Origin of the sequence: Marinobacter salinus, assembly GCF_001854125.1 — a bacterium.
Lineage (GTDB): Bacteria > Pseudomonadota > Gammaproteobacteria > Pseudomonadales > Oleiphilaceae > Marinobacter > Marinobacter salinus.
Genome location: NZ_CP017715.1, coordinates 802,983 through 918,325, shown reverse-complemented (window position 1 = coordinate 918,325; position 115,343 = coordinate 802,983). Strand labels below are relative to the sequence as shown.

The window sequence follows — 115,343 nt, the reverse complement described above, 5'->3', positions numbered from 1 at the left end:
GGAGTGAACCTGATTCCCACATCCACGGGCGCAGCGACCGCCACTGCTGAGGTCCTGCCAGACTACAAGGGGCGTTTTGACGGCATGGCCGTGCGCGTCCCGATACCAGTGGGCTCTATTGCTGACATAACATTTGTCACGGAACGCAGCACCACGGTAGACGAAATTACCGCCATCTTCCGCGAAGAAGCTCAGTCCGACCGCTACCATGAAGTGCTGGGAGTTTCCTCGGATCCGATTGTCTCATCCGATATTATCCAGGATCCACGGGCGTCCATCGTCGATTTGACCGCGACGAAGGTGGTGGACGGAGATCTGGTCAAGATTATGAGCTGGTATGACAACGAATGGGGGTATGTCTGTCAGATGGTGAGGCAGGCTCGCGAGATGCTCCGATAACGCCGGCACAAAGGAGCTTATTCAGTACAGTCGGATGCTCACAATGCCTATGCCTGTTAAGCCTGACTCCGGGCGAGAGCCTGAACTGGAAGCCAAAGTCGCCTTTTTGAGTCGGCCGGACAGTTACATCGAGCACCCGGCTCACGTGGAAACAGTTGAAACGCATATGTCCTGGGTATTTATGACAGAGCGTTTCGTTTATAAGTTGAAAAAGCCTGTAAAACACAGCTTTCTTGATTTCAGCACCCTGGATGATCGCCGTCGTGATTGCCTGGAGGAAGTCAGGCTTAATCGCCGGCTGGCACCGGATGTCTATCTAGGCATTATCGCTATAACCCGGGATACCGAAAATAAGCTTGAGCTTGATGGCGACGGTGAAATAACTGAGTGGCTGGTGAAGATGCGACGCCTGCCCGCTGACCGCATGCTCGACCATCTTCTCCGGGGGCAACGCATACCTGAGCAGGAGATTCGCCGATTTTCCTGCAAGCTGGCGGACTTTTACCGGAACGCACCCCCTGTCCACATATCAGCCTACGACTATCGTCAGCAATTCCTTACTGATATTCACAGCAATCGCGAGGAGCTTCTGGATCATGATTACCGGCTGCCCGCCAACCTGCTGGACCGAATCACCAACTCTCAACTTGACGTAGTTTGCAATCAACCAGAACTGCTTGATCAACGAGTGAAGGAACGCCGCATCGTTGAGGCGCACGGCGACCTCCGACCCGAGCATATTTGTCTGACCGAGGAGCCGGTCTTCATTGACTGTCTGGAGTTCAATCGAAAACTCCGAATCCTTGACCCGGCCGATGAACTCGCCTACCTGGCAATGGAGTGTCAGCTAGCGGGGGGCGAATACATTGGCCCGATCGTATTTGCGTGCTACTCCCGGAAGACCGGTGACGATCCACCTCAGCCACTACTCTATTTCTACAAGGCCTATCGAGCAACGCTCAGGGCAAAGCTGTCTATCTGGCATATCAAGGACCATTCCGCCGACCAACATCAGAAATGGATAAGCCGTGCCAAGGCCTATCTCCACCTCGCCGACAGCTACCGTTCAATGTTGTGACTATACCGCAGCGAGCCTTCAGACCTCCAAAAGCTCGACGACAGAGCCACCCTCATGGATGTTTCGAATCGCTTTGGCAAACAGCGACGTGGCCCCCAACACGACCAACTTATTCTTCAAGACACCTGATTTCACTCGAAACGGAGGTATCGTATCGGTAACAACAAGCTCCTCCAGCGCAGGATCGGCCAATTGTTCATCGGCGCCAGCTACAAATACCCCATGTGAAACTGCGGCCGATATGCGGCTGGCGCCTGCGTTTTTGCACGCCCTGACGGTGCGCGAAAGGGTACCGCCACTGCTGATCAGGTCGTCAACGATGATCACTGAACGACCTTCGACCTCCGCAACCAGCCGTTCCCCGGCCACAGTGCCGGCGCTGCGATGTTTTTCCATGAAGCCACTGCCCACAGGCGTCCCCAGAGTCTTTTCCAGCGTCTGTCGAAATAATTCAGCGCGTTTCACGCCGCCCACGTCTGGTGAGACCACGACGATGTCCTCATCCCCGCGTTGACGCGAGAAGTGGCTTGCAAATAACTTCCTGGCATCAAGGTGTTCACTGTTGATGCGGAATGCATTCTGATAAGCGACCAGGTTATGAACGTCCAGGGTTATTACGCAATCTATACCCACCGCCTCTAACACCGCTGCCATGTATCGAGTGGATACAGGATCGCGAGGCTTGGTTTTGCGGTCTTTGCGCGCGTAACACAGGTAAGGCAGCACGGCTGTAATCCGCCCGGCGGCTGCGTCTCTCAGGGAACCAATAAACCACAACAGCCGCACGAGCTTGTCATTCACACTGCAGTCGTCATCGCTGTAAAGGGACTGAATGACATAAACGTCCCGGCCCCGGACATTCTCCAGGGGACGGCTTTTGTGTTCACCATCCACAAATTCACGTTCTTCATGAAGACCCGGGGTTATGCCCAGCTCCTCCGCGACCTTTATGCCAAAGTCGTGGCTGGCATTCAGAGTGAAAAGGCTAAGCTCCATGGCCATACCGGACCTCAAGTGAGGAACTTCAGAAACCAGTCTCGCGTCAGGGCGCAGACCTCTTCGAGCTTTCCGGGCTCCTCAAATAAATGAGTTGCCCCGGGGACAATTTCCAGGCTGGGTTCAGTCTGCATCTGCCGGCTTGCGTCCCGGTTCATCTGGATCACGACCTGATCAAGACCACCAACAATTAACAAGGTAGGTGCTTTCACAGACGGCAACGCCTTTGCGGCCAAATCCGGGCGGCCGCCCCTTGAGACAACCGCAGCCACAGAGCCCGGGCGTTCTGCCGCCGCAATCAGAGCAGCTGCCGCCCCCGTACTGGCGCCAAACAGGCCGATGCTCATTGCCTCGGTGTTCGGCTGTTCGCCAAGCCAATCCACCGTAGATACCAGGCGACGGCTCAACAGATCGATATCAAACCGGAATTCACGGGTTCGAATGTCGATCTCATGTTCTTTCGGGGTCAACAGGTCAAAGAGTAAGGTAGCCAACCCTCCCTCGTTAAGGAAAGATGCAACAAGCTGATTGCGGGGGCTAAAACGACTGCTGCCACTTCCGTGGGCAAACACCACAATCCCTCGGGCACCTTCCGGGATAACAAGATCACCCTCAAGTTCAGCGTCTCCGGCGCTCACCTGCACATTGAATTCAGCGCTATTCCTGTCGCTTCCGCTCATCGAAATCGCTCCCAGGCTTTGTTTAACGTCTGTTTTACTTCCTGGTCTGAAACCTGGGTGAAATCTCGGTACCAGTTACCAATCGCCATGAAGGGTTCGGGGGTGGCAAGACAGATGACATCGTCAGCCTCCGCACTCAGTTTTCCAATGGTATCCGAAGGGGCAACGGGCACGGCGACCACGATGCTGGAAGGATTCTGGAGGCGTAAGGCCTCAATGGCAGCGCGCATGCTGGCCCCGGTCGCGAGGCCATCGTCTACCAGAATGATGCACTTTCCCTCGATTTCGGGTCTGGATCGATCGCCGCGGTACGCTTGTTCCCTGCGCTCCAGTTCCTGTTGCTCTTCTGATGCCACTCTCTCAATGGCCTCATCCGAGATACCCAGAGCACCCACAATCTCGTCATTCAGTACGCGGATCCCGCCACTGGCAATCGCCCCCATGGCCAACTCCTTTTGCCCCGGTGTACCGAGTTTACGGACCAACATAAGATCCAGTTGGACATTGAGGTCCGCAGCTATCTCGTAAGCTACCGGAACACCGCCACGGGGGAGACCAAGCACCAGAAGGTCCTCACGCCCCCGGTAGCGCGACATCGCCCGGGCCAGCGCCTGCCCAGCTTCAATGCGATTGTTAATCGGTAGTTTCACCATTTCATACTGGCACCAAGCCAACGCTTCCATACGTTGCGCGGTTTCCCCCTCCTGTTTTTCTTTTCAGCCTGCGTGGGATTGATGCGGGAGTCATTGAAATTCGTCAATGCCTACTTCAGGCCTTCAGATCCAGGCCTATTGTCGCGCATCCTGCTGTAAACGATACGAATCAATTTCGTACAGTCCGTCCGAATGACTCTCCAGTCTGTGCAAGGTATGCGTACGCTTGAACTCGGCGAGAATACGGCTCACGCTCTCTGGTGTTACGCCTAAAATATCCGCCATCTCATGAACGGTTAACAACTCGACCCTGGTAGACGATTCGCCATATTCGAGCTTTGCCAGAAAAGCGACCAAACGCGCCACGCGAGATTTAATACCGCCGGTAGAAAAATCAGCAATCCATCGATCTGCCTGAGCCAGGTACTTATACCCCTGTTTCAGAATCTGACAGTACTGGTGCGGGTTTTCCCACTCAAGAGCGAAGAACTTTTCCAACGAAATATAAGCCACCTCGACGTTATCCACTGCGATGGCTGTATGCTCGTAGAACGGGCCTACTGATCCTTCAAGGCCGAGCCAGTGGTTATGGCTATGCAGCCTGACGATTCGCGCGCGTCCGTTGGGTAAATAACTGAGCAGCTCCACCATGCCGCTGAGGATCATGAACACCCTGTCAACGCGGTCGTTTTGGCGATAGATGATTTCCTTTGAGGAAAAGCGCCTTTTCTTGCTTCCTTTGAGGGTGTCCGGGAATGAAAATCCACTGGATTCGTTGCGAACCAGATTTCTGACAGCGACATTGGCAATATTGCCGTTGAAGCCGTCGCTTTCTCTCTTCCATGTTGGCATAAGCCACGTCCTCACTGGTGCCGGAGCAGACTCTGCCAAGAGTGCGCACCGCTTGCATGAGAATTCCTTTTAATTCTGCCTTTAAACCGCAGGCAGCGTTATTTAGATATTACAACTCCCTCCAAGTGTCAATGACCACATCACCACTTGCAACCGAGTCATCTTGGGCATGGGCAAGCGCCTCCTTTGCTCATTGAAATTTATCAATGACATCCACCCCATAACCTTTAGCATTAATTTTACCAGGTGGAAACAAGAGCGCACCGAGAATCAAATAAATAAGGAGAAATTCATGGCGACCCTTAAAGTCATCGAGATCCTTTCCCAATCAGAGAAGAGCTGGGAGGATGCTGCCAACGAGGCCATCATCAAGGCCTCAAAAAGCCTGAACAACATCAAGTCTGTCTACATAAAGGAAATGGAGGCCAAGGTGGAGAACAACAGGATCACCGAATACCGAATAAACGCCAAGATATCCTTCGAGCTTGATTAGCAGTCCGTTTCCCACCCTTGAACGGGTGGGGCCCGACTTCCAATGCCAGTTCACAACAATGAAATCGCCGACATCTTCGAGGAACTCGCCGATCTGCTGGAGATTGAGGACGCCAATCCGTTCCGGGTGCGCGCCTACCGCAATGGGGCACGCACGGTTCGCAGTTGCGGCAAGAGCATGCACGACCTGCTGAATCAGAAGAAGGATCTTTCGACACTTCCCGACATCGGCGAGGACCTGGCGGAAAAGATCAAGGTTATCGTGGAGACAGGCAAGCTTCCGTTGCTGGAGGAGATCGAATCGCGTACCCCCTCGGCATTGAGCGATCTGATGAAGATCGAGGGCCTTGGCCCCAAGCGGGTAAAGACCCTCTACAAAGAGCTCAGGATAAAGAGCCTTGACGACCTAAAACGCGCCGCCCTCAGTGGGAAGATCCGCGAGCTCAAGGGCTTTGGCCGGAAGACCGAGCAGCGTATACGCGAGCGGGTGGAGCATTTCGCCGGGGAGGCACCTCGCACCAGGCTGACAGAGGCCGAGGAGATCGCCGCTACCCTGGTCGACTATTTGAGAAATACCGAGGGCGTCAAGGATGTCATCGTCGCCGGCAGCTACCGACGCCGAATGGAGACGGTGGGCGACCTGGACATCCTGGTTACCACCAGCCGGAACTCCCCGGTGATGGACCGGTTCAGCGATTACGACGAAGTGGACGAGGTAGTCTCCAAAGGCAAGACCCGCTGCACAGTGCACCTACGTTCCGGCATGCAGGTCGATTTGCGTGTTGTGCCACAGGTAAGCTATGGGGCTGCCCTGCACTACTTCACTGGCTCCAAAGCCCACAACATTGCCGTGCGCAAGCTTGGCGTCAAAAAAGGCTACAAGATTAACGAATATGGGGTCTTTCGAGACGACGAGCGCATCGCCGGAAGAACCGAGGAGGAGGTCTATGAGCAAGTCGGATTGCCTTACATCCCGCCCGAATTGCGCGAAAACCGCGGTGAAATTGAGGCGGCCCGGGACGACCGTTTGCCTGAACTGATCCGCCTGGAAGATATCCGCGGGGACCTGCACTGCCACAGTAACGCAAGCGATGGGCATCATAGCCTGAAGCAGATGGCGAAAGCAGGGGTCGAATGCGGCTACGAATACCTGTCCATTAATGACCATTCCAGACATGTGACCGTCGCCCATGGCCTGGACAAGAAACGCTTGCTCGAACAGATCAAGGAAATCGACAAACTGAACGAAAGGCTCGACGGCATAGTGCTGCTCAAGTCGATCGAACTGGATATCCTCGAGAATGGCTCCCTGGACCTTCCGGACAGCGTACTCAAGGAACTGGACTTCACCGTCTGCGCCGTGCACTACAAGTTCAATCTGTCACGAAGCAAACAGACTCAGCGCATCCTGCGCGCCATGGACAACCCCTATTTCAACATTCTGGCTCATCCCAGCGGCCGCCTTATCAACGAGCGGGAGCCTTACGAAGTTGATTTGGAAAAAATCATGGAAGCGGCCAGTGAACGCGAGTGTATCCTGGAGCTCAATGCCCATCCGGATCGACTGGATCTGACGGATGAACGCTGCATGATGGCCAGGGAGATGGGTGTGAAAATGTCCATCTCCACCGATTCCCACAGCACCTCAGATCTGGATTTCATGCGTTTTGGTATCAACCAGGCCCGCCGCGGTTGGCTGGAAGCGAAAGACGTCATCAACACCCTCGGACTTGCAGAGCTGAAAAAGCTACTGATGCGAGACGGCTAAGAGAAAAAATCATCGGTCAGGGCATTCAAGCACTGGTAGTGGATCTTCTCGACGAGCATCGATCACCTATGTGACTCACGGAGGTAGCGCGTAAACCATTCCCGGCTCAGACGGGCGACCACCACGGTGGCCTGCTCCCTGCGCTCCAATTCCTTCTGTTCCATGGCCAGTTCCCGCTGTCCCGGGGTACCCAGTTTTCGAACCAGCATCAGGTCCATGGGAGCACGCAATGCCTCGGCCAGTTCGTACGCCACCGGGACACCACCGCGCGGCAGCGCCAGAACAAGCAGATCTTGACGATCGCGATAATTTTCCATGGCTTTCGCCAGGGTCTGACTCAGGGAGATGGTGGCAATGTACTACCCTGCTCCCTCTTCTGCCTGCCTTCAGCGTCGGCAACGATGGTCTTGACGTTGAGAAAACTATCCGGACTCACGGAGATGCTTTCTATGCCATGCTCCACCAGGAAGGCGGCGAACTCGGGGTGATCGCTCGGTGCCTGGCCACAGAGACCAGTGTGGACTCCGCTCTTGCGCGCGCTGGTGAGTAGTTGCGAGATGGCCGATTTCACCGCCGGGTTCTGCTCATCGAACAGCCCGCTCAGCCGGTCACTGTCGCGATCGATGCCCAGCACGAGCTGGGTCAGATCATTCGAGCCGATGGAAAACCCGTCGAATCGCTCCGCGAATTCCCCCGCGAGGAAGACGTTGGCGGGCAATTCCGCCATAACATAGATCTCGAGACCCTCCCGCCCCCGGACCAGACCGTTATCGGCCAACACCTTGAGGACATTGTCCGCTTCGTCGATCGTTCGGCAGAAGGGGATCATGATGACAATGTTCTTCAGGCCTATCTCCTCCCGAGCCCTGCGCACAGCGCGGCATTCCAGCGCGAAGCCCTCACGATACTCCTCGCTGTAATAGCGGCTCGCGCCGCGCCAGCCGAGCATGGGGTTTTCCTCCTTGGGTTCGAACTGGCCACCGCCGATCAGATCCGCGTATTCGTTGGTTTTGAAGTCGCTCATGCGGACGATGACCGGATCAGGGTGGCGGGCGGCGGCGATACAGGCCATGCCGCGGGCGAGGGTATCGACGAAAAACTCGCACTTGTCGTCATACCCCTTTGTCAGCTCGGTGATCAGGCGACGGGCCTTCTTGTCCGAGAGCTCGTCGAATCGGACGAGGGCCATCGGGTGGATCTTGATCTGGTTACCGATGATGAACTCCATGCGCGCCAGACCCACCCCGTCAGCCGGCAGGCTCCACCAACGCAGGGCGGCAGAAGGATTCGCCAGATTCAACATGATGCGGGTATAGGTCTTCGGGATCTCTGCCGTGGCGATCTCGCGCACATCGAAATCCAGGATTCCCTCGTAGACCCGCCCCTCCGAGCCCTCGGCGCAGGAGACGGTAACCTCCTGGCCATCCTCCAATACCTTCGTTGCATCGCCTCCCCCCACGATAGCGGTCAGGCCCAGTTCCCGGCTGACAATCGCGGCGTGACTGGTGCGCCCGCCGTGGTCGGTGACGATCGCCGAAGCCTTCTTCATGATTGGCACCCAATCCGGATCGGTCGTCCCCGTTACCAGTACCGCACCTTCCTTGAACTGGCCTATCTCCTTCGCACTCTTCAGGCGACACACTTCGCCGGAGGCGATGGAGTCACCGATCGCCTGACCGCGAACAAGCTCTCTCCCTTTTTGCTTGAGGTGGAAACTCCTGAGCATGCCGGTCTCGCGGCGCGATTGCACGGTTTCGGGGCGGGCCTGCACGATGAATAGCTCTCCCGACTCGCCATCCTTCGCCCACTCCATATCCATGGGCTGGCCGTAGTGCGATTCGATGGCACAGGCCCAGCGGGCGAGCTGCAGGACTTCGTCATCGCCCAACACGAACAAGGTGCGTTCCTTCCGGCTTGTGTCCACCAGCTTGGAGGTGGAGTCGCTGCCTCTGGCGTACACCATCTTTTTCTCCTTGGCACCCAAGGTCTTCGCGATAATCGGTCGGAGCGAAGGATCCTCGAGTAACGGTTTGAAAACCAGATACTCGTCCGGCTCCACCATGCCCTGCACCACAGTCTCGCCCAGACCCCAGGCACCGTCGACGAGCACGGTACGGGGAAACCCGGTTTCAGTGTCGATGGAGAACATGACGCCCGAACCGGCCTTGTCAGAGCGGACCATTTCCTGAATGCCCACCGAAAGTGCGACTTCCATGTGGTCAAAACCATGATTTTCCCGATAGATGATGGCCCGGTCTGTGAACAGGGAGGCGAAACACTTTTTGCAGGCCTCGAGCAAAGCCTTGTCGCCGCGAACGTTGAGGAAGGTTTCGAGCTGGCCGGCGAAGCTTGCCTCGGGCAGGTCCTCCGCGGTCGCGCTACTACGCACCGCCACGCTGGCGTTCTTGCCTGCGCTGCGGCCAGCCATCTCGTGATAGGCGCGCAGAATCGCCTCGGCCAGCGGGGGCGGGATCTCCGCATCGAGTATCATTTTTCGCACGGCTCTGCCAATCGCGGCCAGGTTGCTCTTGTCCTTCTTGAGCGCACCGAGTTCGTCGGCGAGCGGTTCAGCCAGCCTGTTTTCCTTGATGAAAGCCCAATAGGCATCAGCCGTCGTTGCAAATCCACCCGGCACGCGGATACCCGATTCCCGGAGCGCGCCAATCATTTCGCCGAGCGAGGCGTTCTTGCCGCCGACAATAGCGGTATCCATCCGACGCAGGTCCGCAAGCGGGCGTACGAACTTGGCATCCTTTGTCATGGGTCCAACTCCTTCGGGGTGGTGGCGGCGGCGCGCTTCTTGTTGGGTACCCGGCTTTGGCGGTCCATCATTTGTCTGCGTAATGCTTGGCCACTAAAAGGCGTTTATTCTTCAGCGCCGCCAGCAACTGATCGTAGGAATCCGCAAACTTTCGAACCCCTTCTTGCTCCAGCTCCTGCATTATCCGGTCCAGGTCGATCCCGAGCGCATCCAATGAGTCGAGTTGCCGTTTTGCGGTCCTGATGCCGCTTCCCAGTGTGCCCCGCAGCTCACCATCGGCCTGAAATGCATCCAGAGTCTCAGGTGTCACAGTGTTCACCGTGTCAGCACCGATCAACTGCTCTACATAAAGCACGTTCGAGTATTTGGGGTTCTTGGTGCTGGTACTGGCCCAGAGCGGTCGTTGTGGACGAGCACCGCGCCGGCGCTGTGCCTTGTAATGCTCGGAATCGATTGTTTCCCTGAAATACTGGTATGCCGACTTGGCGTTCGCTATGGCGATGCAGCCCTTCAGACTCTCGGCCTCCGGCGTACCGATTTTGTCCAGGGCAGCATCCACCTTGGTATCCACCCTGCTGACAAAAAATGAGGCGACCGAGGCAACCTTTTCCGGATGAGGATTCAGCGAGAGCCCTCGCATATAAGCCTCTGCCACAGCCTTATAGCGCTCGACTGAAAACAACAACGTTGCATTAACGTTGATGCCCTCGGCAATAAGGTGCTCAATTGCCGGCAGACCCGCCATGGTCGCAGGCACCTTGATCATGAGATTCGGTCGATCCACGGAGTGCCACAGATGACGCGCGGCCTCAACCGTGGCATAGGTATCAAAGGCGAGATGGGGAGAGACTTCAAGGCTGACAAAGCCGTCTGTTCCATCGCTGCTAACATAGACAGGCTCAAGGACATCCGCTGCCATTTGCACATCCTGGATGGTAAGCCACTGATAAAGGGTGACATCATCCATCTCATGATCGGCTTGCAACAGGTCCCGGATCGCGTCGTCGTAATCGTCGCTCTCCTTAATCGCCTTGAGGAATATGGTGGGGTTGCTGGTGACACCGCGCAGTCCCTGTTCGATCAATGCCTCGAGCCCGCCCCTCAGCAACAGATTCCGATCAATGTAATCCAGCCAAATGGACTGACCATATTCGCTATGAAGTATGGGAAGTTTCGTCATCAGGTTGTTCCATCCCTGTTTTTCCACCCGGATTCTGTGCCAGCGTTAGCGCTTCACTGTCAAGTTACTGACCGGAATCACTCTACGCATTGCAAAATATCAATGACCCAATGCTCCCCGCCGATGATGATGGAACCATTCCTCGTTCCTGAACCGACGCTTCACAATGGACTTCAAAGACAAGCCCAACACCAGATTCAAAAGTGTCGACACGCTAAACAAGAAACAGGCCGCAGAAGAGATCAGCGCCCTGCGCGAGGGTATCAATTATCACGACTATCTCTACTATGTGGAAAATTCGCCGAAAATCTCCGATTCGGTATACGACAAGCTGTTTCAGCGGCTAGAGGCACTGGAGGCGGCTTTCTCTAGCCTCAAAACGCCAGATTCCCCTACCGTCCGTGTCGGCACCGAGCCCGTCAGCAAGCTGGATAAGATCGAGCACAAAGCTCCGTTACTCAGTTTGGAGGCCACGCTCGAACAGGATGACATCGAATCTTTTTTGAAAGCGGCGCGCAAACAGGCACATAAAAAATCCATCACATACATGCTGGAACCCAAGTTCGATGGCTTATCCGTTGAAGTCGTCTATGGGCACGGCCACTTCGAATATGGGGTCACCCGCGGCAACGGCGAAGTAGGCGAGGATATCTCCCATAACCTGAAGACCATCCGTGCGCTCCCCCTTTCGCTACAGCGCCTGGATAACACACCCGCTTTGCTCGCCGTGCGCGGTGAAATCTTCATGCCCAAAAAAGGCTTCACCGCCTTGAACAAGCAACGTGTGGAACGTGGCGAAGAGCCGTTCGCCAATCCCCGCAATGCAGCCGCCGGCTTGATGCGCCAGTTCGAATCCCGCCATGTAGCGGACAAGCCCCTCGACATCTTTTTTTATGAGATTTTGGCGAGTGATGGTGACTTACCGTCGACTCATCAGGACATATTGGAACGGCTGTCCCATTGGGGATTGAAAAGTTGTCCATTGAACAAAACCGCCTCCACCTTCGGGCAAATCGAAAAATACCATCACAAGCTTGCCGGGCAGCGCGACGATATCGACTATGAGATCGATGGTATCGTGATCAAGATAGACGACCATGGACTGCGCGAGGCGTTGGGTACGCGCGAACGTAGCCCCCGTTGGGCGCTCGCCTGGAAATTCGAGCCACGCGAAGAAGTCACCATGGTTGAAGATATCGTGGTACAGGTTGGCCGGACCGGCATTCTGACTCCGGTCGCGCTGTTGCAACCGGTGGATGTGGGTGGTGTCACGGTGAGTCGGGCCACCTTGCACAATGAGGATGAGGTGCACCGCAAGGACATCCGCAGAGGCGATCGTGTGCGCGTTATCCGTGCCGGGGATGTAATTCCAGAAGTCAAGGAACGGATCAAGCAACCCGGCAAGAAGCGCGGTAAGCCGTTTCACATGCCCAAACACTGCCCGGTATGCGATGCCAGGGTCGTACGAGAGGGCGCATACTATCTTTGTACAGCGGGACTATCCTGTGCCGCCCAGTTGACCGGCCGAATTCAGCATTACGCAGCCCGAAATGCCATGGACATCAATCACCTTGGGGCGAAGTCTGCTGCAGAGTTGGTCACACACGGCCTGGTGCAGGATCTTGCTGATCTCTACACGCTGGACGCAAAAGACATAGAACATCTGGAAGGCTTTGCGACTAAATCCGCGAACCAGTTGCAGAATGCCATTCAGGAGCGCAAAGAGCCGCGCCTCGATCGCTTCCTGTTTGCCATGGGTATACGCCATGTGGGCCGCCACATAGCACGTGTCCTCGCCACCGAATTCCGCACTTTGGACAGACTGGCTAACGCTGAAACGCAGGAATTCGCGCAGATACCCGGTATCGGCGAAGAGATTGCCACATCGGTGGCTAATTTCTTTGCGGACAAAAAGAACCAGAGCGTATTGAACCGACTGAAAAATGCCGGATTAAAGATCCAGCCCATGCCGAAGCGGAGAGAACATCCCCTGACAGGAAAAACTTTCGTCTTCACCGGGTCATTGGATGGATTTACCCGCGACGAAGCAAAAGAACAGGTAGAGGCCCTCGGTGCCCGGGCAACATCCAGCGTGAGTGACGAAACGGATTTTATCGTGGTCGGCAAAAACCCCGGCAACAAACTGGACAAGGCCGAAAAGCATGGCGTAAAACGGATCAATGAAGCAACATTTCAGGAAATACTTGACGAATCGTGAAAAAAACGCCTTTAAAACATCCAAAGCCGCACAAGAACAGTAGCTTTGCCATGCCTGACCGCAAATTTCCCAGGCGCCGCTTCCTGACTCTGCTGGCGACTTTTCTATCGTCGTATTTGCCCTTGGGATCATCTGTGCGAGCCAACGAAAAGCCACGACCTGCGCATGAACCTTCCGGTCGCTCTGATGAGGGCAAGCCCAGAGTTGGTATCGCACTGGGCAGCGGCGGCGCCAACGGGCTTGCGCACATCTTGATGCTGGAGGCCCTGGACGAGTTATCGATCCGACCATACCGCATCGCCGGTTCAAGTATCGGTGCAATCATCGGTGCACTCTACGCCGCCGGTATGACCGGCAGAGAGATCCGGGAGCTGGTTGAACAGTTCATCATAGCGCCAGAAGAACACCTGGCCCATGAGCTCCTCAACGAGGACGCCTTGCGCTGGGTCGAGTTTCTCGAAATCGACCTTGGCAATGGAGGCCTGCTCAGTGGCGAAGGTTTTATCTCTTTCCTGTACGACACACTTGAGCGTGAAACATTCGAGGAACTGGAGATTCCGCTCAGGATCGCCACGGCCGATTTATGGAGCCGGGAACAAATTGTCCTGCAAACAGGTGCACTACTCCCCGCCGTCAAGGCAAGCATGGCACTGCCCGGCGTGTTTATACCGGTAATACTGGATAACCGAGTGCTTATCGATGGTGGCACGGTCAATCCTGTACCTTACGATTTGTTGACCGAAGACTGCGATCTTGTCATCGGCATTGACGTTATCGGTGAGCGAACGAAACCGAAGGCGCTGATGCCCAGCTATTTTGAAACGATCTTCAATGCGCCCAAAGTCATGCAGCACGCCATCATGAGCGAGAAGCGTCGACATACGAAACCTGCGATCTATCTCGCCCCGCGTATTGTTGACGTTCGTGCCCTGGAGTTCTACCGCGCCAATGAAATTTTCGCGCAGGCCCGTCCCGCCAAGGAAGAACTGAAGCACCGGTTATCAAAACTGTTAAAAGTCTGAACAACACCAGGGCATTTTCTCCCATTGATATTTTTCAATGACCGGGACTGGTCTACCACGTGATGGTGCTTTGAAAAACCGAATATAGTGGCCGGAGCATCGCAATGTGGCAGCGCGCGTACGACAATCTGACAGAGCTCGAGACTCCACCGTGAACAAGACAGACACCGCCGGTGTCGCTCTCTCATCAGACCGTTTCGATGCCGTGGTGCTTGATCTCGATGGCGTGATCACGCAGACGGCCAAGGTGCACGCCACGGCATGGAAGATGACATTCGACGACTACCTGGCGAAACACACGGCGGAAGGCGAGCATTCCGAACCGTTCGACATCGAGACCGATTATCACCGGTATGTGGACGGAAAGCCGCGCTATGACGGTGTGCGCAGTTTCCTTCAATCACGCGGTCTCGACCTGCCCGAGGGCAAGCCGGATGATGGTTCCGATCAGGAAACGATCTGCGGCCTTGGCAACCGCAAAAATGAATTGTTCCAGGAAAAGCTGCACCACGAGGGTGTTGAGGTTTATGCATCAACCATTAGCCTCATTCGCACATTACGCCGGGCCGGACTACGCACCGCCGTGGTCTCTTCAAGCCGCAACTGCCGGGCGGTGCTGGAAGCCGCCGGAATCATCGACCTGTTCGACACCCGCGTCGATGGCGTGGAACTGCAAAAATGCAGGCTGGCGGGCAAACCAGCTCCGGACATTTTCATCGAGGCCAGTCGTCGCCTCACAAGCGAGCCGCATCGTTGTATAGGGATTGAAGACGCCACGGCAGGCGTACAGGCGGCCCAGGCCGCAGGCTTCGGATGTGTCATCGGCGTCAATCGCGGCGACCAAGCGGAGGCGTTGCTCGAACATGGCGCTGACGTTGTCGTCGCTGATCTTGGTGAATTACACATAGTGACGGCTAGTGGGGATACGCCACCCACCAGACAACTGCCTTCAGCCCTGGACCATCTGAACGAGATAGTCCCGACCCATGATCGGGAGCCCGTGCTGTTTCTCGACTATGACGGCACCCTGACGCCTATCGTGCCCCATCCGAATGACGCGATATTGAGCGACACCGTGCGTGCAACCCTGCAGCGGCTAGCCAGGCTATGTAAGATCGCCATTGTCAGCGGTCGGGATCTCGGTGACGTGCGCAACCGGGTTGGCATAAAGGGCATCTGGTATGCCGGCAGTCACGGCTTCGACATCTCCGGACCAAAGGGCGAGCGCACCGAATATCAGGAGGGTCGTGACTATCTGCCAGCGCTCGATGCCGCGGAACACAGCCTGCGCGAAAAACTGGGCGCGATTCCGGGTTGCCTGGTGGAACGCAAGCGATTTGCTGTCACCGCGCACTACCGTCAGGTAGCGCAAGACCAGGTGGACAGCGTCAAACAGGTGGTCGATCAAATAAACTCCTCGCATACCGAGCTTCGCCTGACGGCTGGCAAGAAAATCTATGAGCTACAACCGGATATCGATTGGGACAAGGGCAAAGCACTACGCTGGCTAATGCGCGCCCTGGACACGGATCCGGCACGCTTTATTCCCCTGTATATAGGGGATGACATAACCGACGAGGATGCTTTCCGCGAGTTGGCGGCAGACGGAATAGGCATTCTGGTAGCAGAGAGAGACCAGCCGACCTATGCTGCCTACCGCCTTGACGATCCCGACGCGGTGCAAGAATTTCTCAATCAACTGAGCGACAAACTGGCGAGACTCGGCCCATGAACGGCTGGAAACTGGTCTACGAGGAATTCACCCCCCAACAAGAGGCGCTGCGAGAGGCGTTGTGCACACTGGGTAATGGTTACTTCGCCAGCCGCGGTGCCGCGCCGGAGTCTTCGGCGGGAGGGATCCACTATCCAGGCACCTACATCGCCGGCTGTTATAACCGGCTGCAAACACAAATCGCCGGTGAAACCATCGAGAACGAAAGCCTGGTCAACGCCCCCAATTGGCTGGCGCTTACCTTCCGCATCGAAGACGGCGATTGGTTCGATGTCGGCAACGTCAATGTACTCTCCTACCATCAAGAGCTGGATATCAAAAAAGCCATTCTCACGCGGACGATTCGCTTTTGCGATCCGGACGGGCGACATACCCGCGTCGACCAACGACGCCTGGTCTCCATAGAACATCCGCACCTCGCTGCCCTGGAAACCAGCATTCATGCCGAGGACTGGAGCGGTAGCATTGAAGTACGCAGCGCATTGGACGGCCAGGTCGTCAATGCCGGTGTTGAGCGCTACCGTGATCTGAACAAACGCCACCTGAATTCTGGGACAGCCGAATCCATTGCAGATGATACTTTCTGGCTGGAAGTCGAAACCAGCCAGTCCCGCATTCGTATCGTCCAGGCCGCAACGACTCGTCTGTGGCGCGGAGAACAATGCATCACGCCGGCACCGGCGGTGGACCAAGCCGAAGGCTACATTGCCCACCACTACCAAACCCGGCTCGACCCACAGCAGCCTCTGCGCATCGAGAAGATCGTTGCACTATATACCTCCCGCGACCATGCCATCAGCGAATCTGGACTGGAGGCGCGCAAGTCTGTCTCTGAGGCCGCCGCGTTCGACGCATTGGCCAGCCGCCATATCATGGTTTGGAAGCAGTTGTGGCAACGTTTTGACTTCGACATCGAGCACGATGACCCCGAAGAGGAAGAAAAGACCGAACGCACCCTTCGGCTGCATATCCTGCACCTGATTCAGACTACCTCGCCGCATGTCATGGATCTTGATGTCGGCGTGCCCGCGCGTGGTCTGCATGGCGAGGCCTATCGTGGTCATATTTTCTGGGACGAACTATTTGTGTTCCCGTTATTCAACCTGCGTATGCCGGAAATCACGCGGGCGCTGCTGTGCTATCGTTATCGGCGCCTGAATGAGGCACGTCGGGCGGCACAGGCGGCCGGCTATCGCGGCGCCCTGTATCCCTGGCAGAGTGGCAGTAACGGTCGTGAAGAAAGTCAGCGCCTGCATCTGAATCCGAAGTCTGGCAACTGGATTCCGGATAACTCCCGCCTACAGCGCCATATCAATGCCGCGATGGTCTACAATATCTGGCAGTATTATCAGGTGACCCGCGACATGGAATTTCTGAGTTTCTATGGCGCCGAGATGATCCTGGAGATCGCCCGCTTCTGGTCCAGCTTCACCAGTTACAATGACGAGTCAAAGCGTTATGAAATTCTGAACGTCATGGGGCCGGATGAATACCATGATGCATACCCGCATGATCGACGCCCCGGCTTGAACAATAACGCCTATACCAATCTCATGATGGTGTGGGTTTTGTTGCGCGCACTTGAACTGCGGGACATTCTGCCCTCTCAGCGTTTTTCCGAACTGTGTCAGACCCTCAACCTCTCCAAGGAAGAGTTTGCGCACTGGGATGAAGTCAGCCGTCGCATGATTATCCCTTTCCACAAAGATGAACACGACAACGATATCATCAGCCAGTTCGAAGGCTATGAAAAACTGACTGAATTTGATTGGCAAGACTACCGCAAAAAATACGGGGATATTCAACGCCTCGACCGGATCCTGGAAGCGGACGACGACACGCCAAATCGCTACAAAGTTTCCAAGCAGGCCGATGTGCTGATGCTCTTCTACCTGTTTTCGTCAGAAGAGCTCGGCGAGTTGTTTGCACATTTGGGCTATCCTTTTGAATACGAAACCATTCCGCGCAACATTGATTACTATCTAAAACGCACATCCCATGGTTCGACATTAAGCAGGGTGGTCAATTCCTGGGTACTGGCACGCTCAAATCGTCCGGGCGCCTGGCCTCTCTTCGCCGAAGCGCTCGACAGCGACGTCGCTGACATTCAGGGAGGTACAACGTCGGAAGGTATACATACCGGAGCCATGGCGGGCACTGTAGACCTGATCCAGCGCTGCTTCACCGGTATCGAGACCCGCGGAGATGTCTTGTGGCTGAATCCGAGCCTGCCAGAGGGCTTGAGCAGCCTCACCCTCACTATCCGTTACCGGCAGCATGTGCTGGGCTTTCATATTACACCCAGCCGTGTGCGAATCAGCACGGAGCCTTGCGCAGAAAAGCCTATCAAAATTGGAATCGTCACGGATGTGAACGAATTCCAGCCCGGCGAGGTCCGCGAGTTTCAGTTGTGATTCCCGGACTACACTATTGGGATTCAACCAAACTTTTACAGAACGATTGATCCATACGGATGTCCCGGACCATGGCCGAGCCTTATCAGCAGTCTGTAGAACAAGTCCTTGAAGAACAGAAAAGCTCGAAGGAGACAGGGCTTTCACAGGCCGGCGTGCATCATCGCCGGCATCACTATGGCGCGAACCGTCTACGCCAGGCCGCAAGCCTTCCCACGTGGCGTATTCTGATCAATCAACTCGAGAGCGTGGTTGTCATTTTATTGCTGAGTGCAGCAGCAGCGGCTGCTCTATTCGGTCGAACCATCGAAGCGTTGGCAATTGGAGCTGCTCTCCTGGTAAATACTTTGATCGGTTTTGGTATGGAGTTACGTGCAACCCGTGCCATGGAGTCCTTACAGCGTATGGGCAAGACAATTGTCAGGGTCCGGCGTGATGGTTCCGTACAACAGATCTCGGCCGACGCACTGGTGCCTGGTGATATTGTTTTGCTGGAGGCCGGCGACATGATCGCCGCTGACCTGCGCCTCATCGAGTCGAATCGCTTGCAATGTGATGAGGCGGCGTTGACGGGAGAATCGTTGGCAGTCGACAAGACAACAGATCCGTTAGCTGAACCGGCCCCTCCCCTGGCGGAGCGCAAAAACATGGCTTTCAAGGGCACCGCCGTCACTGAGGGTTCCGGGGCCGGCGTAGTGGTGAGCACTGGCATGGATACCGAGCTGGGACACATTTCCGATCTGGTGGAACAGGCAGAGCAGTCGATTACCCCTCTGGAAAAACGCCTTGATGCCCTCGGTCGTCGCTTGATCTGGTTCACGCTGGCAATAGCCGTCGTAGTGGCCGGCTCCGGTTTCTTAGCCGGCAAGGATCTGATTTTAATGGTGGAAACCACCATCGCCATGACCATCGCCGCAGTCCCGGAGGGACTTCCCGTGGTGGCTACACTGGCATTGGCGCAGGGGATGCGTCGTATGGCACGGCGAAATGCGGTGGTTAAGCGACTCTCTGCAGTTGAAGCACTCGGCGCAGCCAATCTCATTTTTACCGACAAAACCGGCACACTGACCGAGAACCATATGACTGTCGCTCGCCTGCTACTGGCGCGCGGTACATTGACGATAGAACAAGAAGGCAGCAATGGTTTCAATATTGATCACGAGAGCATTACCCCTGCCGAAGCCCCCGAACTGCTTGCAGCACTTGAAATAGGCGCCCTCTGCAATAACGCCAGTCTCCAGAAAAATGCCGTGGGCGATCCGACCGAAATTGCCTTTCTCGAGTTGGCCGTGAGAGCGGACATCGACCGCGATGTCCTGCTCGGGAAGTATCCGGAAGTCAGGGAGGTGAGCTTTGATCCCGATGTCAGAATGATGGCTACCTTTCATAAACATGGTTGCGAGTACAGAGTGGCGGTCAAAGGTGCGCCTGAGGCGGTTCTTGATGCCTGCCGCTATGAGCTCACGACCGAGGGTAAGATACCCCTTGACGATGAGCACCGCCAATATTGGAGTACACGCAGTGAAGAGCTCGCTGCTGAGGGTTTGCGCATGCTGATGCTGGCGCAAAAAACCGTCGACGACGAACAAGCCAATCCCTACGAAAACCTCACTCTGGTGGGCCTGGCCGGACTCCGTGACCCGCCTCGTGCAGGGATCAGAGAGACCATCGCTATCTGTCAGGCGGCGGGCATCCGTGTGGTCATGGGCACTGGTGACCACGCTGCCACTGCTCGTGCCATCGCCACTGAGATTGGCCTTGCCGATCACGGCCGCGACCCTGTAGGCACGGACCAATTGAGGGCGCTTGATAAACTCAATGAAGATGAGCGAAACCAGCTTCTTGACCACTCGGTGTTCTCACGCATAAGCCCTGAGCAGAAACTCGACCTGATCCGTTCTTATCAGGAGGCCGGTTGGGTCGTAGGCATGACCGGTGACGGAGTCAACGACGCTCCCGGGCTGAAGAAGGCAGACATCGGCATTGCCATGGGCCAACGCGGCACTGCAGTTGCACAGGAAGCTGCCGACATGGTGTTAAAAGATGACAGCTTTCATACCATTGTGGTCGCCATCGAACACGGCCGCACCATCTTCCAGAATATCCGCCGTTTCATCGTATATCTTCTATCAGGAAACCTGGGCGAGATTATGGCAATTTCAGCTGCAGCACTGGTCGCGGCGCCGTTGCCTTTGTTGCCTCTGCAAATCCTCTACATCAACTTCGTCACCGATGTCATGCCAGCGCTTGCGTTGGGTTTGAGCCGCAGTGAAGCTGGTGTACTGCGACAACCCCCCCGCGATCCTGGTGAACCTATTCTGACGCGCCGTCACTGGGTAGCAATCGGAGGTTATGGTGCATTGATTGCAACGTCGGTACTTTGCGCTTTCTCCATTGCCCTGGTGTGGCTACAAATGGAACCGGCAAGCGCCGTCACCGTTTCCTTCCTCACCTTCGGCTTTGCTCGTTTATGGCATGTATTCAATATGCGGAGTGCTAATTCGCCGGTAATTGTGAATGAAATTACAAGCAATGCATTCGTCTGGATATCGATCATTATCGGAACAGCCTTGCTACTGGCCGCCGCTTATCTTCCTGTTATCGCTGAAGTACTGTCAGTGCACACGCCCAGCTCCGAAGGGTGGCTGCTGAGCCTGTCTTTTTCATTCGTGCCGCTTATTATCGTACAACTTATGAAGATTGGCGCAAGCGTACGCCAAGAGCCCCCACCACCGCGGCAGACAGCAGCACCGCCATCTCGGTGAAGACGTCCGGAAACACAGTCATGATTTGGCCTCGCTCCTCCCCGGACTGCAGCGGCTGCCACCATGCTTTCTGCGCCACTTGCGCAGTGCGAGTTTTTCGAGTTCAAGAATCATAAATAGCGCCATGCCCAGCGCAATGATTTCCACGCCGTGTACGAAGTCCACCGGGCGGGTATCGAAGAACCGTTCCATGACCGGCCCATAGGTGAAGAACAACTGCAGGGTTACAGCCACCGCCACGGCGATCAGAACCGCGCGAGAGTTGAACAATTGGTCAAACTTGAACGATGGCGCGCGCAAATAGCGGACGCTAAACAGGTAGAAAACCTCCATCGCCACCAGGGTATTCACCGCGTAGGTTCGGGATTCCTCCAACGTGGAACCGTGCGTGCTGGCCCAGCCGAAAATGCCGAACACGCCGGCAGCCATCAGGGCCGACACTAGTGCGATACGCCAGAGCAGGAAGCCCGACAGCATCGCTTCGTTTGCCGGTCGCGGCGGCCGACGCATAGTCTCTGGTTCGGTGGCCTCGAAAGCCAACGCCATCGCCAACGCCACCGAACTGACCATGTTGACCCAAAGGATCTGCACCGGGGTGATCGGCAGGGTAAAACCGAACAGCACCGCGATCATGATGCTCAATGCCTCGCCGCCGTTGATTGGCAGCAGAAACACTATGGCCTTTTTGAGGTTGTCATAGACGGTACGGCCCTGCTCGACGGCATGCACGATAGTGGCAAAGTTGTCGTCGGCAATGACCATCTCGGAAGCCTCCTTGGCCGCTTCAGTGCCTTTGTGGCCCATAGCGATGCCGACATCGGCTCGCTTCAGCGCGGGGGCGTCGTTGACGCCGTCACCGGTCATGGCGACGATAGCGCCCTGCGCCTGCAACAACGTGACCAACCGCAGTTTGTGCTCCGGGCTGACGCGCGCGTATACGTCCACTTCACGCGCACGTGCGCTCAGCGCGGCATCGTCCATCCGGTCGAGATCGTGACCGGTAATGGCCTCTGCGCTGTTTTCCAGATTAAGCTGTGCCGCAATGGCGCGCGCCGTGCCGGCATGGTCGCCCGTGATCATCTTCACACGGATGCCCGCCGTCCGGCACTCGGCCACCGCCTCTATCGCCTCCGTGCGAGGCGGATCGATGAGGCCGAACAGACCGAGCAGCACCAGGCCCTCTTCCACATCGTTGAAATCCAGCTCCTGTTGGTGAGCTTGCGCGGGCTTACAGGCCACCGCCAGCACGCGCTGGCCCTGGCTTGCCAGGTCCTCCACCCGTTGCCGCCAGCGTTCGGCATCCATCGGCAACTCCTCTCCCGCTGCACCTTGCACCTTGGCGCAACGCGCCAGTATCTGTTCAGGCGCTCCTTTGAGATAGATGATGGCGCTTCCGTCGTGGGCATGATGCAGCGTGGCCATGAACTTGTGCTCGGATTCAAACGGGATCAGATCTGTGCGCGGGTGCTGCTGCCGTTCCATCTTCGGCTCCAGCGCGGCCTTGACCGCGAGCACGACTAGCGCACCCTCCATCGGGTCACCATGCACGCGCCAGTCGTCTGCTTTCTGTTCCAGCGTGGCGTCATTGCACAGCAGCGCAGCGCGGATCGCCTGCATCAGCAGCGGGGCCTGATCAGCCTCGACCGACTGATCCTCCAACAGGAAACCGCCGCGCGGGATGTAGCCACTACCCTCCACGGTGTAGAGGCCCTCCACCGTAGCGATGTTCTGCACGGTCATTTCGTTACGGGTCAGGGTGCCGGTCTTGTCGGAACAAATCACGCTCACCGAGCCAAGCGTTTCGACCACGGGCAGGCGGCGAATGATCGCATTGCGTCCGGCCAGACGCGTCACGCCGATAGCCAGCGTGACGGTGAGGATTGCAGGCAGCCCCTCGGGGATGGCCGCCACCGCCAGCCCCACCACCGTCATGAACATCTCGGCAGTGCTGAAGCCGCGCACGAGAACGCCGAATATGAGCATAGCCAGCGCCAGTACCAGCACCGTTCCGGTGAGTCGGCGCGAGAACACCGCCATCTGCCTCAGCAGCGGCGTGGTCAGGGTCTCAACCTGAGAGACCAGACCGCTGATGCGCCCTATCTCGGTGGCCGCACCGGTGGCAACGACGATGCCACTGGCCTGGCCATGGGTAACGAGGGTCCCGGAATAGGCCATACACAGACGGTCACCCAATGCCGCATCTTCGGTGACCGGATCAGTACCCTTTTCGACCGCCACGGATTCACCCGTGAGCACTGCCTCCTGTATCTGCAAGCCCTTGGCGCGCAACAGGCGCAGATCCGCCGGGACCTTGTCACCGGATTGCAATAACACGATGTCGCCAGGCACTAATTCCTCGGCCGACACGCTCACGTGCCCACCATCGCGCAACACCATCGCCTGCGAGGAGAGCATGTTACGGATGGCGCGCAGCGCGTCTTCCGCCTTGCCCTCCTGCACAAACCCGATCACAGCATTGACCAGCACCACACCGAGGATGACGATGGTGTCCACCCAATGCCCCATTGCCCCTGCAATGAGCGCTGCGACGAGCAACACATATATGAGGACGTTGTGGAATTGCGCCAACAGGCGCATGAGCGGACTGCGGGGCGGAGCCTCCGGCAACCGGTTCGGGCCATACCGTTCCAGGCGCTGCAAGGCTTCGGCCGTGTCGAGACCGGTGGCACCGGCATCGAATTCACGGAACACCGTCTCCTGTGGCTGGGAATGCCAGAGGCGTGTGGATGCTGACAAAGAAGAATTACGGCTATTTGATCCAGACATTGTTTCACCTGCTCAATGTCACGCCAGTACATGATTTGCAACGGTCTTCAATCCTTCATTCGCCCTCTGTCTCCAACCGACTGCCAATAAAAAGGGATAGAATCGTAAAAAATCTAACGAGAGATCAATAACTAACTGGCGCTGGAGACATAAGGTCTGGCACGAAGACAATTGGTTGCGGAGGCGCCGTTCAATTGCCCTCATATCATGCCAGACTTAATTTTCATCTCATGGTATCGACATGTTCAGCCTTGCCACACGCGATAAATACCATTGATGATGCAGAACATACTGTTGATTAGATTGATTTAATTTTTCTAAATCAATGCGCTAAAGGTTCCGGTCATTCCCACTCGATCGTCGCAGGGGGCTTGGAGGAGATATCGTAGGTTACCCGGGAAACGCCAGCGATCTCATTGATTATGCGATTTGAAACAGTCTCCAGAAGATCGTAGGGCAAGTGCGCCCAACGGGCTGTCATGAAATCGATGGTTTCAACGGCCCGTAGAGCAACGACATATTCATAACGGCGGGCATCCCCCACCACACCAACCGACTTTACTGGCAGGAATACCGCAAAGGCCTGACTGGTTTTGTGGTAAAAATCAGCGCGGTGCAGTTCTTCCAGAAAAATGGCATCGGCCCGGCGCAAAATGTCGGCGTACTCTTTCTTGACTTCGCCAAGAATCCGCACACCGAGGCCCGGGCCTGGAAACGGATGCCGGTAGACCATATCGTAGGGCAGCCCCAACTCGAGGCCAATCCTGCGGACTTCGTCCTTGAACAGCTCACGGAGAGGCTCCACAAGCTTCATTTTCATGGTCTCGGGCAAACCACCGACATTGTGATGAGATTTGATGACATGGGCCTTGCCAGTCTTGGAAGCCGCCGACTCAATCACATCAGGATAAATGGTCCCCTGTGCCAGCCAGTTCACATCCTTGATGTTGGCGGCTTCATCATCGAAAACGTCGATAAATGTGTTGCCTATGATCTTTCGTTTCTGCTCCGGGTCATTCTCACCCTTGAGTTTGGACAGGAACAGGTCTTCTGCATCAACACGGATCACTTTCACACCCATGTTGCTGGCGAACATATCCATCACCTGATCGCCCTCGTGAAGACGCAACAGGCCATTATCCACGAACACGCACGTCAGCTGCTCACCGATTGCCTTGTGCAGCAATGCGGCAGTCACTGAGGAGTCCACACCACCGGACAGGCCCAGCAAGACCTTGTCGTTACCGACCTGCTCCCGAATCTGGCGCACTGCGTCATCAACAATCTTGGCTGGCGTCCAGAGCGCCTCGCAGCCACAGATATCAAGAATAAAATGCTCCAGAATCCGCTTACCCTGCAAAGTGTGGGTCACTTCCGGGTGAAACTGAACACCGTAGAGGTTCCGGCTCAGGTCCTGCATTGCCGCGACGGGCGCACTCTCGGTGGACGCGAGCAACTCAAAACCGTCGGGCATAACCACAACCTTGTCGCCATGGCTCATCCAGACATCCAGCAGGGATTCTCCGGTGGCAGTCAGATGATCGGTGATGTCCCGAAGCAGAGGACCTTTTGCCCGCACCTTTATCTGCGCATAGCCAAACTCGCGCTTCTCCGAACTGGCCACTCGACCACCCAGCTGCTCAGCCATGGTCTGCATGCCGTAGCAAATCCCCAGCACTGGAATGCCGCGCTCAAACAGGCCTTCAGGAGCACGCGGCCCCCCCAGTTGGGTGACCGACTCGGGACCACCAGCCAGGATGATCCCCTTCGGGTTGAAGTCATCGAGTTCTTCATCGGTAATATCAAACGCCCTGATTTCGCAATAGACGCCGACTTCCCTCACCCGACGCGCGATCAGCTGGGTATACTGGGAACCGAAATCGAGAATCAGGATGCGGTGGTCGTGAATGTTCTGGGCCATGGAGTCCTCGGATCAAAAATAAATAACGCGGCCCGGAGGTTGGGCCGCGCTGAGATAAGGCGATGATCAGCCGATACGGTAGTTGGGCGCTTCCTTGGTGATCGTCACGTCGTGGACGTGGCTCTCGCGCATACCGGCGTTGGTGATGCGCACAAACTCCGGCTTGGTCCGCATCTCTTCCATGGTGGCGCTGCCGGTGTAGCCCATGGAAGCCCTCAAACCACCAATCAGCTGATGAACGATATTCCGCATCGGGCCTTTGCAGGCCACGCGGCCCTCAATGCCTTCCGGAACGAGCTTTTCAATACCCTTGCTGGCGTCCTGGAAATACCGGTCGCTGGAGCCCTGCCCCATGGCGCCAATCGAACCCATTCCACGGTAGGCTTTATAACTGCGCCCCTGGAACAACTCAACTTCGCCGGGCGCTTCATCAGTACCTGCAAGCAGGCTACCAATCATCACGCAATGGGCGCCTGCGGCTATCGCCTTGGAAATGTCGCCGGAGAAGCGGATACCGCCGTCAGCGATAAGAGGCACGCCACGGTCCTTCAGAGCTGCCGCTACGTTGGATACAGCAGAGATCTGTGGAACGCCAATGCCGGCTACGATCCGGGTGGTACAAATGGATCCAGGACCAATACCGACCTTGACGGCATCTGCACCCGCATCAGCGAGGGCAATGGCAGCCTGGGAGGTGGCGATATTGCCGCCGATCACCTGAACCTCCGGGAATGTCTGCTTGACCCAGCGAACCCGTTCAATCACGCCTTTGGAATGCCCGTGAGCCGTGTCCACCACGATCACATCGACTCCGGCTTCAGCCAGCGCAGTAATCCGCGCCTCGGTATCGCCACCCGTGCTGACCGCCGCACCGACACGCAACCGGCCCTGGTCGTCCTTGCAGGCCAGCGGGTAGTCTTTGGCCTTCTGGATGTCCTTGACGGTTATCAATCCACGCAGCTCAAAATTGTCATTGACCACCAGCACCTTTTCGATGCGGTGGCGGTGCAGGAGCTCCTTGACGTCATCCAGGCAGGCACCTTCTTTCACGGTGACCAGTTTTTCCTTAGGCGTCATGATGTCCCGTACCGGTGTGTCCATTCGGCTTTCAAAGCGGATGTCGCGGCCGGTCACAATGCCGACCAGGTCGTGGCCATCCACAACCGGCAGGCCAGAAATGTTGTTCGCCATCGTAATGTCCACCAACTCGCGAACAGTGGTTTCAGGCGTAACGGTGATCGGATCTTTGACAACACCGCTTTCGAACTTCTTGACCTTGCGAACCGCAGCCGCCTGCTGTTCAACGGTCATGTTCTTGTGCATGATGCCAATTCCGCCTTCCTGCGCCATGGCAATGGCCAGCTCTGCTTCGGTGACTGTGTCCATCGCAGAAGACACCAGCGGAATGTTCAGGGTGATACCTTTGGTCAACTGTGTCTGCAGGCTGACCTGGTGAGGAAGAACTTCGGAATATCCGGGGACCAGCAGAACGTCATCAAATGTCAGGGCTTCTTCGGCAATTCGCAGCATTGGGATCCGCCTTTTGAACGTGCTAAATTGGGAGTTTCCGTGCTGTACCCGCGGCGGCACAGCAAAGCAAAATCCTTAATCGATCTATTATAAAGGGGCTCTCGGGGACAGTAAACCGCGCCTTTGTTAAGGCCCAATTGCATCTTTTTGAAATCTCGCCATTTTTGCCTTCCCACTTTTCGGCTATTGCGTATGGATCACCACGGAACACCCTCCGCTACTGCATCATTTCAAGACACCAGGCCCCGTGCACTGAGCGTCAGCGAGCTGAACCACCAGGCCAGACATCTGCTGGAATCCAGCTTCATGCAGGTTTGGGTAGAGGGCGAACTTTCAGGATTTTCGCGCCCGTCATCGGGCCACTGGTATTTCTCTCTAAAAGACCGCAAGTGCCAGGTGCGCTGCGCCATGTTCAAAGGGTTTAACCAGCGCCTCCGCGTATTGCCAAGGGAGGGCGACCAGGTTCGCATTCGCGGCAAGGTTACGCTCTATGAGAACCGTGGCGATTTCCAGATCATTGTCGAGCACATGGAGCCGGCCGGCCTGGGCGAGCTTCAGCAAGCGTTTGACGAACTGAAGCGCAAGCTGCAGGCCGAGGGTCTCTTCGATACCTTGCGCAAAAAACCAATACCGGCAATTCCGGGGCACATTGGCGTTGTCACATCTCCCACCGGCGCGGCCATCCACGACATCCTCACGGTTCTCGCACGTCGTTGCCCAGCCATCCCCGTCACCCTTTACCCGACTGCGGTACAGGGCAAAGCGGCGACCGCCGATATCGTTCAGGCTATCGGGCGGGCCCAGGCTCATGGCGTGGCAGACGTTCTGATCGTTGGCCGGGGCGGCGGTTCTCTCGAAGACCTCTGGTGCTTTAACGAGGAAACTGTGGCTCGCGCCATCGCAAACTGCACAATTCCCACGGTCAGTGCCGTTGGTCATGAAGTGGACGTTACCATCGCCGATTTCGTTGCCGACCTCAGGGCGCCAACACCCTCGGCAGCAGCAGAAAAAATATCACCGGATCAGCAGGACTGGCTGAGGCAGATCCGGGAGCGGGAGCTCCGGCTCGCCAACTCCGCCCGACGCGCCCTGAAAAGGCTTAATACGCAGCTTGAACATCTCGCGGCGCGCCTCAGGGACCCGCGGCGCGAGCTGCTAGAAAAAGCCCAGCGAATGGACGAACTGGAGTTACGGCTGGGCAAAGCCGTGCGCCAACGCCTTGATCGCGTCACAGTCCGTAGTGAGCATCTGGCCCAGCGGCTTGCCATGCAATCGCCTGCGAGACAGCTGACAAGCAGCAGGGAAAACCTCTCGCGGTTTGAGGAACGACTGGGTGCAGCCATTCGCCAACGCCTGCAGCAGCGACGGGAACAATACGAGCATATTGCGCAGACCCTTCATGTGGTCAGCCCGCTCGCCACACTGGGTCGTGGCTATGCCATTGTCCGAAATGGCGAGGGAAACATCGTTCGTGACGCCTCGAAACTCAGTTCTGGCGAGCACATCAACGCACGGGTTGCCGAGGGCGATATCAGTGCTGTTGTGACCTCTGTCAATTGCGTGAAAAAATAGCCGGGGAATACCGCCTGACTAAGCCAATGGTCTACTAGTCCATCATTTCAAACGGCCTACAGTTGTGCAAAAGGCAATAAAACAACAACAGGCACAATGAGGTGGATTGTATGGACTACCACTCAGAATTCCGGCGGTCGATTGACCATCCGGATGACTTTTGGCGTGAACAGGCGGATCAAATTGACTGGTTCGAACCGCCAAAAACTATCTGGCAACCCACAGATAATGGCCATGGCCAGTGGTTTCCCGACGGCGTTCTGAACAGTTCCGATGTCGCACTCGATGCCAATATTCGCGCCGGCAGGGGCAATCAGACTGCCCTGATCTATGATTCCCCGGTAACAAACACCAAACGCTCTTACACTTACAGCGAGCTTACAGACGCAGTCGCCCGTTTTGCAGGCGCGCTTAAGGACCGTGGCATCAGCAAAGGTGATCGCGTCATCATTTACATGCCGATGATTCCGGAAGCCGCCATCGCAATGCTCGGCTGTGCCCGTATTGGTGCTATTCACTCCGTTGTCTTTGGTGGCTTTGCTGCCCATGAGCTTGCAGTACGGATAGACGATGCCAAGCCCAAGGCGATCCTCACCGCCTCCTGCGGCATCGAAATCACCCGTGTCATTGAGTACATGCCCCTGGTTAACAAAGCCATTGCGCAAGCCGTACACAAACCAGAGTGCTGCATCGTTTACCAGCGGCCCCAGGCCCAGGCCGACATGCAGGCTGGACAAGACTTCGACTGGCAGGAGCTGGTCGCGTCGGCCCAACCGGCAGACCCGGTACCCGTCAAATCCACGGACCCTCTTTACATCCTCTATACCTCCGGCACGACCGGCAAGCCCAAGGGAGTCGTGCGCGACAACGGCGGCCATGCGGTCGCCCTGAACTACAGTATGAAGCTGGTTTATGACGCCAACCCGGGAGACATATACTGGGCAGCGTCTGACGTAGGTTGGGTCGTTGGCCACAGCTATATTGTCTATGCGCCGCTGTTCGCTGGCTGCACCACCATCCTGTACGAGGGCAAACCGGTCAAAACGCCCGATTCAGGCGCATTCTGGCGTGTCGTGCAGGATCATGGTGTGAATCTGCTGTTTACCGCTCCGACGGCCTTCCGTGCTGTGCGCAAGGAAGATCCGGAGGCCGATCAGCTGTCCCGTTACAACATAAAGTCACTGAAACGCATCTTTCTTGCCGGCGAACGACTGGACCCCCCTACTTACGAGTGGCTCAAGGAGCACACCAACCTCCCGATTCTGGACCACTGGTGGCAAACCGAAACCGGCTGGGCTATCTGCTGTAACCCGGTCGGCATAGAGATGATGGCAACCAAGCCAGGTTCAGCCACCATGCCCTCCCCTGGCTATAACGTCCAGGTGGTCAACCCGAACGGCAGCCAGATGCCAGCCGGAGAGCAAGGCCAGATAGCCGTGAAACTGCCATTGCCTCCAGGCTGCCTGATGACCATCTGGGGTGATGATGAGCGCTTCCGGAAAAGTTACCTTGAACCTATTCCCGGCTTTTACAGCTCTGGTGATGGCGGCTTCGTTGATGAAGATGGCTATGTGTTTATCATGGGCCGCACCGACGATGTTATTAACGTTGCAGGGCACCGCCTCTCTACCGGCGAGATGGAAGAGGTCGTAGCCTCTCACCCCGCTATCGCCGAGTGCTGCGTCGTTGGTGCACATGATGATTTGAAAGGTCAGGTACCCGTTGGCCTCGTACTGATCAAGGATGGAGCAACCATTGATCACGACGAACTCGAGGACGAGCTGGTTGAAATGGTTCGTGACAAGATCGGAGCCATTGCCTGCTTCCGGCGCGCCATGGTGGTGGAGCGCCTGCCCAAGACCCGTTCCGGAAAAATATTGCGTCGAGTCATCCGACAAATAGCCGACGGAGAAGAGTATGCAATTCCCAGTACCATTGATGATCCGGCGATCCTCGAAGAGATAAGCCAGCAGTTCCGCAGCTGACTCGATACGCCCCGCAAATCCATCCGGCGACTCTGAAGCGCTGGATGGATTTTGTCGCCAGTCACGACAAGACCTTGTTTTTAAAGGGCCAAGATTGTACTTGAAACCTTAAAAAAAAAGCGTTGACGCCCCCCCAAAGTCGGTCTATACTGAAATTGCTGTGAAAAAACAGCGGTATTTGGTGAATGTGCTACAACGTCCTGCCGAAGTGCTTTTCGTTGCTCTTTCCTCAGTACTCTCTGGATTTCTCAGCATTAGTTCCAATCAGGAATATGAAGGTCCCGTGAGGGCAAATTTCAGAAAGACAGGAAAGATCAATGTCCGATACAAAAACCGGCCACGTGAAGTGGTTCAACGAGTCCAAAGGCTTTGGTTTCATTGCTCAGGACGGCGGCAGTGACGTATTTGTTCACTACAGTGCAATCAATTCTAGCGGCTTCCGTACCCTGACCGAAGGTCAGCAGGTACAGTTCACCGTGACTCAGGGCCCGAAAGGCCCCCAGGCGGAAAATGTAACCCCGGTCTGAGGTTATCACTTCCGTCCTTTGCCCCTCACGGGCATGGGAAAATTAATAAGCCGGCACTCGTGCCGGCTTATTTCATTTCCGCTTTTTTTCTTTCCTGTTCAGGCACTGACCTCTTGACCTTCCAGGCTCCGTGCGGGTAATTCAGCCCCCGCTACCTGTGCCACCGCCGAAAGCAGCGCCTGAAGTGTGGCCGATGTTGTATCTTCGGCGAGCGCCGCGGCACTGCAATGTTGTCCGTTAGCCGTCAGGCGGATGCAGGCAAGTGCATTTGCATTGGTTCCCTCGCCTAACGCAAATTCATCATAAGCCTCAACCGCTATCGAAATACCAAAGCGATGTTTGAGCGCGTCCGAGACCGCTTCCACTGCACCTAACCCATAGCCTTCCAGAGCAATGGACCCATTCACCGCCCCAACCGACACCTCGGCGCGCACGCCGTTCTCGTCGCGATGCAAATCATAAGAGCGCAGGGCCCAGTCTTCAGGAACCTTCAGGTAACGGTCCTCGAACAGCCGGTGAATGGTCAGGGAATCAATTTCGCCGCCGTTGGTTTCGGCTTCACGCTGAACCACCTTGCTGAATTCGATTTGCAGCCAGCGTGGCAGGCTGATGTTGTAATCGCGTTCCAGCACATAAGCGACACCGCCCTTTCCGGACTGACTGTTGATGCGTACCACCTCCTCATAACGGCGCCCGACATCGAACGGGTCGATGGGCAAATAGGCGACATTCCATGCATCACCTTCCTGGCGACGCGACAGACACTTGCGAATTGCATCCTGGTGACTGCCGGAAAACGCAGTGAAAACCAGCTCGCCGGCATAGGGATGGCGCGGGTGGGTCGAAATTTCAGTGCACGCTTCCACCACTTCAGTGATTTCTGCCATACCGGACAGGTCAAGCGTCGGATCAATGCCCTGGGAATAGAGATTCATGGCCATCGTCACCAGGTCCATATTACCTGTGCGTTCACCGTTGCCCATCAGTGTTCCCTCGACCCGATCGGCCCCCGCCATTACGGCCAGCTCCGCGGCCGCTACCCCACAACCACGATCATTATGGGTATGCACACTGATACTGAGATGTTCGCGGCGCTGAATACGATCACAGATCCACTCGATCTGGTCAGCAAACACATTCGGCGTAGCCATCTCCACCGTCGCCGGCAGGTTGATAATGACTGGCTGGCCCAGATCAGGCCGCCAGACTCCGGTTACCGAATCGATCACCTCAGCCGCAAAATCCAGCTCCGTTCCGGTAAAGCTCTCCGGAGAGTACTGAAAAGTCCATTCGGTTTCCGGATGGCGGGCAGCAATATCCCGCACCAGCGTGGCGCCATTGACGGCAATCTCTCTGATGCCTGCGCGATCAAGACCAAACACCTGTTCGCGCTGCACCGTGGAGGTTGAGTTGTAAACATGTACGATCGCCCTCTTCGCACCTTTCAGGGCCTCGTAAGTACGCTCAATCAACTCGGGCCTTGCCTGGGTCAAAACCTGGATTTTGACATCATCCGGAACACGGTTTTCTTCAATCAGCTTCCGGCAAAAATCAAAATCGGGCTGACTGGCAGCCGGGAACCCGATCTCGATTTCCTTAAAGCCCAGTTTCACCAGCAGGTCGAACATCCTCTGCTTCTGGGCAATGGACATGGGTTTGACCAATGCCTGATTGCCGTCCCGAAGATCAACCGCACACCAGGTTGGCGCCTTTTCGATGACCTTGTCTGGCCATCGGCGATCCGTTTTAGCAACAGGCTTAAAAGCAACATACTTGCGATGATCAAATGACATTGGGGTAATTCCTTGCGATTGCCGGGATAACTAATTCGATAGCATCAGGTTAACGCGAATTTCCAGGCATTTGATTGCTATTTTCCTCCCATAGACCATTTATTAGCTATAATAAGCCAATATTCCAAAGGTAAGCGCAATACTATGCCTATAAAGACAGAAGCCCTTGTAAAAATCGATAAAACGGATCGCCGAATACTGGAACAGGTCCAGCAAGATGGTTCCTTGACCAATCAGGAGCTGGCAGACAAAGTCGGGCTATCTCCCTCTCCGTGCCTGAGGCGCGTGAGGGCACTGGAGGAGGCTGGCATTATCGTCCGAACGGTGACCATTCTTGATCACAAAAAGCTGGGGCTCTCCCTGACCGCTATAATTCTCATCGGCATGGACCGCCACACGCCTGAACGTTTCTCCGCCTTTGAGGAACAGGTCGCCGAGTATCCGGAGGTCCAGGAATGCTACTTGATCACCGGGCAGGACGCGGACTACATGCTGAAGGTGGTGGTACCTGATATGGATCATTACCACCATTTCCTGCTCAACCGCATTACCCGGATTCAGGGGGTCAGTGGTGTGCACTCAAGCTTTGTGCTCAGGCGCGTCATTGACAGTACGGCCCTGCCCCTGGGCTATCTGTCCTGAATCAGCGGATCAGCTCGCGCACATAGGCACTGGCCATGCACTTGAGCTCTTCCACCAACTGGCGCGCCTGCTTTTCCGGGAGCGTCACTGCCAGACGGAGTATGGTCCCGGTTGATCGCGGCAACAACAGACTGGCAGTCCATCGTCGGTCTGCGGGAATCTGCGGACATTCCTCTTTCAGCCGGGCATCCAGGTCACGGGCATTACTGTAAAGCTCCCGCAGGTCAAGATCGCGGAGTTCCGGCATCGCCTCGACGCCACTCCAGATAGCGGAGTAAGCCGGCTCGTTGCGATAGAACTCATAAAACTGGTCGATTAGCTCGCCGACTGCATCCATCAGGCTGAGCTCCGGAAGCCTTTCACGCAAGGCCGTTTCCATCTTTTCCACATGAAGCTCGGCAATCGCATGGACAATTGCGGCCTTATTGGGAAAATACCGGTAGAGCGATGCCAACGACATGCCGGCTTCACGCGCAATGGCGGACATGCTGGCGGCATCGACGCCGGTTTCATGAAAGATGGCAGCGGCGTGACGGAGAATGGTGTCTACCCTTTCCCGACTACGCGCCTGGACCGGGCGCCGCCTTGGTGCAACATCGATAGTTTCATCGGTCATCATCTGTACCTTGTGATGCAGGCTCCGTACAATAATGACCACTTTACGACAAATAAAGGCTTCGGCGGGCCAACCGCCGCCTGTCCATTAGTCTAACAACACTGATCTGAACCAAACGGAAGACACGATGCGAGCAAGCCGTTACCTGATTGCGACCCAGAAAGAGACTCCTGCAGACGCCGAGATTATCAGCCACCAGCTCATGCTGCGGGCAGGCATGATCCGCAAGCTTGCAGCCGGACTGTATACCTGGCTACCCATGGGATTACGTACCCTGCGCAAGGTTGAGCGGATTGTTCGCGAAGAAATGGACAAGAGTGGAGCTCAGGAAGTTCTAATGCCGGCCGTCCAGCCCGCCGAGCTCTGGGAAGAGTCCGGCCGCTGGACCCAGTATGGTGGCGAGCTGCTTCGCATGAATGACCGCCACGGTCGGGAATTCTGCTTCGGCCCGACCCACGAGGAGGTCATTACCGATCTGGTCCGGAATGAACTGAGTAGCTACAAAGAACTGCCGGCGAACTTCTACCAGATCCAGACCAAGTTCCGCGATGAGCGGCGTCCAAGGTTTGGAGTGATGCGTGCCCGCGAGTTCATCATGAAGGATGCCTATTCCTTCCATCTGAACAGCGAATCCCTGAATGAAACCTATCAGGTGATGCACCGCACCTACTGCGCCATTTTTGACCGACTGGGCCTGGATTACCGGCCGGTACAGGCCGACTCTGGCGCCATCGGCGGTAGTGCCTCCCATGAGTTTCATGTTCTGGCCTCCTCGGGCGAGGACGACATCGTTTTCAGCACAAACAGCGATTACGCAGCGAATATCGAAAAGGCCGAGGCCGTTGCGCCAGCCGGAGAGCGCCCGGCGCCGACAGAAGAGCTAAAGGAAGTGTCTACCCCGGACAAGCGCACAATTGATGCGGTTTCCGAGTTCCTTGGCATCGACGCAACCCGAACCGTCAAGACGCTCCTGGTGAAGTCCGAGGCCGATGAAGACGGCAACGCAGGCCTCATTGCGCTGATCCTGCGTGGTGACCATACCCTTAACGAGATCAAGGCGGAGAACCTTCAAGGCATTGCAGAGCCACTGACAATGGCCACTGATGAAGAAATCGAGAAAGCAGTTGGCTGCAAGCCTGGCTCCATCGGTCCGGTCAATCTGACTGTGCCGGTTATTGTCGATCGCAGCGCCGCTCACCTGTCTGATTTTGTCTGCGGTGCCAACAAGAACGATGTTCACCTGACCGGCGTAAACTGGCAGCGTGACGTAGCGCTCGATCGTGTCGAAGATATCCGTAATGTTGTGGAGGGTGACGCCAGCCCGGATGGTCAGGGCACTCTGGAAATCCGCCGGGGCATTGAGGTTGGCCATATTTTCAAACTGGGCAACAAGTACAGCAAGGCCATGAATGCCACCGTCCTGGATGAGAACGGAAAAAGTGTCAGCATGGAAATGGGTTGCTACGGAGTTGGTGTATCGCGGATTGTTGCCGCCTCCATAGAACAGAATCACGATGACAAAGGGATTATCTGGCCGGATGCCATCGCGCCGTTTCAAGTTGCGATTGTGACGCTCAATGCCCACAAATCACCAACCGTGGCGGAAGCTGGCGAGAAACTCTACGAGCAGCTCCGCCAGGCGGGTTACGACGTGCTACTGGACGACAGGAATGAGCGTCCGGGTGTCAAATTTGCCGATATGGAACTGATTGGCATTCCGCACCGATTCGTAGTTTCCGATCGCGGGCTGGCGGCGGGCACGCTCGAATACAAGGGGCGTCGCGATACAGACAAACAGGACATCCCTGTTGCAGAAGCCCTGCCCTTTCTAGTTAACTCGTCTCCACGCAAAGGGCTCTGATCCCTGTGGGCTGGCGGCAGTCGCGTGACTGGCGCTAGCCCATATTCACCGAACGGACGATCCCGGGCTCCATTTCAAGCTCCACATCGAATTGTTCTAATACTGACGCGCGGATCCGGTTAGCCAGTGCCAGAATATCCCGCCCCGTCCCGCCAGAATGATTAATCAGTACCAGTGCCTGCCGATTGTGTACCCCCACACGCTCATTGCGAAATCCTTTCCAGCCAGTTTGATCAATGAGCCAGGCCGCTGCGAGCTTCACACCCTGGGGCTGCGGGTAGCCAACAACATCAGGATAAACGGATTTAAGCTTTTCAAATGTTGCCTCAGGAACCACCGGGTTTTTGAAAAAACTACCAGCATTGGGAGTTATTGCCGGGTCCGGTAGTTTACGACGGCGAATCGCCATGACCGCTTCGGCGACATCAGCGGGTTCCAGTTCTTCATCAACCGTGCCTCCGAGATACTCCTCAAGATCGCGGTAACCCAGGCTCATCGGCTTTTCGCGAGACAGTGCCAGATGAATCCCGGTAATGACATAACGCCCGGGCGTTTGCTTGAACAAACTGTCACGATAGCCAAATTGGCACTCCTTGTTGCCAAGCTCGACGAGCGTGTTCGATTGGCGATCCAACGCAGTGACCGACACCAGCGTGTCGGAAAGCTCAACACCGTAGGCGCCGATATTCTGCACCGGTGCTGCACCGGCGGTTCCGGGAATCAGGGCCAGATTTTCGATGCCGCGGTATCCCGCACGGGCCGCATACAGGACCGCTTCATGCCAGTTCTCCCCGGCCCCCAGGACCAGAGTAGCTTCATGGCCCGACACCCGTTCCCAGTGACGACCGTAAATGCAGATCCGGATCACCAGGCCCTGGTAGTCGCCGTCAAACACCAGATTACTGCCACCGCCGAGAATCAGAACACCGACACCCTTCTGCTGCGCCCACTCAAGGGCCTCGCTCAACTCCCTGGTGTCATGAACTTCCACATAGAAACGCGCCACAGCAGCGACATGCAGTGTGTTGAAGCCTTCCAGTTCAATGTATTCGCTGGGTTCCGTTGTACGGCTCAAGCCAGACGCTCCCGGATGTCGGCAAGCAATCCCTCCCCAGCCTCATGGATGAGGTCCAGTACCAGGTCAAAACCGGCATCACCACCGTAGTAGGGATCCGGGACCTCCTGATATCCGGACCGGCCATAGCCAAGAAACAATGTCGGCGGCGTGCTGCCGTTCTGGTGCCAGATTTCCTTGAGGTCCGCCAGGTTCTGACGGTCCATAACCAGCACATAATCAAAGTTATCCAGATCCTCAGCAACAAACTGACGCGCCCTGAGATCACTGATATCAACCCCCCGCTTACGGGCGGCGGCTATCGCTCTCGGGTCGGGCGCCTTGCCTATATGCCAGTGTCCGGTTCCACATGAATCAATTGCTACGCGATCCCCTAGACCCGCAGCGTCCACCACTGAACGGAATAATCCCTCGGCACTGGGAGATCGGCATATGTTTCCAAGACAGACAAAAAGAACCTTTACCCGCTCACCCATTGTGCTCGCTCCCTGCTTCCATCCATGTCCGGATGCGTTCCAGATCGGCAAGGGTGTCGACCCCCGCGGGCGGATTCTCCGCCGCAATATCCACGTGAATCACAGCACCATGATAAAGCGCGCGAAGCTGCTCCAGAGACTCCACTTTCTCCGTTGGCGCGGGGGCCCATTGGACAAACTGACCAAGGACGCTGGCGCGGTATCCGTAGACACCAATATGACGGAAATAGCCGACAGCATCCGGTAAGGAAGCATCCACGTCGGTCAGAGGACTTCCCTTCTGCCAAAGGTCGCGGGCCCAGGGAATCGGCGCACGACTGAAGTAATGGGCCATTCCCCGATGATCAAAGACCACCTTCACCACATTAGGGTTAAACACATGATCGACATCGTGGATTCGTTCACACAAAGTCGCAATCGCTGCGTCCGGGTACAGATTCAGATTGTCCGCCACCTGGTTAATCAGCGCCGGAGGAATAAGGGGTTCGTCGCCCTGGACGTTCACCACCCGATGCTCTTGCTCAAAATCCAGCTTACGGGCAACCTCTTCCAGCCGGTCGGTGCCGGTGGCGTGGTTGGGTGACGTCATCACCACCTCGGCACCAAACTCCTCACAGACGGAATAGATTCTGTCGTCGTCGGTGGCGACAACAACCCGGTTGGCACGGCTTTCCATCGCCCGTTCATACACATGCTGAACCATGGGTTTACCGGCGATATCCGCCAACGGTTTCCCGGGCAGACGACTCGAAGCGTAGCGGGCCGGTATCACGACAGTAAAAGACATGGGTATACAATCCTGAAGTTGATTTAGCGTTTCTCGAGGCGCTCGTCGGCAGATAACGTGCGAGCTTCCGTTGCCAGCATCACCGGAATGCCCTCACGGACAGGAAATGCCATGGCATCCTGATAACAAATGAGTTCCGTTCTGGCTTCGTTCAGCTTTAAATCGCCCTTGCATACCGGGCATGCCAGCATAGCCAACAGTTTTTTATCCATGATGCATTCTCACTGACGGTTAAGGGGTTAACTGCTTGGAGCATTCCCGGATTGTCGATAGCACTGACTCCGAGAACTCCTCAGGTAAACGGGCCTGCACGGCCAGAACCCAGACGTTTCGACTTGCGAACCGGCGGCATTTTACGGCGTCCTTGGCGGTCATCACTACCCACTCATTCTTGCCCGTCTCCAATTCGCCGGCCTTGAATTGATGATGGTCGGGAAACGGCGCTTCAGTCACCCTGGCTCCCAGGTTTCTTAGTGTATCGAAAAAGCGACCGGGATTGCCGATACCTGCAATGGCACGAACCCGTTGACCGCAGAGATCGCCGGGGGAACGCCTTTCACCTGTTTTCAGGTTAATCAGCGAGGCAGGTTCAAGCGTCATCGAATAAATCCGGGGATGCTCAATTCCATCGAAGTTCTTCAAGTGCCCACCCGATCCATTCTCCACGCCATTAACCACAATGTAGTCGACGGAAGATAAACGGGAGACTGGCTCACGGAGGGGGCCAACAGGAATTGTAGCGCCATTGCCAATACCGCGGGCACCATCAAAAACGGCAAGCTCAAGGTCCCGTGGCAATCGGTAATGCTGCAGGCCATCGTCACACACCAGAATGTCACCCAGCTCATGAGCGAGAGCCCATGACGCCCCTCGGCGCCGCTGAGGGTCGACCACAACAGGGCACCCTGTTGCCTGGGCCAGCATCACCGGTTCGTCACCGGCATCGGAAGGGTCTGTCTCTGCCGAAACCAACAGCGGATACTCCGACGACTTCCCACCATAGCCCCTGCTGACAATGACCGGTCGCCACCCGGCATCCTTCAGCTGGCCGACGAGCCAGGCAGTCAACGGCGACTTGCCCGTACCACCCGCAGTGATGTTGCCAACAACAATAACCGGAACCGGTAGCGGTTCGTTCTTCGCCTTCCAGGCTTGCCGTCGGCGGGATTCGGCAATGTTTTTATAGAGCCAGGCCAAGGGCATGAGAAATCTGAGGGGGCGCCCCTTCCCATACCAGAGTTTATCCACCACAGACGTCATGCCTGCTCGCTGAACTGCATCTGATGCAACTGAGCGTAAGCTCCACCTGCCGCCAGCAGCTCATCGTGCCTGCCGGATTCCACGATTCGTCCGTTGTCCATCACGAGAATCCTGTCCGCCTTTTCAATGGTAGACAGCCGATGTGCAATCACCAGCGTAGTCCGGCCCTTCATAACCGTTTCCAGGGCGTCCTGAATATGACGTTCCGACTCCGTATCCAGCGCGGACGTCGCCTCATCCAGAATCAGGACCGGCGCGTTCTTGAGCAGTGCCCGAGCAATCGCCAGTCGTTGCCGCTGACCTCCGGACAGCATTACCCCATTGTCCCCGATCATGGTATCGAGACCCTCCGGCATTCGGTCAATAAACTCCAGGGCATGGGCCTTGGCCGCAGCCTCTCGGACTTCTTCCCGGCTACAGTCGCGAAGGGCACCGTAGGCGATGTTGGCCGCAATCGTGTCATTGAACAGAACAACACTCTGAGTGACGAGTGCAATCTGGGCACGCAGGGCCTTCAGGGAGTATTCCTGCAATGAATGGTCATCAATACGGATATCACCACCGGTGTACTCATAGAACCGGGGTAACAAGCTGACCAGCGTTGATTTACCGCTGCCGGAACGACCTACAAGGGCAACACTCTGGCCGGCCGGAATATTGAGTGAAATACCTTCCAGAACGTTATCGAGCTGATCCCGATAACGGAAAGACACGTTATCGAAACTGATACTTCCCTCTACACGGTCCGGAGAGTAGGTGCCAGGATCCTGCTCAGGCTGCTCGTCAATAGTCTCGAACACATCGTAGGCTGCCGCCACCCCTTTCTGGATCTTGGCGTGCACAGAAGTTACCTGCCGAATCGGCTTGGCCATGGTCGTGGCGGCCGTAATAAACGCGACCAGCTGACCCGTTGTCATACCGCCCCGAATCTCCGGTGCAAGCATAGTCCAGACCAACGCAGCGATGGCGATAGCGACCAGCACCTGAATAATCGGAACACTAATCGCCTGGGTCGATGCCATTTTGAGGCTCTGTTTCAGGTTGCGGTCATTGACCTCGCGGAACCGCTGCTGCTCGTAGTCTTCGCCACCAAACGTGCGAACCACGCGATAGCCGGTAATGGACTCCGACGCCACGTGGGTTATGTCGCCCATAGAGCCCTGAATGCGTTTGCTGATCTTGCGAAACCGCTTGCTGGCGTAGTTCACAACAAGACCTATTAGCGGCCCCACTGCGAGGAAAATCAGCGTCAATTTCCAGTTCGTGTAAAGCATGAAGCCGAGCAGCCCGACAATGGTCAGGCCTTCGCGCAAGCTGATCGTGACTGCGTTGGTGGTAGCCTCGGCCACCTGCTCAACATTAAACGTCAGTTTCGATACCAGGCGACCGGATGCGTTATCGTCAAAGTACCGGGATGGCAGGTTCAATAACCGGTCGAAAACGTTGTTACGCAGCGCATTGATGACCTGACGTCCAACATAGTTAATGAAGTACTGACTCATGAATGTGCCAAGGCCGCGCAGAGCAAATACTCCGACGATGACCAATGTCAGTAACAGACGGTTCTGTTCAGTCGGATTCTCAATGGCCGCAATGACGTACTCCATTGCCGCAGCCATGCCAGTGGAAGCCCCGGCGTAAATCACATTTCCAACCACAGCGAGCGAAAAAGCCAGCCAGAACGGCTTAACATAGGCGAGCAGACGCTTGTAGGTCTCCCAGCTGCTGTCCGGAGAGACCGTTGCCGGGGCGGGTTCGGGAGTGGTCACTGGCTCTCGGCCTCCCGCTCTGTGGTTATGCTAAGTTTGGCAAACCCCAGACGACCGGCCACGTCCATCGCACGGACCACGAACTCGTGGGGAGTACGTGCATCGGCGGTAATGATAAAGGGCAAGGAAGTGTCACCTTCAGCCAGCTCCCGTACGCCACGCTCGAGGGTTTCTCGGCGGTTGTTGACGAGGGTGCGGTCATTCAGGCTGTACTGCCCTTCAGCATTGATAACCACATCGATCTGTCTCACCTCAGCTTGCGAGACAGGTTTACCACTGGCTTCCGGAAGCTCAACCTGCAGATGACTCTCACGGGTGAACGTTGTGGAGACCATAAAGAAAATCAACAACAGGAATACCACGTCGATCAGCGGCGTCAGGTCCACCCCGACTTCCTGACTTCTCTGGCGCTTGAACTTCACAGTGTTCAGGCTCCTTCCACGTCGATTTCGCGGTCCCCGTGAACAACCTCGACGAGCTTGATCGCTTCCTGCTCCATGCCCACCACCAATTCATCTACCCGGCGAATAAAGTAGCGGTGAGCGATCAATGCGGGAATCGCCACGCTGAGGCCGGCTGCGGTCGTGATCAGAGCTTCGGAAATACCACCCGCGAGATTGCCGGCATTGCCAACACCAGCGAGCTGGATTTCTGCAAACACCTTGATCATACCGATAACGGTACCCAGGAGGCCCAGGAGCGGGGCAATGGTAGCTACCGTACCCAGAGGATTCAGAAAGCGCTCAAGATCATGGATGACCTGGCTCGCTTCGTGTTCAATGCTTTCCTTCATGATCTCACGACCATGCTTGGCATTAAGCAACCCGCCAGCCAGGATCCGTCCCAGAGGAGAGGAACCCTGCAGCGCCTTTAGCTTGCGCCCGTTGAGCTCTTTTTTCTTGATCCACCGCCACAACTCGTTAATGGTCTGGGGCGGCGCAACCCTGGAGGGGCGGAGGGTCCAGACACGCTCCAGAATGATGGCTAGCGCCAGGATAGAACAGGCAACAATTGGCACCATCAAAATACCACCAGCTTTTAACAGCTCGAACACGCTCGATCTCCCTCAATAATTGCAAGCCGCGCTACTTTAGCATAGCTGCCGGTAGAGGCCACACCCCGAATGTCACGGTATTCCACATTCATCACGCGCCAACCCCTCACCGCCAATCCAGAAGGGTGAACGATCTCTCATTTCCTTCATCTTCAGACGGTTAGCCTCAATGTCCATAGACAACAGTCCGCTACAGGCAGTATTGAATTGACGAACTCCTGCTTTACGGTATCGGGCGACAATATCCGGGTGGGGATGTCCATACCGGTGTTGGTAGCCGGCTGAGTATATAACTGCGTCCGGTTTCAGGGCGTTAATCCAGTCCGCCGACGAAGAGGTCTTGCTCCCGTGATGAGGCGCAAGCAGTACCCTCATTCGAATGGCGTCCGGCCGATCACTGCCGGCGAAAGCTTCCAGGTGCGCAGCCTCCACCTTTTTTGTGATGTCTCCGGCTAAAATCCACTCAGTGCCGGATGGCCGATGCCAAATCGTCACTACGCAGGATGCATCATTTCCTTCAACCGCTCCGGGTGCCTGCCAGTAGCTGACGGTCAATTCGCCAAGAGCCTCGCTGAAATTCACACAGCGATTGATCGGCAGGTCGCTGTCTGCTGGCAACGCTTCCTGGGTAGCGCCGGGCTCGCCAGCTACAATCCGACCGATTTCAATTGAACGGGCAAGCAATGCCAGCCCGCCGGAATGATCGCTGTCAGCATGACTTACCACCAGGGTATCGATCCGCCGAACCCCAAGCGCTTTCAGATTGGGCAATATCGTTGAATCAACCGCAGAAAACACTCCGGGTAGCGCCGGACCAGTGTCGTATAAAAGTACGCGCTGGCCGTGTCGCAACAACACTGACATCCCCTGCCCTACATCCCAGACACTTACCTCAGGTGCGGAAACCATCGGGTTCTTTTCTAACCCCCGAGGACCCGACAGAAAACTCCAGAAAAAAATCATGGCCATAGCGATCAGTCGGAACCGCTTCAATGGGAAATAAATCAGACACAGGGCCAGAACTGCCAAAACCGAGACCTCTGCCAGCGTGGCCGAAATGACCACGACATCGAAATCTGCCAGACCGGCCAGGATTCGCCAGAGGATGCCGATAACCCCATCAAATAACGGAATGAAAAAATCCGACATGGCCGGAACCAGGGCGGTAACAAGACCGCCAGTCACTAATACGGGCATGACCACCAGGGATACCCAGGGAATGGCAAGCAGGTTGGCCACCGCTCCAACCACAGGCTGCTCCTGCCCGAAAACCTGAAGGACCGGCCACAGGCCGGCAAAAACAGCGACCTGAGCGAGCAGAAGGCCACGAAACCAGCCTGAGCCCCCCAGTGTGCCAGCGAAAACAAAGATCAGCACGGCCACCGCACCAAAGGACAACCAGAACCCCTGATCCAACGGGGCGAACGGGTCCAATAACAGCACGGCACCCAGAGCAAGCACCAGCGACTGCCAGACAGATGCCTGGCGCGCCAACAAAACAGACCAGCCGCCAACTGCGACCATAATCAGTGCCCTGCGCGTGGGCACAGTCCATCCGGCTGCCAGTGCATAAAGAATGCAGCAGGCGGTTACGGTGACAAATACGGCCCGGCGGCGGGCTCCCTCACTGAGCTTCTCCGGCGGCGCAGACAGCAGTATCTGGCGGCACGCAAAACCTGCTCCAAACGCTATCAAACCAAGGTGTAGGCCCGAAATGGCAACCAGATGAATGGTGCCCGTCGCCGTTAAGACATCCCATTCCGGCTGGCTCATGTGTCCGCGATAACCGACGAGCAACGAGGCAACGAAGGGGAAATACTCAGCCCCGGAAAACTGATGATCTACCCAGCTCACCAATGCAGCATGAGCCTTCTGGTACTGACAGTGCCATCCGCAATGGACACCCGGATCCGAACGGACTTCTCTGACGCTGCCCGTTGCCCGATACCCGTTTCGGAAAAGCCAGTCTTCGTAGCGAAAGCCGGCCGGATTAAGGGTTCCGTGAGGGCGCTTGAGCACCACATCGAGCTGAAGGCGACGAGCGGGTAGCGGAGAGGATTCGTGACCATACCAGGACAACCGAAGCAGAGCCGGAAGAGAGTCCGAGTCATCCGCTTTTTCTGACAGGCCGTGCCAGTCAGTGACACACAAACTGAACCTCAGACTACCAAAACTGCCTTCGGAGGGGATATCACAGAGGTAGCCGGAAACGGCCAGCTTTTGGCCCTCATATTGCCCCGGCAGGCGCTCGGACAGGCGACTGCCGGCATGCCAGGAAGCCCAGCCAACACCCATGCAGAGTCCCAGGCACAGCACGGCAATCCGCCGGAGCAACGAAGAACGACACCGGAGGGCCATGTAAAAAGCTGTCAGAAAGCAGCCCGCAATCCATTCCGGAGGTGGCAACACCGACAACCGATACAGTAAGATAACGCCGCAAGAGAAGGCGAAAACGCCCGAGACCGCAGAACCACGCCCAACTAGGGGCACTGGGTGGCTGTGAAAACTTCCGGACAATCCTTGTCCTCCCGAATTGTTACAGTGACCGGCAGCCTCCGTGCTACCGGGCTTTTCAATCTGTTACAGGCAGAGCTTCCAATGCCAAAGAAGTTCATGAAACGCTATCTGCCAACACCAGAGAAGGTGCAAGCGATGCAATCGTTACGCTTTCTCGGCGATATCCTTCATGAACCCAATCTGTGGCACATAAACCGTCACAGCGTGGCTCGTGCGTTCCTGGTTGGCATCTGGTTCTGTTTTATTCCCATGCCGTTCCAGATGATCGCCGCAGCTTTTTTTGCTATCTGGTTTAACGCAAACCTGCCACTGTCCGTGGTTTTGGTATGGATCAGCAACCCCGTCACCATGCCGCCACTTTTCTATTTCAACTACAAGGTGGGAGCCTGGGCACTCAACAGGCCGGTACTCAACTTCGACTTCCACCTTTCCTGGTCATGGCTCAGTGACCGGTTGCTGGACATCGGCATTCCCCTGTACCTGGGCTCACTGATGGTGGCCACAGTGTCCGCCTGCGTGGCCTATTTGCTCATTCAGTATCTGTGGCGCCGGAAGATCCGCTCGGACTGGCAGACAAGACGCATTAACCGCATCAAAGAGCGAAACGCGAAAGATCATGCTTCCTGAACCAGCCGGCCCTGCTCCAGCCTGAGGACCCTGCCCAGACTTCTCGCCATTTTCATGTCGTGGGTTACCATCACAAACGAAATGCCGAACTGATCGCGCAAGGATTCAATCAACGCGCGAACCCCCTCTCCAGTGTGCTCATCCAGGTTACCGGTGGGTTCGTCCATGAGCACGCACTCGGGCTCATTGACCAGCGCACGCGCAATGGCCACACGCTGACGCTCCCCACCAGACAGCTCTCCCGGCTTGTGAGCCAAACGACCGGCAAGCCCAACCCGATCAAGAACATGCTCGGCCTTTTCTTTGGCATCCCTGACAGCAATACCGCCCAGGACGCAGGGCATCATCACATTCTCCAATGCCGGAAATTCAGGCAGCAGGTGATGAAACTGGTAAACAAAACCGAGATGGCGATTTCGGAACCGGGCCCGGCCGGCCTCGGAAAGACGGTGAATATCCTGACCACAGATCGAAATATGCCCGGATGAAGGTTTGTCCAGCCCCCCCAGAAGATTCAGAAGGGTGGTCTTTCCGGCACCACTACTACCCACAATAGCGACCGTCTCACCTGTGGCAACCTGAAGCGAGATATCGGAGAAAATAGTGAGTTTTTCAGGCCCCTCGCTGTAGGTACGGGTTACCTGGCGACAATCAATCACGAGGGCTGGCTGCTCTTGCATAACCAAATTGTCCTTATTCATAGCGCAGTGCCTCCGCCGGATCGATCCGCGACGCACGCCAAGCGGGATAAATCGTCGCCAGCAAGCTCATTGCAAGACCGGCACCGCTTATTATGTACACGTCCTGCCACTGCAGCTGTGACGGCAAATAGCTGATGAAATAGACGTCGGCGCTCAGGAATTTATGTCCCAGAGCTCCCTCAAGCCAGGAAATAAAGGCACTGATATTCAAGGCACCGAGCACCCCCAGCGCGGTTCCGATCAGCGTCCCGAACACGCCGATCACCGCACCTTGTACAATGAAGATGCGCATAATGCGCCCGGGAGTGGCGCCCATAGTCCGCAGGATGGCAATGTCCGCCGTCTTGTCGGTCACTACCATCACCAGTGTCGACACAATGTTGAAAGCCGCCACCGCGACAATGAACATCAACAGGAGGCCAATCATCGTCTTTTCCATTCGAATGGCCTGAAAAAGATTGCCATGGGTCCGTGTCCAGTCGGAGATGAAGTAGCGACCATTGAGCATCCGGGCTGCTTCTTCCGCAACCTTTGGGGCAGCAAACAGGTCATCAACGAGCAACCGCACACCCTGGGCCTTGCCCCCGGTCCGCATCAGTTTTGCAGCATCAGCCATGTGCACAAGCGTGTAATTGCCGTCCAGTTCTGCGCCAACACTGAAAACCCCCTTTACAGTGAAGCGCTTAAGCCTGGGCAACACCCCAGCGGGGGTAACAGATGCTTCGGGCAGAACCACCGTAACCTTGTCTCCCAGGTCGAGCCGGAGACTTGAAGCCATCAACTGCCCGATAATGATGCCGAACTCGCCGGGATGCAGATCATCGAGACTGCCCTTTATCATGTGCTTCTCGATAATCGATACGGTTTTCTCCTGCTCTGGCAACACACCGTTTAGCATGACGCCCCGCACATTAGCGCCACCGGTAACCATACCCTGGCCCTGTATGAACGGTGCTGCAGCCAGCACCCTTGGGTGCTCCTCTACCTGTCGATCCACCGTCTCCCAGTCCTCTAACGGGCCAGTGCCTTCAATAACCGCATGAGGCACCATGCCCAGAATTCGCTGTTTCAGTTCCCGGTCAAACCCATTCATGACAGACAGAACGATGATCAGGACTCCCACACCGAGCATGAGACCGATCATGGAGGTCAGCGAGATAAACGATATGAAGTGATTACGGCGTTTCGCTGCCGTGTAACGTAAGCCTATGTAAAACGATAAGGGTCTGAACATGGTGAGGCGCCTGTCGCTACCTTCGGAATGGTCGTGGTCTGGTTTTCCTCGCAACCTTTCAGGGCCGCTGGAAACTGCTAAACTGTTCTATACCAATAAAAATTTTGCGCTCCGGAGCCAGAATGCCGTCACCGAACACCCCTAGCCAACCCGCGGAACATTCACCCGAACGCCGGGACTTTTTCCGCATCGAAGATCGGATCGGTCTGGAAATCCGAAAGCTCTCACCAACAGCGCTCCCGGAGGAGGCATTCGACGGCGATCACCTCGAAAGCCTGAAAGCGGAATTCAGACGACTGGATCAGGACGTGAAATCCCAGCTTACCAGCCTCGCCGAAAAGGACCGCCTTCTGACGGGCCTGATCAAATCACTGAACAGCAAGCTGGACACGCTGGCGCGCATTATGGCCTTTGAGCAAAATCCGTTGCAACCGGAGGACTGGCAGGATGTGACCCTGAGCGAGGGCGGACTGGCCTTCACCAGCAGCACGCCAGCCTGGAAACCTGGCGACCGGCTTGCCGTCCGCATGACGCTTCCACCGGAGCTTTTTCAGCCCCAGGCAACGGCCCGTGTTCTGGAGGTAATCCCGGACACCAGAGGCGGGGCACGGATTCACACGGAGTTTGTCCGCATTCAGGACAGTGACCGCCAACAAATCGCCAAGCATGTGATGCGTTGGCAAATCCGCCAGCGCCAAAAAGGATAGACTGGGGAAAAACGGGTGACTTTTGGTAATCTTTTTCGGATATTACGCTTTATCCATGTCCTTGAGGGTACGCCCCGGGGGACCACAGAGTTTATGGAGATCCATCAATGAGAAAAAACAAAGTCCTGTTCGGCGCACTGACCCTGGTAGCCACAATGACCCTGGCTCCGCTAGGCGGTGTAATGGCAGAGGAACTCCGGGTCCCGGTCGGCACTCAGGCAGATCGGAACCAGGAAAGCTTTCCAAAAACGGGAATGAGTCGGTCTTCCGTCCAGGCAACCTGGGGCGAACCAGACGAGATTCGTGGCCCGGTAGGAGAGCCGCCAATCAGCCAATGGCACTACCAGGATTTTGTGGTCTATTTTGAGGGCGACCGCGTACTCCACACGGTGTTGAAGCGCTGATAACAAGCACGATCAACACAGCAGGGTAGTTATTTCCCCGCACACGTCCTGACGTTACGCCGGCCGTTGGTTAGAATGGCGGCTTTTATAAATTAAGGTGGCAGTAAAGTGACATCCAGACGCGTGTTGCCCGCTGAGTGGGCCCCGCAAAGTGCCGTAATGCTGACCTGGCCTCACCCCGGAACAGATTGGGCTGACCGTCTTGACGAGGCGGAATCGGTCTTTACCAACATCGCCAAAGCCGTTCTCAGGTTCGAACATCTGATCATTAGCTGCGAACATGTGGTAAAGCTTCAGGATCTGGACCGGGACCTCAACGCTTACGCTGAGCACAATCGTCTCCCAGGCCGAGTCCGTTCAGTGCCAGCTCCCGCCAATGACACGTGGGCCAGGGACCATGGGCCGATCACCGTGCAGGGCGAAAACGGACCGACGCTCCTGGACTTTCGTTTTAACGCCTGGGGCGGCAAATTTGCCTGTGAAAAAGACAATGCTCTCAACCTGCATATTGCCAACGCTGGTGCCTTTGGAGATACGCCTCTGGTACCCATGGAATTTGTTCTCGAGGGTGGCTCGATTGAATCTGATGGTGATGGAACATTGCTGACCACCAGCGAGTGCCTGCTGACACCGACCCGCAACCCCTCCCACGATCGCACAGCGATTGAACGACTTTTGTCCGAATGGCTCGGAGCGGACCGGGTCCTCTGGCTGAACCATGGTTATCTGGCGGGGGACGACACCGACAGCCACATAGATACCCTCGCCCGTTTTTGTGCACCTGGCCATATTTGTTACGTATCCTGCCCCGACGTTGCCGACGAGCACTACAGTGCCCTGGCCGCCATGGAAGAAGAGTTACAGGAGTTTCGCCAAAGCGACGGGAGCTCCTACAAACTGACCCCACTGCCCTGGCCGGACCCCTTACTCAATGAGGATGGGGAGCGTCTGCCGGCAACCTATGCAAACTTCCTTATCATCAACGGCGCAGTCTTATTGCCGATCTATGGTGTTCGTCAGGACGAAGATGCGATTGCGGTCATGAAGAGTATTTTCCCGGACCGGGAGATCATTCCCATCAATTGCAACGCTCTGATTCGTCAGCACGGAAGCCTGCACTGCGTCACGATGCAAATTCCTGCAGGAGTCGTCACCCCATGAGCAACACCCGGAGCACCGGATACCTGAACATTGCCGCGATCCAGCAGGTGTGTAGTAGTGACAAGGCAGCCAGCCTTGCTACCACCGAAAAGCTGGTGAGAGAAGCATCCGCGAATGGTGCCGAATTGGTGGTCCTGCAGGAACTGCACGCTACTCTGTATTTTTGCCAGACTGAAAATTCTGATGTTTTTGAGCTGGCCGAGCCCATCCCCGGCCCAACCAGCGAACGCCTTTCAGAGCTCGCCAGAGAGCTCGGCATTGTGCTGGTCGGCTCGATCTTTGAACGCAGAATGAATGGCGTCTATCACAATACGGCGGTGGTCTTTGAAAAGGACGGCTCGCTGGCTGGCCTGTACCGGAAAATGCATATTCCGGACGATCCGGGCTTCTACGAAAAGTTTTATTTCACCCCGGGTGACGCTCATTTCAACAATGGCCAAAGCGGCTTTACGCCCATTGAAACCTCTGCAGGCAAGCTTGGGGTTCTGGTCTGCTGGGACCAGTGGTATCCCGAAGCGGCACGCCTGATGGCACTGGCGGGCGCAGAGATACTCATCTACCCCACAGCTATCGGCTGGGACCTTACTGACGACCCGGAAGAGCAGGCAAGACAACTGGAGGCATGGGTTACCGTTCAGCGTGGCCATGCCGTTGCGAATAATCTTCCAGTCGTCGCCCCCAACCGTGTCGGCACGGAGCCGGACCCCTCTGGCCAAACCGACGGCATCCAGTTCTGGGGCAACAGCTTCATCTGTGGCCCCCAAGGCGAACTCCTGGCCCGGGCCGATGACAGAGCCGAGTGCATTCTCGACGTTCGCCTGGACCGAACTCGCAGCGAGTCCATCCGACGCATTTGGCCGTACCTGAGGGATCGCCGTATAGATGCGTATGGGGATATTCTCAAGCGGGTAAGGGACTGAGCCAATTATGAAAAAGCTGGTTGACACCGTTGTCAGCGAACTGAATCAGATACTTCTCGGGAAAGACCAGCAAGTTCGTCTCGCTATTTGCGGATTGCTCGCCCGGGGACACCTGTTGATCGAAGACATTCCAGGCATGGGTAAGACCACCCTGTCTCACGCTTTGGCGAAGATCATGGGGCTGAGCTATCAGCGTATCCAGTTCACCAATGACCTGCTGCCAGCGGATGTGCTTGGTTATTCCATGTATGACAGGGAAGCCGGCAGTCTGGTCTTCCACCCGGGGCCGATTTTCGCGCAAGTGGTTCTCGCTGATGAAATCAATCGGGCATCTCCACGGACTCAGAGCGCCCTTCTTGAAGCGATGGAAGAGCAGCAGGTTTCCATCGAAGGCGAAACCCGCCCGCTTCCCCAACCGTTTTTTGTGATCGCCACCCAAAACCCCATTGAACAGGGTGGAACCTATCCCCTTCCGGAATCCCAGCTCGATCGTTTTCTAATGCGGCTTCGGCTTGGTTACCCCGACCCCAGAGCCGAACGGGAACTGCTAGAAGGAGAAGATCGTCGGGCCATGACCGAGCGGCTTCAGGCACTGCTGCCACAACAGGAACTCGCAACGCTTCAACAGGCAGTTAACCGAATCAGCGCAAGCCCGGCCCTTCTCGATTACGTTCAGCGCCTTCTTAAGCAAAGTCGCCGTATGCCCGGCCTGCTCTATGGTTTGTCGCCAAGAGCCGGACTGGGGCTTCTGAGGGCAGCGAAAGCGTGGGCGCTCATGGAAGGACGTCATCACGTCCTGCCTGACGATATCCAGGCCGTCTTCCCTGCGGTGGCAGAGCATCGACTGGAGCAGGGAGAATCCGGAAAAAGCGCGGAGAGGATCAGACAGCTACTTGCCTCGGTTTCTGTCCTTGAATAAATAGCAAAGTTTTATAAGTGGAATTGGCCAAAACGAATGGCAGGCCGTTTCTTTCGTGTTAGCCTTTCGCACTTCCCTTCGAAATTGAGCCCTCTCGGGCGAGAATGTCGTACCGTATTTTTCAGTGAGAGACACACAAATGAGCGAAACCAAACATTCCCGACTGATCATTCTTGGCTCCGGCCCTGCCGGCTACACAGCCGCGGTTTATGCTGCCCGAGCCAACCTCAACCCGACACTCATCACAGGTATCGAAGTCGGCGGTCAGCTCACAACCACTACCGACGTGGATAACTGGCCCGGTGACAACGACGGTGTCCAGGGCCCGGAACTGATGCAGCGCATGCTCAAGCATGCAGAACGATTTGAAACAAGCATCGTTTACGACACCATCAACGAGGCTGATTTGCGCAATCGCCCGTTCCGCCTGAAAGGCGACGGTGGTGAATACACCTGCGATGCGCTCATTATCGCAACGGGCGCATCCGCCATGTACCTGGGCCTCGAATCTGAAGAAAAGTTCAAAGGCCAGGGAGTATCCGCCTGCGCCACCTGCGACGGTTTCTTCTACAAGAAACAGAAAGTCGCGGTCATTGGCGGCGGCAACACCGCTGTCGAAGAGGCGTTGTACCTTTCCAATATTGCCGATGAAGTGACCCTCGTTCACCGGCGAGACAGCCTCCGTGCCGAAAAGATTTTGCAGGACAAACTGTTTGAAAAGGCGGAAAACGGCAACGTCAAAATCGTCTGGGACCATACCCTGAATGAAGTGCTCGGCGATGGTACCGGTGTGACAGGCATGCGCATAAAAAGCACCAAGGACGATTCCACCCGCGAGATCGATCTCGCCGGCGTATTCATCGCAATCGGCCACAAACCCAACACCAGCTTGTTCGAAGGCCAGTTGGACATGAGCAATGGCTACATCCGCATTCGTTCCGGGCTCGAAGGCATGGCTACTCAGAGCAGCATCCCGGGTGTGTTCGCCGCCGGTGACGTGGCAGACCACGTATACCGCCAGGCGGTGACTTCTGCCGGTTTTGGTTGCATGGCGGCCCTGGACGCTGAAAAGTTCCTTGATCAACAGGACTGAACTAAACTGAACTCTGGCAATAATAGTTTAACGAGCCCTGTGGGCACCCTTCGCTGAAACTGTGCGGAGCCAGGGATGGCGGACGCAAGCATGCACGGATGTATCTACAGCGTGTTTCAGCGAAGGGTGCCCATAGGCCGATACTCGGAAATAAATATCATGCAGGCGAACTCCCGAACCGAGGCAGGATGACCTCACTACCCTGGCTTGACCCTGACCAACTCTGGTTCCCACCCGCAGACCAAGCACTGGACGACCCGGATGGCTTGCTCGCTCTCGGGGGCGACCTGTCCACCGACAGGCTTATTCTCGCCTACAAAAACGGCATCTTCCCGTGGTATAGCGACGAACAACCAATTCTCTGGTGGTCCCCCGACCCACGGTGCGTGCTCTTCCCCCAGGAAATACACATTTCGCGCAGCCTGCGCCGGACATTAAACCAGCAACGCTTTACCGTAACCGCTGACCAGGCGTTCGGTCGGGTTATTCGCTTATGCGCTTCAACCAGGGCCGAGGGCACCTGGATTACCGAGGATATGACCGCCAGCTATTCAGAGCTTCACCGGCAAGGCGTCGCCCACTCCATCGAAGTCTGGAATCGCAAAGGCGAACTTGCCGGGGGAATGTACGGGCTGGCACTCGGCCAGTGTTTTTTCGGCGAATCCATGTTTTCACTGGAGACCAATGCATCAAAGGTGCTGATGGTCCACCTGGCACATCAGCTCAGTGACTGGGGCTATAAAATCATGGACTGCCAGGTGGAAAGCCGGCACCTGCTAACAATGGGGGCCCGCACCATTCCCAGATCTGAGTTTTTATCTATACTCAGGGCAAGCGTGGATCAGAAACCGAATCAGCACGACTGGACTATTCGCTGGCAGTGGACAGGGCCGGAGGTATAAATGAGCAATCTAAGGACGCTGGTGTTCTTCGCGACTCCACCTCACGAATGCAGCTACCTTCCGGATCGTGAAGCAACTACAATGTTTGTGGATCCCAGGGCCAACATTGACAAAAAGCTCTACAGCCAACTGACCGCTCTGGGATTTCGTCGTAGCGGCTCCCACTACTACCGCCCACATTGCGAAGACTGCAATGCCTGCATTCCGGTCAGGCTCAAAGTTGACGAATTTCAGCCTAACAGGAGCCAGCGACGGGTGCTCAGGAAAAACGAAGACCTGGCATGTACCCTGGTGCCAGCCAGCTTTTCCGAACAGTACTATCGACTGTATGCGGACTACATTGAACAGCGCCATAAGGATGGCGATATGTACCCGCCCTCCAGAGAGCAGTTCACGTCGTTTCTGGTGGACGGCTCGACAGACTCCTGGTTTCTGGAAATCCACCTCAAAGGTGAGCTGGTCGGTCTCGCGGCAATTGACATGCTGGATGACGGCCTCTCGGCGATCTATACCGTATTTAACCCGGACCTGGATCACCGGAGCCTCGGGACCTACGCCATTCTTTGGCAAATCGAAGAAGCCCGGCGACGAAGCCTCCCACATCTGTACCTGGGTTACTGGATTCGCGAATGCCGGAAGATGAGTTACAAGACGCGTTTCAAACCCATTGAGGCACTCAGGGATGGCCACTGGCGAGTTTTGAATGTGAACTGATCTTTGCCATATGGGAATAATTCAGGCAGAATTGCGCAATTTAAAATCACGAGAAGTTCATTCAAAGCGAGGTTTCTACTGAATGGCAAAATCAGATGTCATTGAAATGGAAGGCGTCATTATCGACACACTTCCAAATACCATGTTCCGTGTTGAACTCAGCAACGGCCACGTGGTGACAGCTCATATCTCCGGAAAAATGCGCAAAAACTACATCCGCATCCTTACCGGCGATAAGGTCAAGGTTGAACTGACTCCCTATGATCTGAGCAAGGGCCGCATCGTGTACCGCGCCCGTTAAGGCTTAGTGACATCTGAAAAGCCCCGATATTCGGGGCTTTTTTGTTTCTGGCTATAAAACACTGACATAAAAAAGGCCGCTTCAGTTTTGAAGCGGCCTTCCTCACAACATCGGCTCAAATCCGGCCTTAAACGGCTTCGGCCGGCTCATCCTCATACTCAAACACCAGCTCATCATCACGCAAGTGGACAAACACGTCCCCGCCCTTTTCGGAAAGGCGCCCGAACAGGATCTGCTCAGCCAGAGGCCGCTTGATCTTGTCCTGAATTAGGCGTGACATCGGGCGTGCGCCCATGGTGACATCGTAGCCCTTGTCCGCGAGCCACACCTTGGCATCTTCATCCACATGGAGAACCACATGCTTCTCATCCAGCTGCGCCTGCAACTCGGTGAGAAACTTGTCGACAACATGGGTGATGGTGGCTTTCTGAAGATCCGCGAACTGGATAATACCATCGAGACGATTACGGAACTCCGGCGTGAACGTCTTGCTGATAATCTCCATACCATCGGTGCTGTGATCCTGCTCGTTGAAGCCAATTGAACGCCGGGCCATGCTTTCCGCCCCCGCGTTGGTTGTCATCACCAGAATCACGTGGCGGAAATCCGCCTTGCGACCGTTGTTATCGGTCAGGGTGCCATGGTCCATAACCTGCAGAAGCAGATTGAACACCTCCGGGTGCGCTTTCTCGATCTCATCCAGCAGCAGCACACAGTGCGGATGCTTGTTCACCGCCTCGGTGAGAAGGCCACCCTGGTCGTAGCCGACATAACCCGGGGGCGCACCGATCAACCGCGACACGGTGTGACGCTCCATGTACTCGGACATATCGAACCTGACCAGTTCAATTCCCAGCACCTTGGCCAGCTGTTTGGTGACCTCGGTCTTACCCACACCCGTAGGACCCGCAAACAGGAATGCACCCTCGGGTTTCTCCGGAGCCTTCAGGCCGGCACGGGCCAGCTTGATAGCCGTGGAAAGCGACTCGATCGCCGGATCCTGACCAAACACCACCATCTTGAGATCACGCTCCAGATTCCGGAGCAAATCCTTGTCGCTGGTGGAGACATTCTTCGGCGGAATTCGGGCGATGTTCGCAACAACATCCTCGATGTCCGATACATCGACCGCCTTCTTGCGTTTGCCTTCCGGCTGCAGCCGCTGACGCGCACCGGCCTCATCAATCACGTCAATAGCCTTGTCCGGCAGATGCCGGTCCGTGATATAACGATCAGCAAGCTCGGCAGCCACACGCAGCGCTTTATCCGTGTATTTCAGATCGTGATGTTTCTCGAAGTTCGGCTTGAGACCTTTGAGAATCTGATAAGTGTCTTCAACGCTCGGCTCGTTCACATCGATTTTCTGGAACCGCCTTGCCAGCGCACTGTCTTTCTCGAATATTCCACGGAATTCCTGGAATGTCGTAGAGCCGATACAGCGAATCTCACCGGAACTGAGCATGGGTTTCAGCAGGTTGGACGCGTCCATGACACCACCTGAAGCGGAACCCGCACCAATTATGGTGTGAATTTCGTCTATGAACAGAATCGCGTGCTTTTCTTTCTTGAGGTCCGCCAGCAACCCCTTGAGACGCTTCTCAAAGTCACCGCGGTATTTGGTACCTGCGAGCAATGCACCAAGATCAAGCGAATAAACCACGGCGTCGGAAATGATCTCCGGTACCTGACCATCAACAATACGCTTCGCCAATCCCTCCGCAATGGCCGTCTTTCCAACACCCGCCTCGCCAACCAATAGCGGGTTGTTCTTGCGACGGCGGACAAGAATCTGAACCACACGCTCCACTTCGTGTTCACGCCCAATCAGTGGGTCAATGCGCCCCTGACGAGCTTGCTCATTCAGATTGCTTGCATAACTTTCCAGCGGCTTGGAATGCCCGCTCTCCTCTCCGGTGTCATCCGGCGCTGACTGTTCGTGACCCTCCTGATCCTCGGCGCCCTGAACCCGGGATATCCCGTGAGACACGAAGTTGACCACGTCAATACGGGCAACACTCTGCTTTTTCAGCAAGTAGACCGCCTGGCTCTCCTGCTCGCTGAAAATCGCGACCAACACATTCGCCCCTGTCACCTCCTTCTTGCCGGAGGACTGGACATGGAATACGGCGCGCTGCAGCACGCGCTGGAAACCCAGGGTCGGCTGGGTTTCCCGCTCACTGTCGTTACTGGGTATCAGCGGCGTTGTGGAATCCACAAACTCCATGAGCTCTTCCTGTAGCCGGTCAAGATCCGCACCACAGGCTTTCAGGACACCCACCGCCGACTCGTTGTCTAGCAAGGCCAGCAACAAATGCTCCACTGTCATGAATTCATGACGTTTGTCCCGGGCACTTTTGAAGGCCGTATTCAGCGTAATTTCAAGATCTTTGCTCAGCATGGGCCACCCCAACGTCTTTCAGTCCGCACGTTCAATCTCGCAAAGGAGCGGATGTTCGCATTCCGAGGAATACTGGTTCACCTGTGCCGCCTTTGTTTCTGCGATGTCTCGGGTATAAACCCCACATACGGCTCTTCCTTGCGTATGGACGAGCAGCATCACCTGCGTCGCCTTCTCTTCGTTCATTGCAAAGAACGTCATCAACACTTCTACCACAAAATCCATGGGTGTGTAGTCGTCGTTCAGAAGAACCACCCGGTAGCGCGCTGGGCGCTTCAAGGCCGGTTTCTCGGGAGCAACGCTGAGGTCATCCTGTCGCCCCGGTTGTTCGTCCTCCCCCTGATTGAATACTAGTAGAGAATTCTCGATAGTCCGCATCATTCTTTACCGGTTTATCGGTGCCCTTGGTTAAATGTGGTTGTCTGGCCCCGTGTTTTCAAGCTGTGCCGAAGACCGGGCGTGAGATATTTATCGATACGAACATGATACCGCTTCCAGACCGCGTTCAACCACACATTCCGGCAATAGAAACTATTGACTAGACGACCTGATTGGTCGAAAGTTAATGTGCATTGTAAAATAATGTTAAGGCATACCATCATTATGTAACGGGATTCGCGTCGGGCTCGCTCGACGGAATGGCGCAGAACACCAATAATAATATGTGACAGCAAAGGAACAGGGGAGTTCATCATGCCAAGAGGCAAGGTCAAATGGTTTAACAATGCCAAAGGGTACGGGTTCATCATCGAAGATGGTTGCAGTGACGATTTGTTTGCACATTTTTCTTCGGTTCAGATGGACGGGTACAAGACACTGAAAGCCGGCCAGGCCGTCACCTTTGACAAAAAGCCCAGTGACAAGGGCATCCATGCGGTCAATATTGTTCCGGAAGAACAGCCCCAAACGAAGGCTCAGGACGGTTCCGAAACAGCAACCGTAAATAACGAATCCGATTCGCAGGAGTCCGGCCGGGGAGATTACCCACCCCGTGCAGTGAATGCCTGATCGGACATAATCGGATCATAGTCCGCTACGCCCACCGCTGTTGGGGTGGGCAAGAGCGGCCATTGTTTATCCTATTCCCGATTCATCAACGCCCCAAACCCACCCGCCCTTGCCAATCGCAGCCATTACAGTACCCTTTCGAGCTGAACCCATACTCTTACCGGAATGTCTGACTGGCATGGCAGATCTGATTCTTTTTAATAAACCGTTTCGTGCTCTCAGCCAGTTTACGGATGAACGGCAGGGCACATCGAAACCCGCGAGACCAACGCTTGCGACATGGATACAGGTACCCGGCGTTTATCCGGCTGGCAGGCTGGATTACGATTCCGAGGGCCTGCTGTTGCTGACCAACGAGGGGGCGCTTCAACACCGTATCGCTTCCCCGGCCCTGAAAATGCCCAAAACTTACTGGGTACAAGTTGAGGGCCGGATTACTGATGAAGCGCTTGCCCGGCTTCGTCGGGGGGTAGAACTGAAGGATGGCATCACAGCACCAGCCAGCGCCGAAAGAATTGTTGAGCCAGAGATCTGGGAACGATCCCCTCCGGTAAGGTATCGCGAATCTGTGCCCACAAGCTGGCTGGAACTGACGATCACCGAGGGCCGGAACCGGCAAGTTCGACGCATGACCGCTGCCGTGGGCTTTCCTACCCTCAGGCTGATCCGCTACCGTATAGGGGACTGGACACTGGAGGGACTAAAACCGGGACAATACCGAACAGTCACGGTTCACATTCCCGCTTCTCCAGTGAGCCGGCAAGGAAAACGAAACTCTGGTCACCCGAAAAGGAGTCCCCGAAAGCCATGACCTGGACCCCCCATGCCACCGTTGCCGTGATCGTTGAAGACCAGGAGGGCCGGTTTCTGGTTGTAGAAGAGTTCAGCGGCGGTCGCGTCGTTTTCAATCAACCTGCGGGGCACATAGAAGAAGATGAAGCCATTCTGGATGCAGTTCGGCGGGAGACCCTCGAGGAAACAGGCTGGAAAGTAGAACCCGAGCACTTTTTGGGGGTGTACACCTACAAAGCACCTGCCAACGGGATCACCTATTATCGGTTCTGCTACTCCGCAAGGGCACTGAAACACGTGACTGACGAACTGGACACCGGAATCATCGCTGCACACTGGCTGAATCTGGACGATATCCGAAAGCTTGGAGCAAAACTTCGCAGCCCTCTTGTGATTGAGTGCATAGAAGATTACCGAAACGGGCGGCGCTATCCACTGGATGTCGTGGTCGATGCGCAGACGCAGTGAGGGGAAAATGATAAACTCAGCGGCTTTTCACCTTTACTGAAGCATTCATGACAAACGTATCTGAAACAGGACCTGTTGAAAGCACCCGAGTGATCGTCGGTATGTCCGGCGGCGTGGATTCTTCTGTCGCAGCATGGTTACTGAAAGACCAGGGCTACCAGGTCGAAGGCCTGTTCATGAAAAACTGGGACGAGGACGACGGAACCGAATATTGTACCGCCATGACCGATCTTGCCGATGCCCAGGCAGTTGCCGATGCCATAGGCATCAAACTCCACACCGCAAGTTTCGCAGCCGAATACTGGGATCGCGTATTCGAACACTTCCTGTCCGAATACAAGGCGGGGCGGACACCAAACCCGGATATCCTGTGCAACAAAGAAGTTAAATTCCGGGCGTTTCTGGATTACGCCATTACTCTGGGTGCCGACTACATTGCAACCGGCCACTATGCCCGCCAGCGATCGCTTGCCGGCAAACCGGGGAAGGCCCAGCTGCTAAAAGGGCTTGACCCCAACAAGGACCAGAGCTACTTCCTTCATGCTGTATCGGGCGAACGCATTGCCAGAACTCTATTCCCTGTGGGCGAACTGGAGAAGCCGGAAGTCCGCCGGATCGCAGAGAAACAGGGTTTCGTCACCCATGACAAAAAAGACTCGACGGGCATCTGCTTTATCGGCGAGCGAAAGTTTACCGATTTTCTGAAACAGTACCTTCCAGCGCAGCCCGGAGATATAGAAACACCGGACGGCAAGGTAATCGGGCGCCACCAGGGTCTGATGTATCATACCATCGGGCAGAGACAAGGCCTCGGTATTGGTGGGCTGAGCGAGTTCGGTGACGAACCCTGGTACGTAGCGGAAAAAGATCTGACCCGGAACATACTGATCGCGGTCCAGGGCAAGAACCATCCGCTTCTGTTTTCCAGAGGGCTGGTATCCGGCCCTGTAGACTGGATAGCCGGCGAACCACCAGCGAACCGTTTTCGCTGCAAAGCCAAAACACGCTATCGCCAGCCCGACCAGTGCTGCGAAGTCTGGATTATTGATGGCGGCGTCAAGGTCGTATTTGATGATGCCCAGCGAGCGGTTACCCCGGGTCAGTCGGTCGTGTTTTACGATGGAGATGTCTGCCTCGGTGGTGCCGTAATCGAGCAAACGTGGCGTGATGGAGCTTCTCTCCCCGAACGCCTCCCGGAATCTGAGGAACAGGAAACCCGTGCATGAGCCGTAACATTCACGACCAGACGCTCGCGCTCGCCGGGGTGTTTCAGGCCGCAAACCTTGTTCAGCAACTGGCCCATAACGGTCAATGTTCAGAGGCCAGCCTGGAAACCTGCATCCGCTCCCTCTTTGCCACCAACCCGGCATCCACGCTGGATGTCTACGGCGGTGAGCTGACAGATATCCGCGAAGGCCTTGTTACGCTCTCTTCGGTGCTGAGTAAACAAAGCAAGCAGCAGGATATCGAAGTACTGCGCTATGTATTGAACCTGATCCACCTCGAGTCAAAACTCAATAAACGACCAGACATGCTGGACGTTATTGGTAGTCGAATCGACCAGGCACGCCATACTGCGAGCCATTTTGGGTACACTCACAGCAACCTGATCAGCAACCTTGCCTCAATCTATGCAGATACCATCAGCACCTTTCGGCTGCGCATTCAGGTCAGCGGGAACCCAACGGTCCTTCAACGGGAAGAAAATGCCGCCAAGGTTCGCGCACTGCTACTGGCCGGAATCCGCTCGGCTGTTCTATGGCGCCAGACCGGCGGCCGTCGCTGGCAGCTGATTTTCTCGCGTAAGAAGGTCATCCACCATGCCCGCGAGCTGGCCGAAAAAGCCAATCGATCCCTTTACCACTGATCCGACTGATTCAGGAGCGGCGCTGGTGTATTATATGCGCCCCCTAATTTTCTTTTGACCCGATTCTTTGATGATTTGAGAGGTTTTCGATGGAACTCACCCCCCTGACCGCCATTTCCCCGGTCGACGGCCGCTACGGCAGCAAAGTCACCGTTTTCCGTGACATTTTCAGCGAATATGGCTTGATCAGGAATCGCGTCACTGTCGAGATCCGCTGGCTGCAGAAACTGGCTTCACACCCGGAGATTACCGAAGTGCCGGCATTCTCCGCCGATGCCGATGCCTTTCTGGACAAGATGGTCCGCCAATTCAGTCTGCCCGATGCTCAACGCATCAAAGACATTGAGCGCACCACCAACCATGATGTGAAGGCGGTCGAGTACTTCATCAAAGAGAAAATTGCGGAAGTTCCGGAACTGCATGCAGTGACCGAATTCGTTCACTTCGCCTGCACCTCGGAGGACATAAACAACCTGTCTCACGCCCTGATGCTGCGAGAGGGCCTTGACCACGGCATGCTGCCGGCCATGGAACGCATTATCGACCAACTGGCCAATCTCGCTCAGGAGCATGCGGAACAGCCGATGCTGTCCCGAACCCACGGTCAGACCGCCTCTCCCACCACCGTCGGCAAGGAACTGGCAAACGTGGTATACCGCCTGCGCCGTCAGCTTAAGCAGATCCGTACAACTGAACTCTTTGGCAAGATTAATGGTGCCGTCGGAAACTATAATGCGCATCTCTCCGCCTACCCGAAGGTTGACTGGGCCACCAATGCCCGGGAATTCATCGAGAGCCTGGGCCTGGACTGGAATCCTTACACCACACAGATCGAACCTCATGATTATATTGCCGAGCTGTACGATGCAGTCGCTCGCTTCAACACGATTCTGATTGATCTGGACCGCGATATCTGGGGTTATATTTCTCTGGGCTATTTCAAGCAAAAGACGGTTGAAGGCGAAGTAGGTTCGTCGACCATGCCCCACAAGGTCAATCCGATCGACTTCGAGAATTCCGAGGGCAATCTTGGCATTGCCAATGCCCTTCTGGGCCACCTATCGTCCAAACTGCCGATTTCACGCTGGCAACGTGACCTGACCGACTCGACGGTGCTGCGCAATCTGGGTGTTGGTTTCGCCCACAGCCTCATCGCTTATGAAGCCACACTCAAAGGCCTGGGCAAGCTGGAGATCAATCCCGGACGCCTGAACGAGGACCTCGACCACGCCTGGGAAGTGCTCGCCGAACCCATCCAGACAGTGATGCGCCGGTACAACATTGAAAAGCCCTATGAAAAGCTCAAAGCGTTGACCCGCGGCAAGGCAATGACACCGGAAGTGATCAAAAATTTCGTTGAAACACTGGAGATTCCTGAATCGGCCAAGGCGGAGCTCATGGCGCTTACGCCCGGGAGCTACATTGGCAGCGCCGTAGATCAGGCCCGCAACATTTAAACCTGGAGCAGACACATGGACATGCTTGGCGGATTGTCACCTACTGAATTTCTGCGGGATCACTGGCAGAAAAAGCCGCTGGTGATCCGCCAGGCGTTCCCGGGATTCCAGTGTCCGGTAAGCGCCGATGAGCTGGCCGGGCTTGCATGCGAAGAGGGAGTCGAATCCAGGATCGTTATCGAAGATGACAATGGCAAGCCCTGGCAGCTGCATAACGGCCCCTTCAAACCCGACCGGTTCAGCCAGCTTCCGGAACGGGACTGGACACTCCTGGTTCAGGGCCTGGACCACTGGGTGCCGGAGATTGCCGATCTGCTGGAGCATTTCCGGTTTATACCCAACTGGCGCCTGGACGACATCATGGCCAGTTACGCCCCCAAGGGAGGCAGCGTCGGCCCCCACTACGATCAGTATGATGTGTTCCTGGTGCAGGCGCAGGGCCAGCGCCGCTGGACTTTTGGCGGCCATTGCGACCAGACCTCCGCCAGGGTTGAAGGCACTCCCCTGAGGATACTGAGCAGTTGGGAGGGCCAGGAAACCGTTACTCTCGAGCCGGGCGATATGCTGTACCTTCCCCCAGGTGTTGGGCACCATGGTATCGCCGAAAACGATTGCATCACCCTTTCGGTCGGCTTTCGGGCGCCCACCATTGACGATATCCTGACCGGGTTTACCGATTTTCTTTGTAGCCAGTCGGATGCCTCGAATCACCTCACCGACCCTGACCTGGGGTTGCAGGATAACCCCGGAACGATTCAGCCAGGTGTTATTGATAAGCTCGACAGTATTATCCGGGAAAAAACCGGCGATCGCCGGCAACTGTCTCTCTGGTTCGGCCAGTATGCGACCGCGCCCAAAAGCATGGATATCGTTGTCCCTGCCGAGGAACCGGCATCGCCAGGGGACTTCAACGTTGCCATAGGGGCCGGCGAACAGTTGCGCTGGAACGAAGGCTCCCGGTTTGCTTACCATGAACTCGGTGAGGAAACCGCATTGTTCGTTGATGGCGAGCAATACCTGTTGAAAGGTGATGCAAAACCGCTGGCACCGCTACTGTGCGCTGGTGCCCGTATCGATATGCCGTCGCTTGCATCTCTTGTTCAGGACGAAGCCCTTCTAGGTCTGATGACAAGTTTGTACAATCAAGGCTCGGTTTATTTCGAGTAGTCACTCGCCATGAACGTGAGATTCAGGAAATACAGCTGGCAACTCGCCCCGGGTTCCGTCCGCGAGATTCGCCAGCAAGTCTTTATTGATGAGCAAAGGGTTCCTCCCTCTCTGGAATGGGACGATACCGACGAGATTGCGGATCATTACCTGGCGGTCCTGCCGGATAATACGCCGGTGGGGGTTGCCCGCCTCTTCTCTACACTGGAAGAAACGGCTCATATTGGCCGGATGGCGATACTCCCGGAATTCCGCGGTAGCGGAATAGGCGAGGCCTTGCTGCAGCACCTGATCCGTGAGGCTTCCGACCAGTACTCTGAACTTCAGCTGTCTGCCCAAGAACATGCCATTCCCTTTTATCAGCGATCCGGCTTTCACGTGTGCTCGGATTTATATGAGGATGCCGGCATTCCACATGTCGACATGCGCTGTCTGGCACCGTCACTACTTTCACAGGAACTCGGCAAAAGCCTACAACCGATGATTCTTGGGGCAGACTCCCAAACCTGGCTGTTTAACCGAGAAAGCCAAATGCTTGACCTCATGGATACCGCAGTCGGCCAGGCAGGCCAGCGGCTCTGGCTCTATGACCGGCTACTCGCGCATGACCTGTACGACCGGTCCCGCTTCCGGGAACTGATATCCGCCCTCGCCCGCCGACACCGACTGAGCGAAGTACGCCTGCTGGTTCACGATGACAAGCCCCTGATCAGGCGCCGCCATCAGCTTGTTGAGCTAATGAGGCGTCTGCCAAGCCGGATCGAGCTGCGACTGGCAAATGATGACTACCCGATCGACGACCAACCCTTTCTCCTGGCTGACCGGGAAGGGGTGGTTTACCGTCACGATTTCTACAAGCCTGAGGGTTTTGCCAATTTTTCGGATGGGGGTCGTGTGAAATTGCTCTCTGAAAGCTTCCAGCGCATGTGGGATGTCGGCAGAAGTTCACTTGAACTCCGGGAATTACCGCTCTGAGTGGTGCGCCCGGGGCATGTCAGCGGATTCAAACTGGGCGCCAAAAGGCGCAAACTCGGCGTCAACCTCTTCCGCAACCCCGGCAATCAGCTTTCTCAGCCACTGGTGATCCGCGTTGTGCTGCAACAGTGGGCTCCATGCCATTTTCAGCTCAAAGGGCGGTATCTCAAAGGGTGGAACCTTGACCACCAGATTCGGATTGTCCTTCTGGAGCCACGCCGCCCGGGATGGCAGGGTCGCGATAAGGTCGTGCTGTTCAGCCAGCAACATCGCCACCTGATAATGCCTGGTGAACACTGAAATCTGACGCTTCCGCCCCATTCTCGAGAGTGCTTCGTCCACCCAGCCTAACCGCTGAACATCTTTCGGGTTAACCCCGACCCCCACACCAAAACCGGTCTTGCTGACCCAGATATGGCTGGCATCAAGGTAGGTATCCAGAGTGAACGGCTCCTTCAGAATCGGGTTGCGAGCATTCATCAGACAGGCAAAATACTCAGTCCACAGGGTTTTCTGGTGGAAGGACTGGGGAATTTTATCGAACCGGTTTATCGCCATATCCAGGCGCCCCTGTTCAACGTCCAGAAAGCTGACATCACTGGGCGTAAGAACGTCCAGCGTCACATTGGGCGCTTCCTGACGAATACGCCTCAACACCCTGGGCATAAGACAGGACTCAGCGTAGTCACTGGCCATAATGCGAAACACGCGCTGACTATCCAGCGCTGAAAACGGAGTCTTGTCCTGTACCGCCTGCTCGATATTCGAGAGAATCTCCCTCACCAGTGGCTGCAACTCCCTTGCCCGCTCTGTAGCGGTCATGCCTTCACTGGTCCGGACCAGCAGTGGATCACCGAACAGATCACGGAGCCTCCTGAGTCCGTTACTCATGGCGGGCTGAGTTATACCCAAATGGTTGGCAGCTTTGGTGACATTGCGCTCCCGCAAGAGCACGTCCAGATAAACCAGCAGATTCAGGTCAACGCGAGAAATATCCATGAGCCGCTCCCGGGCTTAATGCAAAATTCACTTGATACCACGGCTGACTTTACCAACCCTCATTCATCAAACCAATACCTTAAGTTTTATTTATTCATTTAATAAATGTAAAATGCGTTCTTTCACATTTCAAAACGGATTCAGTGCCGCATTTCTGCTAGTCTTTCTCGCACTTGCTGAATAACATCGGCATATCGAGGCCGGTCTCCCCCACCAGCCTACATTTGATCCAGAAGCCGGAGCCATTACTGACACTATGGATACCATTACGATTGTCCTTTTACTGGCGGCCATCGTTACTGTCTCGATCGTCATCATTATTTTCAGCCAGATGCGTGAGCGAGCTCGCATTGAGCGCGTGCGCAAGATTACTGCTCAGGAAGACGGGTACAAGAGAGCACATCGCCTGCTCTCGGAAATCCCTGGGCAATACTTCACAGCCGACCTGAAACTCCTGCTCATTAAACGCATGGAAGAAGCCTGTGCAGAACTGACCAGGCTTAAGGCAGATCTGCCGGTCAGTAACTGGCAAGAGTCCGCGCTAGAACTTAAAACCGAAATCATGGAAAAGCGTGACGCCCGGACCCCCGTGAAAATCGACTCTCCAGAGAAGTCCACTTATGTAAAAGAGCTTCTCCAGAACCTGTTCAAGATGGTTGAGGCGATGCATAAGAGCGGGCGCATCGACACAGCCACCGCCAAGAAAAACCTCAAATATGTCCTGTTTCTGGTCCACAAAACCCATGCGGATCTGCACGTTTTCCAGGCGCGCGATTATGTCAGGCAGAATGAAATCCGCAAGGCGATTCATGCCTACCACCTGGCCAGTACCGAATTGGGGAAATCCCGTGACAACCCACTGGCAATGAAGGCCGTCAAGAGTTTCCGTACCCGGATCAAAGAACTCGAAGTCATGGATACGGAAGGCAAAGACACCGCCAACGCCGAGTCGCAATCCAAGCTTGACCGTGAATGGGACACGTTCCTGCACGACGATGAGTGGAAGAAGAAAGCCGATTACGACGATTGAAGCCCGCTCACCCGGACAGAAAGATTTTGGCAAACGAACAGGGGCAATAAATACTCGTGACCAAACGCTTCCGACAGCGGCTTTCCTATCGGCTGACCCGGGATACGGTGCTGATCGCCATGGCGCTGGGCCTGATTCTCAACATCGTCCAGATTACTCTCGATTACTTCAGCGCCCGTGAGTCCATGTCTTCCGAGATTCGGGCACTCATTGACATCAGCGTCAGCCCTGCCTCCCAGATTGCCTATAACATTGACGTCAGGCTCGCTGAAGAGCTACTAGACGGCCTTCTGCGCCACCCGGCAACCATTGATGCCCGAATAACCGACGATGACGGGCAGACAATGGCCGCAGCAAGCCAGAGCAGCCCCGTTTCCCCTTATCGATGGGTCAGTGACCTTTTGTTTGAATCCAGCCGGGTATACAGTCAGGAGCTCAGAGTTCCGCAGCTTGAGGACCTGCCCCTCGGCCAGTTGATTCTCACGATTGACACCTATCATTATGGACTCCAGTTCCTTGAGCGAGCTAGTTATACGCTGATCAGCGGGCTGCTCAAGAGCCTGATTCTATCGGCCGCTCTGTTGGGCATATTTTATCTGGTACTGACTCGGCCAATGCTTAGCGTGATCGGCGCCCTGAGTCAAGTTCGGGCGAGCACACCCGAAAAGGTCCGACTGCCAGTCCCTGCCAACCACCAGGAAGACGAAATCGGGACCATGGTGGGCATTATCAATCAGCATCTTGAGACCATGGATTCCAGTCTTGCCCGGCTCAGAACCGCTGAAAGTACGATGAAGAACTACTCCAGCCAACTGGAGAGGGAGGTTGAAGACCGAACCCGGGAAATCTCGGAAAAAAATGATGCCCTCCAGCGGGGCAACCGGGCACTGGTAAAAGCCAAGGAAGATGCGGTCCGAAGAGCCCGGGCCCGGGCAAATTTCCTCGCCAGCATGAGCCACGAAATCCGGACACCGCTTAATGGCGTTCTGGGCATGCTGGGGCTCGCCCTCGAGACCGAAATGAATGCGGGACAACGCGACCGCCTTGAAATTGCATTGAAGGCCGGTGAGAGTCTCCTTGGCCTGCTGAATGATATCCTCGATATTTCGAAGGTGGAAGCTGGCAAGCTTGGCCTGGAAAAAATTCCATTCAGTGTACGAAACCTGATTGAGGAGTGCGGTACCCTGCATGCCCAGCAGGCGCGAAGGAAACGCATTGATCTGGTAACAGAGATTGATCCTACCCTTCCTGAAACCTTTCTGGGTGACCCCACGAGAGCGCGGCAAATCCTCAACAACCTGCTCAGCAACGCAATAAAATTTACCAGCGAGGGCTCTGTAAGCGTCAAAGCCACCTACTCGGGGGGTAGCTTGCGTGTGGATATCATTGACACCGGTATCGGCATGTCAAGCACGGGCCTGCACAGGATTTTTTCTCCGTTCTCCCAGGCCGATGCGGATACCACCCGACTATACGGCGGTACCGGTCTCGGCCTGACACTTTGCCGCCAACTGGTCGAACGCATGCACGGTCAGATCCTCGTGGACTCCCGGGAAGGTCTCGGCACCCACTTTACAGTCACACTGCCGCTTCCACTCCAGGATGACAGCAGTGCGCCAGGCCTGCCTGAGGCCGCAGCAGAACTACGGGACATCGGTGTCGCAATGTCCATCCCCACCAACAATCCTCACCGGCTCGCAATCGAGTCGCAACTGAGAGCCTGGGAAATTCCGGTCCGGGGGGCAAGTCGTTATCCGGAAGGCATTCTTATGATTCTGGCAAATGCGGACGATCATGAGGCTATGGCTTTCGCCAACGACTGGGGTGGGAAGGGCGTCATCCTTGCCGACCAGACAGGAACCGTCAGCGCCGGAAAACAGGAGCAACAGGTACTTTCACTGCCATTACGCAGAGAGGAATTGTACCGATGCCTGTGTCGGGCCGCAGGGATTAACAAGGAAGAGTCTCTGCACAACGAGGCACAGAACCCGGAAGCGGAATGGCCCTCCCGCTCGCTGGACATTCTGCTTGTAGAGGATAACCAGGTTAATCAGCTGGTTGCCATAAGCCTGCTGAAAAAACTCGGACACCATGTGGATCATGCCGAGAACGGCCAGAAAGCTCTTGAAGCGCTTGATTCCAAGGGCTACGACCTGGTGCTGATGGATTGTCAGATGCCCGTCATGGACGGTTACGAGGCAACCCGCCGGATCCGTGAAAACAAGGACTGGCAGGATCTTCCGGTTATCGCAGTAACTGCCAATGTGATGCAGGGCGACAAAGAGGACTGCATTGCTTCCGGTATGAATGATTACATCACCAAACCTTATAATCGGGAGGAAATGAAGTCCGCTATCAGTCGCTGGGCTCCCCTTCTCCCTCCAAAGCCATAAGAACAGCTTTCAGCTCCTCCCGCAGAGCCAGTAAACGTTCTGGAGCAACCTGGAGGCCGGACAACAGTTGCTCCGGTACCGAGCGGGCTCGTTCCTGCAAAGCCCGACCAGCTTCAGTCAGAGAGAGCGTCACCACCCTTTCGTCCTCCGCACTTCGCTGTCGCAGCACCAACCCCCTGGCAGCCAGGCGCTTGAGCAACGGGGTCAGAGTGCCGGAATCGAGACGCAACCGTTTACCCAGTCTCGACACACCCGTAGTGCACCCGGAACTATCCCGCTCCCAGAGTACAAGCATCACCAGATATTGGGGATAGGTCAGATCCAGTTCCGCCAATAACGGGCGATAACGCGCCGTTATTGCCCGATTCGCTGCATAAAGCGCGAAACAGATCTGGTTATCCAGAGCCAGCATGTCATCTGCGTCCGTCATCGTTACAACAGCGTTTCGATATCTTTACGGATGTCTTGCGGCTTTGTTGTGGGCGGGTAACGGCGAATCACCTTGCCGTCGCGCCCAACCAGGAATTTGGTGAAGTTCCACTTTACCTTTTCCGACCCCATCAGTCCCCTGGCTTCTTTTTTCAGAAACCGGAAGAGCGGATGCGCATCCGGGCCATTAACCTCAATCTTTGAAAACATCGGAAAATCAACGCCGTAATTGAGACTGCAAAACTCGCTTATTGCGTCGTCGTTTTCCGGATCCTGGTTCATAAACTGGTTGCATGGAAAGCCTAACACCTCCAGGCCACGATCACCGAGCTCGGCATGCAGTTCCTGCAAGCCCTCAAGCTGCGGTGTAAAGCCACACTTGCTCGCGGTATTGACGATCAGAAGGACTTTCCCCTGATAGTCGGCCATTTTCTTTTCATTGCCCTTGATATCACTCACGGTGAAATCGTAGATGCCGTGGTCGGACATTGAAGCGCTCCTTTGAATTACATCATTTGTATTTTTAGCAATTCAATTGTGCACAATTTATTTTAAGAAAACACGTTTTTTCGGACCCCGATTCGCTTTTTCCTAAAATCAGCTTGAACTTTGCACGCTAAATCTGCCCGAACACGCCACAATTCATCATAATTCCACTGTTGCCGCCACCCTTCGCTCCGCTAGAATAAAGGACTGCCCCACGGCAGGTTTTTCTTCGCTATCAGATTAAGGACACCCGGCTCTTATGCAGAACTACCACAAATCCGCCAAGCTCGATAACGTGTGTTATGAAATACGTGGCGTAGTTCTGCGGGAGGCACGCCGGCTCGAAGAAGAGGGACACCGGGTACTAAAACTCAACATCGGCAATCCTGCGGCGTTTGAACTCGATGTGCCCGAAGAAATTCAGCAGGATGTTATCTACAACATGCATTACGCTCAGGGCTATGTTGAGTCAAAAGGGCTGTTTTCTGCCCGCAAGGCCGTGATGCACTACTGCCAACAACGTGGTATCGACAAAGTCGACATAGACGACATTTTCCTCGGGAATGGTGTCAGTGAACTGATTGTGATGTCCATGCAGGCGATGCTGAATACCGGGGATGAAGTTTTGATTCCCGCACCCGATTACCCCCTGTGGACCGCGGCAGTAACCCTCTCCAGCGGTAAACCGGTACACTATCACTGCGACGAACAGCAAAACTGGTTTCCGGATATCGACGATATTCGTAAAAAAATCACCCGCCGGACCCGCGCCATTGTTTTGATTAACCCGAACAACCCCACAGGTGCCGTTTATTCTACAGAGCTGTTGGAACAAGTGATTGAGCTGGCCCGCCAACACAACCTCATTGTTTTGTCAGACGAAATCTACGACAAAATTCTTTATGACGGCACCACCCATGTATCTACCGCCTCGCTGGCGGATGACGTTCTGTTCTTTACCTACAACGGGCTGTCGAAGAACTACCGCGCAGCGGGTTACCGTTCCGGGTGGCTGATTATCAGTGGAGCCAAGCACCGGGCAACGGACCTGATTGAGGGTATTGAAATGCTCTCGAACATGCGCCTCTGTGCCAATGTACCAGCGCAGCTCGCTATTCAGACAGCGCTCGGTGGTTACCAGTCCATCAATGACCTGGTTGCCCCGGGGGGAAGGCTGTATGAACAGCGTGAGACTGCCTGGCGTATGCTTAACGACATCCCCGGGGTCAGTTGCGTCAAACCCCAGGGGGCGCTCTACCTCTTCCCGAGACTGGACCCCAAGAAGTTCCCGATGATCAACGACGAAAAGCTGGTACTGGACCTTCTGCTCCAGGAGAAAATTCTGCTGGTGCAGGGGTCGGCGTTCAACATCGACGACAAACAACATCTCCGGGTGGTGTTCCTGCCCCGGGAAGACACCCTGGAAGATGCCATGTCGCGACTCGGGCACTTCCTCGGCAACTATCAGCAGTAACGGAGTTTTCATGGCGGATATTCACGTCGAGGAATTTTACAAAGACGTTGCCATTGCACTGGTCCAGCTCTATGGGGCCTTCCCAAGACGGATCAACCTTTTCGTGGAAGACATCGCGGGGCCAGATGATCCAGACGAATTCGGGCTCCACAGCAGGCGCCATATGGCCTGTTTCGGCACTTTATTGTGGCTCGAAGAGGAAGGACTGATCCGTTACGTCGATACCATCCGCCAGGAAGCGCTGGATCAGGCGGTGCTAACCCGCAATGCCTTTGTTCGGCTGAGCGCGCCCGCACCCGCATCCCTTGCTCCTGCGTCCAGGCAAGGATATGACCAACGGGAGGAAGCGCTGCCTCCATCGGTTCAGAAAGACCTGTCGACCCACATTCACCTGATTCGCACTGCGCTGAAAAGCGGCCACTCCGGTCACATCAGCCAGATCGTGCAGGGCACTTTTTTTGCTGACGACAATCATTAAATCCCAGTAAAAACATTGAACCTGTGAACCATGGACACATATCTTGGTCCTAAAGACCGTTTGTACGTGTTCGATAACAGATCAGGGAAAAAACATGCGTATTCTGTTGTTTCTGGCAACAAACCTGGCCGTCGTTCTGGTGGCCAGCTTCACGCTTCGACTTCTGGGCGTCGACAGCTACCTCTCACAGTACGGCATCCAATACGGCCCGTTACTTGCGTTCGCAGCTGTTTTTGGCTTTGCGGGCGCCATTATTTCACTGCTCATTTCGAAGCCCATGGCCAAATGGAGCACCCGGGCAAAGATCATCGAGGCTCCACGTACCCCAGCCGAACGCTGGTTGGTAGACACCGTAGCAGAACTGGCAAGCAACGCAGGCATTGGCATGCCCGAAGTCGCCATTTTCCCGGCGACCCAATCCAATGCCTTTGCCACAGGCTGGAACAAGAATAACGCACTCGTAGCTGTCAGCGAGGGTTTGCTTGAGCGTTTCGACAAAAGCGAAATCCGCGCCGTTCTCGGTCATGAGATAGGCCACGTCGCCAATGGTGACATGGTCACGCTGGCGTTGATTCAGGGCGTCGTAAACACCTTCGTTATCTTCGCATCCCGTGTCATTGGTTCATTTGTCGACCGTGTCGTCTTCAAAAACGAAAACGGTCACGGCATCGGTTTTTTTGTGGTCAGCATTGTCGCCGAGATCGTTCTGGGCATTCTGGCGAGCACAATCGTCTTCTGGTTCTCCCGACGCCGGGAGTTCCGGGCCGATATTGCGGGAGCCGAGCTGGCAGGTCGGACGGCGATGATCAGCGCCCTGGCGCGCCTGAAACAGGAGAGCGAAGTTCCGGACCAGATGCCGGATACCCTGCAGGCTTTTGGAATTAACCGGGGTGCCCGGGGAGGCTTGAGCGCGCTGTTCATGACTCATCCACCGCTGGAAGACCGGATTCAGGCACTGAAGCAGGCCAATCTGTAACGAAAAAGCCGGAGTTACGACCCCGGCTTTTTCTTGAACCCCAGCCCGACCGGTCAGATTTTCAGTTTGAAGCCAATCGCCCTGAAGCTGTCCTGAAGGGACTTACTGGTGCCTTTGAGCTGCACTTTCAGGCTTGAACATTCCCGCCGTACCGGGTAGTCCCGACGTAGGCGGTCAAAGGCCGCTGCCCGCTCTTCCGGTGATCCTTTCATGGTGGCCCTCAGGCGGGCATCGTCCCGACGCGGATCATAACAGGCCCGCAAAGCGATCCTGACCGCGTCATCCTCGTCGGCGGCACTGGTAAAGGAAACCTTGCTCAATGCAGGCTCGGGCAGGAACTGCCCGGCTTTCTTTCGCACAGGCAATCCAAGGAAACGACTCAGTGCCTGGTATATCATCTCGGTACCCTGGACCTTGCCTTCCAGACTGTACCCCGCGATGTGCGGCGTTGCCAGCCATACCTGGTCTACCAGGTCGGCATTGATATGCGGCTCGCGCTCCCAGACATCCAGCGCCACTATTGGCGGACTGGCTTGCTCTAACCGGGCCTGCAGAGCCTTTGTGTCGATAACTTCACCACGCCCTGCATTAATCAGCAGTTGTTCGGCCGTCAATCCAGCCAACTCCGACTCCCCGACCATGTGATACGTCGAGTGGGCCTGATCCCTCGTAAGCGGCGTATGAAGTGTCACCACATCACACTCAAGCGCTTCATCCAGGGTCACAAATGGATGACTGCCTTCTTCCTCATGCTCCGCTCTGGGCGGATCACAAAGACGGAGAGCGAAGCCCAGCCTTTCCAATTTGTGGGCAAGCTCTCTGCCAACGTTGCCCACACCTACAATGCCAACACTCAGGCGCGTCCAGTCATCCAGACCGCGCCTCTCGGCATGCAGGGACAAAATCGACAAGACATACTCGGCGACGCTGTTGGCGTTGCACCCGGGCGCTGCGGAAAAACTGATACCGTTTTGCTTCAGCCACTCCTGGTCCACGTGATCGGTTCCGATGGTCGTCGTACCGACGAAACGCACCCTGGACCCTTCCAGCAGTTCTCGACTTACCCGGGTTACGGAACGCACCAGGAGGATATCCGCATCCCGGACATCGCCCGCGCTCATGGTTCTGCCCGACACACGTCGGATTTCTCCAAAATCCCCAAAGAAGGAATCGAGTAACGGGATATTTTCGTCTGCTACGATCAACATGGTTGTTTCCGGCTCTGTCATCAGTTCCTGCGAGGGCGCTGGTTGCGACTACCCGGACCGCGGCCACCCTGAGGCCGACGTCCGCCGCGCTTACGGGTAATCGGCGGATTCTCCATCGTCATCATAAGCCCTTCATCCGGTACCGACGTCTTCAGTTTCTGACTGATGTAGGTCTCAATGGCTGGCAGCGCAAATGAATCATCTTCACTCGCAAAGCTGATAGAAACCCCTTTCTCGCCCGCCCGACCCGTGCGTCCGATTCGATGCACGTAATCCTCGGCATTTTCCGGTAGATTGTAGTTGAAAACGTGGGTCACTCCGTTCACATGGATTCCGCGGCCCGCAACATCGGTCGCCACCAAGACCTGGATACTACCCTTCTTGAACTGATCCAGAGTCTTCAGGCGCTTGTTCTGGGCGATCTCTCCCGACATCAGGGATACCTTGACACCCTGGTTACGCAGATCTTCTTCCAGGTCCCGACACTGGTCACGACGATTGGCGAATACAATCGCCTTCTCTACCTCTGGCCGCTTGAGGTAGTTCACCAGAACAGGCAGTTTTTCGTCTTCGCCCACCAGATAGACCGTTTGCTCTACTCGTTCAGCCGTCTTTTGCTCAGGCTCGATTTCCACGAACTCGGCATTCTGTGTCCACATGGAAGCCAGATTGAGGACGTCCTGATTGAAGGTGGCACTGAACAATAGTGTCTGCCGGTCTTCCTTGGCGGAGCACTTCCGGATAATGCGTTTAACATCAGGAATAAAGCCCATGTCCAGCATCCGGTCAGCCTCGTCGAGGATCAGGATATCAAGCTGGTCAAGGAAAACGTCCTGGGAGCCGAGAAAGTCAATCAGACGGCCCGGAGTTGCCACGAGGATATCCACAACCCCGTTCTGCAATTGGTCCCGCTGCTTGTCGTAATTCATGCCGCCGACTACAGTCACGACGTTGTGACCGGTGTATTGGCATAGTTGCTCAGCATCCTTGGCAATTTGCATCGCCAGCTCGCGGGTTGGTGCCAGCGCCAACACCCGAGGTTCGGAGGCAAATCTTTCGTTTTCGGGGATGGGCGTTTCCAGCAATGTCTGAATGGCGGTAATCAGGAACGCCGCCGTCTTGCCAGTACCAGTCTGTGCCTGACCAATTAGGTCCTCACAGGCCAGGGTCCACGGGAGAGTTTCAGCCTGAATGGGCGTACAGTATTCAAATCCAATCGCCGTAATGGCATCCAGCAGACGCTTGTCCAGATTCAAGTCCCTGAAACGAAGGTCGCCAGTGTGCTTTGGGTCAGATGTCATACAGTCTCAGTTTTCCTCAAGGTGTCCAGTTCGGAGTACGAAGGTGCGATTCGCCCGATGTCCTGCTGCCAGGCCTCGACGAAGCTGTCTCCGGTTCCATAAAAACGTTTCAGTGTGTCCAAAAAGCCCAGTGCCCGGCCAGAAAGCCCGCCCCTCAGGTAGTCACCGGCCTGCCTAACCACACTGAGCCTGAAGCCAGTGTCGTCTGCAGCTCCATCTCCGGCCAGGTTATCCACACTGATGTGGAAGCGCGAGCCGGCCGCGATCGAAAACAGCCATTCCAGCGCTTGTGGCTTGACTTCCACCTGCTCAAACGCTCGCTGTTGCTCTGGCGTACGGCCATCCGGGCAGTACCAGTAGCCATAATCATGAAGTGTGCGCCGGTGCTCACCAGCGATACACCAGTGGCTTATTTCGTGCAGAGCACTGGCATAATAGCCATGTGCAAAAACGACCTGCGCGAGCCCTAGGGGTTCGCTTACAGGCAAATACTCAGGTTCATCGCTGCCCCTGACCAGAACCGTCCGGTAAGTTTCCCGGAACAGGTCATTAAACAGCATGATAAGATCATTTGGACTGTGATTCATTGGGTGGCTATTGTGCGACTTTACCGCTTTTAATACCAGAGGGAACTTTGGTGTACCGGCTTTGTCCATTGAGGCGGTATATGACGTGGCAAGGCTCGCTCGCCGGCCGGCACAGACAGCCCATATCGAACCGTTCAGCAGACAGGAATACGCACTACCTATGACAGCTCTCGCTGCAGTCCCCGACTTCTACCGGAAGGCCCGATTATTCCCTCGGTGGCTAACCCTGATGCTCATGTTACTGTCCACCGGTAACGCCATGGCTCTGGGAAATGGCGGCGGCTCCCTGTTCGGGAGCAGCAGCAATGGTTTCCTGCCTGTGGATGAGGCCCTGCCCTTCAGCTACACAACAGACAATGGCGCGGTCATTCTTTCATGGGATATTACACCCGGCCATTATCTTTATCAGGGGCGGGTGGAAATTACGCCTGTCACGGAGAGCACTGTAAGCGGAGAACCACAGTTTTCGCTGCAAGGCGAGAATATCCAGGATGAATATTTTGGTGAAGTTACCGTCTTCTACGATCCGGTGGATGCCCGGGTACCGGTATCCTTACCTGAAGGGGTTACCGAAGCTCAACTGAAAGTTACGTATCAAGGCTGCGCCAAGGCAGGCCTGTGTTATCCCCCCCAGACCCGTGATGTCCTGTATTACCCGGGCAGCGGAACGGGCGCTGGCGCCGATGCCGCCTCAACCGGTCCCGCCGTCAAACCCAATCAGGTCACAGAGAATGGCGACCTTCAAGCGAGTCTTTCCGACACCTCCTCCGCTACCGGGCTCGCAGGCTTTCTTTCACGACAGTCGACCGCAGTGATCGCTGGCGTATTTTTCCTGTTGGGGCTGGGGCTGACCTTTACGCCCTGCGTCCTCCCGATGGTGCCTATCATCTCGTCACTGGTCTCCGGCCATAACACCCGTAGTACGAGTCACGCCCTGATGCTTTCGGGGAGCTACGTGCTGGGCATGGCCCTGACGTATGCCGCAGCAGGTGTCGTTACCGGCTTGCTGGGAGCCAGCTTTAACCTCCAGGCGCAGCTTCAGTCGCCTGTGGTTCTTGGTGTTTTTGCGGCACTGTTCGTCGCGTTCGCCCTGTCCATGTTCGACCTGTTTGAAATACAGTTGCCACGATTTATCCGCGAACCCTTGAACGACGCCAGTCATCGCCTTACCGGCACCCGTGTCGCGAGCATCTTCGGGATCGGGGCGCTGTCGGCATTGATTGTATCTCCCTGCGTATCCGCACCACTGGCCGGGAGCCTGCTCTACATCTCCACCACCCAGGATGCTGTGATCGGAGGAATCGCTTTGTTTGCCCTGGGTCTCGGGATGGGTGTCCCGCTGATCCTGGTTGCTGTCGGTGGCCGAAGGTTATTGCCAACCACCGGCCACTGGATGACTGCGGTCAAGCATTTCTACGGAGTCATGCTCCTGGCAGTTGCTATCTGGCTGATCGAGCGTCTGGTACCGGCATGGCTGGCTTTGACGCTTTGGGGATTCCTTATTGCAGTCACCGGGGTACAACTCGGAGCATTTGACGCCGCAAAAGCGGGCTGGGAGAGAACCCGTAAAGGCCTGGGTCTGGTCATGTTTGCCTATGGCCTGGCCCTGCTTGCGGGCGCCGTTGGTGGCGCCAATGATCCACTGAAACCTCTCGCCCCTTTTACTGCAGCATCGGCAAGATCAGCTCCTCTGGCAGCGGCCGGACATGCGGAGTTCCAGCGAGTGGAAGCCACCGAAGAGGTACGCTCACTGTTAGCGCAGGCCAGCAATGAGAACCGCCCAGTGGTACTGGATTTCTACGCAGACTGGTGCATCTCGTGCAAAGTCATGGAGCGAAACGTGTTCAGTGACCCTTCGGTTATTCAGGCACTTGCACCCTATACACTGGTTCAAATTGACATAACAGAGAATACAGTAGCCCAACAGGCGTTTCTGGATGAGCTGGGGCTTTTTGGACCTCCGGCAATTCTCTTCTACCGGAAGAATGGCCAGGAACTGGCAACACAACGGATTCTCGGCGAGATGAATACCGAGGAGTTCCTCGACCACCTGAGGCGGCTGGGTATCGGCGCGTGACGGGGATTATTCCCTGCCACGACGGATGAGGAAGACAAACTCACCACCCTGCTCCTGCTCACTGATCAGTTCATGTCCCAGAAACTGACAAAAGCGCGGTATATCCCGAGTTGTTGACGGGTCGGTGGCTATAACTCTCAGGCTGCGCCCGGGAGCGACGTCAAGGATACGGTTGTGCAACATCATCACGGGCTCCGGGCAAAACAAACCACGAGCATCAAGTTCCGCGTCATATTCTAGTGCCGCCAACACATTTCTCCTTTTCTCTGACCTGTTTTTTCAGGGATACGTGCTAAATTATTGTTTATAACAGTTAAACCAAACGGAGGTGGGCCATGATCCGGGTCCTTATTGAACGCCATATCGCAGAAACACTGGAATACGCCTATGAGGAGCGGGCCCGAAGGGTTCTGCAACAGGCCGTCAGCGCACCTGGCTTTATTTCCGGGGAGACGCTGGCTGACAGCCATGACCTTAATCACAGAATAACACTGGCCAACTGGCGCTCGGAAGCGGACTGGGACCGCTGGTACCACTCAGAAGAGCGCCGTGAACTCATGGCCGAACTTGTTCCCATGATGGACCGCAATGAGACAATTACCGTTCTGCAACAGAGCTCTGTCTAGCCACGGCTTCTAACCCGTACGCTCGATAAAGCACGTAATCTCCTCCCGGTCATGGTAGAGGTGGCGAGCCCTGAGCCTGTAACCAATGCCCGCCTCTGCCAGCCCGGTGACAATAATATCACGGCAAATCAGCCACTCGTCATACCGTTTCTTCATCGGCAGCTTGAGGTTAAACACCGTATACCGGGCGAAGCCGCCGGCAATCCAGTCCACTGCGAGCCTGGCGGTTTTTCGGGGCTGATCCACGATATCGCACACCATCCAGTCAATGCCCCGTTTCGGGCGCCAACTGTAACCGTCCCCCTCAACGTGGACAACTTGCCCCGACGCCATCAGCTCCGCATTCATCGGTCCGTTGTCAACCGCGGTTACAAACATCCCCTGACGCACCAACTGCCAAGTCCAGCCTCCCGGGGCCGCACCCAGATCGGCTGCCTGTTTGCCACCACCCAGGTAATCCAGCTCCTGGTCCGGTGGTAAAAAAACCTTCCAGGCTTCCTCCAGCTTGAGTGCCGACCGGCTGGGCGCGGAAGCTGGCAGGCGCAACCTGGGAATACCACCGACATATCGTGACCGGTTGCCTTCAAGGCTATAGCCCATAACCGCCTGCTGGAAATCCAACAAAAGAATCTCAAGCCTGGCGGGTGCCGGTGCATTCTGATCCGCCTTCAGAAACCCAGCCCCCCTGAGTCCCCGGGACAGAGGCGACACCCACTTACGGGCAAAATTTCCAAGATCACGATCACTGTTGTTCTCCGACAAGCGGATTTCCAGTCGTGCGCACCCCGGGTACCCCCGGTCGAGGTTACCAAGGCCGGTAATCACGGCACCGACCCGGTCCTGCCCAGGCAGGGAACAATGCCCAAGAACGACAAACCAGTCCCGGATAAAAACCAAATCCTCGAGGGCTACCCGAGCCAGCAGCGTTTCTGCCGTTTCTGCCCCACTTAAGGAGTACCGAACGAATCCCTGCCCCTTTTCCGGCTCAAAATAACCAAAAAGGCCGCATTGAGCACCCTTGTCGGTAAGTTCACGGCCGGCCTCGGCCTCAAAACCGGGCCGGCAAAACGCAAGAATCTGTTCCATGCAAAACCTGTAATGAGAGGGAAGCAAGGGCAACCCTTTAAATTTGAATCTGTTTAACAGTGAGGCTTGTGTAGTTTAGCTACACTTCCTTTTCTGTTGTTTGCGGGAACCCTTACATGTCGCTGTGCGTGCGCCTGTTGGCCTTCATGATCTTGCACCTGGCACCGGCTGTCGCCCTGCCGGATTCTCCCGCGTCGGGCCCGAATTGTCCGATTCTGGACGCAACAGATAGCCATGCACGCCAATCACTCATGAGTTACATCTGTTTTTACAGCGCCGACCCCGGGGATCCGGCTCACGAGGCGACAGTACCGAAGCAACTGCCAGAAAGCCTGGATTGGACCCCGGCCATGGGCCATGATCTCGTCTTCAGCCATACCGACTCGGTATACTGGATCCACCTGAAGGTAAGAAACACGGGGCCCGCCCAGAAACTCTGGTACCTGAAGCTCAATTATCCGCTGCTTGATGAGGTCACATTCTGGCAAACCGGCAATGGCAGGTATGACCACCTCAGAACAGGGGACCAATACCCTTTCAATTCCAGGGGGATAGATTACCGGTATTTCCTCCTTCCCGTCACGCTTGACTCGGGTGAAACCCGGGGAATTACCCTGCGCGTCCGGAGCAGCGGGGCCCTCAACGTACCTTTAAGCCTCGAATCCCCTGAACAGGTGATTGCCCAGAGCAATCACCTGACCTTGACTCATGGGCTTTTTTACGGAGCTCTGCTCGTATTTGCGGTTTTCAACCTTTTGCTGTTCTTCAGCTCAGGGACAGTTCAATACTTTTACAACGCATTTTATATGGCAGCGCTGGGCCTTTTCCTATTCTCCATGGGAGGGTTCGCCAATCAATACTTCTGGCCGGACAGTGCCGGTTTTGCCAATACTTCCATCCCGCTGGCACTCGCTTTGTGCGCTCTTTCCATGACCCTTTTCGGCCACTCCTTCCTTGAAGTCGAAAAAAACACGATTGCTGAAACTACACTCAAGGCTCTGGCGTGGCTTTGCGTTGGTTTTCTGGCACTCACTCTGGTGCTCCCTTACAACAAAACCATCCTCTTAAATACGGTCTTGGCGCTCACCGTTATTTCCAGCCTTTTTATAGTCGCAATCATCCGCTGGCGCCAGGGATACCAGCCGGCCATGTGGTATGTGCTTGCGTGGCTGGTCATGCTGGTCGGTGGACTTGTCTATGCCCTGGCTGCCTTCGGCTACCTGGCAGATTTTCTTGCCCGGGAAGCCCTGATGCAGCTTGTAGTAGGCGGACAGGTTATACTTCTGAACTATGCCATGGTTCAGCGCTGGCGCCTGCTGAACGAAAAATTGCTAGCCGTCGAACACAATGCCCGGTTCGATCTGGAACTCAAGGTTCACGAGCGCACGTCGCAGCTCAGGAACACGATGCGGGAACTCGAGAAAGCCAACCGCCAGCTGGCCACCCTCAGCCTCAACGACGCCTTGACCGGTCTTTATAATCGCAGGCACCTGGATAATATTCTGCCGGAACTGTGCGCTGAATCCCGCCGAACCGGTCAGCCCTTCACTCTGGCACTGGTCGATGCCGACCACTTCAAGGTCATAAATGACACTTGGGGCCACGGCTTTGGTGACACCTGCCTGCAATTCATCGCCGACATCCTGACGCGCCATGTGAAGCGACCTCGGGACATTGCCATCCGTTTTGGAGGAGAAGAGTTCGCCCTGCTGCTGCCCGGGACAGACACAGAAGGCGCACGTAAGGTTTGCCGGGCAATTCTTCACGACTCTGCCACAAGCTCGTTAACCGGTCCGGACGGGGCAAAGGCCATCCTTACATTGAGCGCGGGCATTGCCACTCTCACACACGGAGAAACGCAGAGCGGCTTGTTCGAACGAGCCGACGAGGCGCTGTATCAAGCCAAAGCCACAGGCCGTAACAAGGTCGTTGCGTCGGACACCCTACCGACAGAGTAAACTCAGCGACGGAGACACTGATCAAAAAAACACCGGGTTTCGCGCGCGGCATCAAGGATCAGGTTCTTTTGGCTACTGCTCTGGCGGGCCAGGGGTTGAAAATCATGGTTGCCCCCCTCTAGCCAGTGGACTGTTATCCCTTGCAGCTCCGGCCCTCTGCCTGCTAATTCTTCCCGCTTCCCGAACGGATCCCGGGTGCCCTGAACCACTAACATAGGGCAGCCAATCTGGCTGAAATGCCCGGTACGCCACCGGTCGGACTTTCCAGGCGGATGGAATGGATAACCAAAACAGGCGACGCCATCGATATCCGTGGCTTCGGTAGCAAGAATACTCGCCATCCTGCCCCCCATGGACTTACCACCCACTGTCAGCAAACAATCAGCTCCAACCTCTTGCCGAACCTGACTGACAATGTCTCTGAAGCAATCCAACAATATTGGTTGACGGTCCGGCGGCCGCTTCTTGCCATCCTTTCTTCTTTTCTGCATGTAGGGGAACTCAAAACGGACATTCGGAATCCCACTCAGGTCCAGCGCATCAGCCAGCTCCTGCATAAACGGAGAATCCGCCGGAGCACCCGCCCCATGAGCTAAAACCATTACAACTTCTGCCCCTTCTCCATATCCTTTGGTCTTAATCAATTCCACTGCATTCACCTCTGGTTTTTAAGGGACTATCATTAGATGTCAGGCAACCGCATATCCCTACGCGAAAAACAGGCGAATCTTTCGCCATCAGGGATGCCATGTTGCTGATTTCGGCGCATTTGACAGGCCTCGGGAGTTGACCTGAGTCATTGCAAACAGCTCATCGTTTCTCCATACTTGCGCCCGCATATTTCCCCATTTTAAACCCATTGGTAAGGCTATGAGCACAGTAAATGCAAACCTGACTTACAACTACAAGGTGGTAAGACAATTTGCCATCATGACGTTGGTCTGGGGCATTGTAGGCATGGCTATGGGCGTGTTGATCGCGTCCCAGCTTGTTTGGCCGGCGATGAACCTTGACATGCCCTGGACGCACTTCGGTCGATTACGGCCGTTACATACCAACGCCGTCATCTTCGGCTTTGGCGGAAGCGCCCTGTTCGCTACGGCGTATTACGTGGTGCAACGCACCTGTCAGGCCCGACTGATCTCGGACGGACTGGCGGCTTTCACTTTTTGGGGCTGGCAGGCGATCATTGTTTCCGCAGCGATCTCCTTGCCGATGGGCCTTACCTCATCCAAGGAATATGCCGAGCTCGAATGGCCAATCGACATCGCTATTACGGTGGTGTGGGTGGCGTTCGCGCTGGTGTTCTTTGGCACCGTCATGAAACGCAGCACTCCGCACATATATGTTGCCAACTGGTTCTATGGCGCCTTTATCATTACGGTTGCCTTCCTGCACGTCGGCAACAACCTTGCACTGCCAGTCAGCGCATTTAAATCCTACTCTGCATACGCGGGTGTTACCGACGCTATGATGCAGTGGTGGTGGGGCCATAATGCAGTAGGGTTCTTCCTGACTGCCGGCTTCCTGGGCATGATGTATTATTTCGTTCCCAAACAGGCCAATCGCCCGGTTTACTCCTATCGCCTGTCCATCGTTCACTTCTGGGCACTGATCGCGACCTACGTATGGGCCGGTGGTCACCACCTGCACTACTCTGCCTTGCCTGACTGGGCTCAAACAGCGGGCATGATCATGTCACTTATACTCCTGGCTCCATCGTGGGGCGGCATGATCAACGGGATGATGACGCTCTCCGGCGCATGGCACAAACTGCGCACCGACCCGATCCTGCGCTTCCTCGTGGTGTCCTTGTCCTTCTATGGCATGTCCACGTTCGAAGGGCCCATGATGGCCATCAAGACCGTCAATGCGCTCTCGCACAACACTGACTGGACCATTGGTCATGTTCATTCCGGGGCACTTGGCTGGGTTGCCATGATCAGTATCGGCGCTATCTACCACCTGATACCCAAGCTCTGGGGCTTGCAGGCTATGTACAGCACGGCAATGATCAACGTGCATTTCTGGCTCGCTACCGTCGGCACCGTACTGTACATCGTCGCGATGTGGGTCAATGGCATTATGCAGGGCCTGATGTGGCGCGCGGTCAACGAGGACGGAACCCTGACATACAGCTTCGTCGAATCTCTTGAGGCCTCCTACCCAGGCTACTTCGTCCGATTCCTCGGTGGCGTCATCTTCCTCGGCGGCATGCTGATCATGGCTTACAACGTGTACATGACCGTTCGCCAGAAAGAGGCAACTGCACAGGACAACGCAGCGGTCCAAGCGGCGTAACGGGAGAGAGATCAGATGAAACACGAAATTGTTGAAAAGAATATCGGTCTCATGATCATTTTGATCATCCTGACCATAAGCGGTGGCTTTCTGGTTGAGATTGTTCCCCTGTTCTTCCTGAAGGAGACCAACGAGCCAGTGGAAGGTCTGAAACCCTACACAGCGGTTCAGCTTGAGGGTCGGGATATCTATATCCGTGAGGGCTGCCACGTTTGCCACACCCAGCAAATTCGTCCGTTCAGGGCAGAAACGGAACGTTATGGACATTATTCCGTTGCGGGTGAATTCGTTTACGACCGCCCGTTCCTCTGGGGCTCCAAGCGCACCGGGCCGGATCTCGCCCGGGTTGGCGGTCGCTATTCAGATGCCTGGCAGCGGCAGCACCTTTATAACCCGCGCAGCGTGGTACCTGAATCAAACATGCCCGCTTTTCCATGGCTGTTTGAAAACCGCGTAGACCACACTGGCACCGCAGCAAAAATGGAAACTCTTCAGGCTCTGGGCGTGCCCTACAGTGACGAAGAGATCGCCAATGCCGCGGCACAGGTGGAAGGTAAATTTGAAATCGAGGCTCTGGTCGCGTACCTGCAACATCTGGGTACAGTGATTTCAGACAAACGGTGATCCCGATGGATATGAACGAGCTACGCGGTATTCACACCCTTCTGGTTATGGCGGTGTTTTTCGGAATCGTCTGGTGGGCCTACAGTGCGCACCGCAGGAAGGCAAACGACGAAGCAGCGCACCTGCCCTTCGACGATGACGAGGTGGAAAAGCGTACTCTGGAACAGGAAAAAACGGAGAAGAAACAATGAGTACCTTCTGGAGCATCTGGATCAGCGTGATCGTGCTCGGTACCATCTTCGGATGTGTATGGCTGTTGTGGGCTACCCGCAAAAGCCAGACCACAGATGTAGAAACGGACCGGACAACAGGGCATTCCTTCGACGGCATCGAAGAGTATGACAACCCACTGCCCAAGTGGTGGTTCTACTTGTTCATGGCCACGTGCATATTCTCCCTGGGTTACCTGGCCCTTTACCCGGGTCTTGGTAACTTCAAGGGGTTGCTGGGATGGACACAATACAATCAGTGGGAAGCGGAAGTTGCAGAGGCTGAAGACAAATATGGCGAGATCTATGCGCAATATGGCCAGACTCCAGTGACTGAGCTTGCCACTAACGAAGACGCACTGAAGATTGGCCAGCGCCTGTTTGCCAATAACTGTGCTGTCTGTCACGGCTCTGCAGCACGCGGTCAGGTTGGTTTCCCCAACCTGACCGACGATGACTGGCTGTACGGTGGGACTCCAGACCAAATCCTGGAAACTCTGCACAACGGCCGGATGGGGAACATGCCCGCAAAGGGTGTGATGCCAAACATGACCAACGAACAGGTTGATCAGGTGGTGAACTACGTGCTTAGTTTCAGTGGCCGTGAGCAGGATGCTCAAGCCGCCGTAGCCGGAAAAGCCGTATTCGCACAGGCTTGTGCTGCCTGCCATGGAGCTGATGGTAAGGGCATGCAGGCGGTAGGGGCTCCCAACCTCACGGACAACACCTGGCTCTACGGATCCAACTATGAGTGGATCAAGGAAACCGTCATGAATGGCCGGCAAAATCAGATGCCGGCACAGGGTGGCCGTCTCTCTGAGGATCAGATCCAGATCCTCGCAGCGTACGTTTACAGCCTGTCCAATTAAGGCTTTCGGCCGGGGCTTGCTCCCCGGCCTGGTCTGTTCAACCCTGTGTCTGCACCAGCGGGCACAGGCTTGAAAAGATCAGCAGTCCCCTCCGGGCCCGCTCCCCGCTATACCATTTCATCGGGAGGTAACGATGAGCACTGAGATTCCGGTCAAACAAGTAGACCCGTCCTCTGATTCCTCCGATAAAAACAACAAATCCGGAACCGTCGAACTTTATGCCAGTCGCAAAAAGATCTACGTAAAAGAAGTAAAAGGTTTCTTTCAGCGTATTCGCAACGTCAGCCTGCTGATGCTGATGGGCATGTACTTTTTGTTTGTCTGGCTGACGCTGGACGGCCAGCCCCTCATTCACTTTGACCTTCCCGCGCGGGAGTTCCATCTCTATGGCCTGACCTTCTACCCGAAGGACTTCATACTGCTGTCCGGAATGCTCATTATCTGTGCCTTCGGCCTGTTTTTCATCACCACCCTTTTTGGCCGTGTCTGGTGCGGCTATACCTGCCCACAAACCGTGTGGACCTTCATCTTTATGTGGGTTGAAGAGCGTATTGAGGGTAGCCGAAATAAAAGAATGAAGCTCGACAAGGCTCCCCGGTCTGCGGAAAAAATCGTCAAGAAATCCGCCAAACACGCGGCGTGGCTTCTGATCGCCTTGGCCACTGGCCTGACCTTTGTGGGCTATTTCTATCCTATCCGGGAATTGATCGGCGATCTCTTTACCCTGCAGGCCAACGGCTGGGCATACTTCTGGGTAGCGTTCTTTACTGTCGCCACTTACCTCAATGCGGGATGGATGCGTGAACAGGTTTGTCTGTACATGTGTCCCTATGCCCGCTTCCAGTCAGTAATGTTTGACCCGAACACTCGCGTTGTCTCCTACGACCCGAACAGGGGAGAGCCCCGGGGCGGCCGGAAGAAAGGCATAGACCCGGCGAAAGCCGGGCTCGGCGACTGTATTGATTGTGGCCAGTGCGTGCAGGTTTGCCCAACAGGAATCGATATCCGTGATGGACTCCAGTACGAGTGTATAGGCTGTGCCCTGTGCATTGATGCCTGCGATGAAATTATGGACAAGATGAACTACCCAAGGGGGCTGATTCGCTACACAACTGAGAATGAGCTTGAGGGCAAGACCTCCAAACTGCTGCGGCCGCGGACATTTGGCTACGGCGCCGTGCTCTCTTTAATGATTGCAGCCATCGGTTTCACAATCGCTACTCGGGTGCCCGCACAGATGGACGTTATCCGGGACCGGGGGGCGCTCTTCAGCTTCAATGGCCAAGGCCGCGTTGAAAACTCCTACACCCTGAAGATCGCCAATATGACCGAGGTGCCCCAAACCTTCTCATTGTCGGTGGATGGCCTGGAGGGGATCCAGATCCTTACACAGACTTCGGTTACCGTCGAGAGTGGGGAAAACCGTGCATTACCGACGGTCGTTGACGTGCCGCCCGAGTCTATCGAAGCATCCAACAACGAAATTCGGTTCCGGGCTGAATCGACAACCGATAGTTCTCTTAACCTGGAAACCGAAAGCCGATTTGTCGGTCCAACGCGATAGCTGATATTGCGGCAACCACCCGTTTTAAAGAGATTGAGTACTATGACCGAACAAGCTCCAGTCGCGCCCTGGTATCGTCAGCCCTGGTTCTGGTTTCTGACCATTTTCCCCCTGGCGGCCATTATATGGTGCATTTCCATGATTATCGTGGCGACAAACATGAAAGACACCATGGTGACCGACGATTACTCCAAGCAAGGTCGCGGAATCAACCTTGAGATCGCGCGGGACCAGAAAGCGGCTGACCTGGGTATGATGGCAGAGCTGAATTTTGACAACCGCAATATTTCTCTGAATCTGAATACGGATAATGGCCCCGCCGATTTCCCATACCTCGTCTTGAACCTGTTCCACCCAACCCTTGCCGACAGGGACAGGACAATCCAGTTCCAGAGAACCGGGACCGGGCATTACCGTGGACAAATGCTGGACGACATCAACGGTCGCTGGTACTACGACCTGCGGGGTCCTGACAATAAGTGGCGGTTAAAAGGTGAAACCCAGCTGCCTGCCGAAAATGGAATCACCGTCAGTTCAGAAGGCGCTGCCCGAGGGTGACCCCCCTGGATTGCTTTCATTGCGGCGAACCGGCCTCCGGAGAGCCTGAGATCACCCTCGATCTGAATGGCACAACACGACATTTTTGCTGCCACGGCTGCAAGGCGGTCTGCGAAACCATTCATACCGAGGGGCTCAATGGGTTTTACGATTTTCGCACTGAACCGGCAGTTACCCCGCGAGAATTAACCTCCTCCGAGCTTGGTCGCCTGAGGGAACTGGATCACCCTGTGGTACAGGCCTCATTCGTGGTCCCGGTCAAGGGCGGTCAGGAGGCTCAGCTACTGATTGGCGGCATTACTTGTGCTGCCTGCATCTGGTTGCTGGAAAACCACATGAAAAAGCAGCCGGGCGTGCAGACCTTTTCAGTGAACCATACAACCCAGCGAGCTCGCCTGGTCTGGTCCCAGGACAAGGCAAGGCTGAGTGATCTGCTCATAGCGATTCACGAACTTGGCTACACCGCCCGGCCCTACCAGCCGGATGAAGTCGAGCGGGCGCTCAAAGCCGAACATCGCTCCATGCTCATCCGGCTGACTCTTGCTGGTATCGGCTCGTTTCAGAGCATGATGCTGGCCTTCCCCCTCTATTTCGATATGGTGACAGGCGTGTCACCAGAGTTCGTCGCCTTCTTCCGCTGGTTCAGCCTCCTGATCACCACACCAGTGGTTCTCTACAGTGCGCGCCCCTTTTTCCGGAATGCCCACAGGGATATCAGAAGCCGGCAACTTACAATGGACGTCCCGGTCGCCATTGCCATTGGTCTCGCCTACCTGGCCAGCACCTGGGTTACGGTGTTTGGCGGCGAGGAAGTCTATTTTGAGTCGGTGTGCATGTTTACCTTTTTCCTGCTTCTGGGGCGCTATGTTGAGGTGCAGGCACGGTATCGGGCAGGACTGACCGGCAATGCACTGGCAGGCTTTCAGCCCACTGTCGCCGCACGGGTAGATGGAGATCAGACAGATATCGTGCCGGCCCATCAGATAAAGCCGGGCGATGTGGTTCGAATCCGCCCCGGTGAGACGCTACCCATAGACGGTGAAATCATTCGCGGCCATTCCACCCTGAATGAAGCAGCACTGACTGGCGAATACCTTCCCGAAACACGAACACCCGGCGATGCGGTCCATGCCGGAAGCATCAACGGAGAAAACCCGCTAGACGTTCGCGTCCTAAGGTCCGGTTCCCAGACCCGTCTTTCCGGCATACTTCGTGTACTCGACCGGGTACAGGCCGAGAAGCCACCGGTGGCGCGGATGGCGGACAGGATCGCCGGGAAATTCGTCGGGCGCGTACTGATTCTTGCGCCGATCGTCTGGATCGGATGGTGGCTGGCCGGCGCCGAGAACGCCTTCGACATTACCCTTTCGGTACTGGTTGTCACCTGCCCCTGCGCACTGTCGCTTGCGACACCAACAGCCATCACCTCTGCAACGGTAAAACTCCGGCGACTGGGATTCCTGCCCACACGCGGCCACACACTGGAGTCGATGAACACCATCGACACCATTATTTTCGACAAGACCGGCACCCTGACCAAAGGGGAGCTGAGCCTCGTTGAACTTCAGACCTCGGGCAGCCTGGATGAGGCAAGCTGCCTGAAGTTGGCGGCAGGGCTCGAAAAGCACTCGGAGCACCCCGTTGCCCGGGTCTTTCATAACCGCCCTTCAGCGGCAATAGAGCATGTCGAAAACCACCTGGGTGGCGGACTGTCAGGCAAGCTCAATGACCAGGGTTTCTATATCGGACATAAAGATTTTGTTCAGAAGCAGGTTGAGATGCCGGCACCCGACTCCTCCGGTCATCAAGGCATGGAAGTCTGGCTGGCCTCTGACCGGGAATGGCTTGCCTGTTTCCGGCTTGATGACGAGATCAGAGACGATGCGGTTTCCGCAATCAAGGCACTACAGAAAGCCGGAATTCGAACCATTCTGCTCAGTGGCGACCGATCCAGCCACGTCGTGGACGTTGCCAGAGCTCTGGGTATTGAGGAAGCAATTGGCCAGGCATCGCCAGAGGATAAGCTGGGCGTACTGGAAAAACTCACGAATGACGGCCACAGCGTCATGATGGTTGGCGACGGCCTTAATGACCTGCCTTCCATGGCGGGTGCCGGGATTTCTGTTGCGATGGGTTCCGCAGCGGATCTTACCCAGCTTAAAGCGGATGCAGTCTTGCTCAATGGCCAGCTCACGCAATTGGTTGAGGCCCTGAAGACCAGTCGTCAAACCCGAAAGGTTATCCGGCAGAACCTTGTCTGGGCCCTGGTCTATAACATTTGCGCCCTGCCCCTTGCGGCCGCCGGCTTGGTTCCGCCATGGCTTGCGGCCATCGGCATGTCTCTCAGCTCTTTGGTTGTCGTTTTAAATGCCCTTCGACTTGGCAGAGCGCCAACGGCGCAATCGCTGAGTCAGGACAATCCGTCAGTTGGCGCTCAAGCGCTGTCCTGATACCTTAGCCGTACTTTATCCACGTCAGCGAGGTCTGCCATGCAAATTGTAATGATCCTGGTTCCACTCGTACTGATTGTGGTGGCGCTGGGCGTGGTATTGTTTTCATGGGCTGTCAAAAGCGGTCAGTACGACGATCTGGAAGGCCCCGCTCACCGGATTCTGTACGACGATGACAAGGACATGATTCCGGACGAAGCGCGGACCGATAAACCCTCTGCCACAGATCAGCAAACAGCCGGTACCAAAGCCGATGAGCCGGACCAGGAAGCGCCGAAAAGCTGATGACACCGGAACTCTATCTCAGCTACCCAAGCGCCTTTCTGATTGGCCTGCTGGGCAGTACGCACTGTCTTGGAATGTGTGGTGGCATAAGCGCATCGCTCTCCATGGCTCTACCCGTGGGCAAAGGCTTCCGATTCCGCCAGACGCTGATGCTGGTCGGCTTTAACGTTGGCCGCATCACCAGTTACGCGTTAATCGCCACACTGATAGCACTCTTGAGCACCTCTGTTGCAAGCCAATGGGCAGAAATCGGCGTGTTGCTGAGGGCTACTGCCGGCCTGCTGCTGATTTTCATGGGGCTATCCATGGGGCAGTGGTGGCAAGGCATCCGGTATGTCGAGAGGGTCGGTGCGCCCGTCTGGAAACGTCTTTCACCGCTTACAAAACGCTTTTTGCCCGTCAATCACGTCGGGCAGGCGCTGGCGCTAGGGGTACTCTGGGGCTGGCTGCCTTGCGGACTCATTTACAGCACGCTCGGGTGGGCTGCACTGCAGCCTTCAGTCGGCTCAGCCGCACTGACCATGGTGTTCTTCGGGCTAGGCACCCTTCCGTCCATGCTGGCTACCGGCTATGCTGCGAACCAGGTCCGGGGGCTTCAAGGTAACCCGTTGTTCCGGAAAATCACCGGTGGCCTGCTGATTCTGTTCGGGCTCTGGACAATGCCGCTGCAAGCCTTAGCAGGATTCTGATGACCGGCCCTGAAAGCATCGCCTGAAGCTCGACCGGATCCACACTCTAGATGTTCAAAACATCCAGGCGGCCAAAGTCCCGGGTTTCTGAGGGCTCCGAAGTCTGAACGGCCTGGCGCTTCCCACCGAGTCGCTTACCTTCGCGGAAATCGTACAGATTCGTGTCTGCAAGATGAGATGGCTCAACGTTGCACATGGCTCGGAACATGGTTTCGAGGCGTCCCGGATGCTGCTTGTCCCAGGACTGGAACATATCCTTGATAACCTGGCGCTGCAGATTCTCCTGGGAGCCGCACAGGTTACAGGGAATGATCGGGAACTGCCGCAGGGCAGCATACCGTGCGATATCTTTCTCCCGGCTGAACGCCAGCGGCCGAATCACCGTGTTGCGCCCGTCGTCACTGTGCAATACCGGAGGCATGGACTTGAGCTTGCCGCCATAGAACATGTTCAGGAACAGGGTTTCCAGCATATCATCGCGATGGTGGCCCAGCGCGATCTTGGTCACACCATGCTCTTCGGCAAAATTATAGAGAATTCCGCGACGTAGCCGGGAACAAAGACCGCAGGTGGTCTTCCCTTCCGGTACTTTTTCCTTAACAATACTGTAGGTGTCTTTCTCGATGATGTGATACTCGATACCCAAGGCGTTCAGGTATTCGGGCAGCACTTCCTCGGGGAAACCGGGCTGTTTCTGGTCAAGGTTGACCGCGATCAGCTCAAAGGAGACCGGGGCGCTTTTCTGCAGATTGAGCAGAATGTCGAGCATGGCATAGGAGTCTTTGCCACCGGACAGGCAACACATTACCTTGTCGCCGGCTTCAATCATCGAGAAATCAGCAATGGCCTGACCAACGTCACGGCGCAGACGCTTTTGCAGTTTGTTCAGCTCGAGTTTCTGGCGGCGTTCAAGCTCGACGGCCTGAGACTGTTCGGGACTGGCGATCATGGCTTCGGAAACACCCACTACGTTCACAAGGTTAATGAGCGTGGGATTATACGCGTCACATGGATTCAGGGACAGGATACCAACATGGATATGTTGCAATCGAAAGAGGTAACTGCGGGAAAACGGGAACTTAACCGGGTCCGGAACCGCAAAGCCATTCTTGATGCCGCCCGGGAGTGCTTTCGGGAACGAGGCTATGAGAATTCCACGATCAGGGATATTATCAGGCGCACTGACCTGGCTGCAGGCACCTTTTACAACTATTTCTCGGGCAAACAGGATATCTTCGCGGTATTGCTGACGGACTTTCTGGCCCGCCTCAATAAACACCTGACCGAGTATCGGCGCTCTGCCGATACCAGACAAGACTTTATTCACAATGCCTATCTGGCACTCTACACGGCCACTGCCCGGGATCCGCTTGTTTACGAGTTGGCACATAAAAACCACCGGGCCCTGCGGGAGCTCTTCGGCTCCGACATTCTGGGGCTGGCAATGTTGTCGCTTGAGGAGGACGTTCGAGAAGCCACGGTGCGTGGCCTTTTGCCCAGGCTCGATCACGAGTATCTGTGTGCAGCCTTTTTCGGCGTTGCTTACGAAATGAGCCTTACGGTTGCGCGCCGGGTTCACCAGGCGCCGGAAACCGCAGATCAGGAAGCCCTCAAGGCGACCCGTTTCTCAACTGCCTTATTCCTTGGCGGCATGCCCGAACTCGCAACGCTTTCCTGAATGCCTCCAGTCCCCTACCATGGGCCCATGACAAACTTTACTTCGGGTCTGCAGACACCGCAGGCCCAACAACAAGACGACGATGCTATGCTGGAACAGCAAGTCCAGCATCTCTTGGTGGCTGTTGAACATGAATTGCGCAGGGCTCCGGCTGGCATCAACGAGCTGGGGTTGATCAAGCTGTTACAGCGTCCGCCGTGGGAACTCATCGGTGAGGTCAGATTCAACGAACCTGAAAACCTCTATCCGATCCACTTTCTGCTATTTCATGTGCTTTACCGGTTACGGGATCAGCTTGTCGAAACCGGAGAAACTCTCGCCATATCCCCCCTCAGCATCCGCCTATCCTTTGCGGACGCGGTTGGCGGCCTCGGTATGCCCGATAGCGTGGACAGCCTGAGACAGTTCTATCTGGACCTCTCCCAGTATCGCCTCCCTGAGGAAGCGATACAGAGGATGATGAACGATTTCTGGGCTGGTGGACCAGGCGGCACTCCGGAGCGTTCAGAAGCCCTGAATGCCGCCGAAAGGCTTGGTTTCAGCGGCATGCCTGAGAGTTTTCCGGAGGTGAAACATCGGTTTCGAAGGGCCGTCATGCAGGCACACCCCGACCGCGGGGGCGATACAGAAACCATTCAGGGCCTAAATCACGCATTTTCTGTGCTCAAGGCTCACTTTCGCCTCGTCGGGTGAACAGGCATCAGGCTGATTCTCAGATTTTTCAAAGGATATTTTATGGCGCCCCGAAGCTTTCTGAATGTATTGATACTTCTTGTACTGACAACTATCACGTTCGGCTCTCGGGCTGACCTCGTGGTGCTGCAATATCATCATGTCAGCGATTCGACGCCGCCCTCAACCAGCACATCCACTTCACTGTTTGAGGCGCAAATGACGTTTATCCGGGACTTGGGGCTGCCTGTTGTACCGCTGCAATCCGGCACCAACAAAGCGCTCAACGGCGAAAGCAGTGCAAGCAACCGGGTTGCGATTACCTTCGACGATGCCTACGAGTCCGTTTATACCTCGGCCGCGCCAACGCTCGCAGAATTTGATTATCCATACACCATTTTCGTCAACACGTCTGCCGTTGGCCGACCTGGATATATGACTTGGGAGCAGCTTTCCGAGCTTTCAAAACAGCAGCAGGTCTCCATCGCAAATCACAGCGCCGATCACGGCCATCTGGCCAGGAAACCCGACGAAGCCGAAAAACACTGGCGCCAGAGAGTCAAACACAGTCTGGATGATGCCCAGAGCCGACTGAGCGAAGAACTTGGCACCGAAACACCGATGTTCGCTTATCCCTACGGCGAGTTCGACCAGTCGCTGGAGAGCATGATTGCAGATAGGGGCTGGCTTGGCTTTGGCCAGCAAAGTGGTGCCATCGCCGCCAATTCGGAGAAAACCAGGCTGCCGCGGTTCCCCATGGCCAATGCCTATGGCCAGCTCGGCAGCCTGGAGAGCAAGCTTCTGAGCAAGGCTTTCCCGATTGATGCCAGAATGCTTCCTGACAGTGTAATCAGGTCAAATCCTCCGCTAATGTCTCTGGCTCTGCCAGACGATATGAAAGCCTCAAAGCTCACCTGTTTTGCATCGGGGATGGGGCGAATCGAATTCAGGCTAACGGAAGGTGGCCAGGTGGAGGTTCAGGCACCGAAGGCATTCAACAGCCGACGTTTCCGCTACAACTGCACATATCCTGCCGGAAACGGTCAGTTTTATTGGCTGTCACAGCAATGGCTGGATCCTGGCAAACCAGAGGACTGACCCTGGCGGGTCAATCCTCCTCGGCCATCATTAGTCCAATCTCGCCAACAGAGGCATGAGGAATGGCTTTGAGTCCGCGTCTTGTTTCGATAACCTCCTGCCCAACAAGATCCTGGTCTCGGGTAAAGAACACCACCCAGCGCTCCCCCTCGCTCGGAAAGACCGGTATCCATGACTCAAGGTAGCCTCTTCGGTGCCAGTTTTCAGGCTCATACTCGCTCACCAGATCTGTCACCAGGCGGACCGGAGCGAAATCCCGGTCCAGAAACAGCAGGGACGGCGCAAATACGCCGCCTTTTGTATATGAGCGTACCCGCATGATGAAGTCCGGGTGAGTGATTACACTGGAAAGCGCAACCAACTGATAAGGGCTTCGGCCGGTCATAAAGTCATGGACGGGAGAATCTTCGGTAATGTAAAAGCCGAACTCCCGACCCAGTTGCCATTCTTTGTGGTCTTCCGTGTCCAGATCCTGACAACAGGACTTCTCAAAGCGGGTAAAAAAACTCTCGGTTCCGGGCTCAATCCCCAAAACGGCGAACGCGTCGGGATCGCTACCTGAAACAGGTTCTGCGAGTTTCACCTCCGGACCCGCGTGGTAAACACTGGCCGGCGTCAATTCGATGGGTGGCTTAACCTGCCCCTTTTCTTCATCCGCCCTGGTATCTGGCTGATAATAGCTGACCCGGACATTTCCCTCTGCGTCGCGCCAGGTGAAGTAAGGCGGGCGTTCGCCGGGACGAACATAACCATCCTTCGAAAGCTGGTCGGCATCCGGGTAGTTTTCAAGCGTGTACTCGGTTTCAGTCTCAGTTTCGGTTTCCGGCTTTCTGGCCGAACCCGAATCCGGTGACTCGGCGATCGGCGAGTAACGCACGCGGCCCTGTTCATCCACCCAGGTAAAATAACCTTCACGATTTGACACGGGTGACCCCCCAACCTGGCACCCGCCAATCAGGACGGCTAACAGCGAGAACACGGCTGATCTGAAAATTACACTGGCTTTCATGCGGACAACGTCCTCACTTTTTCGGAGCCGGCCGTCAGAACTTTGTGCGGAAGCTCAGACCTGCCATGACCACCCTCAACGAGGTTTTGATATCCAGACCTGCATAAGGGTTGTAAATAATATTGGTAATATTGTCGCAGTTTACGTTGCAACTGGTATCTGCCGGAATAGTTTCGATCGAGTGCAGATAGCTGAGATTCATATCGATCTCGGTATTCTTGTCCCACTTGTAGCCCATACCAACGCTGTAGAGATTGGCTCCCCCGAAGGGCGCCATCACCTGGCGCTGGTCGTCGGGTATCACTGAATCCCGGATTTCAACACCGGCCCGAAGGTCGAGCCGTGAGGACGCATGGAACTCGGCTCCAAAGGCCCAGTTCCACTGGCTCTTGAAACCCAGGGGCAATCGCAACGTATTCGGCGTGGCATTGTCGGGAGACAGAATTCTCGCCGCATTCAGAAACTCCAGATTACGATCAAAACGGAAAACGAATGCATCCCACTGCTCATAATCTGTCCACCCGATGTCGGCATTCAACGTCAGCTTCGGGTGAACATCCACGCTGATTCCGGTCTGGAAATGCTGGGGATATACCAGGTCCATACTGACATTACCTGCCTCCCGAGGGGCTCCCGAGGGCAAACTCAGAATGGCTGAGGTGATGGCACCCAGAACCGAGCCGTTGACACTCTGCCAGAAGCCGGACCAGTCGTCCGTATACTCGATTTCAAAGGTGCCCTTCATGTTCATTTCGGCTTCGGAGGTATAACTTGCCCCCCAACTGAACCAGTCCGTAGGTTCCCACATGACGCCGAGAGCATAGGTCGGAGAGAGGGTTTCCTGAACATTGATGCTCAGGGCACCGATATCATCCCATGGACCAACGTTACCACCACACAGGGCCAGCCATGGCTGGAGCGGTTCGTCGCCGCTTTCGCAGTTGAAAGCGTCCTGAAGAATCTCTGCGACACCAAGAAGCAGGTTCGGGGCCCGCATATACTGGTCCGCAGCAATCCCCATATGGGACAGATGAATACCTGCGCCAACGGACCACTCATCGTTAATCTCATAGCCAACACTTGGCGACAGATAGGTGGTTCTCTGAAGCGCCGTGGCCTGCGGTTGATAGCGTCCGGGATCGTCCTTGTCCCGATAGAACCCCGCTGCCAGAGGCAAGTAAAAGGCGTTGGCGAAGGTCAGCTTGGACCCCGGGGGGTTAATGCTGATTCCGGCTGAGGGTGCAAGCGCCGGCCCCGGAGGGGTCCGGAGAATACCGAACCCGGGCACGTAAAGTGCCACATTATTGGTATGACTGTGGGTGTTTGCTACCGGATCTTTCTGCTTCCCTGTCAGGGGGTCGGTTTCCAGGCCATCTATCCCAAAGATTTCATAGCCGTCTGGAGCGATAAAGTCAGCGTCAATGTCCAGATACACGCTCATCAGGTTCACTTCCAGCTGACGACCATCCAGTTTGGTCAGGCCGGCCGGATTGTAGTGAATCGCCATGATTCCCGGAGGATCTGCAGTTACGGCATTGCCTAGAGCCAGAGCTTTCGGATGAATTGTGAGGTTCTGTGCAAGCTGTGCCTCGGCACCGAACGACATGGTCGCAGCAATGAATGCCCCGAGAATCTCGCGCTTGTGACTGTGATGTCCCATGAAATCCTTCCCTTCCCGTAAATCGGCAGCCGCACCAATCACTCTTTGAGGCCAGAGAAATTAATGGGCAGGGATACACCCAGGGAGAAGTCCGGTGCATCCTCGGTCAGACCAATGCCGAGACTGGTATTCACGATGGTAGTGTCGCTGACACGAGTGCCCAGCGACATGCTCAGGAACCCGGTCATCTGGTCCTGGGCAACAGCCTGATCGCCATTACTGAACGTGAGGATGGTTTCGTCGCTGTAGCTGATTTGCGCAGAGATGCTCAGGGAGATGTCGTAGGACAAAGAGTAGGCGAAGCCGGCAGAGCCCGACAGCCCGAACCCGGGGTCGACCTCGGTCAGCAGGCGGGCACCCCTGACCTGGTTGAGATCCTCGGCAGGCAGGTTGTAGGTTGCGCTCAACGAACCAAAGATGACAACGGGGTCCAGAACCTTGGAAAGGCTTGCGCCACCACCGACGGAATAGTACCCGCTGCCTGTGGAAAGCTGCTCCTTGATATCGATTTCATAGGGGCTGACGCCGGTTTTGGTGGTCAGCGTTCCAAAGAATGTCGTGGACATTTTTCCGGGCACATACGCAAAAGGCTGCCAGCGACCAGTGAACGAAACGTCGCCGAAGTCATAGACGTTCAGTTCATCTTCGGTGTCATACTTAACCACCAGAGGGACACGGGTCCCGACGGTGAGGTTATTCAGCAGACCGTAATCATAGGAGAATGCATTGGTAAAATTATGGGTAGCCGATGGCACCACATCGAGATTCCTGACCGAGCCACCGGTTATCGCCAGGTCCAGGCGCTGGTCGGCGGTGTAGGAATAGTCAAATGAATAGTTCAGGGAATGGGTACCCTTCTTCTGCAGAGAATAGTTCTTCTCTGCAGCCTGAAACACCTCTTCCAGCTGGCGGGAGGAGTCTTCATCACCCTCCTGTTTTGCCAGCGCTTCCCGCGCCTGGTCCACACTTTCTTCCTGCGCCAGGGCCATACCTGGAAGCAGACCTGCCGTGGAAACAAGGATAAGGCCTCGCACAAACCAACGATTCATCCTGACTCCCTTATTTTATTTGTCGTGTTCCTGATCCGGAGTGACCCGGAGAATTAGTTTCGACGGTAATAGAGTTGTTTTCGGGTATTTTCGACACTACCGTCGGGATTATTTTTCTGACGCTCCAGAAGGTTCTGAATACGCCTTTCGGTGGCCTCATGAAACGCAGGAATCCTTTCCAGCGCCAACAGGGTCATTGTCTGGTCGTCCACAAAACGAAGGTCTTCCTCTTTTAATTCCAGATTATCGAGGGGCTTGTCGCTGCCCGGGAATACGATGAAGAGGACGTTGTCGTCCCATTTTTCCTCGAATTGGGCAAGCGGAAAGGAGATGTTGCCTACTGAAGGATCTGCCATATAAACACGGTCGTCCCGGATAGTGCGCAACACAACAAAGTGTTTAAAGCCGGCGTGATGAATAGGGACAATGGCGGGGTGATCCAGGTCTTTCAAATCATCGATGGTCGCCCGAAACCCGCCGGAGGGATAGCCCAGCGCCGTCACCAGGCGTTTCATATCCAGCATGGAAAAGGCGCGGCGCTCCACAATGCGCTCGCTCTCGCCATAGTGCAGCAAGCCCTCCATGACCTGCCGCTCCGACAACGTCCGGCCAAGGTAATAATTCAGAACCGTGGTGAGTGCAGCACTGCCACAACTGTAGTCATAAGCCTGACGAACAATGTTACGGTACTTCTGCTCCACAAGGGGCTCTACCCTCACATCCGACCGTAGCTTAACCGGGCCGGAGTCCACGTCCTGCTCAATGACAACAGTGCCTTTTTCAAAAGGCTCAACCACAGTCGCTTCCTGCACCATGGTAAATGTGAGAATGGATCCGGCGAGCACCAGCAGCATGTCAGAGGAGGTCCCTGTTTTTATTGGCCATGACCTTAATCGGGTTACATGTTGTTACGGTAAGATACCGAAAACGCTGCCCGCTTAAAGATAACTGTGCCTCAAATCTGTCGCTGCGGAGGAGGCCGGAAGAACCGGCTGGTCAATGTCAGAGGGTGAACACCACGCCCAGGAGGCCATAGCACAGCAGGGTGACAACCACCACACCCGCCAGATTCAGGGCAAAGCCGGCGCTGATCATGTCGCTGATCTTCATGTGGCCGGAGGAAAACACGATAGCGTTGGGCGGTGTCGCAACCGGCATCATAAATGCGCAACTGGCGGCCACTGCGGCCGGCACCGTCAGGAGAATGGGAGATACTCCCTGTGACATGGCGAGCGCTCCGAGAAGCGGCAAAAATGCAGCTGCCGTGGCTGTATTACTGGTTACTTCAGTGAGAAAAATAATCACCCCGGCCACCAGGGCGATCATAACCAGAGTCGGTAAGGTGCCCGCAGCCCCCAGACTTCCGGCGATCCATTCGGCCAGACCAGAACTGCTGATAACACCTGCCATGGCCAGCCCGCCGCCGAACAATAGCAGAACGCCCCAGGGAATCCCCTTGGCGGTTTCCCAGTTCAGAACAAAGACGCGCTCGCGGGCATTCACCGGAATGATGAACATCACAATGGCGGCGGCGATGGCGATACCCGTGTCACTGAGCCAGGGCATCAGACTTCCGGACAGCAGCGGGCGAAAAATCCACGCGCTGGCGGTGAGCACAAACACCAGCCCAACCAACTTTTCGCCCCGGGTTAATGGCCCTAGAGCGGCCAGCTCATCACGTATCATCATTGCGCTGTCGCCTTTCTGACCGATACCGAAGTCCCGGCGGGTCAACCACCACCAGGCAGCGAATAGCATTACCACGGTTACCGGAATACCCAGCAGCATCCATTGGGCAAATCCGACGGATATCCCCTGATTCTCACTGAGATACGCCGCGAGCAAGGCATTTGGGGGCGTTCCGATCAGGGTCGCGATGCCGCCAATACTTGCGGAATAGGCAATCGCCAGCAGCAGAGACGTTGCATATCGACGCACGCCGTCCGGATTGGAGGCGTCCATCATCCCGATAACGGACAAACCAATCGGCAGCATCATGATGGAAGTGGCGGTGTTACTGACCCACATACTCAGAAAGGCCGTGGCCAGCATAAACCCACCAATCTGTCGCTTCGGCTCATCGCCCACAGTTTTTAGCGTAAGTAAGGCGATCCGACGGTGAAGATTCCAACGCTGCATAGCGAGCCCCAGCGTAAAGCCGCCCAGAAACAGGAAGATAATCGGGTTGGCATAAGGAGTGGTTGCCTCCCCGATACTGCCCAACCCCAGTGCCGGCACCAGAACAATCGGAAGAAGTGCCGTTGCCGGTATGGGAATGGCTTCCGTGGACCACCAGGTAGCCATGAGCAACATCATACCGAGGGCTGCCCAGGCATCGGCTCCCATGGTTTGAGGTGGGGGCAGAATCAGTGTAACGAGCAGAAACACGGCTCCCAGCATCAAACCAATTATCTGGCTTGCGGGAAGACCTTTGGGAAGGTTTTCGGGATTTTGAGCGTCAGTCATAAACAGGTATCAGTCAGCTAAGGAAAATGGAATGATTCAGCTCCCGTTGAGCCGCGTGATCTGGCGGTCCTGGAATCGTCCGAGCAACATCAGGGCCAGAATTGCCCCGGAAAGCGCCCACGCCATATCGGACTGGGTATCCCAAACATAGCCCTGAGTACCCAGAAACGCCTCGGCTGCCTGTTCACTGGCCAGTGCAACCCACCATTCGATCAATTCATAGAATGCACTGAGAGCCAGGCAGAAGCAGATTATAAAAAAGGAGGCCCAACCACGGTGGGCAAACACTGATAACCGGACGACGAGTTCCCGCGCGATCAGGGCCGGAACGAAACCCTGGGCGAAATGCCCCAACTTGTCATAGTTGTTACGATCCCAGCCGAACCAGTCGCTGAACCAGTCGAACATTGGCACTTCTGCATAGGTGTAATGCCCTCCCACCATGAGTATTACGGCATGCACGAGAATCAGCCAATAAAGCAAGGGACTCAATGGATAACGAAACCAGCACCAGATCACCAGCACCAAACCGATGACGGCGGGCAAGACTTCAAGTACCCAGGTGGCCCGGTCTTTCGGTGCAATCCCGGACCAAACCAGAACGGCCAGAAATATGATCAGCCAGACGACACTGACAAACGGTAAACGCAACATCATACACTTCCCATCAACGGATTCCTGGCGTTCAGAGCGGACATTGTACCTCCAGCCAGAACTGAATCAGCAGGACGTAGCCCGCAGAAAACGCCCAAACCCGGACTCTTTCCCCAGGCCCGGCTCAACTTGTTCATTGGTCATTGCCGCACGCCCATTGATGAGCACGTGCTTGACGCACCCCGGAACCCGGTTGACCATTCGGTCAAGGCCGAAGCCTTCCATCTCAGCCCAGTTTTCCTGCTCCAGATCCTGATTCAGACCGCGCGGATCCAGTATGACGATGTCTGCCCGATCGCCTTCCCGGATATGGCCGGCGTCAATACCGAGCCAGTCAGCCTGCTCCCCTGTAAGGCGATGCACGGCTCTCTCAAGAGACATAATCGGATCACCCTGCTGCTCACTTTCCTGGACAAGTTTCAGAAATCGCAATGGGAGGTTGTAGAACGCCATATTGCGAATATGGGCACCCGCATCCGAAAAGGTGATCAGGGCATGGGGACTTTTCACCATCTCGCGGAGCCGTTTCTCACGATGATTGCCGATGACGGTATACCACCGGAGGCCCCGACCGTACTTGACGACCATGTCCAGGAAAAAGTCCACCACGTGTATGCCCTGCTCAGCCGCAAGCTCCGCAAAGTTGCGTCCTACCACCGAGGTGTCCGGACAGCCAAGAATAATGGCATCGCCAAAATCCCGCTGCCAGACTCGCGGAGACAGTTTCTCTTTGTAGAATTTTCGGAAGGTCCGGCGATAACTCTCGTCCTTGAGCAGCTCATTCCTCTCCAGCTGGTCCCGGACATCCAGTGCCATTTCACCCGCTCCAAACTCCTCAAAGAGCACAATATCCATACCATCCGCATAAATGGTGAAAGGCGTCGGGAGTAACTGCCACCGGAAATTGCCCCTGAACGCATTAGCGATCCAGCCGACCAGATTTGCCATTGGCCGAACGGTCGGGTTGCCCTTGAGGTCGATGAGGGCGATGAGCGTCGTTTTCAGTGGCTTCCGGAACCACCCGAGTGACTCTCTCAGGTATTGGGTTACCTGAAGCGGATTGGCAGCATTGGGCGCGCCCTGATGAACGCGTCCATATCGACGCAGCAAACGGTTTAGCCGGCTCACCTCTCCCCAGCGCGCATAAGTGCTCGGGAGGCTCTTCGACCATTCACGGTCACCATCGACTTTGTCCCATTTCAGGCACATTGTCGACAGGCCCAGAAACCCCTCCTGCAAGGCCTCTTCAAGCAGCTGCTCCATACGTTCCTGCTCCTGGGCTGTCGGTTTTATGCTCCGATCAGTGGCCCGGTGCAGGCCCATAACTCCGGTCCGCAAATCGCTATGCCCAAGGAAACTGATGACATTGGGTCCCAGCGGATGCCGCTCGATAAACCGAACCCATTCAGAGGGCGTGCTCCAGTTCTTGTTCTGGACAAGGATCGGCAACACTTTTTCCCTTGGAACCGTTTCGACCCGGGTAAAAATATCAGAAGCATCCTCGGCATCCGAACAGACCATGCTCAACGAGCAACTGCCAATCAGAACGGTTGTCACACCGTGACGAACCGACTCTGAAAGCGACGGGGCTACAATCAGTTCGGCGTCATAGTGGGTATGGGTGTCCAGGAACCCCGGCGTTACCCAGCATCCCTCAGCATCAATTACCTGGTCCGCCAGCGCAGGATCGGGCTTCGAGTCAAAAACCCGGGCAACCCGGCCATCGCGAATCGCAACATGAGCAATGCGGGATGGGGCACCGGTGCCATCGAAGTAACGGCCACCAATGATAAGAGCGTCGTACTGTCTCACGGGGCAAGACTCCTCTCTTTTTGTTTTTGTGATCAGTCAGTCTAGCGAGCAAAACGTGACATTTCCTCTCTTTCTTTCTTCCCCCTCTACCTCTCCCTGAGCCGCGCGCCAGCTTCCAACTGACGGCCGGGGTGGCGCACCACACTGTCGCCCTCGTTCAGCCCGGAAGTAACCACGGTATACAAACCATTGCTTCTGCCTGCCGTAATCTCCGCAAGTTCGGCTATCCCGTCCACGGCCCGGAATACGTGATCCTTCCCGTTGTGCCTGAATATGGCGGAAGACGGAACCTGCAGCGCATTTTCGGTTGACCAAAGGACGAACGTAGCGTCTACCCGATAACCGTCTCCCAGGCTCGCCCAGTCCTCTGCCGGGCTGACAATATCGGCCAGCACCTGGACCCTTTGTTCTTCTACGCCCAGAGCAGACACGTCTTCAAACCCAACAGGCTCAACACGACGTACCGCAGCGTCCAGAGTTTTACCGCCCCACCCGGTAAGATGAACCGGCACCCCGGGTGAAAGTTTTACAGCGTCAAAACTGAGCACATCCACAACCACTTCCAATGCTGCCGGGTCCCCGACTTCGAGAATGGCCTCCCCCGCCTGGACAACACCCTCACTCTTGCGGACGATCCCAAGAATGGCACCGTTTACCGGCGACTGGATCGCAACTTTTTCGATGGCTCCGTTACCGGACGACCGTGCCGCGGAAACCTCTAGACGAGTCCGGGCGGCCTGAAGTTCATGCGCCATTACTTCTTCGTCAAATGTTGCTGAACGCAGAATCGCCTGAGCTCGGTCGGATGCAGACGCAACCTGCTGGAGACGCTCGTCCGAGACAAAGTGATCATCACTGAGCGCTTGTAACCGGGCCAGTTCCTTTTTCGCGAGATCGGCTTCCGCCCTGGCCACTGCGACTTTCTGCCGGGCGGAATTCAACGCAGATCTGGCAGCCCCGACCATGGCCTCAGCCTCCGCCCGGCTGCGGGCATCAAGAACGCTGGCAGGCATGGGCTCTACCTGTGTAAGCAATTGACCGGGCGTAACCGGATCCCCAACATCGAGTGGCACTCGGTGCTGATAACCCGCCACCGGCGACGATACCAGATAACGATCTTTTACCCGGGTCTTACCTTCCTCGGTGATGGTGACCTCCAGCTCCCCACGGGTAACGGTTGCCAGGTCCACCCAGACCGGATCAGGACGCAGCGTAACGAAGACCGCAACCAGTCCGAGCACAGTAAACACTGCCCAAAAAATCCACTTTCCTGCAGATCGTTTTTCTGCCATAGCCTATTCATTCCCCAGTGTTATCCTGATGTTCGCTTAATCACTATGCGCATTACTCCCGGGTTTTAAGAACCGCCACAAGATCCAGCTTCCTGAGCCGCCACCAGGCAATAAAACCCGAACCGAGCGCCGAAAGTATGACTACCGTGGCCGAAATGCCCAGCGTCTGGGACGTAATTGTCAGCGGAACACGGTAAAGCTCTGTCTGCATGGCGGTGATAATAAGAAGTGCCAGCCCTTCACCAATCAGCCACCCCAACGGAATGCCTACCAACAGAAGTAAGGCCATTTCGCCAAGCAGAATGTGAGCCACTTCGTTATGGGTGTACCCCAAGACCCGCAGACTTGCCAGCTCACGCCCCTTTTCTGCTAACGAAATGCGCACTGTGTTGTAAATCACACCGAATGCGATAATCCCCCCCAGCAAACTATTAAAGAACGTAAATGTCAGGAACGTCTTGGCCAGGGTCTGGAAAAAACTATCGAGCATAGCTTGCCGAATACTGACACCCAACACACCTGGCGTGTCTCTTAGCTGCTGATACACCTCGTTCTCAAAGGCCGGATCCACGTTTATCAGTGCCTGATTAATCAGAGGCCCCTCACCCAGCGCGCGGTTGAGGGCACTTAGATCCATATAAGCACCTACACCAAGAAACTCGCTGGTGGTGCCTGCAACCGGCACTGAAATGGTTCGGCGATCTCCTTCAAGTATCTCGATGTCCAGATTATCACCCGGCTCCACCGACAGTTCCCGCGCCAGGTAATCGGTCAGCAGAAGCCCCTTGCGAGGTAGAACAACCGATTCGAGATTCTTGTCCACCACGAACTGCAACCCCGCGCTGGCCGGAATGCCGGTTACTGCGCTTCGCCATGTTCGATGCCCGTTCACCAGCCTCGCGGCAACCGTTCGTCTGCCCTCTGCGTAGCGAATACCCGGTTGTCTCTGCAAGGTGAAAAGTATCGACGCGTTGAGTGGATCTGTCAGGGTTGCGGTGAGATCCTGCTGCTGAACTCGCGCAAACTGGGTGTGCACCATCAGCGAAACAGAATCAAACTGAAAATTACCCACCATAATAATGGCCGTCGCCATAGCGACACCCATCATAGACAATAAGGACCGAAGTGGTCGACGCGCAGTCTGCCGGACAATCATCCGGGAGGGCTGGCTGAAGCGTATGGTCGATAGCCATTTTTCAGCAAGGGTAACGCGAAATCGAGCAGGCCCCTCGGGGCGCATGGCTTCCGCTGGGGGCAGTGCCGCAGCCTGACTGATTGCCCGCCAGCCACCCAGCCAGGCCACCACAAACGAAATCCCGGCAAGGAGGAAAATCCAGACGGGATTAATTGTTAAAAGCAGTCCCGGGAAACGGTAGTACTGCATGTACATCTCACCGAGCCCGGCTCCAAGCCAAACGCCCAGCCCCAGACCAAGCGCAAATCCGATCACGGCGATGGTGAGCACAAGCTTGGTGTAGTGCCAGGCGATCTGACGGTTGGTGTAACCAAAGGCCTTCAACACCGCAATGATGTCCCGCTGGGTACTGATCAGCCGACTGATCACCACATTAAGCAGAAACATCGCGACGCTCATGAAGATCAGCGGAAAAACCGTCGCCATGGTTTTGAGCTGGCTCAGTTCGTCATTGAGAAACCGGTGTGAAAACTGATCATCACGGCCATAGGCACCTGTGGCACCATAGCGATCCAGCAACCGGTCCAGCGCATCAATCACCGATGCCACCGGATGGCCTGGGTCAGTGCGCACAAGCAGGCTATTGAAGGCGCCTTTCATATCCATGGCGGCGGCCAGGGCCTCCTCGCTCATCCAGAGCACACCAAAACGTTCATAGTCCGGGAGCATCCCTCCCGGAGGTATGACATAGATAAACTCGGGCGATTCAACAATACCGGAGATGGTCAGCAATTGCCGGCGACCATTGATAATTGCAGAAAACTGGTCACCGAGCTGTAAGTCATGAGCCTCGGCAAAACTACCGATGACTGCAACGTCGCGGCTTCGGCCAGGCGCGGGCAAATGCCCTTTGCGGATAAAAAGCCGGTTAACATCCGGTTGTCCGCCGGGTGGCAGGGATACCAGTCTTGCAGACACCGGGTCCGAGAATCCGGGAATCTCCAGCTTGGCACCACCCTCAACCCTGCCGGTAAACCGCGTAATGCCCGGTATCGCAGACACCTCGTGCAACACATGCTTTGGTGCACGCTTCAGAGAGGCAAAAATCTCCGCAAACTGATGCTCGTCATAATACTGGCTACGAGTTGCTGAAAGGGACGAATAATTAAGCAGCGACATGACACACACAGCCACACCACCGGCAATCACAAGGGCGATAGCCAGAACCTGGCCCCGCATCTGCCAGAGTTCACGGCGCAACTTGGTGTTCAGGGCGCTGCTGAAGAAGGACATTCCGCTACCAGCTCAAGGTTCGCGGATCCTGGCGCTGGTCATTGCGCCGTTCACCACTGATGTTGCCGTCCGACATCGTGATCACCCTGTCGCCCATGCCGGCAATTGAGGCATTGTGGGTAATAATTACTGTGGTCGTTCCGGTTTCCCTATTCGCTTTGTTCAGGGCTTCGAGCACGAGAATCCCGGTTTTTGAATCCAGCGCTCCCGTTGGCTCATCGCACAGCAGAACGTTTGGACGCTTGGCGACTGCGCGGGCAATGGCTACCCGTTGTTGCTCTCCACCCGACAGCTGTGCGGGGAAGTGGTCCATTCGGTCCTGCAACCCCACTAACGCCAGAGCCTCTTCCGGAGACATGGGGTTGCTGGCTATTTCGGTCACGGCGGCGACATTTTCACGGGCGGTAAGGCTGGGAATCAGGTTGTAGAACTGAAAGACAAAACCCACATGCTCCCGGCGGTACTGTGTCAGTTTGCGGTCTCCGGCGTCACCCAGTTCTTCATCGCAGTAACGGACCTGGCCGGCGGTTGGCACATCCAGCCCCCCCAGAATGTTCAGCAATGTGGATTTACCGGAGCCGGAAGCGCCCAGCATCACGATCAGTTCACCTGGGTACAGGTCAAGATCAACCCCCCGCAGAGCTCGGACCTGAACCTCACCCTGATCGTATGTCTTGGTCAGCCCCCGTGTCTGGAAAACAGGTAGTCGGCTCATCAACGCTTTCCCCGACTCAGGCCGTCAATCAGTCATCTGCACAGTCAATACAGACAGTCGTGTAGGGCAACACCTGCAATCGACGGGGGTCAATTGCTTCGCCACAGGACTCACATTCATCCCCCACCCCATTCTCAATTCGCTCAAGTGCGTGTTCAACCTGAGTCAGCTCAGCTCGGGTTTCCGATTCGAGGGAGTCAACCACTTCGTCGTTCTGAGTCTGGGTTGCCTGCTCTTCGAAGTCTTTCTCCAAAGCACCGCCTTCCCGATGCTGATGCGCTTCATAGCGAGACAAACGAGCCTGAAGATCCGCCCTCAGGGTTTCCAGTTCCGATTTTCGATTCGTCATACAAGCCTCCTGCCGCTCCTGAATTCAGGGCGACTTCGCATAAAGCACCAGATTAAAGCATAAGCTGAACCCCCGTTTGATGCTTGTCAAAATTACGCAACCAAAGGTACGGCAGAATAAAGATCTGGAAACCCTGCAAACAAAGGAGTTGTCAGCATGAACAATGAGATGCCTCAAAAGGCAAACCGTCTCAATGAGACCCTTTTTGAACAGTTCAGCAAGGCTGCAGAAATGCAGATGAATGCCTTCCGGCGCTATGCGGATGTGGCGATGGATCAGGCCAGAAAAGTGTCAGAGGTGCGGGATCTCGACGGTCTGAAAACCCTGACTGGTGATCAGGCCGAAACCCTTAAATCACTCAGCGAGCAATTCACTTCTGACTGGAAAGCGTGGCAGGACTACTTCACCGAAACCCGCGAGCAGGTGCAGAAGGTGTTCAAGGATGCGACCCCGGAATCGCCGAAAGCCAGGCAGACTGGTGAGAAAACCGCAGGCACGGCGGCGGCCGGCAAGAACGCAGCCTGAGCACTGACACAGGAGCGCGGCCGGAGCGGTACATCCTGCTCCGGCCTTTTATTTTGAGTAATAGAGGGACTCTTATGTTGGGTGTGGACCTGCTCAGCAAAACTGCCAATCACCTGGTTTCAATGTTTGAGACCAACGTGAGACGAAGCCAGGAGCAACTGGAGAAATGGCTGGGCGACACCGGCCTCATGGAAGACACCAAGTTGGCAACGCTGACAGAGATGTCCGATGCCTATCGGGCAATGGCAGAGGACTTGCTATTGCACCCGTTACGGTTCGCGGGTGCCGAGCTTGACCTGACTCGAAAACACCTTGCACTCAGCTATTACACCCTTGCCCGCGTGGTCGGAAAAGACAGGGAACCGGTTGTTGAAGCAGAGCGCGATGACCGCCGTTTCCAAGCCGAAGACTGGCGCAAGAACCTACCATTTGACGTGTTGCAACAGGCCTACCTGATCAATTCCAGAGCGTTCCTCGGATGGGTTGAAAACATGGAGGGTCTGCCGCCTGCTAGCCGTGACCAGATGTTGTTCTACGCCAGGCAACTGACCAGCGCACTCTCACCGTCCAATTACCCGGTGACGAATCCCGAGGTTCTGAGGATTACCTGGGAGCGCAAGGGCATGAATCTGGTGGATGGCGGTCGACAGTTACTGGAAGACGTACGCCAGAACCCGTCACTGTTCAACGTGGGCATGACTGACCGATCGGCGTTCGAGGTAGGCCGTAACCTGGCAACGACCCCGGGCAAAGTGGTGTACCAGAATGAACTGATGCAGCTGATCCAGTACACCCCGTCCACAGAAAAGGTGAGCAAACGACCCTTGCTGATCGTTCCCCCCTGGATCAACAAGTACTACATTCTGGACCTCACCGCCCGTAACTCGTTCATTCAATGGCTGGTCAATCAAGGCCAGACGGTATTTATCATATCCTGGCGAAATCCCGGGCCGTCCTTGCGAAACAAGGGCTGGGACGACTACATGCAACAGGGGCCGCTGGAGGCAATGGCGGCGGTTTCTGAAGCCACTGGTGAAGACCGGATGAATGTTATCGGGTACTGTATCGGCGGCACCCTGCTCGGCTCCACACTGGCATGGTTGAAGAAAAAGCGCCGTAACCCGGTGGCCAGTGCGACTTACCTGACGACGCTACTGGATTTTTCAGACCCGGGAGGCATCGGTGTCTTCATCAATGACCATTCAATCCGTGGCATTGAGAGGATGCTGGCACGCAAAGGTTACCTTGATGGCCGGGCCATGGCCTTTACCTTCAACCTTCTCAGAGAGAATGAGCTGTTCTGGTCTTTCTGGACCAACAACTACCTCAAGGGAGAAAAGCCCGCAGCATTCGACCTGTTGTACTGGAACACGGATGGCACCAACCTGCCGGCAAAAATGCACAGTTTTTACCTGCGTGAAATGTATCTGAATAATCGTCTGGTGCAGCCCGATTCCCTGACGGTGGCCGGCGAATCGATCAATCTTTCCGAGATCGATGTACCATCCTTTTTCCTCTCCGCACGACAGGATCACATTGCCAAGTGGAAAACGACCTACAAAGGTGCCCTCGTGCATGGGGGGAATGTGCGGTTTGTACTGTCAGGTTCCGGGCATATCGCGGGCGTGGTCAACCCGCCCTACAAGGAAAAGTATGGATTCTGGACCAACGACACCTTGTCACCGGATTCCGATGTATGGCTTGACAACGCTGAGCATCATCCCGGTTCCTGGTGGCCCCATTGGCTGGAATGGTTGGGCCAGTATACCGGTAAACCCGTGCCAGCACGGGTTCCCGGTAATGGCAAGCTGGAGGTCATTGAGGACGCTCCGGGCAGTTACGTAAGGATGAAAGCGGCCCAGGCGGCAAGCACCTGAATGACAGTCGCCGGAAACACTGAATCCTCAATTATGAGCACAGTGACAGATGCCCCCATGAGGAGGCTTCTCCCCATATCACGGATCATGCACAGCGGCATGTTGCTTCAGTGCGCACCGGAAACCTCTGTTGCCGAAGCGGCCGCCAGAATGGCAGAACACTCCGTCAGCTCAATTCTCGTTACCGAAAACGGTGAGGTGGTGGGCATATGGACCGAGCACGATGCACTCGCTGTGGACTTCTCCAACACCGATGAGTTCCAGCGCTCTGTCCGATCTGTCATGAGTTCGCCAGTACTCAGTCTGCCCTGCAGTATGGATATTGGCGAGGCCGCGATAAGGTTCCGGGACACCGGCAAACGTCACTTCCTTGTGGTCGATGAACACAACGCCCCGGTCGGACTTCTCTCCCAGACCGACCTGGCGCTCAATCAGGGACTTGAACCCTACCTCCGTCTCCGGGAAGTGCGCTCGGCCATACCAGGGCCTCCACTGGTGGCTGACGGAAATTTGCCCCTCTCCGACATCGCCGCGCTCATGCACCGGCATAACGCCGATGCTCTGGTCGTCCGCTGCGGGCAGGATGGCCTTGGAATTCTGACCGAACGCGACATGGTCAGATTTATTGCACGAAGCACCGCCAACACTCTCGCGCGGGACCTGGCCACCCGTCCCTTGATGACCGTTAATGAATGTGAACCTCTTATTCGCGCTCGGGACCTTCTGCTTGACCACCGGATTCGTCACCTCGCAGTGGTTAATACAAGCGGTGAAGTGACCGGTGTGATCGGCTATCACGACATGCTGGCCGGCGCCGAACAAATGTATCTCAACGATCTCCGGGAGGCTCTGGAACAGCGGGACGAAGCATTAGCGCAGTCGCGACGAACCCTCCAGTTGGCCGAGCGCGTTATTGAATCTTCGTTTGAAGGCATCATGGTGACTGACCACAACGTGACCATCGAATTCGTAAACCCCGCGTTTACCTACCTGACCGGTTACACGTCCGAGGAGGTTATTGGCAAAACGCCCGAGATCCTGTCTTCGGGCCGCCACGACAGCGATTTTTATCAGCGCATGTGGCAATCTCTGGTCAACCATGGATACTGGCGGGGCGAGATCTGGAATCGCCGGAAAACCGGTGAACTCTACCTGGAACTCTTGACGATCACCGCCATCAAGGACGACGAAAACAACACCACTCATTACGCCGGTCTCTTTACCGACATCACCCAGAACAAGAAAAACGAAGAGCAAATCCGGCAGCTCGCCTATTATGATGCTCTGACCGGGATCCCCAACCGCCGGCTTCTAGAGGACCGTCTCGAGCATGCGATCCGCCATGCCCATCGGAAAACGTTGTTGCTGGCAGTGATGTTCATGGATCTCGATCACTTCAAACAGGTGAATGATACCCTGGGCCACGCTACCGGCGACGAACTCCTGCTTCAGTTCACGGCCAGGGTCCAGGAATGTCTTCGTGAGGACGATACCCTTGCCAGGCTCGGAGGCGACGAATTCATCATTCTTTTGCCTGAAATGGAGAGCCCGGATGACGTCCTCCGGATTGCCGATCGCCTCATTGCGATTAGCCGGGAGCCTTACCGGATTGGTGGTGAAAGTATTCAGATAGGATCGAGCATCGGGATCAGCCTGTACCCCGAAGACGGAGCCACCGCCGATACCCTGCTGCAGGCAGCCGACGCTGCCATGTACCGCGCCAAACGGGATGGCCGCAATCTTTTCCGCCTTTTCAATCAGGAGACCAAGACCAGCGCCTGATTCCGCGATCACCTCTCTGGCTGGTGGCGAGTTCGCCCTCCCGGCAGTGATATGGCACTATTGCCTGCTTTGTGACCCGCCGGAGATTTCTCAATGTTATACACCACCATGGCAGTCCTAGCTGCAGCATTGCTTGCATTCACCTGGCTCGGTTTGCGGGCGCGTCTCGCGGATGGCGGTCTGGATGACTACGTCACAGCCCGAAACACTCAGGGCGCCAGGGCACTGGGCCTGTCTTTTCTTGCTTCGGGCATGGGCGGGTGGATCCTGTTTGCCCCCCCGGAGGTTGGTGCCATGGTTGGCCCAATGGCCTTGGCGGGCTATGCAGTAGGAGCCGCACTACCCTTCCTCGTGTTCGCCTTCTGCGGCCCGGCAATCCGTCGCTTGCTGCCTGAGGGCCGGAGCATTGGTGAGTTCGCCCAGATTTGTTACGGCCGGGGTGTCCGCCACTATGTTTCCCTGATATCCGTCCTCTACATGCTATGCTTTCTCACTGCTGAACTGACGGCAATCGGCGCCATTACCTCAATGCTTTCCGATATCAATGGCAGCCTCGTTGTTCTCGGTGTTGCTATCACTACCCTTGTATACACAGCTTGGGGCGGCTTGCGTGCCAGTATCGTGACAGACCAGTGGCAAGCGTTTCTTCTCATCGGACTGCTGGCAATCGTCGGGTTTGTGGGAATGCAGCAGCTTCCCGACATGACTACCGCCCGGCTTCCAGATGTCCCGACCGCGAGCGCCCTCAGCGTGGCCTTGACACTGGTCATTGCGGTTACCGCTGCCAACCTGTTCCATCAAGGCTACTGGCAGCGACTCTGGTCTGCTCGGGATCCGGAAACCCTCAGCCGTGGCGCAGTGTTTGGCGGAATCATTACCGTCCTGGTTGTTGCCGTGGTCGGTGGTCTCGGCATAATGGCGGCCCTCAGCGGAGCCGATCTCGGCAGCCCGCCCATTCCCTTTTTTGCGATGCTGAGTAACGCACCGGCATGGCTGACCATACCGACTCTTATCCTCGCCATTACACTGGTGGCCTCTTCGGTAGACACGCTGCAGAATGCGCTGGCCTCACTGGTGGTCACTGAAAAAAGGGATCTATCTATAAACTCTGCCCGCTGGATAACAGTCGCCCTTATGATTCCGGTGGTTCTGGTGGCACTACAGGGGATTTCGGTACTCAGGCTTTTCCTTATAGCCGACCTTCTGTGTGCAACTGCCGTCATCCCCGTGCTGCTGGGGCTGTGGCGCAAGATGACGACAACAGCCGCCATTCTGGGCGGGCTAGCGGGGCTCACGGGCGCGATACTGCCAGGCTGGATTAGCGGGGGCAGCCTGATTGCCGGACTGGAAGCCGCCAGTTTTCCAGGTAGCATTCCGACATTGATGCCCTTTGTCGGGGCGCTGGTGGGGTCCGGGCTGGTCAGTGTTATTATCGCCAGTTCCCGCCCGCGCCGTCACGCGGGATCCTGAGATACAGAAAGCGAACTGATGTCCGGGAAATCTTAGCCGGACATCAGCTCAAACGAATACCGCAGCCGGGTCTCATCCACACCCTGCCGGGCGCCAAAGTCGACAAGCCTCAGCCGGTTGCAGATCTTCCGCTCAAGTGTCGGCTCGTTCAAGGTCGACTCCACGACTGAACAACTTGACACACTGCCGTTCTGCTCAATCACCAGCTCCGGCGTAATGCTGCCCTGAAGTGAAGGTTTCTTCCTCAGCTCCCGATTGTAAATGCTGTAAATCGCAGCCTTATTGGCATCCATGGTCCGCTTTAGCTCTTCCTTGCTGCGCGTTCTTGATGCGACCTGCTGCTGTTCGCGACGGACCTCCTCTTTCGCCGCGGCTACACGTTCAGCTTCGGCCACTGCCGCTCTTTGTCGCTCAGCCAAAGCGACCTGCCGGGTTTCCCGCTGCAATTGTGCTTCGTCCACGCCGCCGCTCTTGCTCGTCGAGTTTGCGCGCGCCGCCAATGTGTCGCCCGTCTTCCTCGCAATCGGTTCAGCGGTTTTGGTAACGGGGGCGTCCAGTTTTACCGAATTCGCCAGAGAACTCAGTTTGGAGAGCTCCTTACCCATGGCCAGAAGACCGGTGTTTTTGACCTTTTCACGGGCTTTTTCGACATCCTGGGGTTCGGGCTCAGGTTCAGGTTTCTCAGCAACCTGGGGCTCAGGTTTCGGAGCCGGAGGTTCAGGTTGAGGCTCAGGCTTGGCCTGCTCGACCGGCTTTTCTTCAGGCTTTGGTTTTTCAGGTTCGGGTTCGGGCTCAGGTAAGACCGGCTTTGGCGGTTCCTTTTTCTCAATGATGAGTTTGGCCAGCTGGGGTGGTAAAGCTTCTTTCTCCTGACGGTCCTGTTCGGGCAACTCTATCAAGGTGACATACGTACTGAATGCCAGAAACAGGGGCACAATGCCCATTCCGATAGCAAGCAACCGTTTCCGCTCGCCACGTTCCCGGTTCCAGGGCAATCCATACCGATAGTCCATGAGTCTCAGGCCCCCTGTTCCATCTGCTGATTGACCGCAAGGGATATGGCCGCGTATCCGGCATCCACGCAGGTGGACATGATTTTCTTCAGCAGTTCATAGGGCAGCTCCCGGTCTGCCAGTATGGTTATTGCGCGACC

Annotated in this window: 104 protein-coding genes (2 of these 104 cut by a window edge); 56 read left to right on the top strand and 48 right to left on the bottom strand. The window is 55.8% G+C overall.

All coding sequences use genetic code 11. From position 1 onward, the window contains the following. Together gap and BKP64_RS04235 are read left to right on the top strand one after the other, a co-directional pair. Positions 1 to 399, top strand: the 3' portion of a protein-coding gene (gene gap, locus BKP64_RS04240) for a type I glyceraldehyde-3-phosphate dehydrogenase (RefSeq protein ID WP_070966443.1). The gene continues 597 nt to the left of window position 1, outside the view; only the last 399 of its 996 coding nucleotides appear in the window; its start codon lies beyond the left edge, outside the window; the stop codon is at positions 397 to 399. A 43-nt stretch (positions 400 to 442) separates the two neighbouring features. Continuing rightward, positions 443 to 1,477 carry a hypothetical protein gene (locus BKP64_RS04235; RefSeq protein ID WP_198402643.1) on the top strand — a complete coding sequence of 345 codons (1,035 nt, stop codon included), beginning with the start codon at positions 443 to 445 and terminating at the stop codon, positions 1,475 to 1,477. Between the two features lie 18 nt (positions 1,478 to 1,495). Here BKP64_RS04235 and BKP64_RS04230 read toward each other — a convergent pair whose 3' ends face one another. The 4 genes from BKP64_RS04230 to BKP64_RS04215 form a co-directional block, all read right to left on the bottom strand. After that, a complete protein-coding gene (locus BKP64_RS04230) occupies positions 1,496 to 2,479 on the bottom strand; it encodes a ribose-phosphate diphosphokinase (protein ID WP_070966438.1) in 984 nt (327 codons plus the stop codon). A gap of 8 nt (positions 2,480 to 2,487) precedes the next feature. After that, positions 2,488 to 3,153, bottom strand: coding sequence for a dienelactone hydrolase family protein (locus BKP64_RS19465; protein WP_070966436.1), 666 nt, complete (start codon positions 3,151 to 3,153; stop codon positions 2,488 to 2,490). Then, positions 3,150 to 3,836: a phosphoribosyltransferase gene (locus tag BKP64_RS19460; RefSeq protein WP_227515500.1), complete on the bottom strand. Its 687-nt coding sequence runs from the start codon at positions 3,834 to 3,836 to the stop codon at positions 3,150 to 3,152. The genes BKP64_RS19465 and BKP64_RS19460 overlap by 4 nt, the downstream gene beginning before the upstream one ends. 105 nt (positions 3,837 to 3,941) lie before the next feature. Continuing rightward, positions 3,942 to 4,658: a Crp/Fnr family transcriptional regulator gene (locus BKP64_RS04215; RefSeq protein WP_070966433.1), complete on the bottom strand. Its 717-nt coding sequence runs from the start codon at positions 4,656 to 4,658 to the stop codon at positions 3,942 to 3,944. Between the two features lie 292 nt (positions 4,659 to 4,950). On the opposite strand from BKP64_RS04215, the gene BKP64_RS04210 reads away from it, so the two are divergent. Both BKP64_RS04210 and polX read left to right on the top strand, forming a co-directional pair. Then, positions 4,951 to 5,151 carry a dodecin family protein gene (locus BKP64_RS04210; protein WP_070973545.1) on the top strand — a complete coding sequence of 67 codons (201 nt, stop codon included), beginning with the start codon at positions 4,951 to 4,953 and terminating at the stop codon, positions 5,149 to 5,151. A 42-nt stretch (positions 5,152 to 5,193) separates the two neighbouring features. After that, positions 5,194 to 6,918 carry a DNA polymerase/3'-5' exonuclease PolX gene (gene polX / locus BKP64_RS04205; protein ID WP_070966430.1) on the top strand — a complete coding sequence of 575 codons (1,725 nt, stop codon included), beginning with the start codon at positions 5,194 to 5,196 and terminating at the stop codon, positions 6,916 to 6,918. 62 nt (positions 6,919 to 6,980) lie between these two features. On the opposite strand, the gene BKP64_RS19730 is transcribed toward polX, so the two are convergent. From BKP64_RS19730 to tal, 3 genes are all read right to left on the bottom strand, one after another. Beyond that, positions 6,981 to 7,235 carry a phosphoribosyltransferase family protein gene (locus BKP64_RS19730; protein ID WP_070966427.1) on the bottom strand — a complete coding sequence of 85 codons (255 nt, stop codon included), beginning with the start codon at positions 7,233 to 7,235 and terminating at the stop codon, positions 6,981 to 6,983. 20 nt (positions 7,236 to 7,255) lie between these two features. Continuing rightward, positions 7,256 to 9,679, bottom strand: a complete 2,424-nt coding sequence (ppsA, locus tag BKP64_RS04195) for a phosphoenolpyruvate synthase (RefSeq protein WP_070966424.1) — start codon at positions 9,677 to 9,679, stop codon at positions 7,256 to 7,258. 67 nt (positions 9,680 to 9,746) lie between these two features. Next, positions 9,747 to 10,859: a transaldolase gene (gene tal, locus BKP64_RS04190; protein ID WP_070966421.1), complete on the bottom strand. Its 1,113-nt coding sequence runs from the start codon at positions 10,857 to 10,859 to the stop codon at positions 9,747 to 9,749. Between the two features lie 166 nt (positions 10,860 to 11,025). Here tal and ligA point away from each other — a divergent pair, with 166 nt between their 5' ends. The 5 genes from ligA to BKP64_RS04165 all read left to right on the top strand — a co-directional run bounded on the left by ligA (position 11,026) and on the right by BKP64_RS04165 (position 21,010). Then, complete coding sequence (ligA, locus tag BKP64_RS04185) at positions 11,026 to 13,077, top strand: NAD-dependent DNA ligase LigA (RefSeq protein ID WP_083329139.1); 2,052 nt, start codon at positions 11,026 to 11,028, stop codon at positions 13,075 to 13,077. 134 nt (positions 13,078 to 13,211) lie between these two features. Then, complete coding sequence (locus BKP64_RS04180) at positions 13,212 to 14,099, top strand: patatin-like phospholipase family protein (RefSeq protein WP_198402642.1); 888 nt, start codon at positions 13,212 to 13,214, stop codon at positions 14,097 to 14,099. Positions 14,100 to 14,250: 151 nt separating this feature from the next. Next, entirely contained in the window at positions 14,251 to 15,831 is a 1,581-nt protein-coding gene (gene otsB / locus BKP64_RS04175; RefSeq protein WP_070966416.1) for a trehalose-phosphatase, read from the top strand. Further along, complete coding sequence (locus BKP64_RS04170; RefSeq protein ID WP_070966413.1) at positions 15,828 to 18,245, top strand: glycoside hydrolase family 65 protein; 2,418 nt, start codon at positions 15,828 to 15,830, stop codon at positions 18,243 to 18,245. The genes otsB and BKP64_RS04170 overlap by 4 nt, the downstream gene beginning before the upstream one ends. A 71-nt stretch (positions 18,246 to 18,316) precedes the next feature. After that, positions 18,317 to 21,010 (top strand): cation-translocating P-type ATPase, encoded by a 2,694-nt coding sequence (locus BKP64_RS04165; protein WP_198402641.1) that lies wholly within the window; start codon positions 18,317 to 18,319, stop codon positions 21,008 to 21,010. Between the two features lie 18 nt (positions 21,011 to 21,028). On the opposite strand, the gene BKP64_RS04160 is transcribed toward BKP64_RS04165, so the two are convergent. The 3 genes from BKP64_RS04160 to guaB all read right to left on the bottom strand — a co-directional run bounded on the left by BKP64_RS04160 (position 21,029) and on the right by guaB (position 27,248). Next, positions 21,029 to 23,797: a cation-transporting P-type ATPase gene (locus BKP64_RS04160; RefSeq protein WP_083329138.1), complete on the bottom strand. Its 2,769-nt coding sequence runs from the start codon at positions 23,795 to 23,797 to the stop codon at positions 21,029 to 21,031. Positions 23,798 to 24,140: 343 nt separating this feature from the next. Next, positions 24,141 to 25,718 (bottom strand): glutamine-hydrolyzing GMP synthase, encoded by a 1,578-nt coding sequence (gene guaA / locus BKP64_RS04155; RefSeq protein ID WP_070966405.1) that lies wholly within the window; start codon positions 25,716 to 25,718, stop codon positions 24,141 to 24,143. 66 nt (positions 25,719 to 25,784) lie between these two features. Continuing rightward, positions 25,785 to 27,248, bottom strand: coding sequence for an IMP dehydrogenase (gene guaB, locus BKP64_RS04150; protein WP_070966403.1), 1,464 nt, complete (start codon positions 27,246 to 27,248; stop codon positions 25,785 to 25,787). Between the two features lie 192 nt (positions 27,249 to 27,440). Here guaB and xseA point away from each other — a divergent pair, with 192 nt between their 5' ends. From xseA to BKP64_RS04135, 3 genes are all read left to right on the top strand, one after another. After that, positions 27,441 to 28,820 carry an exodeoxyribonuclease VII large subunit gene (xseA, locus tag BKP64_RS04145; RefSeq protein ID WP_070966398.1) on the top strand — a complete coding sequence of 460 codons (1,380 nt, stop codon included), beginning with the start codon at positions 27,441 to 27,443 and terminating at the stop codon, positions 28,818 to 28,820. A gap of 101 nt (positions 28,821 to 28,921) precedes the next feature. Further along, positions 28,922 to 30,805 (top strand): propionyl-CoA synthetase, encoded by a 1,884-nt coding sequence (locus tag BKP64_RS04140; protein WP_227515499.1) that lies wholly within the window; start codon positions 28,922 to 28,924, stop codon positions 30,803 to 30,805. Positions 30,806 to 31,122: 317 nt separating this feature from the next. Further along, a complete protein-coding gene (locus BKP64_RS04135; protein ID WP_048494874.1) occupies positions 31,123 to 31,332 on the top strand; it encodes a cold-shock protein in 210 nt (69 codons plus the stop codon). A gap of 98 nt (positions 31,333 to 31,430) precedes the next feature. On the opposite strand, the gene leuA is transcribed toward BKP64_RS04135, so the two are convergent. Then, entirely contained in the window at positions 31,431 to 33,125 is a 1,695-nt protein-coding gene (gene leuA, locus BKP64_RS04130; RefSeq protein WP_070966392.1) for a 2-isopropylmalate synthase, read from the bottom strand. 144 nt (positions 33,126 to 33,269) lie between these two features. On the opposite strand from leuA, the gene BKP64_RS04125 reads away from it, so the two are divergent. Next, on the top strand, positions 33,270 to 33,767 hold the full coding sequence (locus BKP64_RS04125; protein ID WP_070966389.1) for an Lrp/AsnC family transcriptional regulator: 498 nt from the start codon (positions 33,270 to 33,272) through the stop codon (positions 33,765 to 33,767). Position 33,768: 1 nt separating this feature from the next. Here the strand turns inward: BKP64_RS04125 and BKP64_RS04120 are convergent, their stop codons facing one another. Further along, positions 33,769 to 34,383, bottom strand: a complete 615-nt coding sequence (locus BKP64_RS04120; RefSeq protein WP_070973543.1) for a TetR/AcrR family transcriptional regulator — start codon at positions 34,381 to 34,383, stop codon at positions 33,769 to 33,771. Positions 34,384 to 34,510: 127 nt separating this feature from the next. Here BKP64_RS04120 and BKP64_RS04115 point away from each other — a divergent pair, with 127 nt between their 5' ends. Beyond that, positions 34,511 to 36,244, top strand: coding sequence for a proline--tRNA ligase (locus BKP64_RS04115; RefSeq protein ID WP_070966387.1), 1,734 nt, complete (start codon positions 34,511 to 34,513; stop codon positions 36,242 to 36,244). A 34-nt stretch (positions 36,245 to 36,278) separates the two neighbouring features. On the opposite strand, the gene murB is transcribed toward BKP64_RS04115, so the two are convergent. The 9 genes from murB to BKP64_RS04070 form a co-directional block, all read right to left on the bottom strand. Continuing rightward, on the bottom strand, positions 36,279 to 37,319 hold the full coding sequence (gene murB, locus BKP64_RS04110; protein WP_070966383.1) for a UDP-N-acetylmuramate dehydrogenase: 1,041 nt from the start codon (positions 37,317 to 37,319) through the stop codon (positions 36,279 to 36,281). Next, positions 37,316 to 37,795, bottom strand: a complete 480-nt coding sequence (locus tag BKP64_RS04105) for a low molecular weight protein-tyrosine-phosphatase (RefSeq protein ID WP_070966380.1) — start codon at positions 37,793 to 37,795, stop codon at positions 37,316 to 37,318. The genes murB and BKP64_RS04105 overlap by 4 nt, the downstream gene beginning before the upstream one ends. Next, positions 37,788 to 38,582 carry a 3-deoxy-manno-octulosonate cytidylyltransferase gene (kdsB, locus tag BKP64_RS04100; protein WP_070966377.1) on the bottom strand — a complete coding sequence of 265 codons (795 nt, stop codon included), beginning with the start codon at positions 38,580 to 38,582 and terminating at the stop codon, positions 37,788 to 37,790. The genes BKP64_RS04105 and kdsB overlap by 8 nt, the downstream gene beginning before the upstream one ends. Positions 38,583 to 38,605: 23 nt before the next feature. Further along, on the bottom strand, positions 38,606 to 38,794 hold the full coding sequence (locus tag BKP64_RS04095; protein WP_070966374.1) for a Trm112 family protein: 189 nt from the start codon (positions 38,792 to 38,794) through the stop codon (positions 38,606 to 38,608). 19 nt (positions 38,795 to 38,813) lie between these two features. Beyond that, positions 38,814 to 39,785, bottom strand: coding sequence for a tetraacyldisaccharide 4'-kinase (gene lpxK, locus BKP64_RS04090; protein ID WP_227515498.1), 972 nt, complete (start codon positions 39,783 to 39,785; stop codon positions 38,814 to 38,816). Between the two features lie 53 nt (positions 39,786 to 39,838). Beyond that, the gene (msbA, locus tag BKP64_RS04085; protein WP_070966369.1) at positions 39,839 to 41,611 is read right to left on the bottom strand and encodes a lipid A export permease/ATP-binding protein MsbA; all 1,773 of its coding nucleotides are present in this window, start codon (positions 41,609 to 41,611) and stop codon (positions 39,839 to 39,841) included. After that, on the bottom strand, positions 41,608 to 42,033 hold the full coding sequence (locus BKP64_RS04080) for an ExbD/TolR family protein (RefSeq protein ID WP_070966367.1): 426 nt from the start codon (positions 42,031 to 42,033) through the stop codon (positions 41,608 to 41,610). The genes msbA and BKP64_RS04080 overlap by 4 nt, the downstream gene beginning before the upstream one ends. Before the next feature lie 5 nt (positions 42,034 to 42,038). Beyond that, entirely contained in the window at positions 42,039 to 42,665 is a 627-nt protein-coding gene (locus BKP64_RS04075) for a MotA/TolQ/ExbB proton channel family protein (protein WP_070966364.1), read from the bottom strand. A 72-nt stretch (positions 42,666 to 42,737) separates the two neighbouring features. After that, the gene (locus tag BKP64_RS04070; RefSeq protein ID WP_083329137.1) at positions 42,738 to 45,155 is read right to left on the bottom strand and encodes a DNA internalization-related competence protein ComEC/Rec2; all 2,418 of its coding nucleotides are present in this window, start codon (positions 45,153 to 45,155) and stop codon (positions 42,738 to 42,740) included. Between the two features lie 108 nt (positions 45,156 to 45,263). Here BKP64_RS04070 and BKP64_RS04065 point away from each other — a divergent pair, with 108 nt between their 5' ends. Further along, positions 45,264 to 45,809 (top strand): DUF2062 domain-containing protein, encoded by a 546-nt coding sequence (locus BKP64_RS04065; protein ID WP_070973542.1) that lies wholly within the window; start codon positions 45,264 to 45,266, stop codon positions 45,807 to 45,809. Here the strand turns inward: BKP64_RS04065 and BKP64_RS04060 are convergent. Together BKP64_RS04060 and BKP64_RS04055 are read right to left on the bottom strand one after the other, a co-directional pair. Then, positions 45,797 to 46,489 carry an ABC transporter ATP-binding protein gene (locus tag BKP64_RS04060; RefSeq protein ID WP_099092574.1) on the bottom strand — a complete coding sequence of 231 codons (693 nt, stop codon included), beginning with the start codon at positions 46,487 to 46,489 and terminating at the stop codon, positions 45,797 to 45,799. The two genes, BKP64_RS04065 and BKP64_RS04060, sit on opposite strands and share 13 nt — an antisense overlap. Before the next feature lie 13 nt (positions 46,490 to 46,502). Next, the gene (locus BKP64_RS04055; RefSeq protein WP_070966356.1) at positions 46,503 to 47,744 is read right to left on the bottom strand and encodes a lipoprotein-releasing ABC transporter permease subunit; all 1,242 of its coding nucleotides are present in this window, start codon (positions 47,742 to 47,744) and stop codon (positions 46,503 to 46,505) included. A 122-nt stretch (positions 47,745 to 47,866) separates the two neighbouring features. Between BKP64_RS04055 and BKP64_RS04050 the strand changes: the two genes are divergently transcribed. The 9 genes from BKP64_RS04050 (at position 47,867) to infA (ending at position 54,865) form a co-directional block, all read left to right on the top strand. Then, a complete protein-coding gene (locus tag BKP64_RS04050) occupies positions 47,867 to 48,451 on the top strand; it encodes a PilZ domain-containing protein (protein ID WP_070966354.1) in 585 nt (194 codons plus the stop codon). Between the two features lie 107 nt (positions 48,452 to 48,558). After that, a complete protein-coding gene (locus BKP64_RS04045) occupies positions 48,559 to 48,855 on the top strand; it encodes a hypothetical protein (protein ID WP_070966351.1) in 297 nt (98 codons plus the stop codon). Positions 48,856 to 48,963: 108 nt separating this feature from the next. Beyond that, positions 48,964 to 50,016, top strand: coding sequence for an agmatine deiminase family protein (locus tag BKP64_RS04040; RefSeq protein ID WP_083329136.1), 1,053 nt, complete (start codon positions 48,964 to 48,966; stop codon positions 50,014 to 50,016). Then, entirely contained in the window at positions 50,013 to 50,936 is a 924-nt protein-coding gene (locus BKP64_RS04035; RefSeq protein ID WP_070966346.1) for a carbon-nitrogen hydrolase, read from the top strand. The genes BKP64_RS04040 and BKP64_RS04035 overlap by 4 nt, the downstream gene beginning before the upstream one ends. A gap of 7 nt (positions 50,937 to 50,943) precedes the next feature. Further along, positions 50,944 to 51,855: an AAA family ATPase gene (locus tag BKP64_RS04030; protein ID WP_070966344.1), complete on the top strand. Its 912-nt coding sequence runs from the start codon at positions 50,944 to 50,946 to the stop codon at positions 51,853 to 51,855. 139 nt (positions 51,856 to 51,994) lie between these two features. Continuing rightward, complete coding sequence (gene trxB / locus BKP64_RS04025; RefSeq protein ID WP_070966341.1) at positions 51,995 to 52,948, top strand: thioredoxin-disulfide reductase; 954 nt, start codon at positions 51,995 to 51,997, stop codon at positions 52,946 to 52,948. Positions 52,949 to 53,136: 188 nt separating this feature from the next. Next, positions 53,137 to 53,850, top strand: a complete 714-nt coding sequence (gene aat, locus BKP64_RS04020) for a leucyl/phenylalanyl-tRNA--protein transferase (protein ID WP_070966339.1) — start codon at positions 53,137 to 53,139, stop codon at positions 53,848 to 53,850. After that, positions 53,851 to 54,564 (top strand): arginyltransferase, encoded by a 714-nt coding sequence (locus BKP64_RS04015; RefSeq protein ID WP_070966336.1) that lies wholly within the window; start codon positions 53,851 to 53,853, stop codon positions 54,562 to 54,564. A gap of 82 nt (positions 54,565 to 54,646) precedes the next feature. Then, the gene (gene infA / locus BKP64_RS04010; protein WP_014421226.1) at positions 54,647 to 54,865 is read left to right on the top strand and encodes a translation initiation factor IF-1; all 219 of its coding nucleotides are present in this window, start codon (positions 54,647 to 54,649) and stop codon (positions 54,863 to 54,865) included. A gap of 127 nt (positions 54,866 to 54,992) precedes the next feature. On the opposite strand, the gene clpA is transcribed toward infA, so the two are convergent. Further along, positions 54,993 to 57,263, bottom strand: a complete 2,271-nt coding sequence (gene clpA, locus BKP64_RS04005; protein WP_070966334.1) for an ATP-dependent Clp protease ATP-binding subunit ClpA — start codon at positions 57,261 to 57,263, stop codon at positions 54,993 to 54,995. 18 nt (positions 57,264 to 57,281) lie between these two features. Next, a complete protein-coding gene (gene clpS / locus BKP64_RS04000) occupies positions 57,282 to 57,641 on the bottom strand; it encodes an ATP-dependent Clp protease adapter ClpS (protein WP_070966331.1) in 360 nt (119 codons plus the stop codon). Positions 57,642 to 57,956: 315 nt separating this feature from the next. On the opposite strand from clpS, the gene BKP64_RS19685 reads away from it, so the two are divergent. The 8 genes from BKP64_RS19685 to BKP64_RS19610 all read left to right on the top strand — a co-directional run bounded on the left by BKP64_RS19685 (position 57,957) and on the right by BKP64_RS19610 (position 64,997). Continuing rightward, positions 57,957 to 58,271 (top strand): cold shock domain-containing protein, encoded by a 315-nt coding sequence (locus BKP64_RS19685; protein ID WP_070966328.1) that lies wholly within the window; start codon positions 57,957 to 57,959, stop codon positions 58,269 to 58,271. 178 nt (positions 58,272 to 58,449) lie between these two features. Next, a complete protein-coding gene (locus tag BKP64_RS03990; protein ID WP_070966325.1) occupies positions 58,450 to 59,082 on the top strand; it encodes a pseudouridine synthase in 633 nt (210 codons plus the stop codon). After that, entirely contained in the window at positions 59,079 to 59,531 is a 453-nt protein-coding gene (locus tag BKP64_RS03985) for an NUDIX hydrolase (protein ID WP_070966323.1), read from the top strand. The genes BKP64_RS03990 and BKP64_RS03985 overlap by 4 nt, the downstream gene beginning before the upstream one ends. A 47-nt stretch (positions 59,532 to 59,578) precedes the next feature. Then, positions 59,579 to 60,757 carry a tRNA 2-thiouridine(34) synthase MnmA gene (gene mnmA / locus BKP64_RS03980; RefSeq protein WP_070966321.1) on the top strand — a complete coding sequence of 393 codons (1,179 nt, stop codon included), beginning with the start codon at positions 59,579 to 59,581 and terminating at the stop codon, positions 60,755 to 60,757. Continuing rightward, complete coding sequence (hflD, locus tag BKP64_RS03975) at positions 60,754 to 61,398, top strand: high frequency lysogenization protein HflD (RefSeq protein ID WP_070966319.1); 645 nt, start codon at positions 60,754 to 60,756, stop codon at positions 61,396 to 61,398. Before mnmA ends, hflD begins: the two co-directional genes overlap by 4 nt. A gap of 89 nt (positions 61,399 to 61,487) precedes the next feature. Then, complete coding sequence (gene purB / locus BKP64_RS03970; RefSeq protein ID WP_070966316.1) at positions 61,488 to 62,855, top strand: adenylosuccinate lyase; 1,368 nt, start codon at positions 61,488 to 61,490, stop codon at positions 62,853 to 62,855. 15 nt (positions 62,856 to 62,870) lie between these two features. Then, positions 62,871 to 64,022 carry a cupin domain-containing protein gene (locus tag BKP64_RS03965; protein ID WP_070966313.1) on the top strand — a complete coding sequence of 384 codons (1,152 nt, stop codon included), beginning with the start codon at positions 62,871 to 62,873 and terminating at the stop codon, positions 64,020 to 64,022. Between the two features lie 9 nt (positions 64,023 to 64,031). Continuing rightward, positions 64,032 to 64,997, top strand: a complete 966-nt coding sequence (locus tag BKP64_RS19610) for a GNAT family N-acetyltransferase (protein WP_070966311.1) — start codon at positions 64,032 to 64,034, stop codon at positions 64,995 to 64,997. On the opposite strand, the gene BKP64_RS03955 is transcribed toward BKP64_RS19610, so the two are convergent. After that, positions 64,986 to 65,996, bottom strand: coding sequence for a LysR family transcriptional regulator (locus BKP64_RS03955; RefSeq protein ID WP_070966308.1), 1,011 nt, complete (start codon positions 65,994 to 65,996; stop codon positions 64,986 to 64,988). The genes BKP64_RS19610 and BKP64_RS03955 overlap by 12 nt on opposite strands. A 256-nt stretch (positions 65,997 to 66,252) precedes the next feature. On the opposite strand from BKP64_RS03955, the gene BKP64_RS03950 reads away from it, so the two are divergent. Next, a complete protein-coding gene (locus tag BKP64_RS03950) occupies positions 66,253 to 67,026 on the top strand; it encodes a hypothetical protein (protein ID WP_070966305.1) in 774 nt (257 codons plus the stop codon). Positions 67,027 to 67,082: 56 nt separating this feature from the next. Then, a complete protein-coding gene (locus tag BKP64_RS03945; RefSeq protein WP_070966303.1) occupies positions 67,083 to 69,419 on the top strand; it encodes a hybrid sensor histidine kinase/response regulator in 2,337 nt (778 codons plus the stop codon). On the opposite strand, the gene BKP64_RS03940 is transcribed toward BKP64_RS03945, so the two are convergent. Together BKP64_RS03940 and BKP64_RS03935 are read right to left on the bottom strand one after the other, a co-directional pair. Then, positions 69,382 to 69,849, bottom strand: a complete 468-nt coding sequence (locus tag BKP64_RS03940; RefSeq protein ID WP_070966300.1) for a MarR family winged helix-turn-helix transcriptional regulator — start codon at positions 69,847 to 69,849, stop codon at positions 69,382 to 69,384. The genes BKP64_RS03945 and BKP64_RS03940 overlap by 38 nt on opposite strands. A gap of 2 nt (positions 69,850 to 69,851) precedes the next feature. Beyond that, positions 69,852 to 70,337 carry a glutathione peroxidase gene (locus BKP64_RS03935; RefSeq protein ID WP_070966296.1) on the bottom strand — a complete coding sequence of 162 codons (486 nt, stop codon included), beginning with the start codon at positions 70,335 to 70,337 and terminating at the stop codon, positions 69,852 to 69,854. Between the two features lie 256 nt (positions 70,338 to 70,593). Between BKP64_RS03935 and BKP64_RS03930 the strand changes: the two genes are divergently transcribed. The 3 genes from BKP64_RS03930 (at position 70,594) to htpX (ending at position 73,262) form a co-directional block, all read left to right on the top strand. Beyond that, positions 70,594 to 71,808: a pyridoxal phosphate-dependent aminotransferase gene (locus BKP64_RS03930; RefSeq protein WP_070966294.1), complete on the top strand. Its 1,215-nt coding sequence runs from the start codon at positions 70,594 to 70,596 to the stop codon at positions 71,806 to 71,808. A 10-nt stretch (positions 71,809 to 71,818) separates the two neighbouring features. Further along, positions 71,819 to 72,286 (top strand): hypothetical protein, encoded by a 468-nt coding sequence (locus BKP64_RS03925; protein ID WP_070966291.1) that lies wholly within the window; start codon positions 71,819 to 71,821, stop codon positions 72,284 to 72,286. Positions 72,287 to 72,380: 94 nt separating this feature from the next. After that, positions 72,381 to 73,262 (top strand): protease HtpX, encoded by an 882-nt coding sequence (gene htpX / locus BKP64_RS03920; RefSeq protein WP_070966289.1) that lies wholly within the window; start codon positions 72,381 to 72,383, stop codon positions 73,260 to 73,262. A 53-nt stretch (positions 73,263 to 73,315) separates the two neighbouring features. Here the strand turns inward: htpX and pdxB are convergent, their stop codons facing one another. Genes pdxB through BKP64_RS03905 form a run of 3 tightly spaced genes read right to left on the bottom strand, consistent with a single transcriptional unit; the run spans position 73,316 to position 76,358 of the window. Continuing rightward, positions 73,316 to 74,470 carry a 4-phosphoerythronate dehydrogenase PdxB gene (gene pdxB, locus BKP64_RS03915; protein WP_070973541.1) on the bottom strand — a complete coding sequence of 385 codons (1,155 nt, stop codon included), beginning with the start codon at positions 74,468 to 74,470 and terminating at the stop codon, positions 73,316 to 73,318. A 20-nt stretch (positions 74,471 to 74,490) separates the two neighbouring features. Next, a complete protein-coding gene (locus tag BKP64_RS03910; protein ID WP_070966285.1) occupies positions 74,491 to 75,771 on the bottom strand; it encodes a DEAD/DEAH box helicase in 1,281 nt (426 codons plus the stop codon). Beyond that, positions 75,768 to 76,358: an elongation factor P hydroxylase gene (locus BKP64_RS03905; protein WP_070966282.1), complete on the bottom strand. Its 591-nt coding sequence runs from the start codon at positions 76,356 to 76,358 to the stop codon at positions 75,768 to 75,770. Before BKP64_RS03905 ends, BKP64_RS03910 begins: the two co-directional genes overlap by 4 nt. A gap of 160 nt (positions 76,359 to 76,518) precedes the next feature. On the opposite strand from BKP64_RS03905, the gene dsbD reads away from it, so the two are divergent. Continuing rightward, positions 76,519 to 78,435, top strand: a complete 1,917-nt coding sequence (gene dsbD / locus BKP64_RS03900) for a protein-disulfide reductase DsbD (protein ID WP_070966279.1) — start codon at positions 76,519 to 76,521, stop codon at positions 78,433 to 78,435. Positions 78,436 to 78,441: 6 nt separating this feature from the next. On the opposite strand, the gene tusA is transcribed toward dsbD, so the two are convergent. Then, a complete protein-coding gene (gene tusA, locus BKP64_RS03895) occupies positions 78,442 to 78,684 on the bottom strand; it encodes a sulfurtransferase TusA (protein WP_070966277.1) in 243 nt (80 codons plus the stop codon). 86 nt (positions 78,685 to 78,770) lie between these two features. On the opposite strand from tusA, the gene BKP64_RS03890 reads away from it, so the two are divergent. Beyond that, positions 78,771 to 79,061 (top strand): antibiotic biosynthesis monooxygenase family protein, encoded by a 291-nt coding sequence (locus BKP64_RS03890; protein WP_070966274.1) that lies wholly within the window; start codon positions 78,771 to 78,773, stop codon positions 79,059 to 79,061. A gap of 9 nt (positions 79,062 to 79,070) precedes the next feature. Here the strand turns inward: BKP64_RS03890 and rlmM are convergent, their stop codons facing one another. After that, positions 79,071 to 80,147, bottom strand: coding sequence for a 23S rRNA (cytidine(2498)-2'-O)-methyltransferase RlmM (rlmM, locus tag BKP64_RS03885; RefSeq protein ID WP_070966271.1), 1,077 nt, complete (start codon positions 80,145 to 80,147; stop codon positions 79,071 to 79,073). A 116-nt stretch (positions 80,148 to 80,263) separates the two neighbouring features. On the opposite strand from rlmM, the gene BKP64_RS03880 reads away from it, so the two are divergent. Beyond that, a complete protein-coding gene (locus BKP64_RS03880; RefSeq protein WP_070966269.1) occupies positions 80,264 to 82,105 on the top strand; it encodes a sensor domain-containing diguanylate cyclase in 1,842 nt (613 codons plus the stop codon). Between the two features lie 2 nt (positions 82,106 to 82,107). Here the strand turns inward: BKP64_RS03880 and BKP64_RS03875 are convergent, their stop codons facing one another. Next, a complete protein-coding gene (locus tag BKP64_RS03875; RefSeq protein WP_198402640.1) occupies positions 82,108 to 82,755 on the bottom strand; it encodes an alpha/beta family hydrolase in 648 nt (215 codons plus the stop codon). A gap of 220 nt (positions 82,756 to 82,975) precedes the next feature. Between BKP64_RS03875 and ccoN the strand changes: the two genes are divergently transcribed. The 9 genes from ccoN (at position 82,976) to BKP64_RS03830 (ending at position 91,654) form a co-directional block, all read left to right on the top strand. After that, positions 82,976 to 84,406 (top strand): cytochrome-c oxidase, cbb3-type subunit I, encoded by a 1,431-nt coding sequence (gene ccoN, locus BKP64_RS03870; protein WP_070966266.1) that lies wholly within the window; start codon positions 82,976 to 82,978, stop codon positions 84,404 to 84,406. 15 nt (positions 84,407 to 84,421) lie between these two features. Then, complete coding sequence (gene ccoO, locus BKP64_RS03865; protein ID WP_070966264.1) at positions 84,422 to 85,030, top strand: cytochrome-c oxidase, cbb3-type subunit II; 609 nt, start codon at positions 84,422 to 84,424, stop codon at positions 85,028 to 85,030. 5 nt (positions 85,031 to 85,035) lie between these two features. Further along, positions 85,036 to 85,221, top strand: coding sequence for a CcoQ/FixQ family Cbb3-type cytochrome c oxidase assembly chaperone (locus tag BKP64_RS03860; protein WP_070966261.1), 186 nt, complete (start codon positions 85,036 to 85,038; stop codon positions 85,219 to 85,221). Then, positions 85,218 to 86,108, top strand: coding sequence for a cytochrome-c oxidase, cbb3-type subunit III (gene ccoP / locus BKP64_RS03855; protein ID WP_070966258.1), 891 nt, complete (start codon positions 85,218 to 85,220; stop codon positions 86,106 to 86,108). The genes BKP64_RS03860 and ccoP overlap by 4 nt, the downstream gene beginning before the upstream one ends. A gap of 133 nt (positions 86,109 to 86,241) precedes the next feature. Further along, on the top strand, positions 86,242 to 87,672 hold the full coding sequence (gene ccoG, locus BKP64_RS03850) for a cytochrome c oxidase accessory protein CcoG (RefSeq protein WP_070966256.1): 1,431 nt from the start codon (positions 86,242 to 86,244) through the stop codon (positions 87,670 to 87,672). Positions 87,673 to 87,714: 42 nt separating this feature from the next. After that, positions 87,715 to 88,230, top strand: coding sequence for a FixH family protein (locus BKP64_RS03845; RefSeq protein ID WP_070966254.1), 516 nt, complete (start codon positions 87,715 to 87,717; stop codon positions 88,228 to 88,230). Then, on the top strand, positions 88,227 to 90,680 hold the full coding sequence (locus BKP64_RS03840; protein WP_070966253.1) for a heavy metal translocating P-type ATPase: 2,454 nt from the start codon (positions 88,227 to 88,229) through the stop codon (positions 90,678 to 90,680). The genes BKP64_RS03845 and BKP64_RS03840 overlap by 4 nt, the downstream gene beginning before the upstream one ends. Before the next feature lie 39 nt (positions 90,681 to 90,719). Beyond that, positions 90,720 to 90,965: a cbb3-type cytochrome oxidase assembly protein CcoS gene (gene ccoS / locus BKP64_RS03835; RefSeq protein WP_070966250.1), complete on the top strand. Its 246-nt coding sequence runs from the start codon at positions 90,720 to 90,722 to the stop codon at positions 90,963 to 90,965. Continuing rightward, complete coding sequence (locus BKP64_RS03830) at positions 90,965 to 91,654, top strand: sulfite exporter TauE/SafE family protein (RefSeq protein WP_070966247.1); 690 nt, start codon at positions 90,965 to 90,967, stop codon at positions 91,652 to 91,654. The genes ccoS and BKP64_RS03830 overlap by 1 nt, the downstream gene beginning before the upstream one ends. 46 nt (positions 91,655 to 91,700) lie before the next feature. Here BKP64_RS03830 and ttcA read toward each other — a convergent pair whose 3' ends face one another. After that, positions 91,701 to 92,603, bottom strand: coding sequence for a tRNA 2-thiocytidine(32) synthetase TtcA (gene ttcA / locus BKP64_RS03825; protein WP_070973539.1), 903 nt, complete (start codon positions 92,601 to 92,603; stop codon positions 91,701 to 91,703). An 84-nt stretch (positions 92,604 to 92,687) separates the two neighbouring features. On the opposite strand from ttcA, the gene BKP64_RS03820 reads away from it, so the two are divergent. Genes BKP64_RS03820 through BKP64_RS03810 form a run of 3 tightly spaced genes read left to right on the top strand, consistent with a single transcriptional unit; the run spans position 92,688 to position 95,102 of the window. Further along, positions 92,688 to 93,332 (top strand): TetR/AcrR family transcriptional regulator, encoded by a 645-nt coding sequence (locus BKP64_RS03820; RefSeq protein WP_070966245.1) that lies wholly within the window; start codon positions 92,688 to 92,690, stop codon positions 93,330 to 93,332. Positions 93,333 to 93,359: 27 nt separating this feature from the next. Further along, entirely contained in the window at positions 93,360 to 94,025 is a 666-nt protein-coding gene (locus BKP64_RS03815) for a DNA-J related domain-containing protein (protein ID WP_070966242.1), read from the top strand. A 42-nt stretch (positions 94,026 to 94,067) separates the two neighbouring features. Beyond that, a complete protein-coding gene (locus BKP64_RS03810; protein WP_070966239.1) occupies positions 94,068 to 95,102 on the top strand; it encodes a polysaccharide deacetylase family protein in 1,035 nt (344 codons plus the stop codon). A gap of 10 nt (positions 95,103 to 95,112) precedes the next feature. Here BKP64_RS03810 and BKP64_RS03805 read toward each other — a convergent pair whose 3' ends face one another. The 11 genes from BKP64_RS03805 to BKP64_RS03755 form a co-directional block, all read right to left on the bottom strand. After that, the gene (locus BKP64_RS03805; protein WP_227515495.1) at positions 95,113 to 96,027 is read right to left on the bottom strand and encodes a MalM family protein; all 915 of its coding nucleotides are present in this window, start codon (positions 96,025 to 96,027) and stop codon (positions 95,113 to 95,115) included. A gap of 118 nt (positions 96,028 to 96,145) precedes the next feature. Beyond that, positions 96,146 to 97,771 carry an OmpP1/FadL family transporter gene (locus tag BKP64_RS03800; protein WP_070966235.1) on the bottom strand — a complete coding sequence of 542 codons (1,626 nt, stop codon included), beginning with the start codon at positions 97,769 to 97,771 and terminating at the stop codon, positions 96,146 to 96,148. Positions 97,772 to 97,809: 38 nt separating this feature from the next. Beyond that, positions 97,810 to 98,820 (bottom strand): flagellar protein FilC, encoded by a 1,011-nt coding sequence (locus BKP64_RS03795; protein WP_070966233.1) that lies wholly within the window; start codon positions 98,818 to 98,820, stop codon positions 97,810 to 97,812. Positions 98,821 to 98,873: 53 nt separating this feature from the next. After that, positions 98,874 to 99,674: a C39 family peptidase gene (locus BKP64_RS03790; protein WP_070966229.1), complete on the bottom strand. Its 801-nt coding sequence runs from the start codon at positions 99,672 to 99,674 to the stop codon at positions 98,874 to 98,876. 148 nt (positions 99,675 to 99,822) lie between these two features. Continuing rightward, a complete protein-coding gene (locus BKP64_RS03785) occupies positions 99,823 to 101,286 on the bottom strand; it encodes an SLC13 family permease (protein ID WP_070966226.1) in 1,464 nt (487 codons plus the stop codon). 36 nt (positions 101,287 to 101,322) lie between these two features. After that, positions 101,323 to 101,940, bottom strand: coding sequence for a DUF2238 domain-containing protein (locus tag BKP64_RS03780; protein WP_070973538.1), 618 nt, complete (start codon positions 101,938 to 101,940; stop codon positions 101,323 to 101,325). 66 nt (positions 101,941 to 102,006) lie between these two features. After that, the gene (locus tag BKP64_RS03775; protein ID WP_070966223.1) at positions 102,007 to 103,752 is read right to left on the bottom strand and encodes an N-acyl-D-amino-acid deacylase family protein; all 1,746 of its coding nucleotides are present in this window, start codon (positions 103,750 to 103,752) and stop codon (positions 102,007 to 102,009) included. A gap of 86 nt (positions 103,753 to 103,838) precedes the next feature. Next, positions 103,839 to 105,044: an efflux RND transporter periplasmic adaptor subunit gene (locus BKP64_RS03770; protein ID WP_070966220.1), complete on the bottom strand. Its 1,206-nt coding sequence runs from the start codon at positions 105,042 to 105,044 to the stop codon at positions 103,839 to 103,841. Between the two features lie 52 nt (positions 105,045 to 105,096). Beyond that, on the bottom strand, positions 105,097 to 107,472 hold the full coding sequence (locus BKP64_RS03765) for an ABC transporter permease (RefSeq protein ID WP_070966217.1): 2,376 nt from the start codon (positions 107,470 to 107,472) through the stop codon (positions 105,097 to 105,099). A 4-nt stretch (positions 107,473 to 107,476) separates the two neighbouring features. Beyond that, positions 107,477 to 108,187 (bottom strand): ABC transporter ATP-binding protein, encoded by a 711-nt coding sequence (locus tag BKP64_RS03760; protein ID WP_070966215.1) that lies wholly within the window; start codon positions 108,185 to 108,187, stop codon positions 107,477 to 107,479. A 28-nt stretch (positions 108,188 to 108,215) separates the two neighbouring features. Beyond that, positions 108,216 to 108,536, bottom strand: coding sequence for a TraR/DksA family transcriptional regulator (locus BKP64_RS03755; protein WP_070966212.1), 321 nt, complete (start codon positions 108,534 to 108,536; stop codon positions 108,216 to 108,218). A 156-nt stretch (positions 108,537 to 108,692) separates the two neighbouring features. Between BKP64_RS03755 and BKP64_RS03750 the strand changes: the two genes are divergently transcribed. The 4 genes from BKP64_RS03750 (at position 108,693) to BKP64_RS03735 (ending at position 114,190) form a co-directional block, all read left to right on the top strand. After that, positions 108,693 to 109,061 (top strand): phasin family protein, encoded by a 369-nt coding sequence (locus BKP64_RS03750; protein ID WP_070966209.1) that lies wholly within the window; start codon positions 108,693 to 108,695, stop codon positions 109,059 to 109,061. Positions 109,062 to 109,198: 137 nt separating this feature from the next. Further along, the gene (locus tag BKP64_RS03745; RefSeq protein ID WP_227515494.1) at positions 109,199 to 110,938 is read left to right on the top strand and encodes a PHA/PHB synthase family protein; all 1,740 of its coding nucleotides are present in this window, start codon (positions 109,199 to 109,201) and stop codon (positions 110,936 to 110,938) included. A gap of 33 nt (positions 110,939 to 110,971) precedes the next feature. Beyond that, entirely contained in the window at positions 110,972 to 112,720 is a 1,749-nt protein-coding gene (locus BKP64_RS03740) for a diguanylate cyclase domain-containing protein (protein WP_227515493.1), read from the top strand. Between the two features lie 93 nt (positions 112,721 to 112,813). Then, positions 112,814 to 114,190, top strand: coding sequence for an SLC5/6 family protein (locus tag BKP64_RS03735; RefSeq protein WP_070966204.1), 1,377 nt, complete (start codon positions 112,814 to 112,816; stop codon positions 114,188 to 114,190). 32 nt (positions 114,191 to 114,222) lie between these two features. Here the strand turns inward: BKP64_RS03735 and BKP64_RS03730 are convergent, their stop codons facing one another. Both BKP64_RS03730 and BKP64_RS03725 read right to left on the bottom strand, forming a co-directional pair. Further along, a complete protein-coding gene (locus BKP64_RS03730) occupies positions 114,223 to 115,203 on the bottom strand; it encodes an AgmX/PglI C-terminal domain-containing protein (RefSeq protein ID WP_070966201.1) in 981 nt (326 codons plus the stop codon). A gap of 5 nt (positions 115,204 to 115,208) precedes the next feature. Continuing rightward, positions 115,209 to 115,343, bottom strand: the 3' portion of a protein-coding gene (locus BKP64_RS03725; RefSeq protein ID WP_070966198.1) for an ExbD/TolR family protein. 366 nt of this gene lie beyond the right edge of the window; 135 of the gene's 501 nt are visible here — the last part of the coding sequence; its start codon lies off the right edge, out of view — the gene reads right to left on this strand; it ends in the stop codon at positions 115,209 to 115,211.

Bases quoted from the DNA above. Each gene is read 5' to 3' on its own strand.
- BKP64_RS04235 (WP_198402643.1), top strand. From the start codon at position 443: ATGCCTATGCCTGTTAAGCCTGACTCCGGGCGAGAGCCTGAACTGGAA.
- BKP64_RS04230 (WP_070966438.1), bottom strand. From the start codon at position 2,479: ATGGCCATGGAGCTTAGCCTTTTCACTCTGAATGCCAGCCACGACTTT.
- BKP64_RS19465 (WP_070966436.1), bottom strand. From the start codon at position 3,153: ATGAGCGGAAGCGACAGGAATAGCGCTGAATTCAATGTGCAGGTGAGC.
- BKP64_RS19460 (WP_227515500.1), bottom strand. From the start codon at position 3,836: ATGGAAGCGTTGGCTTGGTGCCAGTATGAAATGGTGAAACTACCGATT.
- BKP64_RS04215 (WP_070966433.1), bottom strand. From the start codon at position 4,658: ATGCCAACATGGAAGAGAGAAAGCGACGGCTTCAACGGCAATATTGCC.
- BKP64_RS04210 (WP_070973545.1), top strand. From the start codon at position 4,951: ATGGCGACCCTTAAAGTCATCGAGATCCTTTCCCAATCAGAGAAGAGC.
- polX (WP_070966430.1), top strand. From the start codon at position 5,194: ATGCCAGTTCACAACAATGAAATCGCCGACATCTTCGAGGAACTCGCC.
- BKP64_RS19730 (WP_070966427.1), bottom strand. From the start codon at position 7,235: ATGGAAAATTATCGCGATCGTCAAGATCTGCTTGTTCTGGCGCTGCCG.
- ppsA (WP_070966424.1), bottom strand. From the start codon at position 9,679: ATGACAAAGGATGCCAAGTTCGTACGCCCGCTTGCGGACCTGCGTCGG.
- tal (WP_070966421.1), bottom strand. From the start codon at position 10,859: ATGACGAAACTTCCCATACTTCATAGCGAATATGGTCAGTCCATTTGG.
- ligA (WP_083329139.1), top strand. From the start codon at position 11,026: ATGGACTTCAAAGACAAGCCCAACACCAGATTCAAAAGTGTCGACACG.
- BKP64_RS04170 (WP_070966413.1), top strand. From the start codon at position 15,828: ATGAACGGCTGGAAACTGGTCTACGAGGAATTCACCCCCCAACAAGAG.
- BKP64_RS04165 (WP_198402641.1), top strand. From the start codon at position 18,317: ATGGCCGAGCCTTATCAGCAGTCTGTAGAACAAGTCCTTGAAGAACAG.
- BKP64_RS04160 (WP_083329138.1), bottom strand. From the start codon at position 23,797: ATGTCTGGATCAAATAGCCGTAATTCTTCTTTGTCAGCATCCACACGC.
- guaA (WP_070966405.1), bottom strand. From the start codon at position 25,718: ATGGCCCAGAACATTCACGACCACCGCATCCTGATTCTCGATTTCGGT.
- guaB (WP_070966403.1), bottom strand. From the start codon at position 27,248: ATGCTGCGAATTGCCGAAGAAGCCCTGACATTTGATGACGTTCTGCTG.
- xseA (WP_070966398.1), top strand. From the start codon at position 27,441: ATGGATCACCACGGAACACCCTCCGCTACTGCATCATTTCAAGACACC.
- BKP64_RS04135 (WP_048494874.1), top strand. From the start codon at position 31,123: ATGTCCGATACAAAAACCGGCCACGTGAAGTGGTTCAACGAGTCCAAA.
- leuA (WP_070966392.1), bottom strand. From the start codon at position 33,125: ATGTCATTTGATCATCGCAAGTATGTTGCTTTTAAGCCTGTTGCTAAA.
- BKP64_RS04125 (WP_070966389.1), top strand. From the start codon at position 33,270: ATGCCTATAAAGACAGAAGCCCTTGTAAAAATCGATAAAACGGATCGC.
- BKP64_RS04120 (WP_070973543.1), bottom strand. From the start codon at position 34,383: ATGACCGATGAAACTATCGATGTTGCACCAAGGCGGCGCCCGGTCCAG.
- BKP64_RS04115 (WP_070966387.1), top strand. From the start codon at position 34,511: ATGCGAGCAAGCCGTTACCTGATTGCGACCCAGAAAGAGACTCCTGCA.
- BKP64_RS04105 (WP_070966380.1), bottom strand. From the start codon at position 37,795: ATGGGTGAGCGGGTAAAGGTTCTTTTTGTCTGTCTTGGAAACATATGC.
- kdsB (WP_070966377.1), bottom strand. From the start codon at position 38,582: ATGTCTTTTACTGTCGTGATACCGGCCCGCTACGCTTCGAGTCGTCTG.
- BKP64_RS04095 (WP_070966374.1), bottom strand. From the start codon at position 38,794: ATGGATAAAAAACTGTTGGCTATGCTGGCATGCCCGGTATGCAAGGGC.
- lpxK (WP_227515498.1), bottom strand. From the start codon at position 39,785: ATGCCCTTGGCCTGGCTCTATAAAAACATTGCCGAATCCCGCCGACGG.
- BKP64_RS04065 (WP_070973542.1), top strand. From the start codon at position 45,264: ATGCCAAAGAAGTTCATGAAACGCTATCTGCCAACACCAGAGAAGGTG.
- BKP64_RS04060 (WP_099092574.1), bottom strand. From the start codon at position 46,489: ATGCAAGAGCAGCCAGCCCTCGTGATTGATTGTCGCCAGGTAACCCGT.
- BKP64_RS04055 (WP_070966356.1), bottom strand. From the start codon at position 47,744: ATGTTCAGACCCTTATCGTTTTACATAGGCTTACGTTACACGGCAGCG.
- BKP64_RS04050 (WP_070966354.1), top strand. From the start codon at position 47,867: ATGCCGTCACCGAACACCCCTAGCCAACCCGCGGAACATTCACCCGAA.
- BKP64_RS04045 (WP_070966351.1), top strand. From the start codon at position 48,559: ATGAGAAAAAACAAAGTCCTGTTCGGCGCACTGACCCTGGTAGCCACA.
- BKP64_RS04035 (WP_070966346.1), top strand. From the start codon at position 50,013: ATGAGCAACACCCGGAGCACCGGATACCTGAACATTGCCGCGATCCAG.
- BKP64_RS04030 (WP_070966344.1), top strand. From the start codon at position 50,944: ATGAAAAAGCTGGTTGACACCGTTGTCAGCGAACTGAATCAGATACTT.
- trxB (WP_070966341.1), top strand. From the start codon at position 51,995: ATGAGCGAAACCAAACATTCCCGACTGATCATTCTTGGCTCCGGCCCT.
- aat (WP_070966339.1), top strand. From the start codon at position 53,137: ATGACCTCACTACCCTGGCTTGACCCTGACCAACTCTGGTTCCCACCC.
- BKP64_RS04015 (WP_070966336.1), top strand. From the start codon at position 53,851: ATGAGCAATCTAAGGACGCTGGTGTTCTTCGCGACTCCACCTCACGAA.
- infA (WP_014421226.1), top strand. From the start codon at position 54,647: ATGGCAAAATCAGATGTCATTGAAATGGAAGGCGTCATTATCGACACA.
- clpA (WP_070966334.1), bottom strand. From the start codon at position 57,263: ATGCTGAGCAAAGATCTTGAAATTACGCTGAATACGGCCTTCAAAAGT.
- clpS (WP_070966331.1), bottom strand. From the start codon at position 57,641: ATGCGGACTATCGAGAATTCTCTACTAGTATTCAATCAGGGGGAGGAC.
- BKP64_RS19685 (WP_070966328.1), top strand. From the start codon at position 57,957: ATGCCAAGAGGCAAGGTCAAATGGTTTAACAATGCCAAAGGGTACGGG.
- BKP64_RS03990 (WP_070966325.1), top strand. From the start codon at position 58,450: ATGGCAGATCTGATTCTTTTTAATAAACCGTTTCGTGCTCTCAGCCAG.
- BKP64_RS03985 (WP_070966323.1), top strand. From the start codon at position 59,079: ATGACCTGGACCCCCCATGCCACCGTTGCCGTGATCGTTGAAGACCAG.
- mnmA (WP_070966321.1), top strand. From the start codon at position 59,579: ATGACAAACGTATCTGAAACAGGACCTGTTGAAAGCACCCGAGTGATC.
- hflD (WP_070966319.1), top strand. From the start codon at position 60,754: ATGAGCCGTAACATTCACGACCAGACGCTCGCGCTCGCCGGGGTGTTT.
- purB (WP_070966316.1), top strand. From the start codon at position 61,488: ATGGAACTCACCCCCCTGACCGCCATTTCCCCGGTCGACGGCCGCTAC.
- BKP64_RS03965 (WP_070966313.1), top strand. From the start codon at position 62,871: ATGGACATGCTTGGCGGATTGTCACCTACTGAATTTCTGCGGGATCAC.
- BKP64_RS19610 (WP_070966311.1), top strand. From the start codon at position 64,032: ATGAACGTGAGATTCAGGAAATACAGCTGGCAACTCGCCCCGGGTTCC.
- BKP64_RS03955 (WP_070966308.1), bottom strand. From the start codon at position 65,996: ATGGATATTTCTCGCGTTGACCTGAATCTGCTGGTTTATCTGGACGTG.
- BKP64_RS03950 (WP_070966305.1), top strand. From the start codon at position 66,253: ATGGATACCATTACGATTGTCCTTTTACTGGCGGCCATCGTTACTGTC.
- BKP64_RS03940 (WP_070966300.1), bottom strand. From the start codon at position 69,849: ATGACGGACGCAGATGACATGCTGGCTCTGGATAACCAGATCTGTTTC.
- BKP64_RS03935 (WP_070966296.1), bottom strand. From the start codon at position 70,337: ATGTCCGACCACGGCATCTACGATTTCACCGTGAGTGATATCAAGGGC.
- BKP64_RS03930 (WP_070966294.1), top strand. From the start codon at position 70,594: ATGCAGAACTACCACAAATCCGCCAAGCTCGATAACGTGTGTTATGAA.
- BKP64_RS03925 (WP_070966291.1), top strand. From the start codon at position 71,819: ATGGCGGATATTCACGTCGAGGAATTTTACAAAGACGTTGCCATTGCA.
- htpX (WP_070966289.1), top strand. From the start codon at position 72,381: ATGCGTATTCTGTTGTTTCTGGCAACAAACCTGGCCGTCGTTCTGGTG.
- pdxB (WP_070973541.1), bottom strand. From the start codon at position 74,470: ATGTTGATCGTAGCAGACGAAAATATCCCGTTACTCGATTCCTTCTTT.
- BKP64_RS03910 (WP_070966285.1), bottom strand. From the start codon at position 75,771: ATGACATCTGACCCAAAGCACACTGGCGACCTTCGTTTCAGGGACTTG.
- BKP64_RS03905 (WP_070966282.1), bottom strand. From the start codon at position 76,358: ATGAATCACAGTCCAAATGATCTTATCATGCTGTTTAATGACCTGTTC.
- dsbD (WP_070966279.1), top strand. From the start codon at position 76,519: ATGACAGCTCTCGCTGCAGTCCCCGACTTCTACCGGAAGGCCCGATTA.
- BKP64_RS03890 (WP_070966274.1), top strand. From the start codon at position 78,771: ATGATCCGGGTCCTTATTGAACGCCATATCGCAGAAACACTGGAATAC.
- rlmM (WP_070966271.1), bottom strand. From the start codon at position 80,147: ATGGAACAGATTCTTGCGTTTTGCCGGCCCGGTTTTGAGGCCGAGGCC.
- BKP64_RS03880 (WP_070966269.1), top strand. From the start codon at position 80,264: ATGTCGCTGTGCGTGCGCCTGTTGGCCTTCATGATCTTGCACCTGGCA.
- ccoN (WP_070966266.1), top strand. From the start codon at position 82,976: ATGAGCACAGTAAATGCAAACCTGACTTACAACTACAAGGTGGTAAGA.
- ccoO (WP_070966264.1), top strand. From the start codon at position 84,422: ATGAAACACGAAATTGTTGAAAAGAATATCGGTCTCATGATCATTTTG.
- BKP64_RS03860 (WP_070966261.1), top strand. From the start codon at position 85,036: ATGGATATGAACGAGCTACGCGGTATTCACACCCTTCTGGTTATGGCG.
- ccoP (WP_070966258.1), top strand. From the start codon at position 85,218: ATGAGTACCTTCTGGAGCATCTGGATCAGCGTGATCGTGCTCGGTACC.
- ccoG (WP_070966256.1), top strand. From the start codon at position 86,242: ATGAGCACTGAGATTCCGGTCAAACAAGTAGACCCGTCCTCTGATTCC.
- BKP64_RS03845 (WP_070966254.1), top strand. From the start codon at position 87,715: ATGACCGAACAAGCTCCAGTCGCGCCCTGGTATCGTCAGCCCTGGTTC.
- ccoS (WP_070966250.1), top strand. From the start codon at position 90,720: ATGCAAATTGTAATGATCCTGGTTCCACTCGTACTGATTGTGGTGGCG.
- BKP64_RS03830 (WP_070966247.1), top strand. From the start codon at position 90,965: ATGACACCGGAACTCTATCTCAGCTACCCAAGCGCCTTTCTGATTGGC.
- ttcA (WP_070973539.1), bottom strand. From the start codon at position 92,603: ATGATCGCCAGTCCCGAACAGTCTCAGGCCGTCGAGCTTGAACGCCGC.
- BKP64_RS03820 (WP_070966245.1), top strand. From the start codon at position 92,688: ATGGATATGTTGCAATCGAAAGAGGTAACTGCGGGAAAACGGGAACTT.
- BKP64_RS03815 (WP_070966242.1), top strand. From the start codon at position 93,360: ATGACAAACTTTACTTCGGGTCTGCAGACACCGCAGGCCCAACAACAA.
- BKP64_RS03810 (WP_070966239.1), top strand. From the start codon at position 94,068: ATGGCGCCCCGAAGCTTTCTGAATGTATTGATACTTCTTGTACTGACA.
- BKP64_RS03800 (WP_070966235.1), bottom strand. From the start codon at position 97,771: ATGGGACATCACAGTCACAAGCGCGAGATTCTCGGGGCATTCATTGCT.
- BKP64_RS03795 (WP_070966233.1), bottom strand. From the start codon at position 98,820: ATGAATCGTTGGTTTGTGCGAGGCCTTATCCTTGTTTCCACGGCAGGT.
- BKP64_RS03790 (WP_070966229.1), bottom strand. From the start codon at position 99,674: ATGCTGCTGGTGCTCGCCGGATCCATTCTCACATTTACCATGGTGCAG.
- BKP64_RS03785 (WP_070966226.1), bottom strand. From the start codon at position 101,286: ATGACTGACGCTCAAAATCCCGAAAACCTTCCCAAAGGTCTTCCCGCA.
- BKP64_RS03780 (WP_070973538.1), bottom strand. From the start codon at position 101,940: ATGTTGCGTTTACCGTTTGTCAGTGTCGTCTGGCTGATCATATTTCTG.
- BKP64_RS03770 (WP_070966220.1), bottom strand. From the start codon at position 105,044: ATGGCAGAAAAACGATCTGCAGGAAAGTGGATTTTTTGGGCAGTGTTT.
- BKP64_RS03765 (WP_070966217.1), bottom strand. From the start codon at position 107,472: ATGTCCTTCTTCAGCAGCGCCCTGAACACCAAGTTGCGCCGTGAACTC.
- BKP64_RS03760 (WP_070966215.1), bottom strand. From the start codon at position 108,187: ATGAGCCGACTACCTGTTTTCCAGACACGGGGGCTGACCAAGACATAC.
- BKP64_RS03755 (WP_070966212.1), bottom strand. From the start codon at position 108,536: ATGACGAATCGAAAATCGGAACTGGAAACCCTGAGGGCGGATCTTCAG.
- BKP64_RS03750 (WP_070966209.1), top strand. From the start codon at position 108,693: ATGAACAATGAGATGCCTCAAAAGGCAAACCGTCTCAATGAGACCCTT.
- BKP64_RS03740 (WP_227515493.1), top strand. From the start codon at position 110,972: ATGAGCACAGTGACAGATGCCCCCATGAGGAGGCTTCTCCCCATATCA.
- BKP64_RS03735 (WP_070966204.1), top strand. From the start codon at position 112,814: ATGTTATACACCACCATGGCAGTCCTAGCTGCAGCATTGCTTGCATTC.
- BKP64_RS03730 (WP_070966201.1), bottom strand. From the start codon at position 115,203: ATGGACTATCGGTATGGATTGCCCTGGAACCGGGAACGTGGCGAGCGG.